This is a genomic window from Truepera sp. (assembly GCA_032027045.1).
Classification (GTDB): domain Bacteria; phylum Deinococcota; class Deinococci; order Deinococcales; family Trueperaceae; genus JAAYYF01.
Genome location: JAVSMU010000001.1, coordinates 57,672 through 172,453, shown reverse-complemented (window position 1 = coordinate 172,453; position 114,782 = coordinate 57,672). Strand labels below are relative to the sequence as shown.

Here is a 114,782-nt window from a genome sequence, read left to right as displayed (position 1 = left end):
GAGCAGTTGACGCTGTGGCTGGTGCGCACCGTCTTGTCGTAGGACCAACGGCGCCGGTAGAACTCCTCCCAGGCGCGCGGCTCGTCGAGCACGCGGAACCAGCGTGCGCCCCTCGCCTGGGAAGCGCCGTTACCGGCGGCAGCCGGCGGCGCTGACCCGTTCTTGGTTGCGGCGCTATTGGAGCTGCCCTTTGCGTCGGTGCTCATCCACGCACCTCCGCTTCGCCGGCGGGGGCTGCTCTGACCACGTCCATGACGTCCATCTCTGCCAGGCTCGACGCGCTGGCGTTCGCAGAGCAACCGCAGCCGCCCTCGCCGCCGCAACAGCTGTCACCCGCGGTCTCGTCAGTGTGGCCGGCCTCGTAAACCTGGGGCTGCACGCTCGCATCGTCGGAGCAGGTGCACCCCGGCCCACCGTCACAGCCGTCCTCGTAGGAAGGCTCGTAGCTCAGCCCGGGACCGTTCTCGCTGCCCCGTCCGTAACTCGTTACGTTGGCGCCGTCAGCTGCCAAGCCGCCGTACTGCGCCGCGTAAGCCAATCTGAACGCCTCGACGAACGGCCGGAAGTCGCGGACGGTGCCGTAGACGGCCACCACGGCGTCCCGCGACCTGTCGTAGACGAGGTTCACGGCCTCGGTGCGCCCCACCGGGTGACTCCGGGCGACGCCGCCGAGGTCAACCCAGTCCTCACGGAGCGCTTGCAACGACGTGTAAAGCAGCTCGCCGCCCTCGTGGACCTGCCACCACAGGCGGAACTCCCAGCCGTCCAAGGTCACGGCTCGCTGGACCGACTCGGCCTGCAGGTCATGCGGGTCGATCTCCCACTGCAGCACCCGCAACGGTCCGTCGTAGGTAGGGTCGCTCGCACCCTGTGGTTCCGCCGGCTCGTCATCGACGTCTGTGCCCTGCCCTGCCCTGCCGGGTTGGCCCACGGACCCCTGCGGCTCGGGCCGTGCGCGGTTGGACCGGCCAAGGTCGCCTAGCAACACGTCGGGTTGAGGGTCGACGCCGTCTTCCAACATCTCGGCCTGCAGTGGGTTCATGGAACCGGTACCGAGGATCATCGAGCTGTCGTCGTATGGCGCCTCGGTCTCCACCTCCACGAGCGCGAAGCTCGCCCCGTAAAGGACGTCGCGGATGCCGCCTTCCATGGCAGCGACCTTGTCTGCGTTGGTGGTGTTGGGCGCGAACCTGACCATGACGGTAGACCCGTCGACGGTCACGTCCTTCACGAACCCCGCACCCACGATGTTACGCGAGGTCCCCGGGTAGGGCACCGCGCGCAGTCTCTCCAGCACCTCTGCTGACGTCAGATCGGTCATCCCGACTCCTTCCCCGACGACTTCGGCCGCGCACCCTCCGTCGCCGCCGCCTCAATCTGGCGGCGGGAGTGCGGTGCATTCGCTGACGTAAGTCAGGAGGTCTGCGACGCTCCTGAAGTACCGCTGCTCGCCGTGCTGCCCCCCGGTGACACGCCAGCGCCATTCAGGGCGCTTCGCTTCATCGGTGGGCTCGAGCCACAGGGTGATGACGAACGACGTGCCGGCCTGGCCGGTCGGCGTGCGCCTCGCCTGGGCTGGGCGATGTTGCTGAGCCATCCGTTGCAGTGTCGGACGGTGCCCTTCCAACCGGCTTCCAAATTCGCGGCCGACCCGTTCCGGGTGGCGGGTCAGGGGACCGGGTTGGGTGCGGAGGCGGTGTGGACGGAGGCGTGATCCGCCGCGCGGTGCTCGTGCTAGCTTGATGCGTGGACAGTTCCCGGCGCCACGAGCAGATCAGCTATCACCCGTACCTGGTCGCCTTCTCGGGACGCATGACGCCCGAGGCGGTCGGCATGCTACAGCGCGTGGCCGAAGCCCTGTCTACGGAGTTCCAGGTAGGCCACGCGCGTGGACCGGCGCCGGGCCTCGTCGGTAGGCACTACGACATGCTCGAAAACGACATCGTGCTGCTCGAGGGCGCTGCCGGCCCGGACACCCCGACCGTCCTGTTGCTCGACGAAGAGGGGCGGTGTGACGACGCGCCGGAGACCCCGGCCACGGTGATCGCCACGGTCGGCGCGGGCCTGAGCATGGCCGGGCTCCAGGTACCGCACCACCGGCCCGACGATGTCGCTGGGTTGGCGGCGAGCATCCGCTCCCACCTCTTGTCGCTGGCCAGCCGAACACCGCTCTACGGCCTGGTACTGGCGGGTGGCGCGAGCCGCAGGATGGGCCGACCGAAATGGGCGCTCGAGTACCACGGCGAACCGCACGCGCTCTACCTGAGTCGGCTGCTTGCGCCCCACTGCGACCGGGTCTACCTGTCGATCAACGCCGAGCAACAGTCTGAGCCGGCGCTGGTTGGTCGCCCTCACCTGGTCGACCGCTTCGTCGAGGTGGGGCCGCTGGGCGGCATCCTCACCGCGATGACGGCTCACCCAGGCGCCGGCTGGCTGGTCTTGGCGTGTGACCTTCCGTTCGTTCGCGCTGAGACGGTAGAGCGCTTGCTCGGTGAACGAGCTCCGCTGCGCTTCGCCACGAGCTACCGCAGCCCTCATGACGGTTTGCCCGAACCGGTGTGCACGATCTACGAGGCCAAGGCGCGGCTGCGCCTGTTCCAGGTGCTCGCGTTAGGCCATGACTGCCCCCGGAAGATGCTGTTGAACTCGCGGATCGGGCTCGTGACGAGCGTGGATGAGGACGAGCTGGTCAACGCCAACCACGTGGCCGACTACGAGCGGGCTCTCGGCCGCATACGGGTCGCCGAGCAGGGCGTGTCAACCCAAAGCTAGTCCGTACCGAGGCGTGGGCGTGTCAACTCAGAATTGATTCGTACCGGGGCGTGTCGACTCAAAACTAATTCGTACCGGGGGTGGGCGGTTGACACTCGAGAAGTCGCCGCTCTACGAGCGCAAGGACCTTCCATGGCGTTCCCAGGCCCGCCACGCCTGGTAGCCTCCTTCGAGGTTGGCAAGTCGGGGAAAGCCGGCCTTGCGTAGCAAGGCGACGGCTTCGAGGCTACTGGTGCCGTGGTTACACACACAGACGATCAGCCGGTCGCGCCACCGCGTGAGCTCACTCAGCCTCGTAGGCAGCTCGCTCAGTGGGATGTTGACGCACCCCTCCATGCTGCCTACCGCGACCTCGGAGGACCCGCGAACGTCGAGCAGGATGTGCTCCACGTTCGCGCTGCGCAGGTGCTCGTAGCCCGCGGGGTCGAGTCGTTGAAGGTTGTCTACCTCGCGAGTTCCACCGTCTATCGCGCGCACTTCGCTAATGGTGGGGGCAGCACCGCAAAGGGGGCAGGCGGGGTCTCGCCTCAAGCGCAGCTCACTCCACCTCATCGCCAGCGCCTCGTAGCGCAAGAGCCGACCAACGAGCGACTCCCCCAAACCGGCAAGCAATTTGATGCTCTCCGTCGCCTGCACCATGCCCACCATTCCCGGTAGCACACCCAGAACCCCGGCCTCCGCACAAGAGGGGATGGTGCCGGGAGGAGGTGGTACGGGAAAGAGGCAGCGGTAGCACGGGCCCTCGCCTCGGCTGAACACGGTCACTTGACCCTCGTAACGGTAGATCGAGCCGTGCACCACCGGAACGCGCCCGAGAAAGCCCGAGTCGTTGATGAGGTAGCGGGCCGTGAAGTTGTCGGTGCAGTCGACCACTAGGTCGTACCGGCCGACGAGGGCGCGCGCATTACCCTCTTGCAGCGTGAGGTCGTGCTCGTCGACCTGCGTGTCCGGGTTCAGGTCGCGCACCGCGCGTGCGGCCGAAGCAACCTTGGCAGTGGCTACGTCGCGGTCGCGGTGGATGACCTGCCGCTGCAGGTTGCTCAGGTCGACGACGTCGTCATCCACGATCCCGAGGCGACCCACGCCGGCGGCCGCCAGGTAAAGCAACACCGGAGATCCCAGGCCACCCGCGCCGACCACGAGCACAGAGGCGTCCAGCAGCCGTTGCTGCTGAGCCTCGCCGAAGGAGTAGAGCCTGAGCTGACGGTCGTAACGGGCCCGCTGCTCAGGGCTCAGCATGAGGTCACCGCGAGCCGCCGAAGGCTTGCTTCCAGAACACCGGCCAACGCCCGGCCCATGGGTGCAAGCCTATCACCGCGCGTATGGCTGCAAATAAGCTGCTGGCCGGAGACCTGATGCCGGCCGGGGCTTACCGTGCCATTCCCGCAGTACACTCGGAAGCACGACGATGGAGGAAGGAAGATCCGGGGGCCCTGGATAGCGTCCTGCGTGGGTGGAGGTCTCGGGGAAGCCGCGGGAAGCCAGTGAGGAGTTGCCATGCTGACCCACATCGACGAGAAGAGCCGCCCGCGCATGGTGGACGTGGCCGGTAAGGGGGTGACCCGGAGAACGGCCTCGGCTCGCGCCTACGTCAGCCTGCCCAAGGCGGTCATGGGCGCCATCACGGGCACCGATATCGGCAGCGAGAAGGGTCCCGTGTTCCAGACCGCCATCCTGGCAGGGATCATGGCCGTGAAGAGGACCGGCGACCTCATCCCGCTCTGTCACCCGCTTCCGATCGACAGTTGCGATATCGACATCACGTTCGCCGCCGACCAGCGGGTCCAGATCGACTGCACGGTATCGGTGGACGGCAAGACCGGGGTCGAGATGGAAGCGCTCACCGGTGCTGCCGTTGCCGCCCTCACCATCTACGACATGTGTAAGGCGCTCTCCCACGAGATCGTCATCCAGGAGGTGCGGCTGCTCCGCAAGCGGGGAGGGAAGCATGACGTCGACGTTTGAACGGCACGAAAGCCTGGAGTGCGGGCGCGCTGCGCCCGAGCAGTACAAGACCGGTGCTCGCCGCCACGAGCCTCAACCGACTCTCTGCCCGGGCTATCAAGCATGAAGCCCCAGAAGAGCGTGACCCTCGAGCACTTCGCGATCTTCCGGGAGGTGAGGCAGCGTGACCGGGAGAGCGTGTCGACCGCAGCGCGAACGGTCGCGGACCTCTATCAGGAGCTGAGAAGACTGCACGACCTCCCCCTGCCGATCGAGGCGCTCCGGGTGGCGATCAACGACGAGTTCGCGCCTTGGGAGAGCGAGCTGCAAGACGGCGACCGCGTAGCGTTCATCGCGCCGGTGGCGGGGGGGTAGCTTGTTCGTCATCTCGAAAGAGCCGATCCCTGCGAGTCAGCTGACGCAACGGCTGGAGGACCCGGCGGCCGGCGCCCGCAGCATCTTCGAGGGCCGCGTCAGGAACCGCGCCGATGGACGGGAGGTGACCTCGCTTACCTACGAGGCGTACGAGGCCCTTGCCGTCAAGGAGGGGAACCGGATCTTGGCCGAGGCACGGGAACGCTTCGATGTCCTTCACGTGGCTTGCGTGCACCGCGTAGGCCACCTCCAGATCGGGGAGTGCGCCGTCTGGGTGGGCGTGGCGGCAGCTCACCGAGAAGCCGCCTTCGGCGCCTGCCACTACATAGTCGAGGAGCTCAAGAACCGTGTTCCCATCTGGAAGAGGGAGACGTACGCCCAAGGCGACTCGGTCTGGGTGAGAGCTTTCTCGTCCGAACCCGCTCCAACTTGATGTCCTATCATGCGCACACTTTCAGGGAGTGACCCAGCAGGAGCGCCGATGGAATCCAAAGCCCTCATCGATAGTCACGGTCGCGTCGTAAGAGACCTGCGGGTGAGCGTCACGAGACGCTGCAACTTCCGGTGCACTTACTGCGATCCGCTGGGCATGGGTCACAAGGATCCAGTTGGAACCGTGAGCGTCCAGGACGTTGCTAACGTCATCAGCGCCGCCGTGGGCCTCGGCATGACCTCGGTGCGGTTCACGGGTGGGGAGCCCCTGATCCGCAAGGAACTGCCGGAGATGATCCATCACGCCAAGCGCGTGGCCGACGTTCCAGACGTCGCGATAACGACCAACGGCTCCCTTCTCTCCCGCCGGCTGCCCGAACTGCTCGCTGCCGGTTTGGACCGGGTGAACATCTCCCTGGATGCGCTGGACCCCGAGGTCTTCCGTAGAGTGACGAACGGGGGCAGCATCCGCCCCGTCTGGCAAGGGATCGAGGCCCTCATCGAGGGCGGGCTGGGGCCGGTCAAGCTGAACGCCGTAGTGATCCGCGGGATGAACGACGGCGAGATCCGGGGGCTAGCAGAACTTACCCGCGACCTGCCGGTTCACATGCGCTTCATCGAGTACATGCACCTCAACAACGCCGCGCCTGACGAGTACCGGCAGCAGTTCGTGGCCGGCAAGGAGACTCGCGCCAGGATCGAAGCGTGGTTCGGGGCGCTCGAGCCGCTCCATAACGACCCAAGCGCACCGGCCCGGCTCTTCCGCGTTCCCGGTTGGAAGGGAGCCATCGGCTTCATCAACCCCGTCTCCGAACCCTTCTGCGGGGCTTGTAGCCGGATGCGGCTCACCAGCGACGCCACCCTTCGCCCCTGCCTGATGACGGATCGCGAGGTCGACATAAGGCCGGCGCTGCTCGAAGCGGACCCGGTACCCGCGATCCAGGAGATGTTCCTGGTAGCGGCCTTCCGGAAGCCGGCATCGGGCATCACCGCTCCGGTCGACAGGCCCCGGACGATGGTCGCGATCGGCGGCTAAGCGCAAAGCGGCAATCACGTTGCGTAGCGGTCCGTCGGCCACCCGCGGCCGGCGCGCTGACTCCCAGCCCATACCGAGATGGCCGTTGCTTGGGCCACAGCGCACGAGCGGCTTGCGTGAGCGAGCCAAAAAAGAAGCCCCCTGGTCTGACGCTGCTACTTAGCGGCGCTCTGAGGGCTTCGTTAGGGGATGCCGTTGCTGCTTTGCGTCCCCTTAACCACCTATAGGATACGCCGCCCGCGCTGGAGTGGGTCGGGACGTTCGCCCCTGGGTGGGAGGGCCGCCACATTCCTGAAACGCCACCGGCGGTGCTAAAGTGCCGCCAAACTGGAGGTAGCGACGATGGACGCTGGCGCGGCAAGTCTCAACGCAGCAGGACGTGACGTAGCTCGGCACGGCTCGGTGCGAGGGGGAGTGGCCCGCGGCAGGGTGGCTAGTGGTTGGCGCTCGCTACTGCTTACGTCCTGCCTGGCTGCCCTGGTCGCAGTGGCGCCCGGCTGCGCCGCACCTGCCGGCGCTAACCTCGGCTCCTTGGCGATAACGGTCACGGCGCCGAGCGGAGTGGCCGCGGGCATCGAAGTAACCGGCCCGGGTGGGTACCACAGTGTGGTAAGCGCAACTCGGACGCTCAGTGGCCTCGCGCCGGGTGCGTATTAGCTGACGGCCCCGGCCGCACGCCTGCCCGGGACCTTGGTGGACGAGCTTTACGACGGCACCGTCGTGGGCGGTGGCACCGTGCAGGTGAGCGCCGGCGTCACGGCCACAGAGACCGTGAGCTACCTGCTCCGCCCTGGTACGGGAGCGCTGTGGGTGGCCGTTCATGGCAGCAGCAAGATCGCTGCGTTCGGTGCAACCCAGTTGCCCAGCGGAGGGGAGGGGGTGACTCCAGCGCGGGCGCTTGGCCTCGGTGCGAGCCAAGGGCCGTACGCGCTCGCCTTCGATGCCGACGGCGACGCTTGGGTCGGTACGCAGGCGGGTTACCTGATCGAGTACGCGGTGACGGACTTGGGCGCGTCCGGTACGCCCTCACCCGCAGTGGTGATCGACACGGGGAGCACAGACGTGAACGGCATCGCGTTCGACGCGAGCGGAATGCTGTGGGCCACGATTGCCGGTGGTATCGCCGGCTACGCGCCCAGCCAGTTGGCGAGTTCTGGTTCACCTGTGCCGGCAGTGAAGATCTTGGGCACCGCTTCACATGCCTTGCCTTACCCGCAGGCGTTGACGTTCGACGTAGGTGGCGGGTTGTGGGTGGCTGCGAACACCTTCGTGGCCCGCTACTCCCCCGCCCAACTGCTTACAGGCGGGGCGCTCGATCCCGACGTGGTGGTGGGGTCCAACGGTACGTCTCTCCAGACCGCCCGCGGGTTGGCGTTCGATGCCGCGGGCGCGTTGTGGGTGGCGAGCTGGAGTAGCGGCGCGGTAGAGAAGTTCCGGCCGCAGGACATCGTCTCAAGCGGCGCGCCCGACCCCACCGTCCGCTTGACAGGCATCGGGGTATCCCCGCTGCGCCTGGCGTTCGACAACGCCGGCAACTTGTGGGTCACGAGCAGCTACGATCCGGGCTGGACTCTGGCTGGACATATCGGGATGGTGGAAGCCGCCAACTTGGTAGCGTCCGGTTCTCCGGGCCTTGGTGCGAGCTTCACTAACGTGGGTGGATTCGATTCCGGTGGAACGCTGGCGTTCGCGCCACCGGCGCCTGGTCTGGTGGGGGCGCCGTAAGCGCCACCATGAGGCTCCGCCTCGCCACCGCCCTATTCGTCCTCATCGGCTCCGGCGCCTTCGCCCAGTCGCCGCCCCTCTACCTGCCTTTGGGCGAGGAGCTCTTGGCCAACGTCTCGGTGGACCAGCTGGTCATCTCGTTCGACGGCGAGACCACCAGTTCGCCCAACGGCCTGCGAAGTTACTGGGCCGTCTTTCCGGACTTCACGCAAGAGGGCCCGTGGTCGACCGTGGTGTATGTCGCCGACGCCTACGAGGCCGGCGAGGCGCTTCGCGTGAGGATCAACCGGCACGCCAACGTTGCGCCGGTCGTCCGCTGGATCAACGACGAGCTGCTCTACCTTCAGGTGTGGTGGGGCCGGATCGCTGCCAGCGACCTCGTGCTCGAAGTGGGCGCGGGGGAGTTCATCTACCGCAAGCTGGTCTACTTCCCTCCAGAGTTGCCCACGCCCGGTAGCACGTCGAGCGCGCCTCGGTTTCAGCTAGCGGTCGAGCACGTCGCGGGCGCGCTGCCGCCCGAGTGGCAAGCGGTGCGGGTGCTCTCGACTCCCGAGGCGCGTCAGATCGAGCTGACGACGTTGCCTCCGATGGTCACCGAGTGTTACCTCGAGCCCACTGACGAGGAGTTGACCATCGCGCACGACTGGCTCCTGCGCTTCTTGAGTGAGCAGCTCGAGGACGCCCCGCCGCGCCCCGTCGAAACCGTGTGCCGCAACTGTCCGAGCTACCGCGTCAGCTGGCAGCTCGGAGCCGACGAGGGTCACTTCGACTTCTCCGAGGCCAGGCCCTACCGCTACCCGGCGCTCGACGTGTTGTTCCCGCTGCTCGAGCGTCTGCTCGAGCGCATGGTCGAAGAAGGAGAGTGTGCCGCATGATGCACCCGCGAACGGGGAGCACCGAGTACGGCGTATGGCGGCGGCTGCTCGTCACCCTGGCGATCACGGCGGCCGTTTCGCTGACTCACGCCCAGTACCTCGGCCCGATCGGCCCGGGCGAGGCGAGCTTCGACGGCGTCAGCATGCGTGGGCGCCTGGCCGACTGGCGGCGCGAGGCAACACCGACCTTGCTGTTGAGCGCACCCGGTAACCGAGTGTTGCGCGTGTTCGCCGACATCGCCGGTGACGGCGCCTTCGCTTTGGTGCTGCCCACCATAGACGACGACACGCCACTTGGCTCCACGGTGTGCGGCGGCCCTGGCAAGCCGCGCATCACGGTCCTGTTCGACGTCGAGTTGCTCACGCCGCTCGACGGCTTCACCACGCCGGACGAAAACCACGGCGGCCTGAGCATGATCGGCATGGCGATCCTGGCGGACGCGGCGTTCGCGAACGACATCGGAGCGCCCGGCACCCGCCGGGTGCAGTGGTTCGCAAGCCGCGAAGCCCGGAGCGTCGCTGTGGGCGAGTGCAACAACGTGAACGCCTTCGACCTCCTCGCGGGCTGGACGCCCGTCACGCTGGTGAGCGGGCCGAGTGGCGGGCCGCACACGTACCATCCAGGCATCGAGGAAGGCCTGGGTTGGTACTGGTGGGCCTTCCCCGAGGCGCCCGCCGCGCCTTAGGTCGGGGAGGTAAGTGAACAGCCCGGCCGCGACCATTACCGTTGGCCCCGGAGCCGTATTACGCGCGCTCGGCGGCGAGCTGCTCGGCGTCTTCGCCGCGGCGCGCCGCACCAAGTTGAGCATGTGGTTGGCTTACGGGGCCATCTTGACCCTGGCGGCCAGCGTGGGCGCCTTGCCGTTGGGCTGGCCGGCGTTGGTGCTACAGGTCGCCGGGTTCATGCTCGTGGCCATGCTCGTGGTGTGGCCCGAGGTGTTCGCGCGCGGCATGCGCGAGGACGACGTGTCCGGCGTGCGCGAGCGCGACAGTGCCGCCGTGGTCAGGTACCTGCCCGTGGTGGTGGCAACGTTCGCGTTGCCGATCTACTTGCTGGCCCAGGCGGTGCTGTTCAGAGGCGTCATGCGGCACCTGCCCGGCGTGCTGGTGGGCGATGGTTGGGGAGCCGCGTGGCGCCTCTCGTTCGACAACCTGCTCCTCACAGAGATGTTCTTCGACCTGTTCGACGTGTTCGGCCTGAACCTGGCGGCCGAACCCGGCAGCGTTGCCGGGCGTCTGCTGGTGTTCGGCACACGCTTCCTCCTCAGCGTCGGCTTCGTGCGCATCGCCCTCAGCCTCGGTCGGGCGGCCTACTACCGAGCACACGGGCTGGGCCGGGGCGCCGACCTCCTCGCCGAGCTCGAGGAGGCCGTCGCGCGGCGCGACGCGGTGGAGGCCGGGCACCTGGGGCGCGAGCTGACGACCGGCGTCCGGGAGACCGCCGACTTGTTGCTCGCTCGGGGCAAGTTCGAGGCCCGGAGTGAGGCCAGCCTGCGAGGGCTGCGTGCCCTGCGCGACTGGGTGATTCCCTACCTTCGCTCTCGCGCCAACTTTGGAGACCCCGACGGCGCGGCGCTGGAGTCGCTGGTCGAAGAGCTGGGCGCCGGCCGGAAGGAGGCCGAGCGGGCCGTACCGCGGCCGCGCTTCTGGCTGTCGGGAACGGCCTTCCTGCTCACCGCCGCCACGCTCGCGGGAGCGGCGCTCGGCTCCGGCTGGCTGCCCTTCGCGCTCGGGCTCGGGTTCATGGTTCTGCTCGGCTGGCTCTTGGCCTCGCCCCGGGCGTCTTACGAGTGGGCGATGGAGCACGGCCTCGTGCCGTTCGTGTCGCTTGCGGGGCTGCGCGGCGCGACCGTCGCCTGGGCTGGGGGCCTGACCGCGCTGTTCCTGCTGGCCTCGTGGGGCGCGTTGTGGCACGGGGCCAATCTCTGGCCCGGCGCGTTCGCCGGCTCCGGCACCAGCTTCGACCGCGGCGGGCTGCTCGGGTTCGTGGCGTCCAGTCTGCTGCGCATCCAGCTCTTCTTCAGCGTCCCGGACATCTTCGGACTGGCCCAACCGGCGTTGGAGCAGCGCCCGGTGGTCGGAAGCTTGTTGACCTTGGCGCTGCGGACGGGCCTCAACCTCGGTTCCGTGGCCGTGGTGTTGACCGCCATCACCATCCAGCGTGACCGCTGGGGCCTGAGTGGGCTGGTGGGGGCGCCGGACGACCTGGCCATGCGCGTGGAGGCGTTGAGGGGTGGGCGCTACGCGCACCTACTGGTGACCTACCACGACCTGCGCGTCGGCCAACGTCTGTGGTCGGCGCTCGACGCGGCCGAGGACGCGGACACGCAGGACGCTCTGGTTGCCAGCGGCGCGTTCGACTGGTGCCTGCTGTACACGTCGCTGGAGGAGGCCTTCTCGCCGGCCCGCCTGCGCTCGCAAGCCGCCGTGGTAGGTGCGCTCCACGAGCGCGGCTGGAACGACACCGTCACTCCGCTCGTCCAGGAACTCGACGCTGCCCTGCATGGCGGAGAGTGGCCGCTCGCGGTCCAGGTTCAGGTGCAAGCGCGCCGCGCCGTCATCGACGTGCGCGACGGGAACATCCCCCTCGCCACCGAGCGTCTCGCACTGGCGTACGGCTGGCTACTGGACGAGGGCGACGCCATGAGCAGCGCCGAGCGCCAGGAGGCCTGCGCCCTGTGGGCACGCTCGGTGCTTCGTGCCCTTGCCATCTTCCCCCCCGACGCCGTAACCGACGGCACCGCCTTCACGTTGGCGGAGCGCGCCACCGAGATGTTGCAGGACCTACGGAAGTCCGACCCGGAACGGTTCACCACCGACGCGCTGCGAGCGGGCACGCTGCATGCCGTGTTGAGGGGCAGGGCTGAAGGGGTCGCGGACGCCGCGGCCGAGCTGGCCGAGTTGTCGGACGAGGTGCTGGCTCTTCCGGCCGGCCATCCGTGGCGACTGGTGTTGCTCGTCCAGGTCGCTGCGGCGCTCACGGCAGCACGGGCGTTGGCTGACGCCGAGGAGGCAAGCGGGTCAGCGGTGTCCGACACGGGGGCAGTCGGCTCGAGCGCGGCGGTCGACACGGGGGCAGTCGGCTCGAGCGCGGCGGTCGACACGGGAACGGTCGGCTCAGGTGCAGCGCCGACCGACACCTCCAAGGCCGGCGAGTCGCCGGCCGCCAGCCTGTCAGCCCTCGAGGAGCGCGTGACCCAAGCCCTGGGTGTGGCTCCCGGTCAGGAGTGGGACGCCAAGGCGGTTGCCACGCGCGCGTACGACGAGCGCCTCGGGGAGGAACTCAGCCAACTGGTCATCGTGCTGTCGGGCCTGCCCCCCTCACGGGCTGCCTACCTGACCGCAACGCGCGTTGCCGACATCTTCCAGGCTCGCTACGACATGGGAGTGTTCGAGGCACGCGGCCACGCTATCGGCCTGCGCATGATGGCGGTCCTCACCGTTCACGGGCTAGGCGATCACGAGGAAGTGCTGGCGGCAGCCTACGAGGTGTTCCGCCGCGCGGAGGGCCTGCGGCCCAGCCCGCCCGACGAGCACCTCCTGGCCTTGACGCACGCGCTATGCGCCAGGTCGGCCCGCGCCCTCGGGCGTGAGGAGTTGGCGTGGGAACATGCTGCGCTGGCGCGTTCCCACTCCCTGAGGATTGTGGAGTCGGGGTGGGATGGCGCCGCGGCGGCCGCGGCAGAGGTCAGCTCTTACCTGTCGCCGTTGGACGCTGGCCTCAATTGAGGGTCGGCGCGGCTGTGCTAGATGGGCTTGAGGCCCCCACGGGCCCATGAGGTTTGCCGCGCAGGGCTCGCTATCACTAGACTCGGAACAATAGAGGAACTAGAATGGAACCGAAAGGGGGCTGGAATGGCGAACATCCTTAGCCACACGACGCCCGAGGTATTCAACCTGGAGTCGGGTCGCGTTGATGCCCGCCGCTTCGCAGAGTATCTCCACATCGGTACGGTAGAGATCTCAAGCATCCTGGGAGTCAATGACCGCACACTTCGCAAGACTCCTGATTCGCGGACAATCCAGGAACCGCTCAAGAAGTTGCTCCGGGTGGTAGACGGGCTCAACCGATTGACCGGTCACGACGATAGCCAGGTGCGTATCTGGCTCAATGCGCCACATCCGGACCTCGGAGGAATCAGCCCGCTCGATCTGATGCAGACCGGCAAGATCCAGGGGATAGTCGACCTGGTGGAGGACATGCTCACGGGAGCGCCGGCATAAGTGGCGACAGCCCGCGAGTACGGCGCACTAACCGCTACCGCACCAACGCGGGCACTGCAAGGAACCGGGTACCGCTCCATCGACGTCAACTATCAGGCTGAACCCCTCAGCGTGACAGGCTCGCTTCAGCGAGGTGGCCGCTTCAACGCCAAAGGCGAATTCGGCGCTATCTACCTTGCCGGCGACCCTGTTACCGCCTTAGCTGAAATCGAGGGCCTGCTGATGACCAGTGGCGGCCTGATAGGGCTCCCTCAAGACCCCCGCACGATGTTCAGTATTCATTACGACCTGGCGCGCGTCCTCGACCTAACCGACGCGGTTATCGTAGGACACTTGGGCGTTACATCTGAAGCACTTAAGGGTCCTTGGCGTGTCACGGAGAATCCCGTCACTCACCTCATCGGCCGCGCCGCGTACCACGCCCGAATCCAAGCAATCCGCTTCCCTAGCACGAAGCACCCCCAGGGCATTAACCTGGCTGTCTTCCCGGCGAACTTCGCCAAAGGGGGGCACGGTTACCTGCGTGTTCACGACAGCAGCGGGAGGTTCCTCCATGCTATCCCTTAGCTTCTTGGCATCTCGTGCTGAGAAAAGCGACGGATTCCGACTCGATTTCTGGGCAGCCAAGGGCCTCTCGAGATGCTGAGGCAGGCCCAACCCTAAGTCGACTTCGCTGGTGAACTCGAGCAGTTCCAGCGCCACGGACTGCTGCTTCACCCGGTAGGCGATGCCTCCCAAGCGAACGTCGAGTTAGCGCTAGGCCTGCCAAGCACTCCGCTCGGCCCGCATGAACGGGTCGGGGTAGCGCCGGCGCTCCGAATCGAGTAGCACGGTAGCGGCACGGGTCCACCGGATCACCGGATCGCGAGGGCATAGCTACCAGAATTTCGACCTTCCATTTCGACAAGGGTGGCCTCTACCTTAGCCACCATGACCGCTTTGCCCACATCCACCCGGACCAACCCGCTGCGTCACGGTTCCTTCCGCCTGCTTTGGCTGGGCGAGACGATCTCCGTGATGGGCGACCAGTTCTACCTGGTGGCCCTGCCCTGGCTCACGCTGTCGCTGGGCGGTAGTGGCATGGACCTAGGCGCCGTGCTGATGACAGCCGCCATCCCGCGCGCCCTGCTGATGCTGCTCGGGGGCGCCGTGAGCGACCGCATGGCGCCGCGCACGGTGATGCTGGTGTCCAACGCGCTGCGCTTCGTCGCCGTCGGCCTTCTCGCCTACCTGGTAGCCGGCGGCACCGTCACGCTCACGCACGTATACGTGCTCGCGGCACTGTTCGGCGCCGTGGACGCGTTCTACCACCCGGCGCTCTTGGCAATCGTGCCGTCGCTGGTGGGCGAGGGGCAGCTCGAGCCCGCCAACGCGCTCGTGCAGGGGAGCGAACAGCTTGCGCTGCTGCTGGGGCCGGCCGCGGCCGGCGTCCTGGTGGCGTCGGCCGGCCTGGGGCCCGCGTTCGCCATCGACGCGCTCACGTTCGTCGCCACCGTCACCACGCTTCTCGCGCTACGCGCCCCACGCACGCAACGTGCCGACCCGAGCGGCAACGTGGCGCGGCAGGTGCTCGAGGGGCTGCGTTACAGCCTGAGCCGGCCCACGATCCGCACCATGCTCCTCACCATCGCCGCCCTGAATGTGGCCGTCACGGGCCCGGCCTCGGTGGGCCTGCCCCTGTTGGCGGAGCGGATGTTCTCCGGCCCCACCAGCTTCGGTTTGCTCATGTCGTGCTTCGGCGGCAGCGCGCTCGTCGGCGCGATCCTGGCCGGGACGCTGCTACGTGCGGCGCCTCTGGGGCGCCTGCTGATACTCACGTCGTCAGCCTTTGCGGTGGGACTGGCAAGCCTGGCGTTCGACCGCACCATGCTCCCCGCCCTGCTGGCGCTCGGGGTGATGGGGTTGTCCGTCGGGGTGCTCAACGTGCGCGGCATCGCCTTCCTCCAGGGCCAGGCCGAGGAGGCCTTCCGCGGACGCCTGATGAGCCTAGTGATGTTCGCCTCCGTTGGACTCGCGCCGTTGTCGCTGGTGGCGGCCGGCGCGCTGGTCGACGCCGGCTTCGTCCCGCTCTTCCTCGGCGCCGGCGCACTTGTGGCACTGGTGACCGGCGTACTCTTCTTCACCCCATCACTGCGGCGCTTGGGCAGCCCCGCGACAGCCTGAGTCGAAGATCCTGGAAGTCGGCACAAAGTCCTTGCGTCCCTGGCGGGGGTGGGTCGTGTTGGGGTGCAGCGGTGCCGCCCACACGCTCATGGTTCTGATCTGGCCGCGCGCCTGCTGTGTTTCGCGGTGCGGGGGGTCATACGAGTAGAGTCGCCCGATGAGTCCAGGGCGGTGCAGTTGTTCGGCGCGAGGGTCTTTGGAGGCACACGGGCACCAGCTCACAGCCGACTGTGCACGGGGCGCCCAGAGTCCACCAAGAGTTGACCTTTTACCAGTTCCGTAAAGGCATGGAATTGGACACTTTGTGCTTGTGTTATTCTGTCTACCGTGAGTAGTCGTAATGGGAGCACATTAAAGCTGGTCCTAGGCAGAGTCCCCCCCGGCTTCTATGTCGATATGCCGTGGCTCAACCAGCACGGAGTCTCGCGACAACTCGCCCACAAGTACGCGGAAGGCGGCTGGTTGGAGAGAGTCGTGACAGGCCTCTACCGTCGTCCCACGCCTCCGTCCGCGCAGCCTCCTGCGCGCGATTGGGTGCTCCCACTACTCTCAGCCCAGAGGATCATGGGCTACGAGATCCACGTGGGCGGCACCACTTCACTGGCATCTGGCGGGTATGTCCACTACCTGCCGCTCGGCAGGCCGGCGGCTTATCTCTACTCGAACAAGCCCCCATCGTGGCTCAAACGACTACCGCTCCAAACCGAACTCAGGTTGCGGAAGAGGAGGCTGTTCACCGATCCTAACTTCGGTCTCGAAAACACGGAGATGAGCACCGGAAGCCGCAATGACGATGCGCCCTTGCCATGGGAGTGGCCCTTGGTGGCTTCGAGCCCTGAGCGGGCGATCCTCGAAGCCATCGACGAGCTTCCGCAGACCGAGAGTTTCCAGTTGCTCGACGAGTTGTTCGGGAGCCTGGTGAATCTGCGTCCTCACGTGACCACGGAGCTGCTCACGACTTGCACGAGCGTACAGGTAAAGCGTCTCTTCCTGGTGTTCGCGGACAGGCACGAACACGCCTGGCGGAAGTACCTCGACTTGTCGGCCGTCGATCTTGGTTCCGGCGACCGTGCCTTCTACCCCGGAGGCAAGCTGCACCCGCAATACCGCATAACGGTGCCCGCGGATCTCCTGCCGCGTTCCAAGGGAGAAGGCCAAGGACATGCCGGCTGAGTCCTTTACCAACCAAGCACGCTTGCTCGTTCGCGCCCTACCTGTGATTGCCGAGGAGAAGACGTTCGCCCTCAAATGCGGCACCGGGATAAACCTGTTCCCAGAAACATGCCGCGGTTGTCGGTGGACATCGATCTCGTATACCTGCCTATCCAGCCGCGAGAGGTGACGCTCGCCAGCATCGGCTCGGCGCTTGAGCGGCTTGCTCTAAGCATCGAGGCACGGATTCCTGGCGCCGTAGTTAGGCCTTCGTTGTCTGGAGGAGACGACCTCCGCCTGGAGATCCGGGCCGGCAGGGTTGCCATCAAAGTCGACACATCGCCGGTCTTCCGCGGCACGGTCCACCCGCCAGTCGTGCGGAGGACGACGCCAGAAGTAGAGCGTGCGTTCGGGTTCGCCGAGATGAACGTGGTGGCTTTCGAAGACCTATACGCCGGAAAGTTAGTTGCGGCACTTGATCGTCAGCATCCAAGGGACCTATACGACGTCCAACTTCTGTACGACAACGAGGGCGTCACCGATACCCTGTTTCGCACCTTCTTGGACCGCGCCCCGTAAGCTCTGTAAATTAGGTGGCTCTGCGAATTTGTCGTGAGAGAAAGGAGCCATCGCTCCTCCAGAATGGGAAGTGCGAACTACCCCTGGAACGGAGTGAACGATGACTCAACTGAAGGATAGTGTTTTGACGACGCGTTTGCGTGAGGCGCTGGTGGATCAACCCGATTTCTTGCGTGACATCGTGCAATCGACGCTGCAGCGGTTGTTGGAGGAGGAGATCACCCTGCACCTGAACGCTGACCCGCATGAGCGGACCGAGGGGCGGCGCGGTTACCGTAACGGTTACCGTCCTCGGCAGCTCAAGACGCGCGTGGGCACGCTTTCACTGCTGGTGCCGATGGACCGGGAGGGCACCTTCAAGACGGAGCTGTTCGACCGGTACCAGCGCAGCGAGAAGGCGTTGGTGCTGTCGCTGATGGAGATGTACCTGGAGGGCGTGTCGACGCGGAAGGTGAAGGACGTCACCGAGGTGTTGTGCGGCACCAGCTTCAGCAAGAGCACCGTGAGCCGCTTGGCGGGCCAGCTCGACGCTGACTTGGCGGCGTGGCGCGAGCGGCGCTTGGACGCCTGCTCCTATCCGTACCTGGTGGTTGATGCGCGCTACGAGCACGTGCGGGTGGATGGGCGGGTGGTGAGCCAGGGCGTGCTGGTGGTCAAAGGCGTGCGGAGTGACGGGCAACGGGAGCTGCTGGCCGTGGACGTGGCCGACTCGGAGTCGGAGGCGACCTACGACGGCCTCTTCCGGCGTCTGAAGGAGCGCGGCCTGAGCGGTGTGCAGCTCGTGACGAGCGATGATCACAAGGGCCTGGTGGCCGCCATCCAGCGGCACTTCCAGGGCGCCAGTTGGCAGCGTTGCCAGGTGCACTTCCTGAGGAACGCGCGTGGCAAGGTAGCTCGGAAGCATCAGGCGGCGCTCACGGCTGACCTGAAGGCGATCTTCGCGGCGTCCGACCAGGAGTGGGCGTTTTCTCTCGCCAAGGAGGTGGTGGAGCGCTGGAGTGCCTCGCATCCGGCGGTGGCGGAATGGATCGAGGTCGGCATCGAGGCGACGCTGGCGTGCTTCTCGTTCCCTGAGCCTCATCGGCGGCGCATCCGCTCGACGAACGGCCTGGAGCGTTTCAACCAGGAACTGAAGCGAAGAACGAGGGTGGTTCGCATCTTCCCGAACCGCGAGGCTTGCCTGCGCCTCATCACCGCCATGTGCGTGGAGCAAAGCGAGGAGTGGCTATCGGGCCGGAAGTACCTGGACATGGAACTGCTCGAGGTTAACTCCGCCGCATCGTCGACCACTGGTGAGGAGGTGAGCTTGGCAGCCTAGCGATGACTGGCCCTGGAGGGATTTACAGACAATTCGGGACTTGACTCCTTCTTGGTCTACTTGGCCTCCTCCAGCAGGCCGCCACACGAGCTATTGAACCCCAACAGGGTCGAGATTGAAGCTGCCTACCGCAACGAGTTCGAGGGCATGACCGTCGAACCACTAGACCTCGATGAACTGATTGCTACACGAGAACGGCTCTTCGCCAACATGCGCGAACTGCTGGACGACAGCGTCAAGAGCTTCCTGCTCTCCCTTCACGACACAGACCCCGACTTTAGTGCCATCGGGTTCCCGGAGGCCATAGCGCTACCGGCTGTCCAGTGGAAGTTACAGAACCTGCGTAGGCTTCGTGACATAGACGCGGACAAGCACAGTCGGCATAAGCGCGCCATCGAGGAACTGTTCGAGTAGACCCTGCCTACTCGTAACGTCAGCGGCGGCGTTGGGGGCGTGGACCCGCCAGTCGTCCTCGGTCCACGCCCCTGCAAAGCCGAACACCACCGCCGTCCTGCCGATCACCCTGCCCAACACTCCGCGCCCCCCGGGCCCCTACGAGCGTCGAGCCCGCCGGCAGACCCCTACTCGATGACCCCAAGCTGCCTCAACAGGGTAGTGGAGTCGTAGTACAGGTGCCCCCACACGATCTCGCCGTTCTCGATCAAGTAGGCGGTCATGAACGGGAACTCGACGGTCCTGCCGGTGGCCGGGATGTTACCCAGCGGTCCGGTGTGGGTGCCGTAGAAGATCGACTCCTGCATCGCGTATTTCCCCTCGACGATCATGCTCTGCAGTTCGTAGCGTCCGTCTCCGAAGGCGCCGCCTAGAACGCGCCGATGAACGCCTTGATCGCGTCGCGGCCCTCGATGACCTGGTCTGGATGGGTCATGTCGATGAACGTGGCGTTCTCCGCGTAGTACTTGGTGTCGTGGTCCTTGGCGTAGGCCTCGAAGACCCTGCGCGTCTCGGCGGACGTAGCGGCGGCCGCCTCGGCGTCGGTTTGTTGCGCGAGTCCCGGACCGCTGATGGCGAGTGCTGCCAGTGTGAGTAGCGTCATCCGTAACCGTGCCATGTCGTCCTCCTACGCGGCTCGAGTTTGGGTCCGTGGGGCCGCGGTGAGTCAAGTTAGTTAGAGGGGCGTGACGCCGGCGTGATGCGCCGTGCGGTGCCCCGCCCGTAGCGGTGGTGGCAAGCTCCGGACGGCGCCCGCTTTGCAAGACGTGCCTCGTCTACACTCTGAGCATGGCAATAGTGGTCCGCCTGCTCGGGCCGCCGAGCATACGGGACGGCGCCCAGTGGCGCGACGTTCCGCTCGACAAGCGCCTTGGACTGCTCACCCATCTCGCTTGCGCCGAGGGCTGGGTCAGCCGCGAACGGCTGTCGTTCCTCTTCTGGCCGGACACGCACAGCTCTCAGGCGCGCGTCAACTTGCGCCAACTCCTGGCGAGGACCAAGGCCCTGCCGTTCGACATTCCGGTCGACGCCGACGACAAGCGCCTGCGCTGGACGGTGGAGAGTGACGTCAAGGCGTTCAGGTACGCACTCTCTCGAGAGGACTGGCGCTCGGCGCTGGACCACTACGGCGGTGACCTCGCCGAGGGGCTGGTGCTCGACGAGGCCAGCGAGTTCGCGAACTGGCTCGAGTTCGAGCGCTCACAGTTGCGCGAGTCACAGCGGCACGCAGCGCTGCAGCAGGCAGTCAAGGCGGAATCGGCGGGTCGGCCAAACGAGGCCGCGGGCCTCTACGAGCGCTTGCTGACGCAGGATCCGCTCGACGAGGACGTGCTGCAACTGTTGCTGCGGCTGCTGGTGAAGTCGGGAGCGGTCGACGATGCGCGCAGGAGACTGCAGGTCTTCGCCACGCGCCTGCAGGCCGAACTCGGGTTCGCGCCTTCTGCAGCCACCGAACGCCTCGTGAGCCATGAGCGTGTCCAGTTGGGATTGGAGGAACCAGAACCGCCGGTCGGTGTTGGTGAGAACGACAGGGGGCGGACGTTGTCTGCCCCGCTCACTTCGTTCGTAGGCCGCCAGGCGGAACTGGCGGAAACCATCCAACGGATCACCTCCGAGCAGTGTCGGCTGCTCACCTTGGTGGGTCCGGGCGGCGTGGGCAAGACCAGACTGGCACTACGTGCCGCCGAGTCGCTGTCGTCGAGCTTCAAAGATGGCCACGTGGCCGTTGCCCTGGCCCCCCTCGACTCGCCAGACGCCTTCCCGTTCCGGCTGGCAGCGGCACTAGGCGTGGAGTTGCGCAGGCAACGCCCGCCACTGGACCAGCTGATCGACTACCTGAAAGAGCGCGAACTTCTACTCGTGCTGGACAACTTCGAGCACCTCACGGCTGCGGCGCCCCTCGTCCATGAGCTACTCAGCAACTGCCCCAGGCTCAAGGTGATGATCACCTCGCGCGAGCGGCTCAGGCTGCAAGCGGAGTGGCTGTTGCCCGTGGCGGGGCTACCGACCCCACCCGCACCGACGGCCGCCAACGGACAGCCGGAAGCGTTGGAGGACCCGCTTGCCTACGACGCGCTCAGGCTGCTTCACGAGCGGGCTCGCCAGGTCGAACCCGGCTTCACCATCACGCCGGCGTCGTATCCGGCTGCGGTGAGAGTCTGCCGGTTCCTCGAAGGGTTGCCGTTGGGTATAGAACTAGCCGCCGGTTGGCTTCGGATGATGAGCTTGCAGGAGGTGCTCGCGGCCCTCGAGACGAGCCTCGACTCGTTGCCGAGCGCCGCGGTGGATACGGAGCAGCGCCACCGCACGCTGCGCGTTGCCTTCGAGCACTCCTGGGAACTCCTGAGCGAGGCCGAGCAGCGCGCTTTCAGCCACCTGGCGGTGTTCCACGGCAGCTTCGACAGGGCAGGTGCGCGCGGAGTCACCGGAATTTCGTTGCCGCTGCTGACGGCTCTCGTCGACAAGTCGCTCCTACGCCTGACGGCCGACCACCGCTACGATCGACACCCGCTGATACAGCGCTTCATGCACGAGCAGTTGGACAAAACCCCCGACGAGGCTCGCAGCCTGCGGAGCGCGCACGCGCGCTACTACGTAAAGATGCTGGGCAGTTGGAGCAGCCGTCTGCATGGGCCGCAGCAACCTCAGATGCTTGCTCAGTTCGCCCCGGACTACGAGAACCTGAAGGCCGCTTGGCTCGAGGCGATCGAGTGCGGTTGGGTAGCCGAGTGCTTGAACGGCTGCGACCCACTGGTGCTATTCCACGGCATCCAAGGCAGGTTCACCGAGGGAGAACGGCTCTTCGCCGCCAGCATCGAGCGCTTCGCCGGTCGGGAAGGCAACTTCGAACATGGCGTCCAACTACTTGCCACGTTGAAGGCCAACCGGGCCTGGTTCATGGCCGGGCTTGGGCTCTTCGATGAAGCGGTGCTCGAGGCGCAAGCCTGTCTGGAACTGGTCTCTGGAATCAACGCGCATGCCGTCGAGCTGCGCGCCCTTATGACCCAAGGCTCGGTGGCCTCACGGCGCGGTGACGCGGCGGGAGCGAGGCGACTGTTGGAGGCGGCCCTGACGCTTGCCCAGTCGATCAACGACCAGTGGGCTTCGGCGCTGGCGGCGGGACAACTTGGGTTACTGGAGCTGAGGTCGGGGCGCTTGGACGAGGCAAGAGCCCTGTTCGACCTTGCACTGGCCACCAACGAGGCACTCGGTAACACCCCCGGCATCGTCAACGACCTCGACTATCTTGGGCGGTTGAGCCTCGAGGCTGGTGACGCCGCGGCAGCGGCAGCCCACTTCGAGCACGGACTCGAGCTGGCCGAAGGCGTTCTGTTCCGGCTGCGCGTCCCGTACCTGAAGACGCAGCTGGCCACGGCCAAACTGAAGCTTGGCGACCGCGAAGCCGCCGCCACGGCGGCTCGGGAGGCCAAGGCGGTCGCCGAAGAGCTGGGGCAGCGGGCGCTGCAGGCCGAGGCGTCGTTGATCCTGGGACAAGTGGAGCCGGAGGCCGGCGCGCGCCACGCTCATCTGTTAGCGGCGTTGCGCATCGCAGATCAACTGGGGGAAGTACCGATGACGCTGGCGGTGCTGGTCGAGTTGGCGCAACTCCCAGTTTTCGCGCCACGCGCGCAAGGCCTGTTGCGAATGGTCGAGGACCACCCGGCGGCAAGCCCAGCGCAACGCAAGCGGGCACGTGACTTACTGGCGGGCGATGAGTCGGTGACGCGCCCAACCGTAGCCTCGCGGCCGAGCGAGGAGCCGGGGCACGAAGTTCTCCCGAGCCTGGAGGAGGCCGTCCGGTTGCTGCTGCACTCCGCTTGATCAAGCGCAAGCGTCAACGCCTCAAAGATCGGCAAGGAACGATCGCCACTCGGGGCATTGAGGCTTGGACTTCTTCTCCCTGGATTGGCTCTCCTCGAGCTCCTGAGTCAAAGCCCACGTGTCGGCCTGGAGCCAACTCTCGGCGATCAGGCCCTTCTCGATGCGGCAGATGATGATCCCCGAGATCGAGAACTCCTTGCCGGTTGCCGGTATCCCCATGTACTCGCGGGTGTGGCGCTGTTTGGTGTGGAAGCGCACGACGACCTTGTCGCCTTCAGCGATGATCTCGTCCGCCAACAGGCTGTAACCCGGGAAGCCCGATTCGAAGGCGAAGATGCGCCCGGCCAGCACCGGATCGCTTGCGAAGCGCTCGATGAGCTCGAGGGTTTTCTCCTGGTTATTAAGAGCAGAGAGGTAACGCAGGATGAGCGACCGGTTCGCCTCGCGGTCCTCGTTGATGCCCGCACCGTCATGACCGTCGAAGCTGTTGCCGGCCCGATCGGTCTTGGAGCGGTGCGCACGAGCGCGGTGCGCGTCGGCTGGGTGCTGCTCCCCCACGGCGATCACCTGGCCGAGCACATCTGATTCGTACCAGAACTCGGTGACTCGTCCGCCCGCCAGTCGGCAGATGGCGATGGCCTCCACCCTCTCCGGCCTGGCCTCGTCGCGCCCGGCCTCATCGGTGGGCCGCGACGCCACAGCCGTCGTCCCGAAATCGGTGAAGAACCTTATAGCCACCAGGTCCCGCTCGGCGACCAGGTCAACGGGGCTTATCTGGAAGCCCGGGTACCTGGCCTCGTACGACGCGGCCTTGTTCTTCAGGGCAGGTGAGCTGGTGAGGCGTTCCAGGATCTCGTCCGTCTTGCCTTCGTTGTTGAGGGCGTCGATGAAGCGCAGGATGACCGCCTTATTGCTAGCTCCCGCATCTTGTTGGGGCATGGCCGGGCGTGTCACAGTGCACCCCCCAACTCACCCGCGTAAAGATCCACGTCCTCGACGGCCCTCCTGGTTACGGTGAGTGTTCCGACCGTGATGCCGGGAGTACCTGTCGACCTTGCGACGAAAGCTCTTCTCATGACGCTTCCTCCCTCCGCCTTGCCCGTGCTCGGGGTTGGGCGAGGTTAGGTGGGCTGCCGTGATGGAGGCGTGATGCGGCCCGGTTCCCGGGCACGGTACTCAGGCGTGATTCTCAGCCAGGGTACTCAGGCGTGGTTCTCGGGCGCGGTACTCAGGCGCGGTACTCGGGCGCGGTACTCGGGCGCGGTACTCGGGCGCGGTTCTCAGGCGTACTTCCCGTAACATGAACTTCGGATGTCAACTCGCTTGTCGCTGTTAGGTGGCGCGGTCATCGGTGATCACGCCACGGGCGAAGCCCTACCGGCAGACCGCCGCGGTTGCCTGCTCGCTCATCTGGCTGTCGAGGGCGGCTGGGTAGAGCGCGACCGGCTGGCCCTGCTGTTCTGGCCAGACTCGGACGAGAGTGGCGCCAAACGAAACCTGCGCCAGTTGCTGCTGCGCGCCAGGCGGCTGGCACCCGACGACCCGCCGCTCGACGTTTCGCCCGACGCCATCAGATGGCGGGTCGCGTCCGATGTGGGTGAGTTCCGCTACGCCCTGGCCAACGGCAACGCTGAGGAGGCCCTCGCCGTCTACCGCGGGCGGTTCCTCCACGGTTTCGCCGTGCCCGACGCCGGCGGCGTAAATGCGTGGATAGAGGGCGAACGTGAGAGCCTCCACGCGGCTTATCACGAGGTGTGTTTGCGCACGGCCAGAGCGGCCACGGCAGGCGGCCGCTACGGCGCGGCGTCGCAGCACCTGGCCAAGCTGCTCTCCTTCGACCCCTTGGCCGAGGAGGTAGTGACGGCCTACATGCAGGCGCTTTACCTCGACGGGCGCCGCGACGCTGCCCTTCACACCTATGAGCGCTTCGCGGACTACCTGGACGTCGAACTCGGCCTCGCGCCACTGGAGGCGACCTCCGCCCTGGTGGAGCGGATCAAGCGCGGCGAACCCCTGGCACTGGCAGAGGTTCCCCGAGTCGGGGCCGGCGCTAGAGCGTGGCCACTACAGCCAACCAGGCTGGTGGGGCGCGACGAAGCCAGGAACGCACTGCTGAGCGCGACGGCCAACGTGGTGCTAGTCAAGGGAGAACCCGGCGTCGGCAAGAGCGCACTGCTCAACGAGTTGTTGCCTTGGCCACTCAAGTGTGAGGCGCACGAGGGCCTCGAGCACCTCCCCTACCACCCGTTGGCCGAGTTGGTTCGCAACCACACCGAGTTCGCCGCTGGGCTCGGCCCCTACCTCGAGGACTTAGCGCGCCTGGTGCCCGAGGTCGCCCCTGGACTAGTGCCCCCTCCGGTCGAGCCGGGCGCCGCCAGAGGTCGCCTGGTTCAGGCATTCTTCCGCTTCGTTGCCGCCGGCGGCGGCATCATCGTGGTGGATGACCTCCAGTGGGCCGATCCCGCCACCATCGAGACGCTCGTCTTCTGCGCCGGTCACGGGACACGCGTTTACGGTAGCTACCGCACCGGTGAGGTGGGAAGCGACCTCGCGGGGGCCATCGCCGCCCTGCGAAACGGCGGCGGCCTGGTGGAGGTGAGCGTGGAGCCGCTCTCCGCCGCCGGAGTACAGGCGCTCATCGGTGACCTGATGCAGCGCCCTGCCGGCCCGCCGGTCTTCTCGCATCTGCTGTGGGAACGGACCGGCGGCAACCCGATGTTCGTCCTCGAGACCGTCCGCTCGCTCTTCGAGACCGGGGTGCTGCGCGCGGACGCGAGCGGCTGGCACACCGACGTCGACGACATCACGGTCGACTACTCGGAGTTGGAGGTGCCGGCGGCGGTGACCGAGGTCATCCAACGCCGGCTCGACCGGCTTTCTGGTCCAACGATCACGGTTCTGGAGGTGCTGGCGCTAGCTCGGAGTCGCCTGGGTACGAGCCAGGTGGCGCTCATCACTGGCCTGACTCCCGCAGCCGTGGCGGACGCCATCGACGAAGCTGGTGATGCCGGGTTCCTGGCCGGCGGTGGGTTCAGGCACGACCTGCTGCGCCAAACGTTGGACCAGAGAGTCGAGCCGGCTAAGCGCGAACTGCTGCACGCGCTGATGGCCGAAGCGCTCAGCGACACCGTTGACGTGGGGGTGGTGGCCGAGCACTGGCACGCAGCCGGTGAGCGGGAGAAGGCGGCGGCGGCCTGGCTCGAAAAAGCCAACGCCATGCGGGCGCGGGGCATGCACGAGGATGCCGTCTCGGTACTGGAGGCGGCCATTTCCCGGCTGGCACCGGGCGAGACCGTCGACGGGTTGCGCCTGGCGCTGGTCGATACCTTACGTGAGTCAGGCAGGTCGGACGACGCCCTCGCGTTACTCGAAGCCGTCGAGGCTGCCGCGCACCAATCGCCCGCACTCCGGCTCAGGGCCGCGCTGGCACGCGGATGGCTGACCCTGAACCGCGGTTCTGTAGGCGCCACCGCGGCGATCCAGGCCGAGGCGATCAGCTTGGCCGCTGTGGTCGACGATCCCGAGTTGCGCCTCGACCTCCTGATGCAGCGCGCAGCCGTGGCGAAGGAGTTGCAGAGGACCGACGAAGCGATCCACCTGCTCGAACCTGCCGCGGCTGAGTTGCGCACGCGCCGGCCGAGCCTGCGCCTGGTCCAGTTCCTCACCAGTCTGGCCGCCTTGCACGACGACCGGGGTCAGCACGACCTGGCACTCCCACTCCACCTCGAGGCTCTCGACTTGGCGAGGGCTCTGGGATCTCGCTACCACCAGGTCGAAGCAACCATCAACCTTCTCTATTGCCTCGCCGACCTCGGCCGCCACGACGAAGCAGTCACCTACGCCGAGCGCGCGCTCGAACTCGGCGATTACGACAACGTACCGATACTCCGAGTGAACCTGGCCGTGAACCACTTCCAGGCTGGTCGCTTCGAGGAGGCGCTGCGCCACTATGACGTCCTCACCCTGCAGCAGGACCAGCCGCATCTCCGGCTCATCGCGCTCGCTCGTAGCGCCGAGTGCCAGGCGGCCCTCGGGCGGGCGGCCGAGGTCGGTGGCCTGCTGGACGAGGCCCTCGCATTGCTCTTCTCTACCGACTACGTGGTCGCCCACGGGGCGGTAGCGATAGCAGTGGTGCTGCTGGGTGACGAGCATCACTTGGCCCGGCTGTGGGAGGCGCTGTCACCGCCCTACCTCGAGACGTTGCCGCAGTACATGCGCGAGCGCCTCGACTCCGCCATGGTGGCTCGAGCCGGGCGCACGGGCCGACCCGATGACGGAGGGAGGCCCAGCTAGACCGACCTGGGCGTAACGGGGGCATAACGCCAGGCTTGCCATAGTCCGAGCATGCCGCGCCCAAGTCAGACGATCAGCGTGATCGTCCGCGTCGTGAGTGAACACGACCGCCAACGCATCGTGCTGCTCGACCTGCGTAGCCAGAAAGTGCAGGAGTTCGATTCGTGGGAAGCGGCCCTGAAGTACTTACGCGAGGTTTCGGTGAGGCGGGAGTTGCGATGAAGGAGGGTTTCATGCAGAGGTCGGCCACGAAGTTGGCGTTAGCGTGTTGTGTGGTACTCGGACTGGCGGGACAGGCCGGTGCCCAGGACTTCACGGGAACGTTCGTCACGACCGTTACGACGGGCGCCGTGGCCGTCGAGCTGACCATGGCAGGCGACAAGCTCACTGGCAACATTCGGGTGCCGGGCATGGAGCTCGCCTTGGAGGGCTACGTCGTGGACGGTGTAGGCGTCGGTTATGCGAGTAGTGCCAGCGGAACGCTGATGTTCGAGGCCTACCTCCAAGGCGACACACTTGGCCTCTACGTCTTCGAGATGGACGCGGCCGGGACGCCGCTGCTGGAAACCGCCATCGAGCTCATACTTGACAGGACTTCTGCCGCGAGTCCAAACATGCAGGCCGGGGTCGGTGGGCCGCCGGCCCCTCGCGCAACCGGCGCTGTCGCCGCCGCGCCCAGCGAGGTTCTGGCGACCGGCGCCTACGCCACCCTCACGCGTGACAACGCCCTGGCCTTCATCGAGGCCCTCGAGTTCGTCCTAGGGGAGATAGGCTACGCCTACAGCTTCACCGACGCCGAGAGGAGTCAGATGCTCGAAGCCATAGCCGCGAGCTACCCGGCCGCCGATCAGGTGGACCAGGTCGTCATGGCGCAGTCGCGGGAGATCTGGAAGCGCGTAAGGGTCAACTGGCCGGCTGCAAGCCAGGCGGAACAGCGCGAGTTCGCGCTCGGCGTGCTCATCATCGCGTTTGGCGAGGAGACCGTCAGGTCGTGGGTCGGCCGGGACGGTGGCGGCGGGCAGGCGCTGGGGCAGGGCGGGGCGTGCACTTCGTTCGAGGACTGCACCAGCGGCCTCGTCGACGAGCAGACGTGGAGCGACACCAACAACGCTCAAGGCTGCTGGGCCGCCGCCGGCTGCTCGGGCTTCGACGCAGCGACGGGGAGCTTCGACTATGACGGTTACTGACGTTCGGGTAGCTGACGTCGGCAAGAAAAGCCGCCTGCGTCGCCTGGCGCAGGACCGCGCCGGCCGTCTCTCGGGCGGCAACCTGATGATTACTGCGGCTGTCTTGGCGGGCATCTTGGCTAGCACTGCACTAGCAGCGACCCCTACGGTTACAACGACCGCCACCGACCTCGACTTCACCGCCTACGACTTGCTGGTCAACGACAATGGTGCGTATCCGGCAGGCGCGGTGCGAGCCACCGGCAACCCGATGAACGACTTCCCCATCACCGTGATGGCGCCGGACTCCGCCGACCTCGCCCTCTCGAAGAACGGGCCCAGCTCGGTGCTGACGGGAGACCCGATCAGCTATACGCTGGTCGTAGCCAACCAAGGGCCCGACACCGCCACCAACGTCAGGGTGGACGACGCCCTGCCCGACGGCGTAGTGTTCGAGTCGGCTTCCAGCGGCTGCAGCGAGAACAGCGCGATAGTGACCTGCACCGTCGGCACGCTGGCCAACGGCGAGAGCGTCACCTGGGATATCAACGTCACGGCGCCCGCCCAAGTGGGATCACTGACGAACAAGGCAGCCGTCAGCAGCGACACCCTCGACCCCAACGAGGGCAACGACCTAGCTACTGCTGCGACCAGCGTGATTCCACCCACCGCCGACCTCGCCATATCGAAGACCGGGCCAAGCACGGTAACGCAAGGAGACCCGATCAGTTACACGCTGGTGGTTGTAAACCACGGGCCCGACACCGCCACCAACATTATGGTGGAAGATGCCCTACCAGGCGGCGTGACATTCGGATCGGCAAGCAGCGGCTGCAGCGACGACAACGGGATAGTGACCTGCACCGCCGGCACGCTGGCCAACGGCGAGAGCGTCACCTGGGAGATAAACGTCACGGTGCCCGCCCAAGTGGGGCAACTGACGAACAGGGCAACGGTCACGAGCGACACCTTCGACCCTGATGAAGCGAATAACCAGTCTACCGCTACCACCAGCGTGATCCTGGCCACCGCCGACCTCGCCGTCTCGAAGAACGGGCCCAGCTCAGTGCTGACGGGTGGCCCAATCAGTTACACGCTGGTCGTTGCCAACCACGGCCCCTCCACCGCCACTGACGTGACGATGGATGACACCCTGCCAGGTGGCGTGACATTCGGATCGGCAAGCAGCGGCTGCACTCAAAACAACGCGGTCGTGACCTGCACCGCCGGCACTCTGGCCAACGGCGAGAGCGTCACCTGGGATATCAACGTCACGGCGCCCGCCCAAGAGGGACCACTGACGAACACGGCAACCGTCAGCAGCGACACCCCCGACCCCAACGAGACCAACAACCAAGCCTCCGCAACAACCGCCGTTTCGAAAGCCGCCCCGGTTACCCCACCAGATCTTGCCATCACGCCTCACCCCGCCGCCAGCACCACGGACAAGGTCCAGCGCGGTGCGACCGACGTGGTGGCCTTGGGCCTGACAGCCACCTCCGGCACCACGGAGGCCGTAGCTATCAGCGGGCTGCGCGTGGAGGTCGATAGCGTGGCTGTAGCGAACGGAATCGCCAGAGTCGCACTTCACTCTGACGCCGACGGTGACGGCAACCTCGATCCTGGGAGTACCCCGTTGGCGAGCGGCGCCTTCGCGCCGGGCTCGACCACGGCAGCGCTGGCGCTTGGCGAAGGAGCCACTGTTGCGGCCGGCGGCAGCGCTCACTACCTGCTTGTCGTCGATCTTGACGGGGCCGTCGCCGGCTCGGCACTCGGTCCCCGAGGCGCCGCGCCCGCAACAGGCTGGTTGGCCCTTGCCGGCCTACTGATCCCTCCGCTTCTCTTCGTCCGGCGCCGGAAGTCACGTCTGGTCCTACTAGTGCTGGCTTGCCTGAGCCTGGTGGCGTGCCGTACGGCTGTTCCCCCCACTGCGAGCTTCCAGTTGACGCTCGAGCAGGTGGTGGCGCAGGGTGCGGATTCGGGCTTGGCGGCGACTGTCACCGGCCTGCCCATGAGTGGCGTGCTGATCGAGGTCAGCAAGTGACGCCGCGGCCATGTAGTCCGGGCTGGGCACCTACCAGAACGTTGCAACGTCATACTTACCCATCGCTCGATCGTTCGTTACGAGCGTCAGTCCCTCCACCTGGGCTTGACTAACGAGAAGGCGGTCGAACGGATCGGGGTGTACCGCAGGTAGCTGGAAATCGGAAAGCGCATGTCTCAACGTGATCGGAAGTACGCCGAACGCATGGAGCTGAAGCATGCGCGGCACGAACTCGGTAGGAGCTTCGGGTAGATCAAGGCGACCCAGCCTTGACTTGATGGCGATCTCCCAGCCGCTGACGGCGCTGAAATACACTTCATTGTCGCCATCACCTACGGCTGCCGTCACCTTCGTCGACAGCCGAGGATCGTTGGCGCACCACCACAAGAAGGCGTGCGTATCGAGCAATAGCCTCATTCGAAGTGCCGGCGGAAGTCGATCGGAAGCTCATCGAAGAAGCTGTCGGGCACCGTCATCCCCTCGGCGCCGCCGGGAACGCGTGCCCGCATGGGCGGTAGTGGACTCAGTTTCGCCACAGGCTCGCCAGCCTTGGCGATGATCACGTCCTCACCCAGCGCGACCCTCTCCAGCAACTTAGACAAGTGGGTCTTGGCCTCGTGAATGTTCACGGTCTTCGTCATGGTGGCACTATAGACTAAGCAATGGACTAAGTCTACGTGGTGGGTCAGTGGCGTCAAGCCCGGCAGCGAGGCGGCCATTGCAGACCCTTAGGGTGCGCATTGCCTTGGCCGGCTCAGTTTTCACCTCACGTGACCTCAAGCGACCTCACGCGAACTTCGAAGCCTAGAAGTCACCCTCGGCTTCGTCACCCGCGGCTATCACACAGAAGCGGTTGCCGTCCGGGTCGGCCAGCACCACGAAGTCGGCATCCTCTGGATAGCGCCAATCGACGCGCGTTGCACCGAGGCCGATCAGCCTCTCGACTTCGGCGACCTGGTCTTTGGCGTACAGGTCGAGGTGGTGGCGCTGATGGGACGCCGCGTCTGACGTGACCACCTGGACGGCCATCTGGACGCCGCTGCCGTTCCTCGGCACCAGGAGTGCCCAGTCGTCATCGGGGGGTCGCTTCGGCACGTAGTCGAGCGCGGCCATCCAGAATCGAATAGCTTGTTCGTACCGCTTTACACCCCAGACGATGGTCGCAAGCTTGAGCATGGTGCATTATGGACCATTAGCGTTTTGCCCGCTCCAGCCGACGCCGCGAGAGGAACACCTATGAGCGAACCAATGAACGAGCGTTACGTTCACACCATGGGGGCATACCCCGGTGCCATTCCCCAGGTGGGCGTGTGGCTCTGGGCGATGCAGGAAGCGCGCCGCAACCTCCTCACGACACTCGGCAGGATAGAGCGAGCCGGTTTCGGTCAGGAGTTCATCGATTGGCGCGGAGCCGACGGGAACGATAACTCGGTGGGCACGTTGCTTTATCACATCGCCGGGGTGGAGTTGGGCTGGCTCTACGTCGATATCCTCGGCGGCGCCTTGCCAGACGATTGGAGCACGCTGTTCCCGTTCGACGATCGGACGGACGAAGGTTCGCTGAGGCACATACCAGGCGTGGCGCTCGAGGATCACGTCGCCAAGCTGGCCGAATCGCGGAGGCGGTTCCTTGACATAGTCAGCGCGATGTCAGAAGAGCAGTGGAACGAACTGAGGTCGCCGCCGGGAGAGAACCACGGCATCACGATGGCGTGGACGGTTTACCACCTGCTGGAGCACGAGGCAGGCCACACGTATCAGATCCGCAGGATCGTGAGGAAGTGGTTGGAGGGGTCAGAAACGGACTGAAGCTGCCGGCGGTACGTCTAATGCTCTGCAAACTTCGGCCTGTTCGATGAGGTCGTCGTACGCGAGCGGCTGCTCACGCTGCTTGCTCGTGCCGCCACATGAGCATGTTACAATCTCCATATGGAAACGCCGGTATTCCAGCCGGAGGGCGAGGCGTTCGCGCTGCTGGGCGTGGACGCACCTGGACAGCGTCAAGCCATCGACGCGCTCCTGGCGGGCCTACCAAGCACCGGTTGGCAACGGGTCGCCGCAGCATTACAGCTCTCCGACCAGCAACTGGCGAACGCGGTCAGCATCAGCATCTCCACCCTCACTCGCCGGAAGAAGGAAGGTGTCTTCACCCCGGAGGAGAGCGACCGACTGTTGCGGCTCGCGGCCCTGGCAGCCAAGGCCGGGACGGTCTTCACTTCAGTCGAGCGTGTACACGCTTGGTTCACCAGGCCGAATCAGCAGCTAGGTGGCGAGAGCCCCCTCGCCTACTCCAGAACATCAGTGGGGGCCGCCGAAGTGAACCGGCTCCTAGAACGCATCCTGGACGGCGCTCCCGCGTGATCACGGCCTGGCGCCTGGTCAGCCAGGCGCGAGCGGGCAGTGCGTTCGATGGCGAAGGTAGTTACCAAACGGGCAACCGCTGGAACCATCCCGGAACGCGTGTGGTTTACCTAGCGGCGACCACCAGCCTCGCGGCACTCGAGGTCCTGGTTCACGCCGGCTCACCCGACCATCTCACACCATTCCAAGCCTTCCGAGTGCAGATTCCGGAAGAGCTGATTCTGGAGTTGCCTAGCCTCCCTGAAGGGTGGCGCCAGAGCCCAGCTCCGCCTGGCACGCAGGATGCTGGGAGCAGGTGGGTGGCGTCAGGCGCTAGCACGGTTCTGCGGGTGCCGAGCGTGATCGTGCCCTGGGAGTTCAACTACTTGGTCTCCGTCAACCACCCTGGAATCGGGCGCCTGAGCATCGGCGAGCCGGTGCCGTTCGAGTTCGACCGGCGACTGTAGGGCGCGAGTACGGCGCTGACGCGCCACCCTCAGAATCGGGCGCAAGTTCTAGCGCCCGGGAGTCTGGGAGGATAGGCCGAACTGCATCCAGCCGGTCTCCTGGTCGAATGCCAGGGAAGCCCTCGCGCCGACCACCGGTAACCGGTCTGCTCGTCATGCACCGATTGGAGAACGGACTGCAAATCGGCGCAAAGGTCGTTCATGAGCGGCCTGAGCCATAATCTCGGGTTTGCCATGGCGGCCGCGCAAGACGAGAAGCCCCTCCACAACGGGCGAGGGTCACACCCCTGTTACCCTGTCGCAACGCACCCCCGGAGGCCCACCATGTCAACCGAACCAACTCCGCCCGAGCCGCCTAAGCTCATCCCCGACGAGCTCGTCACCACCGAGCACGAGGTCGTCATCGGTGGTGGGAGTGTGCGTTACCGCGCCACGTCGGGCCTGGTGTCGCTCAACCGCGAGGCCGTCGAGGACGGCGTGAGCAAGGGCGTGCGCACGGTGGCGCGGCTGTTCGTGACGGCGTACACGCGCCAGGACGTGGAGAACGCCGCCGAGCGGCCCATCACGTTCGCCTACAACGGCGGCCCGGGGTCCTCATCCGTCTGGCTGCACCTGGGCACTTTCGGTCCGCGCCGTGTGGTGATGGGGGAAGAGGGCGAGCCGCTGCCGGCGCCTTACCGGCTGGCCGACAACGAGTGGTCGCTCCTAGACGTCACGGACCTGGTGTTCATCGATCCGGTGAGTACCGGCTGGAGCCGGCCCGCCGAGGGCGGCAAGGCCAAGGATTTCCACGGTTACCAACAGGATCTCGAGAGCGTCGGGGACCTCATCAGGGAGTGGCTGGGGCGGGAGGGCCGGTGGCTGAGCCCCAAGTTCCTGGCCGGCGAGAGTTACGGCACCACGCGCTCCGCGGGCCTGTCGGGCTACCTGCAGAACCGCCACGGCATCTTCCTCGCGGGCATCATGCTGCTGTCATCGGTGCTGGACTTCTCCACGCTGCACTTCAACGTGGGCAACGACCTGCCGCCGCTCGTCTACCTCCCCTCGTACGCCGCCACGGCCTGGTACCACGGGCGCCTCCGCGCCGAGCTGCAGGCCAAGCCCCTGCTCGAGCTGCTGCGCGAGGTGGAGGAGTTCGCGCTCGAGCGCTACAGCCTTGCGCTCCTCAAGGGCGACCGCCTCGCCCCTGCCGAGCGCGCCGACATCGCTCGGCAAGTGGCGGCCTACACGGGCACCACGCCCGAGTTCGTGGAGCGCAACAACCTGCGCATCGCGCTGCCGCGCTTCACCAAGGAGCTGCTGCGCAGCGAGCGGCAGACGGTGGGGCGGCTCGACAGTCGCTACCTGGGCTTAGACCGTGACGCCGGCGGCGACGCGTTCGAGTACGACCCCAGTCTGCCCGCCATCCAGGAGCCGTTCACGGCGGCCTGGAACGCTTACGTGCGCACCGAGCTGGGTTTCCGCCTCACGCCCGACGTCACCTACGAGATCCTCACCAGCCTCTACAGCTCCTGGGACTACTCGGACTTTACCGGCAAGTACGTGAACGTGGCCGACACGTTGCGTCACGCCATGAGCGTCAACCGGCACTTGCGCGTGCACGTCGCCTCGGCCTACTACGACCTCGCCACGCCGTACTTCGCCACCGAGCACACCCTCAGCCACCTGGGGCTCGAGGAGGGGCTACGCGAGAACATCACTACGTCCACCTACGAGTCGGGGCACATGATGTACGTGCGGCTGGAGGACCTGGCGCGGTTGAAGGAGGCGTTGGCGACGTTCATCGAGGGGTGAATGCTCCGTTGTGGCGGCGAACGAGCCTGGGTGGATGTAACTCGTATCTCCCGCGTGACACAATTCGGCCATGAGTAGGAACCGTTGGAGCGGGAACCGCGTCGGAGTGCGTGAGCTTCGCAATCAGGCTGGCCGGGTGCTCGAGCGCGTCCTGGACCTCACAGCATGACCACCCGCCTGGACCTGCACGTCAGGAACGCCGAGCGCTTCAGGTCGCTTCACCACGACGCATTACCCCTGATCCTGCCGAACGCGTGGGACGCCGCCAGCGCCGCAACGCTCGTGGCAGGGGGCTTCGGCGCCATCGCCACCTCGAGCGGCGCCATCTCACGCAGCCTGGGCTATTCGGACGGCGAGGGCACGCCCGCGGACGAGATGTTCGCGGCCACGGCGCGCATCGTCGCTGGAGCTGCGGCCGAGCGCGGCGCCGGGTTGCCCCCGGTGCTGGTCACGGCGGACATCGAGACCGGTTACGGCCTGAGTGCCGCCGAGCTGGTCGCGCGGTTGGTCGAGGCCGGCGCCGTGGGTTGCAACCTCGAAGACAGCGACCCGCGCACCGGGAAGCTGATGAGCGCGTCAGAACAGGTGGACCGCATAAGGGCGGTGGTGCGCGCCGCGCATGAGGCAGGAACGGCTCTGGTGGTCAACGCCCGGGTCGACGTGCACGTGCGCCAAGACGGCCCCGAGCACTCGCGGCTCGAGCGCTCCATGGCGCGCGCCCGCCTCTACCTGGACGCGGGCGCCGACTGCGTCTTCCCCATCATGCTGAGTGACGACGCCGATATCGCGGCGTACGTGAAGGGCGTGCCCGGCCCGGTGAATATCATGGCGCGCGCTACCACGCCTAGCCTGCGCCGGCTGGCCGAGTTGGGCGTTGCACGCGTGACGTTCGGGAGCGGCCTGCACCGGGTGGCGTTGACGGCGCTGAAGGAGGCGGCCGAGCGCATAAGCAGGGGCGAGGGGCCATAGCAGCCAAGGGGCCGGATGGTGGGCTCGAGCGCCATGGCTAGCGGGAGTCACCACCTACGTAAGTGACCGCGGGCGCCTTGGCTCCCCGGATGAGGGGCACGTACAGGAGCGCCCCCAACGCCACCAGCCCCCCGCTCAACGTCCAGGCCAGCGAGATCGACGTGGCCTCTGCCAGGGGCCCCAGCGCCACGCTGCCGATGAACGCCCCGGCGAAGCCGACCAGCGACTGCACCGAGAGCATCGCGGAGCGGTGCGAACCGGGCACCTGCTGGTTGAAAAGCGCGGCGTGCGGCGACGACCAGGCCGACCGGGTTACATAGGTGAGCCAGAACAGGCCGGTGGCGGCCACCACGCCGCCCTGCGCGGCGAGGAACAGGAAGGTCAGGCCCTGCAGCAACTGGAACAGCCCGGCCACCAGGGCGTAGCGTTTCCCGAGCAGTCGGGAAACGGGGGTCGCGACGAGATTGCCGAGCATGCCCATCCCGAAGCAGCCCGCCAAGATGACGCCGAACAAGACCGTGTTGTCCGGGGTGGCGCCACCCAAGCGCTGCGCGAAGAACGGCTGCCATAGGTTCTCGGAAGCGGTCAGCGCCAAGCCGACGATGAGGTCGGCGCCCAACAGCAGGAGCAACACGCGGTTGCCACTGGTGAGGCGCGCGGCTCCCGCAACGATGGTGCGAAGCGAGCCGAAGCCACGGAGCACCGAGTCCATGAGCCGACCGGAGCCGGCTCCCATGGCAACGCGCTGGCGCGGCTCCTCCTTCACCACCAAGGCGGTGAGCACGAGGACGCCGAAGTTGGCCACCAGTGAGGCCACAAGAGTGATCGAGAGGGGCGTGAGCACGTTCGTCTCACCCTGCGGCAGGAAGGCGAAGAGTGCCGGCAGCGCGCTGCCCACCAGGGTGCCAAGCGCCAAGGCGGCGAGGTTCCAAGCGTTGGCGGTGGCCAGCGGCGGCTGCAGGTCGACCCCGGGCTCTTCGGCCTGCAACGCGTCGATGAACCAGGCCTCCAGCGCACCCGAGGCGAGCGCACGTGAGATCCCGAACAGCACGGCGTACAGCAGGAACATGGGGAATCCGAAGGCGAACAGGAACACAGCCTTGGCCAAGATTCCGGCGCCACCTGCCAACAGGTAGATGCGCTTGCGGCCGATGGCGTCGGCCATGGCGCCCGAAGGCAGCTCGAGCAGCACCACGGTGAGGGAGTAGAGTCCGAGGAAGTAGCCGATCTGTGCGAGGCTCATGCCCCGCGACTGGGCCAGCAACACCATCACCGCCATGGGCAGCACGTTGGCGAACCAGTTGAGGGAACTGACGAGGTAGAACGTCGGGCGCAGCTTCATGCCCGTATGCTCGGTGCTACCCTTAACTGAATGAAAGGGCCCGATTCAGGTAGGGCGCAAGACGGCGCCCGCTTCTTCACGGTGAGCGACCCCGAGCAGGCGCGCCTCCTCAGCGAGCCGCGCTTCCAGGCGGCGTTCCGGCCGTTCTTGGCCCGAGAGGCCAGCGCAAGCGCCGCGGCGGCCGAACTCGACCTCGACCTGAACGCCATGCTCTACCGCATAGGCGTGCTGCGCAAGGCCGGCCTACTGCGGGTCGTGCGCGAGGAGAAACGTCAGGGGCGGCCCATCAAGATCTACCGCTCGGTGCACGACGCCTACTTCATCCCGTACGAGGCCACGCCCTTCGCCGACCTGGAGGAACGCTTGTGGCAGCAGCAGCTTGCCGAGGCGCGCGAGCGCACGCACATCCAGGCGCGTCAGCTGCGCGCAGGGGGCGTCTACGGCCAAAGCATGTTCCGTGACGAGCATGGGGAGGCCTGGGTTCAGAGCTCGGCCAGCGCGGGACAGGACCTCGACTGGCTCGACCCGCGGCGGCCGGCAAGCATCGACTACTGGACGAACCTGGTCCTTACCGAGGCGGAGAGTCGCGAGCTGCAGCAACTGCTGTACGACGTGATGCAACGCTACATGCCCGCCAGCGCTCAGGGTGCGGCGAGTGGCCCTGCGCCGGCGGGAAAGAAGCGCTACCGGCTGAACGTGGCGTTCGTGCCACTGGATGAGTGACCTCACCAGCCCTCCCGGCAACCGGCTCGAGGCCCTGAAGGGTAAGCGTGAGGGGCGGCACAGTATCCGCGTCAACGACCAGTTCCGTATCGTCTTCCGGTGGGACGGCGGTAACGCCTACGAAGTCGAAGTGGTCGGCTATCACTTTATTCGGCGAGGAGGAGCCATGACCGACATGATGACGACCATGCGAGTTGCACCTTACGAGAGGGACCTTGCGCCGATTCACCCCGGGGAAGTTCTCAAGGAGGAGTTCCTCGAGCCGTACGGCTTGTCGCAATACGAGCTCGCCAGGCGCACCGGAATGCCCGCTCAGCGCATTGGGCAGATCGTGCACGGGAAGCGAAGCATTACGGCCGACACGGCGTGGCGGCTAGCGATGTTCTTCGACAACAGCCCTCGGTTCTGGCTGAACCTTCAGGCGCATTACGACCTCGAAGTCGCCGCCCAGGAGCATGGGGAAGAGCTGGTGAAGGCCGTTCCCAGCACCGTGAAGGATATCCGCCCCGGAAAGGTGCCGACGTCGGGCTGAGTTCTCCGAGGTGCCTAGACCACCGTTGGCCAGTAACTCGCGTCCGGCCGCTTCGTGAGAGCGCTCGCAACACCTCTCTGACGCGACGCCCCTGTTCCGGCTCTGCCTCGCGGTGCGGATAGATGAGCCCGTTGGTGGCGGGCATCTAGGTCATTCCTTCATTTCCCAGCGCTTGAAGCGTCGGTCTTCCTCGTCGAAGGTTTGGCGGCCGAGGCTGCAGCCTTCGGGGAAGGAACCGGTCTTGGCGATCTGGCCGGCGCGCTCTAGGAACGACTCGAGTGCCTGGCGAGCGGCAACGTGCGTTCTGCTCTCACCTCTCAGCGACTCGTCGATAGCGCGCAGCCCGACTTCGGCTTAAGAGACACCGAGTTCCTTCGCCCGCCTCTTGAGCGCCTTGTCAGTCAAGTCCCGAATTGTCTGTAAATCCCTCCAGGGCCAGTCATCGCTAGGCTGCCAAGCTCACCTCCTCACCAGTGGTCGACGATGCGGCGGAGTTAACCTCGAGCAGTTCCATGTCCAGGTACTTCCGGCCCGATAGCCACTCCTCGCTTTGCTCCACGCACATGGCGGTGATGAGGCGCAGGCAAGCCTCGCGGTTCGGGAAGATGCGAACCACCCTCGTTCTTCGCTTCAGTTCCTGGTTGAAACGCTCCAGGCCGTTCGTCGAGCGGATGCGCCGCCGATGAGGCTCAGGGAACGAGAAGCACGCCAGCGTCGCCTCGATGCCGACCTCGATCCATTCCGCCACCGCCGGATGCGAGGCACTCCAGCGCTCCACCACCTCCTTGGCGAGAGAAAACGCCCACTCCTGGTCGGACGCCGCGAAGATCGCCTTCAGGTCAGCCGTGAGCGCCGCCTGATGCTTCCGAGCTACCTTGCCACGCGCGTTCCTCAGGAAGTGCACCTGGCAACGCTGCCAACTGGCGCCCTGGAAGTGCCGCTGGATGGCGGCCACCAGGCCCTTGTGATCATCGCTCGTCACGAGCTGCACACCGCTCAGGCCGCGCTCCTTCAGACGCCGGAAGAGGCCGTCGTAGGTCGCCTCCGACTCCGAGTCGGCCACGTCCACGGCCAGCAGCTCCCGTTGCCCGTCACTCCGCACGCCTTTGACCACCAGCACGCCCTGGCTCACCACCCGCCCATCCACCCGCACGTGCTCGTAGCGCGCATCAACCACCAGGTACGGATAGGAGCAGGCGTCCAAGCGCCGCTCGCGCCACGCCGCCAAGTCAGCGTCGAGCTGGCCCGCCAAGCGGCTCACGGTGCTCTTGCTGAAGCTGGTGCCGCACAACACCTCGGTGACGTCCTTCACCTTCCGCGTCGACACGCCCTCCAGGTACATCTCCATCAGCGACAGCACCAACGCCTTCTCGCTGCGCTGGTACCGGTCGAACAGCTCCGTCTTGAAGGTGCCCTCCCGGTCCATCGGCACCAGCAGTGAAAGCGTGCCCACGCGCGTCTTGAGCTGCCGAGGACGGTAACCGTTACGGTAACCGCGCCGCCCCTCGGTCCGCTCATGCGGGTCAGCGTTCAGGTGCAGGGTGATCTCCTCCTCCAACAACCGCTGCAGCGTCGATTGCACGATGTCACGCAAGAAATCGGGTTGATCCACCAGCGCCTCACGCAAACGCGTCGTCAAAACACTATCCTTCAGTTGAGTCATCGTTCACTCCGTTCCAGGGGTAGTTCGCACTTCCCATTCTGGAGGAGCGATGGCTCCTTTCTCTCACGACAAATTCGCAGAGCCACCTAATTTACAGAGCTTACGGGGCGCGGTCGCCTTGTCCTGGCCCTGTCCTGAGCTTCCTCTAGGTAGAACTGATTACGGAGCATGCCTACATCATTTACGTTTGCGAGCATTACTAAGCAGGATCGCCAAACTAGGCGCCGACGGCTTCGCGGGACGGCCACGCTAGAAAACCGACGTCGCCTCCCCCACTGCCGCCCGCGCCACCCTCACGTCGGTATCCTCCGCCAGCCGCCTCTTGGTTGCCCTTGAGCTGTTCGGATGCGTGGCCACCGCCAAGCGCACGAAGGCGTCAGTGCTGTCGGCGAGAACCTCGAGCAGCGCCTCGTCCGCGTTCGACGAGGTAGCCAAGAGTAGCCGCTCCATGAAGTAGTGGTACGGCGCCATTACACGATCGAGCAGCTCGGGCCTGTTCCCCCGCGGATGACCCCTTTTCGATCTGGGGCGGTAGGCGTTGGCCGCTTTCGACACGCGCTGCCAGTCCGACTGCTTCAATTCGCCTATCGTCGCCGGTTGGAGATAGGGCCGCTGGAGAAGGGTTCCGCTCACTTTCGCGTCGTCCAAACCGGCCAGGAAAAGCTCCATCCGTTGCGTGAGGTTAGGGTTCGCGGCCAAGCCCTGCCAGATGCGAGGTTCGCCCCTGTCGAACAGCACACGTTGCTGTGCGGGGGTGAGCCGTGGGTTGGTGGCCAACTGATACACGACCAGCTCATCTGTCGACTCCAGGAGCCGAGCCACCAACTCCTCGGGCAGGTTCGGCCGAGCCGCGATTTGCTTGGATCCTCGCTCGCTCGGGAAGGCCGCGAGCAACCTCTCTCCCAACGCGGCCCCGTTGCGGGTGAGGGCCTCGCGCAGCGGCGCGTAACCCGGCCCGAGGTGCGGGTAGGCAAGCAGTCCATCCGGCGTCAAGGGGAAGTCGATGATCCACCTGAGCGCCACAAGGTCGTCGGGCCTATGCTTCAGGAGTGTCCGCGGCACGAATCCGTTGCGCAGGTCGGTCCTCTCGTAAAGCGAGTGCCCCTCGAACTCCCGGAAGTGCCCGACGACCGCTTTCCCGAGATAGTGCGCCGCCTCCCTGGGCTCTTCGGGACTGAGTTTCGCGTGGAAACGCAAGGCCTCGTTGCGGTCGGCGGCCGGATCGAAGGCGGACTCGAGGCGTTCTGCCTGCGGCTGCGTCAGGTTGGGGTTGGCGAGGAGGGCATCTGCCAGCTCGGCGCGTTTGCTCGACTCGAAACTGCCGATGGCCCCCCGGACGAGTGCCGCCGGAGCTTCCGGAAACCGAACCAGCTTAGCGAGGGTCTCGTAGCCAATCTCCTCGATCTGCCCCGGCTCAGCGACCAGCCTGAGGACGAACTCGGGGTCCGCCAGCAGCTCACGAGGGTTATTGCGGGCGCGCCAGGCTAGGTCACTCACCGCGCGCGGGGCTTCCGGTGATCAACGTTCCAGTCAAGAAGGTCTCCGGTCACTCATCGCTCCCACGGTCGCCCGAAAGCGTCTCCCGCCATCCGGACAACCCTCCCGAAGGGAAAATCTTCTGTCTTGAGGCCGCCCGGCGTGACCAGCCAGATGATCTCCTGGGCCGGTGTTTCGGTAGGGAAGGTCCCGTACCCGTCGGTGAGGTACACGAGCACGCCGTGCTCACCAACCGTAACCGCCTCCTTCACGTGGTCGAAGAAGGGCACGAAGCTGGTGCCGCCTCCGCCCCGCGGCCTGGGCAACTCGCTGAAGGACTCGATGTCGAAAGGACCGATCAAGGCGGCATCCACGAACGAGACGTGCGCCCTGACGTGAGGGAACGCCTCCACGATGCCCTTCAGCTCGGCCAGGAACGGCTCGACCCAGGGTACGCAACTGCCGCTCGTGTCTATGCCGACGTGAACATCGAGGTTCTCGCCCTCGAGCGCCTCCTCGTAGATTCCGCGGCCCACCAGGCGCTGATCGAACTCACCGAAGTCCGTCGGGTGGTAGACCGTGTACTCCCTGAGCAGGTCACGCCAGTCGACTTCCGCCTCGCCGACGTGCTTTACCAGCAACTCCGACCCCAGGGAGAGACGACCGTAGTTGTCGAAGGCCTTGTGCGCTTGAGCGGCACCGAGGACGGCGTCCTTCCAGTACCTGGCGAGAGCCTCGGCGTCGGCAAATTCGCCTTGAGAGCCGAGCGCCCGTCCGCCCTCGCTAGCGCCGGGATCGGCATCTTGTCCCTCGTCCGGCACCCGCGGCCTGAGGTCCCACCATTCCGGCGGCGGCGCACGCAATGGCTCCGGCAACATGTCGTAGACCTCCTCCACCCGCCTTCCGGCATAGCGCTCATCGAAGAGCAACCCTTCGGGCAGTTCGGCACCCTTGACCTCGAGCACCATCGGGTTCACCACGAAGTCGGCGGCCACGTTCCAGCGCAGCGGGTCACGCCGGCCCCTACGCGTCACGTGAGTGAACGCACAGTGCAGCACCTCATGCAGCAGCACGCCGCGCAGTTCGTTGGTCGAGAGGCGGCGGAACGCCCCGGGGTTGAAATAGATGACGCGTCCGTCGGTGGCGGCGATCGGAACGGTGTCGTCGGCCACGTACTCAGCGTGCAGCGCGAGGACGGCGAAGAAGGGCGCCTCGGCCCTGAGACGCATGATCGCTCCACTGATGCGACTGCGGATCTCGCTTGCCTCGCCGCTCACACTCACCCCCTCAACCCGCCATGAGAGCTGCCAGGAGCTCCTCGATGCTCTTCTGCAGGCTCGGCTCGGCGGAGATCATCTGTGCCAACGCGCCCGTCTCGCCCCGGTCTCGCGCGCGCCGCACGATGTACTCCAGGTAGACCTGAAGCAATTCGCCATCGAGGCTATGCCCGACCAACCAGCGGTACGCGTTGACCCCCTCGTCTGGGCTCGCCATGCCGCTCGCCAGCGCGATGATGAGCGCGAACTGCGCGTTACGCCCGACAGGCAGTTCCTCCTGCACTCCAGAGCCGGCCAGGATGGCCCGCACGTCGGGCAAGGAGGCGAACACAGTGCGGTACGCGAGAAACTGATCCATCGCCTTGCTTCCCACGCTCTGCTCCAAATCGGCGGCGTCCTCCGAAAGAGAGTAATCGGCGTTGGCGTACTCCCAGGTCCGCGGGCTCGGCCACGCCGGGGAGTTCTTGGCCTGCGAGTCGAACATGAACAGGTAGCTCTCGTTGGCGTTGAGGAACGACACGATGTGAGGGTGAAAGTTCCGACGCATGGCGTAATCCGTGAAGCTCCTGATGTCCGGCTCCACCAAGAAGTGCTTGAAGCGGTTCTGCGTCTGGGTCGGCATCTCGTAGACGCTCGCGTGGTCCTCGCGGCGGTTACCGAGCGCTACAACCATCCAGCCGTCCGGCAGTCGGTAGCGCTCGCCCATGCGCCGCTCGAGCACCAACCGCTGCGCGAGGCCCTGCATGATGGGCGTTGCCTGCGGGTACTCGTCCAGCAACAGGATGCCCTTTTCGCCGTCGCGCTCGGGATCGGGTAGGTACTCGCCCGTGAACCACTCTGTGATCCTGCGCTCGCGGTCTGGGACCGGCACGCCGCGAAGGTCGCTCGGCACCATCGTCCCGATGCGGGTCTCCTTGAAGCCGATGCCCATCTCGCGCGCGACGGCGCCGACCATCATGGTCTTGCCGACGCCGGGCGGACCCCAGAAGAAGAGCGCGCGACCGGGCTCGGCGCGGTACTGGCGGGCGATGAAGTCGGCCATCTGCGGAACCCTTATGCGGCGCACTGAGCCTCCAAACTGGAAGCGCGGTCGGCGCAGCCGGTCGCTGAACTGGGCCCGCGCTCAAGTGCTCGCAGTACTCTCGCCCTCTCCTGCGACACCTACTGTCGGCCCGTGGGGTCGCGAGGCAACACGACCACGCCAGGTCCGCGAATCACAAGGCGAGGTCCGGTCACGCCTGGCGCTCCCGTTGGAGCCGGCTTTCATGTCAACTTCTCGATCAGGAACTCGGAGATCGCTCGCCACCACTCGATGGCCGTTTCTGCGCTGGCGGGACCGTGGCCACTCTCCTCGTCGACGATGTACTCGACCTCCACGCCCCGTCCGCGCAGCGCCTCGACCATCTGGTCTGACTCGGCCTTCACCACACGCGGATCGTGGGCGCCTTGGTAGACCAACAACGGCGTGCGCACGTTCTCCACGTAAGTGATGGGCGAGCGCTCCAGCAGCAGTGCATGATCGTCCTCGGGGTCGCCGACGAAGTTGCGCATCATCGAGCGCCAGTGCGGCGGAACGCTGCGGGCGAAAGTGACGAGGTTCGAAGGTCCCACCGCCGCGGCGGCCGCGGCCCAGCGGTCGGGTAGTCGCGCGATGGCGGAGAGGGTGGCGAAACCGCCGAAGGACCCGCCCCAGATGCCCAGGCGAGAAGCGTCCGCCCACGTTTGCTGCGCCAGCCAGTCGGCGGCGGCCTCGATGTCGCGCAACTCACCGCCGCCCCAGTCGCGTTGGATGAGCTTCTGGTAGCTCTTGCCGTAACCGGTCGAGCCGCGGATATTTGGTGCCAGTACCGCCACCCCGCGCGAGACGAGGTACTGGTACATGCCGCCGTAGCCGTAGTCCGGTCGCTCCTGCGCTTCAGGGCCGCCATGGATGGAGAGCACCACCGGGTGCGGGCCAGGGCCCTCCGGCTGGTAGAGCCAGGCGGGAATCTCGCGGTCGAAGCTCGGGTAACTCACCAGTTCCGGCACGGCCAGGTCTTCGATCGCTACGCCGCCGAGCATCGACTGCTCCAGCCGCCTGAGCTTGCCGGTGGCGAAATCGAACTCGAAGATGTTCCCTGATTCGCGCGGCGTGGCCAGCATGAGCAGCACGCGCGGCTCGCTCGGGTGGAGTTCCGAGGAAACGACCACTCCCACGGGCAGTTCGGGCCGTAGTAGGCGCTGCTCCTGCTGGTCGAGGATGCTGATGACGCTGTTGCCGCCATCGTTATCGACGTAAGCGACGTAACGACCGCCACGCGAGACGCTCACGGCGTCGACGTCGCGCTCGGGTTGGTGCACGTACTCCCAGCCGTCCTTCTCGAACGACCAGAAGGCCAAGCCGCTGAACTCACGACCGGCGTCGGTGCTCAGGTAGAAGCCGCTCTCGTCGGTCGCCCAGGGACCCGCGAAGACCTTGGCTTCTTCCGCGTGTTCGGTCAGGCGCCGCGCCTCGCCGCTTTCCAGGTCGACTAAGTGAACGTCCGAGTCGGTGTTGGAGCGCAGTTCGGTCACGGCCAGCCAACGGCCGCTGGGCGAGACCTCGCCGGCGTAGTACAGGCCGCCCGTCATCAGACGCTCGACCTCGCCTGTCACCGGGTCCAGCAGCAACGGGTCCATCTCGGCGGGAAGGCGGTCGTTGGCGCTAAGGACGATGCGTCCGTCGGCCGACCAGCCGCTCAAGTTGTACTCGACCTCGGGCCGGTCGGTGAGTTGGCGCGGCCAGCTTGGCCGGCCTGCCACGACGTCCATCACGAAGACTTCGGGCGTCTCGTTCCCCTTCAGGTCTGCGGTGAAGGCGATGCGCCCCCCGTCACGCGACCAAGCGAACGCCACCACGCGACGGTCCCGTAGGGCCGTGAGTTGGGTGGGAAAGCCGCCGCCCTTGGGTTGCAACCAGAGTTGCAGGCGGCCGCTGGTGTCGGCCAGGTAGGCGAACCAGTCGCCGTCGGGCGACCAGGCGGGCGAAACGAGGCGCCGCACGCTGGTGAGCTGTTCGAAGGTCGGTTTGGGCATGCTCGCGCCTCCTGAGTCGTGTCCGGTTGGGCTAGCAGCGCCACGACCACGACAGTCCCGAGCGCGCAGGCGCCCGGCTGCGGCCTGGCACTAGCTCAGCAGGCGCGCGCCCAACAGAATAACCGTCTCCCGGGAAGGTGCAGCCAGACTGGCGACGCCGGGCACGATCAAGAAGCTCTGCTCTTCGAGGCGGGGGTTCCCGCCTGCCCGGTCGCAGCCGGTTGGCTCAGGTCCGCAAAACGCTGTTGTCCTCCCCGAAAGCGTTGGCGCAGGACTCGCAGCTGTCGTCGTTTACCCACGCTACTGCGCCGCCTTTCGTGCCCTCGCCTTGGCGCAGTCGGTAACGGAACTCGAACCTCTCTCCTCTCGGCAGTAGCAAGGTTGCAACCCAGTCGCCGTTCTTCAAGCGCTTCATCTGCGTTGCCGACTCGTCCCACTCGTTGAAATCGCCCACGACGCTTGCCGCCTCGGCCTCCACCCCCGCAGGTAGCACGAAGCGGACGCGAGCCCGCTGGCTTCTCTTATCGACGCCGATCGTGACCATGGTGCTCCTCCGTGGCAGGGCCGCCCGGATCTGGGCGCCGCCACGGTTTCAGCATAGGCGCGCGTAGCTCGACCGGCCGGTCTGGTGTTACTGCGCGGTGATAAGTGAATACGGCACTGCGACGACTCGCTCGTGAACCGTCAGTATCGCCAAACCACGATGCGGCCCTCGACCACCTGGCCAGTGCCTGCGGGGTGGGCAAGGCACGGCGTCCTGGATCGACAATCGCGTCTGGTGAATGCCGGCCAACGGGCAAGCGCGTGGACATCTCACACCCGCCATGAAGTCCGACCACTACCATCTCTGGATGCGGTTACGCCTCGCTCTTGTCATCGCCTTGGCATGGCTCTTGGGGGCGTGCGGAACCAGTGCGGTCACGCCCGAGCAGCTCACCACCGCTCAGCAGCTTCTCAACGGCGTGAACGCTGCCCGCGCCAAGGGCACCACCTGTGGCAACACCTTCTACCCGGCCGTGTCGCGCCTGAGCCTGGACCTGCTCCTCGTTCAGGCCGCTCAGGCCCATAGTGAGGACATGCTGGCCCGCGGAGTCCTGTCGCACACCGGCGCCGATGGCAGCAATCCCGGTCAGCGCATCGCGCGCACCGGCTACAAGGCGGCGACCTGGGGCGAGAACGCCGCAGCCGGCTACGGTAGCCCCGACAGCGTGGTGACAGGCTGGCTTAACAGCCCGGGCCACTGCCGGAACATCATGAATCCGGCCTTCACGGAGCTGGGAGGCGCACGCGCCGGCAACTACTGGACGCTGGTGCTGGCCCGACCCGCCCCGACCCGCTAAGCTGGCGCATGGCCCGCCGCCCCCACGACCAAGGGCGCCACTCGACCGGCACGCACGTCGCGCTGCTGCGGGGCATAAACGTGGGCGGCAAGAACATGGTGCCCATGGCGCAGTTGAAGGCGCACTTCGAATCCCTCGGCCTCTCCAACGTGACCACTTACATCAACAGCGGCAACGTCATCTTCGACTCGGGGACGACGGTGACGGCGGAGGAGCTGGAGAAAGCGTTCGCCGAGCGCTTCGGCTTCGCGGCGCCGATCTTGCTTCGGAGCCGCGACGACCTCCTCGAACTCGTGAGCCACATCCCACCCGGCTGGCTCAACGACGCCGAGCAGAGAACCGAAGTGTTGTTCCTGTGGGACGAGTACCACGGCGAGGAGTCGCTCGACCTCCTTCCAACGCGAGAAGGTGTGGACCACGTCATCTACGCCACCGGCGCCGTCGTCTGGAACTACTTGCGCCAAGACAGCAACCGGACCGGGCTCGACAGGTTGGCCGGTAGTCCGCTTTACCGGCGCATGACGGCCCGCAACGTGAACACCGTGCGCAAGCTCGCCGAGAGTATGGCGCAGCGCTAGGTCATTACGAGAACGGGGTGAGGGCTACGGATACGGCACCGCAACTCAGGATAGTTCCGGCAAACCAGGCGGCCTGTGCAGACCTGCAGGCGATCTTCGGTGAGCGTGGTGATGCGGCCGGTTGCCAGTGCCAGTGGTTCAAGATGCCGAGGTCCGAGTGGCGTTCGACGAACCGCGCCGAACGCGCCGCCAGGCTGCACGAACAGACGGCCTGCGCTCACCCCGAAGCGTCGACCACCACGGGCCTGGTGGCGTACCTGGACGATGAACCCGTGGGCTGGTGTGCGGTCGAACCGCGACCCGCTTACCCGCGCCTCCTCACGGCACGCCTGCCGTGGACCGGGCGGGAGGAGGACAAGTCCGACGAGGGCGTGTGGACCGTCACCTGCTTCGTCACGCGGGCGGGCTTCCGCCGGCGTGGAATCAGCCGCGCCTTGGCGCGCGCAGCGGTGGAGTACGCCCGTGACCGCGGCGCGCGTGCGGTGGAAGGCTACCCGATCGACATACAGCCCAACTCCAAGCGCGGCCCCAACGACCTGTTCGTGGGTACCAGCAGCGTGTTCGCGGACGCGGGCTTCAGCGTAGTGAGCAGGCCCACCGCCGACCGCGTAGTGATGCGAGTCGAGTTCGCGGGGTAGGCCGGCGTGATCACACGGCCGTTGCTACTGGCGTGCCAGAGTCGTGGGATATGGCGAAGAAGATCGGTTTCCTCTCGTTCGGGCACTGGACGCCGTCACCCAACTCGCAGACACGCTCCGCGTCCGACGCCCTGCTGCAATCGATCGAGTTGGCCGTCGCCGCCGAGGAGCTGGGCGCCGACGGCGCCTACTTCCGCGTGCACCACTTCGCGCGCCAGCTCGGCTCACCGTTCCCGCTGCTGGCAGCCGTCGGCGCCAGGACCTCGCGCATCGAGATCGGCACCGCCGTCATCGACATGCGTTACGAGAACCCGCTGTACATGGCCGAGGACGCGGGCGCCGCGGACCTCATAGCGGGAGGGCGGCTGCAACTAGGCATCAGCCGCGGGTCGCCGGAGCAGGTGGTCGATGGTTGGCGTTACTTCGGTTACGCGCCGGCCGAGGGCGAAGACGACGCCGACATGGCGCGGCGCCACGCCGCCACCTTCCTCGACGTGCTGCGCGGCGAGGGCTTCGCGCAGCCCAGCCCACGCCCCATGTTCGCCAACCCGCCTGGCCTGCTGCGCGTCGAGCCCCACTCCGAAGGGCTGCGCGAGCGGATCTGGTGGGGAGCGGGATCCAACGCCACCGCCGCCTGGGCCGGCGGCCTCGGCATGAACCTACAGAGCTCGACCCTCAAGTTCGACGAGTCGGGAAAGCCGTTCCACGTGCAGCAGGCCGAACAGATCCGGGTGTTTCGCGAGGCCTGGCATGCCGCCGGGCACGCGGGTGAACCGCGCGTGTCGGTGAGCCGCAGCATCTTCGCCCTGGTTGACGACCGCGACCGAGCCTACTTCGGCCGCGGCCAGAACGACACCGATCAGATCGGCTACCTCGACGAGAAGACGCGCGCCATCTTCGGGCGCAGTTACGCCGCCGAGCCCGACGTGCTCATCGAGCAGTTGGCCGAGGACGAGGCCATCGCCGAGGCGGACACGCTGCTGCTCACGGTCCCGAACCAGCTTGGCGTCGACTACTGCGCCCACACCATCGAAGCCGTGATCAACCACGTTGCGCCCGGGTTGGGGTGGCGCTGAGCGGGGCGGGGCCCGGTGCGCGTGCTCACCGCAGGGCCGCGAGAATTGGTGGAAGCTGCTTAAGTGGTCCACTCATCGACCACGAATAATCCGGAGGCGTGACTGGCGAGGGGGCCGCGCCGGTTCACTGCCAACGCAGAAGGTGGAGCGCACCATGGCCGACGTACCAAGCAAGGCGACTTTCGTTCCCGCCAACGCCGACCGCTTTGGCCGCAACCGCAGCGTGTTCGGCGTCATGCCGTTCACCGTCAAGACCACCACCGCCGACACTTCAGGCGGGCTGTTCGTTCTCGAGCAGCACAACGCTCACCTGGGCGGCCCGGCTCGGCACGTTCACCTGGCCCAGGAGGAGTGGTTCTACGTCCTTACCGGCAGTTACGTGATCGAGGTGGACGGCACCCGGCACGAACTCGGCCCCGGCGACTCCCTGCTCGCTCCACGCGGGGTGCCGCACACCTGGGCACTCGTCGCCGACGCACCCGGCCGCATGATCGTGGCCTTCACCCCCGCCGGCGACATGGAGGCGTTCTTCGACGAAGCGTGCGCCATGAAGGGAGCTGCGCCCACCGAGGAGATGAAGGCCTTGTTCGCCCGCCACGGCATGCGCGTTACGGGACCGCCACTCTAGAGTCAGCCATTGACGAAGCTAGGCGAGGGGTCGCGCCGTCAATCGTGCAGCGCGACCCAGCCCGAGGGCGCTCAGCGCCCCGGTGGCACCGTCGCGCCCAGGAGTGCAGTGTGACCGGGTCGACGTCGACGACGACCACGCGCTCAGAAGTCGCGCCCCAAGAACCGCAGCGCGACCGGCGCGAGGCGGCGCCTCAGCGGAACTCCTCGCCGAGGCTCTTCGTCACAGCCAGTGCGAACGCGACCACGCGCCTCGTATCGGGATCGTTCGCTTCGCGCAGTGCGGCGAAGATCCCACCGACCGGGGGCACCTTCACGTCCGGATACTGCGCCTGGCCGGCCTTGAGTGCCCGTGCCAGCACCTTTATCGCGTCCAGCACGAACGGGTCCAGTGCCAGTTCGCCGAGGACGGAGACTTTCCGTACGAGACCCTGGATCATGTCATCGGTCATCGCGCCCTGCACGAGCGTCAGCGCGCCGGTCAGGCCGCGGATGGCCTCCAGCACCTGCGGGTCGGTCACTCGCTCAAGCGTCTCGGTCACTTCCGGCTCTTTGAAGCGCTCGAGCAGAGCCGCGACGCCGGGGTCGAGCACGACCTCCGCCAGCTTCGTGACGCGCTGCACCAGGCTCACGACCATGTCGTCGGTCATGCCGGCCATGGCGAGGCGCACGGGCTGCGACAACTCGGCCCTCAGACCGGTGTCTTGCGCCTGGAGGCGCGCCTCGATGGCGTCGAGCCGCTCGAGCAGCATGTCCAGTTTCGCCTCGGCGGCGCTCGAGGCGGGACCTTGGGCGGCGCCGCTACCGGCCAAGTTGGTCTCCACGTCCGCTGCCATTCAGAGCAGCCCCTTGGCGGTCAGCCAGTACGCGTTGTTGTACGCGAGCTTCACCCAATGGATCAGCTTCGTTGCGGACTGCACCGATGGCGGGCGCACGTAGTCGAACTCGATGAAGGTGGCGCTATCGAGGCCGGCCTCGATGAAGCAGATGGTCTTGCCGTCGTACCTAGCGGCCGGTGCCTTGCCGTGCACGCGTGCGGCGACGTTCTTCGCCACCACGGAGGCCTGGTAGTGCGCCACCGACCCGGCTTTCGAGACGGACAGGTCGGTGGTGTCACCCAGCGCCCAGATTCCGTCCTGACCCTTCACGGCCAGGGTGGCGCGATCGGTGGGCACCCAGCCCGCCAGGGTGAGGCCGGAGGTCTCGAGGTACCGCGCGCTTCGGTGCTCGGGGATGGCGACGAGCACGTCGAACTGGAGTTCGGTGCCTTCCATGCTGGTAAGCACCTTTTCTTCCGGGTCGACGGTTTCCGCGTTGAAGAACGTCTCCATGACGACGCCGCGCTCGGCGAACTCGGGTTTGGCCCATGCCGCCACCTCGGGGATGGAATGGATGCGGTTGATCGGGAACGTGTACACGAGCTCCACGTCGTCCCGCCGGCCACGCCGACGCAGCCAATCGTCGAGCATGAACGTGATCTCCAGCGGCGCGACCGGGCACATGTGCGGAACGCCTATGACCGATACCACCACGCGGCCTTGTGTCAGCGCCTCGAGCTTCTCATGCAACTTGAGCGCGGAAGCCTCGTCGTAGAACCAGTCGCCCGCTTCCACCAGACCGGGGGTGGCCTCTGGGTCGAGTCGCGTGCCACTGGCGATGATCAGTTGGTCGTAGTCGTGGCTGCCACCCTTCTCGACCATCACCCGGCGCAGCTCGGTGTCGACCCTCTCCACCTTTCCGATGTGCACGCCTATCGTGGGGGCCACCAGCTCGCGCACGGGCCGGCGGAGCGCCTGCGGTTCCCCCTTCCCTAGGGCCAAGTACAGGAAGCCCGGCTTGTACACCTGGTCGGGCTTGTCCGTCAGCAGCGTGACGCTCACGTCGCCCCGGCGGATCTCCGCTTCGAGCCTCTCGGCAAGATGGTTGGCGGTGATGGTCCCACCGGGACCACCCCCTATGATGACGATCTTGTGCATCGCGCCTCCATGCGGATCACGCTCGATAAGGACCGAGCGCGATCCGGGCCTGCGTTCCTACTTGGTCTTGCGCACGACGAAGCGGCTGTACTCGCCCATGTCGGACGACTCGACCAGCTCATAGCCGATCTTCTGTACCCACTCGGGGATGTCCTTGTTGGAGCCCGGGTCGCTGGAGAGCACGGCCACGGCCTCGCCGACCGTGGAGGCCTTGATGCCACGGATCAGTTCCATTAGGGGTCCGGGGCATGCGCTGCCGCGGGCGTCTATCTCTTGACGGATGGTGACTTCGGGCATGGTAGCGGTACGTCCTTTCGCGTTGGAGGTGGAGTGTGTGCCGGTCAGAAGACCAGCACCTCGGCGCCTTCGGAGTCGGCGATGAAGCCGGCTACGCCCTTCTCACCGTCGACGACATCTTCGAGGTGCTCGAGCTCCATGCCGAACAGGTCCTTGGTCATGCTGCAGGCGTAGACCTTGACCTCTCCCAGCTCCTTGGCGGTGCGCAAGGTCTGCATCCAGGGGGCCACGCCGTGCTTCTGCATCGCCTCGGTCATCATGGGAGCGAACTCGGCGTACTCGGCGGGCAGCTTCTGCTGGGCCGGGTCCTGCCACGCCCCCTTCTTGAACGCCATCAGGCCCCAGAACGTCACGAACAGCGTGACCTCCTTGCCCATAGCGACTGCGCCCGACACGATGGTCGCCATCGCGATGAGCTTGTCTACGGTGCCGTTCATGACGATGATGTTGTACTTCTGGTTCATTGAAACCCTCCGATGGCGCTACTGCCTACCTGAGCCGGTAGGCAGCCTCGTGCGATCACCGAAGGATACCCCCGGGGGGTTTCTGTGCAGAACGGACAAATGACCTTGAGTTGCTTGAGTTGCTGGGCGGGGTGACGGACAAGAGGCACTCGCGGCAGCCATCGTTGACCGACAGGACACGGGCAAGGCCGGGCCTGAGGACGTAAAGGCGACGGTTCGAACGGCAACACCACCAAATCATCTGGATGGGCCCACTGAGGCCTGCCCAGAGAACGACACAGCGACATGACGACCTCGGATGAAGAGCAGTTGATTGTGGCAAATGTGACGCCATCGCGGAATAAGCGATGACCTGGCCGGCCCACTTCTTCTGGTGAGGCTTCCTTGTTGTGCCGCTTGTACTGTGCTAATAACCGCTACAACGCATTCGAGCATCGCGCCTTGAGTCTTTACCCGCTCAAATGGACTGCGTGCCCGCAGCGAAGCCGAGATCCGAGGAAATCGCGTTCGCCGTATCAACGACCCTCCCTGCAAACTCTTCTATGTCCTCGACTCCCATGACGAAGATGGGGCTGGAAATGCTTACCGCGGCAATCACGGCTCCCTCGTGATTCCTGACCGGCGCAGCTACGCAACGGATCCCTATCGCGCGCTCCTCGTCGTCAACTCCGTAGCCTTGGCGTCGCACCTGCTCCAGGTGGGATATAAGCGCTTCAGGATCGGCAATCGTCCGCTCAGTAAGTTTCGGTAGGGCTTTCCTATCCAAAAGGGCCCTCAGTTCCTCCGCGGAATTCTCGGCCAGCATGACTTTCCCCAAGGCAGTGGCGTTAGCAGGATGGTGGCCGCCGATCTCGCTCTGGATACCAACCTCACTCTGCGCATGCTCAATGGCCACGTATACGACATCGAAGTCATTCCTGACGGCCAGGCTAACCGTCTGGCCACAATCGCGGGCAAGCTTTGCGAGATGGGGCCGCGCCTCCTCCTGTACAGAGAGTGTGCTTAGGAATACATTGCTCAGCGCGAGCACGCGGGCACCCAACTGATAGTCGTTACCCGACCTTCGAAGTAGCCCTTCGGCTTCGAGTGCTCGAAGTATCCGGAGCAATGACGCCTTGTTGACCCCAAGTTCCTCAGAGAGATCGGCGAGGCTGCGCCTTGGCCGGATTGCGGAGAACGCGAACATCACGGCTACCGCCCGCGAAAGCAGCTGATTCTTGTGAGTGCCCTCTCCCGGCTTGGCCTCGGCCTGATTCCGCGAAAGCACTACCGATTGAACGTCGGTCCCCATGGTCGTCATCACCTCGTTTAGGCTCAAGCAGCTTAAGACATCAGGGCCAAGACCCAGCCTAACCGGCAACTCTAAGTCTCCTCTTGCCTTCCCCGGAACATTAGCATAGAGTGAAACGACGTTTTACTTTCTGTATAAAGGCCGAAGGGAAGAGGGCTCATTTCCACTGGTTCTTGAACCAGCAGCAACCTGAAAGGATCGGACGATGCGCGTCGGCTTACTCGGGGCTGGAACGATCTCGCAGCTTGTCTTGCAACATCTACAGTCAGGTGACCTAGAGGGGGCAGAGGTCGTTGCGCTCATGGGGCGCAGCGAAGCCTCTAAAGGCAAAGGGCAGGCCGAGCGCTACCGGATACCCTTCGTGACCGGGATCGACGAGTTCATGAGCCTGGCGCCTGACGTGGTCGTGGAGGCCGCAAGCCACGAAGCCCTCGAGGCTTATGGCGAGCGGATCTTGAAGTCAGGAGCTTCGCTGATAGTCCTGAGCGCCGGGGCCCTCGCAAACGATGCTTTGAGGCAGCGCCTCGAGAACGCGGCACGAACCAGTCGGGCACTCTTGTACATTCCATCTGGCGGCATCGGCGGCCTCGACGCGATCAAGACGGCCGTCCTGAGCGGGGCGAAGTCAGTCACCTTCAGCACCTCCAAGCCACCGATCGCGTGGAAGGACATCGATTACGTCGAACAACTCGGCGTCGACCTCGATGGCCTCGTCGAACCCTACGTCTTGTTTGAGGGAATGGCACGCGAAGCGGTCAAGCACTTCCCGCAGAACGTGAACATCGCGGCGATTTTGAGCCTCGCCGGCATTGGATTCGACCGAACGCGTGTTCGGGTAGTTGCAGATCCTGGCGTCAAGTACAACACCCACACGATCAGTGCCGTGGCCGAAACGGGCAACATCAAGATCACGTTCGAGAACGTAGCCTCGCCCGATAACCCGAAAACGGCCTGGCTAGCCTGCTATAGCGCCTTGGCCGCGTTGCGCGAAATACACCAGCCGGTTCGGTATGGAACCTGAGGCCCTGGTCGGTGCCCCAGTAGCAAAGGCGCCGCCGACGAGGACCCAGCAAGTCGTCGACATCTTGTATGTCGTCGTCGCGATTACGCTCGGGCTCTTCCATCTCTATACCGCGGGTTTCGGACTCCTCACCGCCTTTTGGCAGCGGGGTATTCACCTGGTTCTGGGCGCGCTTCTCGTGTATCTCACGGCTTTTCGTAACGGCTCGAAAGCCACACGGGTCATCGCCGTCCTCATGAGCGTCCTGGGCGTCGCCGCACTGCTCTACTTCTTTACCCAGCTCCAAGCGATGGCGTTCAGGTTCGGAATGCCCAACCAATGGGACCTCGTCGTCGGCGTCGTTTTCATCGTACTCACCCTCGACTTCGGGCGTCGGGTGGCCGGCAACATCCTCCCGGGAATCGCCCTGCTTGCGATCCTGTACGCGTACTTCGGGCATTACTTGCCAACCTCCGTGGGCATTCGCGCGTACTCTCTGGAGCGGATCGTTAGCCAAATGAGTCTGTCCACCGAGGGGATCTTCGGTATCCCCTTGGGCGTCTCGGCGACCTACATCTTCTTGTTCGTGCTGTTCGGCGCCTTCTTACAGGTAACTGGCGTAGGCCAGTTCTACATGGACCTAGCGACACGCCTCGTGGGGTGGGCCGTCGGCGGCCCCGCGAAGATCGCGGTGCTTTCCAGCAGCCTGTTGGCCACCATCTCGGGAAGCGCCGTCGCCAACGTTGCCGGAACGGGTTCGATCACCATTCCGATGATGGTCCGCAAGGGCTTCTCGAGGCCGTTCGCGGCGGCAGTGGAGGCCGTGGCCTCAACCGGTGGGCAGATCATGCCTCCGGTCATGGGCGCCGGCGCGTTCATCATGGCCGAGATACTTGGCATTCCCTACTCGAAGGTGATCCTCGCCGCTCTAGTACCCGCCCTGATCTACTACGGCTCGGTCTTCTCGGTGGTTCACTTCACGTCGCACCGTATAGGGCTCAAGCCCGAAACCGTTCCCATAGACGACAGGGAGCCGCTGGCGTTCTACCTTCTCAAGAACTCCCTCTACTTCGTCCCACTCGTCGTGCTCGTGGTGCTGTTGACCTTCGTCCAAACCTCCATAACGCGGGCCGCGGTCTTCTCCGTCCTCGCGGCGGTCGTCGTGGGACTTATCAGCCCGAAGGACCGCCTGACACCTTCCAAGATAGTGACGGCCTTCGTCGATGGCGCGAGGACAGCCTTGGTGGTAATCGCCTCGACCGCACTGGCTGGTGTGGTCGTAGGAATCATCAATCTTACGGGAATAGGTCTTCGCTTCTCCTCCGCGGTGATCGCGCTCGGATCCGACCAGCTTCTCCTCACGCTGATCCTCATGATGATCGCTTCGATCCTCATAGGCATGGGGCTCCCGACGACCCCCGCTTACCTGATCATGGCGGTACTAGGCGCGCCCGCTCTCGTCAAACTTGGGATAGCACCTATCGCAGCGCACATGTTCGTCTTCTACTTCGGTTGTCTATCGATGATCACCCCACCCGTGGCATTGGCCAACTTCGCCGCCGCCAGTATCGTCAACGCCAACTTCTGGAGAACGTCCGGGTACGCCATGATGCTTGGCTTACCCGGTTTCCTCGTGCCGTACATGTTCGTTTATGACCCCAGCCTCGTAGGCCTTGGGACGCTCTGGCAGATAGTCACCGTAGGGACAACTGGGTTGTTGGGGGCCGTCAGCGTCGGCGCCGGCTTGTCCGGTTGGCTATTGACTCGAACGAACATCTTTGAGCGCGTACTGCTCGCGGTAGGGGGCTTCGCCCTCATTCATCCAGGTCATCTCACCAACCTTGCCGGCTTCGGACTTCTGGGGCTGGTGGTCGCCCTCCAACTTCTCAAGATGCGAAGGATCCGCTCGCAGCAGACAGGGACGGAGGTGGAGAGCATTCGATAGTCGCCTGAAGCCGAAACTCAACCGCGCAAGAGCGGTTGAAAAGCATTCTTCTGCGCACTCTCAAGGAACGTGAGGACATTTGATGACGAATAGAGTACCCCCTGGAAAGCGCCTGTCTCGCCTACTAATCGCCCTCTTCACGCTCGCCCTGCTGCTACCGTCCGCCGTTGCACAAGTGCAACGGATCTCGATTGGCAGTGCCGGCACTTCGGGCACGTTCTATATCGTTGCTGCTGGTATCGCGGAGCAGATCTCGCGAGAACTTGGGATTCCCGCTACCGCCGAGGTGACCGGAGGTTCCGTCGAGAACGCTCGCAGGATGGCCAGCGGCGAACTCGAACTCGCCATGATGCAGATGGACGTCGGCTACAAGGCCTACCACGGGATCGACTTCGACCCGCAGGTCGACATGCTCGCAATCGTGCCCGTCTATCCGAACCTGCAGCACGTAGTGGTGCGAGCCAACTCGGACCTGCATACCCTGGAAGACATCAAGGGGACGCGGGTGTCGATCGGTTCACCGGGTAGCGGAGTGCTGGCGACGAATCAGACCTTCCTCGAGGCACTCGGTTGGTCGTTGAATGACATCAAAGGACAGTTCCTGTCTTTCTCGGAGAACACGAGCGCCTTCCGGGATAACGCTATCGACGCTGCCCTCGCCAACACCGCTGCACCCACTCCTTGGATCCTCGACCTGGAGACCAGCCACCCCATCCGCTTGCTTCCCATAGACGGGGACGACCTTCAAAAGGTCCTGGAGCAGGGCCCCTACTACGCCAAAGCCGAGTTCCCTGCCGGAACCTACCGCGGCCAGGACGAGGCCGTCACTACCTTCGGCCTCTGGGTGATGCTGGCGGCGAGAAGCGACATGCCAGACGACCTCGTTTACGACATCACGAAGCTGATCTATGAGAGTCGGGAAGCCTTGATCGGTGTTCACCCGGCTGCTGCGAACATCTCAATCGACAACTTAGGCGGCATTGCAATCCCGTTCCATCCCGGGGCAGCGCGCTACTACCGTGAATTAGGCATCATCGTCGATACGCCGTGAGGGAGGGATGATGCCCAGTCAGCTGGGAACTACGGTGGACAAGCAGGCCATCAGAGCGCGCTACCTCAAGGTAGAGACCGCAAACGTCAGCGATGTCCTAGATGAGTTGGGAATCCTCGACCAAGGCCTGAGCGCCGACTTCCGTCCGTTCCCTAGCGGAGATCAGAAGATCGCCGGTTGGGCCTACACGATCCGCGGGCAGTTGTCCCCCTACGCGGGCAGCGGCGACCCCGACAAGATGCGTGCCCTCGAAGGCGTTTCCGAGGGTGACATAACCGTTTGGAGCGGCGGCGGGGCCGAAGGGATCTGTTTCTTCGGCGAACTGATCGCGTTAGGGATGCAGGTACGAGGCTGCGCGGGTGCCCTCGTGGACGGCGGCATACGAGATGTGCAGTGGCTCCACAAGCACGGTTTCCCCGTGTATGCGCGCTACCGCACGCCCGTCCAGTCGATCGGACGTTGGAAGGTGAACGCCTCGGACTTGCCCGTCTACCTCCCAGGAGCGACGTCGGCCCGGGTTTCCGTGGCGCCGGGCGACTTCATCCTCGGAGACGTAGACGGCGTCATCGTCGTACCTAACCAGATGGTTCTCCCGGTGCTCGAGAAGGTCGAGAAGCTCACCGAGACGGAGACGAAGATTCGTGCTGAGCTCGATGCAGGCGCCAGCCTGGCAGCGGTCCTGGAGAAATACGGTCACGTTTGAGTTGACGCGGCCCGCAACCACGTCCACTTCACTCGAGAGCGGGTTAAACCCCGCTCTCTCAAATTCATCTGGATTGGGAGTCTGAATGAACCTTGGACTGAATGACAAACTCGCCCTCGTGACCGCTTCGACAAGTGGTCTTGGCTTCGCGGTTGCAAAGGCGCTGGCCGCCGAAGGCGCCCGCCTCGTGATCTGCGGCCGCGACGAGGAGCGCGTTGGAGTAGCCGTCGAGCGCCTAGCTGCGAGCGGCCGCGCGCACGGTTTCGTTGCCGACGTTGGGAACCCAAACTCACTAGAGGAACTGTTCGGCCATGTGAAAGAGACCCTCGGCGGCCTGGACATCCTGGTAAACAACGCGGGCGGCCCACCCGCCGGGGACTTCGAGGACCTCAGCGAAGCACAATGGGACTTAGCCTACGGTCTCACTTTGCAAAGCGTCGTCCGGAGCACGCGCCTCGCCGTACCGATGATGCGTCAGCGGGGTGGCGGTCGCATGCTCACCATCGTGAGCTCGAGCGTCAAACGCCCACTCCCCAACCTGCTCCTATCCAACGTCTTCCGGCCGGCGGTGCAAGGGTTATGCAAGTCTCTGTCGATCACACTGGCCGGCGACAATATCCAGGTCAACTGCCTGGCCCCCGGGCGGGTCGAGACCGAGCGCATCGATGCGCTCGACGCGGGTCGCGCCGCGAGGGAGGGGAAAACTAAGGAGGAGGTCCGCGCTCAATCCGTGGCAGAGATTCCCATGGGGCGCCTCGGGGACCCGGATGAGTTCGGGCAGGTCGGCGCGTTCCTGTGTTCCGATGCCGCGAAGTACATGACGGGGAGTACGGTCTTCGTCGATGGCGGGGCGGTTACCTGTATCTGACACCAGGGTCGATCCGATGCCGGCGAGGCCAGCCCCTGCCGATCCGGATTTATCAGCGAAGACCATGCAGGCTACGGCGTATCCCTGGGCAAGACCGCCCAGGAGACTCCCCACCAGGCTCAAGGCGAAGCCGAAAATGCGCCGGGGCCCGCGCACTGCGTTCATCAGTTTGCCCGCAATCATGAAAAGGGGAACTGCTAGGAAAGTGAAGGATCCGATTCCAACTAACGCTTGCTGAACCACAAGTGCAATAGGGATGTCAGGCGACTAAACGCTGATGCTGCTCGGAATCGTCATGGCAATCCGGCGCGGCCCTCCAATCACAATGAGGAGAAACTTGCCTATGACGACAGCTGGGATAATCGACAGCTAACGATTCGAATCCGGCCCACCCGAGCACGTTGTGGAACTGGTCGTGGATGTGGAGAACCTGACGCACCTCACGCCCATCAATAACAGCGGCGAGCCAGTCAAGGCTCGCCGCCACCCCATTTGCTCGTTTCCCCTATCCCAGAAGGCCCTACCTCAGGCGCCTCGCGGAGCGTACACGCGCACGAATGCGTCTACGTCGCCACTAGCCACCCCATCCAGGTTGCCGGCAGTTTCACCGGCAAGGACGATGTTGCGCTGCGAGTCGACGGCAACACCACGCGCCCGGTCCGACTCTTCCGTGCCGAACTGCTCGGTCCAGTCCACCGCGCCGGTCGGGGTGAAGCGGCGCACGAACACGTCGTACTCGCCTGCCGTCGCGCCCTTAAGGTCGCCGTCCGTGTAGCCGGCCACTATCACGTTGTCCTGCGAGTCGATGGCCACGCCTCCTGGTCGGTCCTCGAAGCCGGTGCCGAACTGACGGGTCCAGAGGGGTACGCCATTCGGGTCGAGCTTGCGCGCGAACGCGTCGTCGTCCCCAGCAGACGCGCCCTCGACATCCCCGGCCGTGTAGCCGACGACGACGATGTTGTCCGCCGAATCGGTCGCCACACCGCGGGAGCTATCGGTGGAGCTAGTGCCGAACTGATGCGTCCAGAGTTCAACGCCCGCGGGCGTGAGCTTGCGGACGAACACGTCACTCTCCCCTGCGGAGGGACCGTCCATGTTCCCCTTGGTGAATCCGGCCACCACTACGTAGCCCGCCGAGTCCACGGTAATGCCGCGGGCGCCGTCGTCGTCGCTGGTGCCGAACTGAAGAGTCCAGTCCAGGTTCCCGTCGGCCGTGTACTTCCGGACGAAAACATCGAATCCTCCGAAGGTACCAACGAGTACGCCGCCCGTGGATCCGGCGACGTAGACGTTGCCGCTGGAATCCGTAGCCACGCCTCGCACGTCCTCGTCCCAAGGCGTACCGAACTGCCGCGTCCAGACGATGGCTCCTGCGCTGCTGTACTTGCGAACGAACGCGTCGGCGCCCCCGGCGGACGCCCCTTCGAGGTCCCCGTACGTATAGCCCCCAACGATGACGTTGCCACCCGAGTCGGTCGCAACGACGTATGCGCCGTCGTGATCCGGGGTTCCGAACTGGCGGGACCAGACCAAGGTGCCGCCGGGGGCGAACTTGCGAACGTGGGCGTCATAGGCGCCTGCGCCACCCACAGCCAAGTTGCCGGCGGTCCGCCCTACGACCAGGACGTTGTCTTCCGGGTCGGTCGCTACCGCGCGGACGTCGTCGAACGCGCTGGTACCGAACTGCTCGGTCCACAAGACCTTGGCTGGCGTCGGGGGTGTCGGCGGGGTCGGCGCCGTGCAGCCGAGCAGAACCAGCAGCGGAAGGGCGCTGAAGGTGAGGAGAAAAGCTGACTTTCGGAACGCTGAACGCATCGCAACCTCCGAGTTGCCGGACTCCCTTCGCCGTGGCGCCCCGCAAGCGCAACCAGTAGGTTGGTGGCCGGACGAGCTTATGGTCCGCAACTACACATGTGCCCATGCCTGGGTCTTCCTCCAGGCCTTGGTGCAACTGTGGCTATCGGGACCGTACCGAAGCCGCGATTAAACTCGGCTTAATTGCGACGACCTAACAAGCAGGCGAGAACGAAGCTCCTAGCCGAGCAACAGCTAAGCAGGGCTGCAGAAGAGTCAAGAACCGCCTAGCCCGGATTATGCATGAGGCATGAGAAGAGAAGGCCTTCATTATGGTAGAAAGTGTGTGTGGCACAAGCTTTCTACCAGGTGGAGGCCTTCTTGTGAGAGAGAATATCACTTCGCAGACTGTGCTGTTCGAGGGTGGCTTCGTGAAGCCGGTCGTGGCGGCRTTCGATCAGCCGGCGAGCAGTTCCGATGGCGGGGCGTTGCTGCTGAAGTTGGCGGATGACCGTCTTCGKTTGACGGCGGCGGTGGCGGGCGCGCTGCCTGATGCGCGYGAGGCGGGCAAGGTCAGGCATTCGTTGCTTGCCGTCGTTCAGCAGCGGGCTTYCGGGATCGGGAACGGTTACGAGGACGCCAACGAYGCGGCGCGCTTACGAGATGACCCCACTCACCAGTTGCTGCTCGGCCGGGTGCCGGGGACGGGTAGTGAGTTGGCGTCGCAGCCGACCATCTCGCGCCTTGAGAACGCCTTCGACGAGAAGCAGGTCGCAGCGGCGAGCGAGGCGGTCAGTGGCGCGGTGCTGAACCGCCACCAGCGGAGGCTGCGCCGGAACGCTAAGCGCATCATCATCGACGTCGACGCCACCTGGGATGACGCTCATGGTGAGCAGCAAGGCGCSTTGTTCAACGGCTTGTACGGCAACCACGGCTTCTTGCCGCTGCTGGCGTTCATCCAGTTCGACGACGAGGCCGAGCAGTACCTGGTGGCCKCCCTGCTCAGGCCGGGTAACGCCGGYAACGATCAGGTCTTGAGCTTCCTGAGCGGCGTGATCGAGAACGTCAGGGCGCACTTCCCGAGGGCGCARGTGACGCTGCGAGCCGACGCGGGCTTCGCTATCCCCAGCGTGTTCGAGTACCTSGAYGATCACCRGGTGCGTTACGCCATCGGCATGAGCAGCAACAGCGTCTTGAAAGAGCACGCCGAGCCGGGCATGGCKATCGCCAGGGCGCTCAGCGAAGCCAGCGGAACCAGCGAACGCGTCTACCTGGATAAGCAGTACCAGACCAAGAAGAGCTGGCCGCACTCGCGACGGGTGATCATCAAGGCCGAAGTCACCCGCTACCCGGGCAGGATCCCGCGGGATAATGCGCGGTTCGTCGTCACCGACTTAGTCGGCGATGCCGCCTTCGTCTACGAGAGTGTCTACAGCCGCAGGGGTGACGTGGAGAACYNRCRTCAAGGAACTCAAGARCGCCATCCGCATGGACAAGACGAGCTGCACGAACTTCGCGGCGAACCAGCTGCGAGTAATCTTGCACGCCACGGCGTTCGCCCTATACCAGGAGATCCGCTTAGCGGCGACCGGCACGACCTTCGCCAGCGCACAAGTGACCACCATCAGGGAGCGGCTCATCAAGTTGGGCGCCTGGTTCAAGACCAGCACCAGGAGAATCGTGATCCACCTGCCCCAAGCAGCGCCATGGCGCAACGAATGGGTGACCATCGCAAGGCGGTTAGCCGCGCCGCCCGCCTGAGGCAAGGCCACAACAACAAACCCAGAATCCGGTAATCAAGGCGCCACCGGCCGGCGAAGCGCGCCCAGGGACMCCCGAAAACACGCCCGGGACACCCGGAACCAGCACCACCGCCCCGAACCGGTCACCATCAGAGTCCGAACCGCAACCCGGCGCCAAAGTCCGGGCCTTTCGCACCCCGGAAACCGACCCCAGCGCGACCCTCATGAATAGAGCGGGCTAGGGAAGTGCGTGCCTACCAGTTGCCCTAACTCGGCCGCCTCAAGTACCTCCCCAGCGCCGGACCCACGATCTGGCCGGAGTCGTACACCAGGTTCCCGCGCAGAAAAGTCTTCTTCACCCGCCCCGTCAACTCCTGCCCCTCGAACGGCGTGTAGCCCTGCCCCGACTCGGAGTCGGCGGCCCGCACCACGAACGTTTCGTCGGGGTCGAGGAGGACGAGGTCGGCGTCCAGGCCCTCGGCCACGTCGCCCTTCGTCCCCAGCCCGTAGCGTTGGGCGGGGTTGAAGCTCGTGAGTTCGGCCATGCGGTTAGGGGAAAGGCCGCGCTTGGTGCCCTCGCTGTAGAGGCCCGAGAGGAGGTACTCGGTGCCGCCGAAGCCCGACTTGGAGAGCCAGATGTCGTCGGGGTGCTCCTGAGAGACCTTCATCTCGGCCTTGCAGCAGGCGTGGTCGCTTACTACCCAGTCGACGTCGCCCTCGAGCAGCCGCTCCCACAGGTACTCCACGTCTTCGCGGGGGCGGATGGGTGGGTTCACCTTGGCGAGGGGGCCGGCGGGGCTGTCGACGTCCAGCAGCAGGTGGCCCACGGTCACCTCCTTCTTGAAGGAGATGTGCGGGAAGAGCCCCTCCATCATCAGCGCCGCCTCTAGCGCCTTGCGGCTGCTCAGGTGGAGGAGGTTGACGTTCGCCAACGCGGTCTCGTACGCCAGGTACGAGGCGATGAACACAGCCAGGCCCTCCGAGTGCGGCGGTCTGGCGGCGTTGTAGGCGTGCAGGCCCTTGAGCTTGCCGTCCTTCTCGACGAGAGCCGTGTAGGCGTTGAGGATGTCGGCGATCTCGCAGTGGAGGCTCAGCGAGATCTGCGAGCCGCGCTTCGGGTCGTCGGCGATCATCTGCGAGAGCTTGCGCATGATGAACTCGAAGTGCGCGAAGTCGTAGGTCTCGCCCTCCTCGAGGTGGAGGAAGTTGCGTTGCGTGCTGGAACGGCCGTGAAGGCCGTGGCCGCCATAGAACATGAAGATCTTGAACGACGACACGCCGTGCTTGTCGAGCAGCATGGGCATCTCGTCGATGTGGCTGCGGTTGATGGGGGCCAGGTGGTAGCCGTAGTCCACCCAGTAGCGTCCCTCGGACTGCGCGAGGACCTCGGGGTAGAAGTCGGCGTAGGGGCCACCCTTGTTGAGGTAATAGTCGCCGGTGCGGAAGTAGGTTAGTGCGCTGGTGACGCCACCCATGGCCGCCGCCTTGCTTTCGGTGACCGCGTCGTCGCGCAGCGGCGAGTAGATGCCCACGTGCATGTGGCCGTCAACCAGGCCGGGGAAGGCAAGCATTCCGCCGCCGTCCACCACCTCGCGGGCGTCGGAGGCCTGCAGCCCCGGCGCCACGCGCACGAACTTGCCGTCCTGGATGCCTACGTCCATGGCGGGCGTGCCCGACTGGTTTGGGCGTGCCAGGCGCACGTTCTTGATGAGCAGGTCGTAGGCGTGTGGGGTGGCCATATCTTCCTCCTGTCCGGCCGGCGCCCTAGGGCAGCGGCCGAGCTAGACGCTTCGCGGCTCGTTGGGGTGAGGCGGCGCCTCCTCGCCCGATGCCGGGTCGCGGGCGAGGGAAGTCATGTGTGGTCGAACTCCAGGGAGTACTCGAACATGTCGCCGCGGTAGATGGCGTCGAAGTACTCGACCGGCCTGCCGTGAACGTCGCGCACCACGCGCCGCACGCGCAGGGCCGGTTGCCCGGGCTGGCCGTGGAGGAGCTCGGCGTGATGCTCGTCCAGCCCCGTCGCCTCGATGGTGCGCGCACTCGTGCCGAGGCGTAGGCCGAGCCGTTGGCTGAGGTAGTCCATCGACGACTCGCCGTATAGCAGGCCCTCGTCGGAGATGCCACCCTCGATGGTGTCTATGAGGTCGGCCGGTAAGTTGACCACCTGAAGGCCGATGGGAACGCCGGCGGCGAGGCGCAGCCGCTCGAAGCGCAGCACCCTCATATCGGGCGAGAGCTCGAGTGCGATGGCGGCCTGCGCGGCGGGCGCCTCCACCGAGCGCGACAACAGGCTCGTGGTCGAGGCCATGCCGTGAACCTTGAGGTAGCCGGACATCCCGAGCGAGCGGACCTTGTCGGGCTGAGGGTTGTGCCGCACCTTGTGCGGAACCGCGAAGGTGCCGCGGCCCTGTTCCCGGACCACGTAACCCTCTTGCACCAGCTCGTCGATGGCCTGCCTGACCACCGAACGCGAGACCCGGTACCGCTCCTGCAGTTCGCGTTCCGTTGGCAGCAGGACCGGTTGCTGCGTGTCCTCCAGCTTGAGGATCTGCTCGAGGATGATGGACTTGAGCTGGTGGTAGTAGGGCAGTGGACTGCTGCGGTTCAGGCCGGTCATGAGGCCGCCACGCCCAACCCGGCACCGTGCACATGGACCGCAAGTACCGAACCCGCCACCGCGGAAACCGCCCGCGGCGAAACCGCCCGGGCCGACCCTGCCGATGCCGCCGCCACCCAAACCCCCGACACCGCCATGCGGGCCACCCGCGGAGATTCCGTCCCGTAGCCCCGAACGCCCCCAGGACGGGCGCGGGCCCACCTCTCCTGTAGATTCATACGGACATTATGCTGTCATGTTGACAGCCTGTCAAACGCGGCGCTAGAGTGACGGCGTAAGCACAAGCTAGCGGGATCAGCCACGCCTTGAGCGGGCCGAACACCCTTAGGAGGAGGCGTACATCGTGTCAACAGCAGTTGGATCAGGACGTCGCAAGGTGCTGAACATACGTAGCGTGCTGGTGGCGCTGCTGCTCACGCTGGTGAGCTTCGGCATGGCGCAGACCGTCGTAACCATCGGCTTCTCGCTGCCCCTCACGGGTGGCGCGGCCAAGGAGGGCACCGAGAGCAAGGTCGGGGCCGAACTCGCCGCGCGCGTCATCAACGACGCCGGCGGCTTCCAGGTCGGCGACCAGACCGTCACGTTCAAGCTCGTGTTCGAAGACGACCTCTGCAACCCGCAGGGCGCCGTGGACGCCGCCAACCGCCTCGCGGTGGCAGGCGCCACCTTCGTGGGCGGCTCGTTCTGCAGCTCCGCCGCCCTCGCAGAGATGCCCGTGTTCGCGGCGCTCGACATCCCGCAGATCGTCTACGCCTACGCCGACGACCTGACGGGTGTGGCACGCAAGGACGCCAACGCCGACATGGCCGTCCGCCTCGGGCCCCAAGCGCGCACCGAGATGGCGCCGCTCGCCAAGTACGCGGTCCTCGAGAACGGTCACAAGACGTTCTTCGCCATGGCACAGAACACCGACTTCGGCCGCAGCATGATCGAGCACTTCAAGGCGACCGTCGAGTCGCTCGGCGGCAGCTTCGTGGCCGAGCCCGAGTACTTCCCGTACGCGGCCTCCGACTACCGCACCATCCTCACCAAGGCCAAGAACTCGGGCGCCGACGCCATCGTGGCCATCGGCCTGGCCCAGGAGATGATCGGCATCGTCTTGCAGCACGACGAGCTCGGCGTAACGCAGCCCATCTACGGCTCCGACCTGCTCTCCGACCTCAGCGTCCAGCAGGCCGTTGGCGCCCTGGTGCACGGCACGTTCTCGCCCTGGTACTACGACGACGGCAGCAGCCCCCGCACGTTCGACCGCACCGAGATCGAGCCCGGCGTCATCGCCTTGCGCGACGCCGCCAAGGACCTCCTCGGGATCACCGCCAGCCGCAACCACGGCCTCGGCTGGGGCACCGTGATGCTCCTCAAGCAGGCCATGGAGAAGGCCGGGAGCGTTGAGCCCAAGGCCGTCATGGACGCGGTCATGTCGGGCGACAAGTTCGAGCTCTCGTACGGCAACTACGCCTTCCTCCAGTGCGGTCAGGCCGACATGGGCGCGGGCGTCGCCACCTTCGACGAGAGCGGCAAGCGCGTGCTGGTCGCCGACCGCGACTACGCCCAGACCGACCCCGTCACCCTGTCGCTGGATGACCTCTGCAACTGATCTACCAGTAGCGCGGCAGTAGTAGAGGCGCCGCCCCGAGATCCTCAGGGGCGGCGCCTCGCTAGCACCCGGCGCTCGGCAGCGAGCCCCTCCCATCCCTGGCGCGCTCCACCGCGCAGGGCCCCGGTAGGAGAGCGAGTGATGACACCAGCGAAAGAAGGCCCGTCATGACGACCGGATCGGCGCCGGTCCCCACGAGAGCGCCCACGCCGGAGCAGTGGTTGGCCGCCCACCCGGCCGCCGCCCCGGCTGAACGCGCAGCCGTGCAACTGCTTGCCGCCATGGAACGGCGCGCCCTCGGCGAGGTGGAGAGCACGCTGGCGCCCGGCTTCACCATGGTCTTCCCCGGCCCCGCCGAATACCACGACCTGGCGGCCATGGTGCGGGGTGCCTCCGGCAGGTACCAACGCATAGCCAAGCTCATCGAGGCGGTCGAGTCCTTCCCCGCCGGCGGGCCGGCTTCGAGCAGCGAGACCTCGGGTGCCAGGCAAGTGGTGTACGTGAGGGGGACGCTTTACGGTGTGAACATCCATGGCGTCGAGTTCGCCGGAGTGCGGTACATCGACCGCTTCGAACTGGCCGCGGGCCGCTTCTCGAGGCAGGACGTCTGGAACGACCTTGCCGAGAGCGGCGTGCTTAAGCGGACCGCCTAGCACCGGGAGCCGCCTAGCGCATGGAAATCGCCCTGCAACTGCTGCTCAACGCCCTGCATTCCAGCAGCCTCTACGCCCTGGTGGCGCTCGGGCTCACGCTGATTCTCGGCGTGCTGGACATCGCCGACTTCTCGCAGGGGGCCATCTACATGGTGGGCGCGTACGTTGCCTACTACGCCACCAGCGCTTTCGGGATCAACTTCTTCCTGGCGCTGCCGCTGGCGATGCTCGTCGGCAGCCTGCTGGCCGCGACCACCTACGTGACGGTCTACCGGCCGTTGCGCAAGTTCAGCGGGGCGACCACCTTCATCGCGGCCCTCGGGCTGCTACTTATCTTGCAGAACCTGGCGCTGCTGGCCTTCGGCGCCGATTTCAGGCTCGTCAGGGCGCCGTTCGCGAACGTGCGCCTGAACGTCTTCGGCGCCACCTGGACCGGTTATCAGGTGCTCATCGCCGTCACCGTCCTCGTGCTGGTGCTGCTCACGTGGTGGTTCCTCAAGGCCACCTGGATCGGCAAGGCGCTGAGGGCCGTGTCGCAGAACCGCAAAGGCGCCCTGGTCGTGGGGCTCGACCCGTTCCGCCTGGAACTCGTGGCGTTCCTCCTCGCCGGCGCCCTCGCCGGCGCGGCCGGCACCCTCGCTTCGGGCGTCAACGCCTTCGACCCCAGCATCGCCGCCATCGTCGTCATCAAGGCCTTCGCCATCGTCATCTTCGCCGGCATGGGCAGCGTGCCCGGCGCCATCGTGGGCGCGCTCATCGTCGGGGTGGCCGAGAACCTGACCGGCGGCCTGATCAACACCCAGTACGCCGAGCTGACGGCCTACGTGCTGATGGTCATCGTGTTGCTCGTGCGCCCCCGCGGCCTGTTCGGCACACAAGAAGCGAAGCTGTGAGCGCGAGCGGCGGCAACGCCAAGGCGGTGGGCCTGGCCGGCAGCAGCGCGAGGGCGCTGAGCCCCTCGCCCGTCTGGACCTGGCTGTGGCTGGCCGTCGGCGCGGCGATCGCCATCGCTGCGCCGCACGTCTTCACCGGCCTCAGCGCACGCCACCTGCTGGTCCTGATCGGCATCAACGTCATCCTGGTGACGAGCCTCGACCTTCTCATCGGCGGCGCCGGCCTGCTCTCGCTCGGCCACGCGGCCTTCATGGGAGTGGGTGCCTACACGTCGGCCCTGCTCATGAAGGCGGGGCAGCCGTTCCCCGTCGCCTTCCTCGCGGCCATCTGCGCCGGCGCGGTAGCCGGGCTCATCGTGGGCCTGCCGGCATTGCGGCTCAAGGGACACTATTTCTCGGTGGTCACGTTCATCATCGGCATCATCGCCACCATCTTGATGACCAACATGGTCGACCTCACCCGCGGACCCATGGGCCTCACCGGGGTACCGTTCGTGAAGCTCGAGTTCTTCGGCTGGAGTCACACCTTCAAGACCATCGTCCACAAGGTCGGCTACTACTACTTCGTGCTGTTCTTCGCCGCGCTCACCCTGCTGCTGCGCTGGCTCGTGGGGCGCTCCCGCTTCGGCCGGTCGCTCACGGCCATCAAGGGGGACGAGAACTTAGCCGAGAGCCTGGGGGTGCCCACCTACCGCGTCAAGGTCCTGGCGTTCGTCATCGCCGCCGCCTTCGCCGGCATGGCCGGCTCGCTGTACGCGCACTACACGGCCTTCATCAGCCCCGACTCGTTCACGTTCGTGCACTCGTTCGACCTGTTCGTCATGAACCTGCTGGGCGGCGCCGGCACCATGCTCGGGCCCGTCGTGGGGCCTATCTTCCTCACCGTCCTGTCGTCGGGCCTCAAGGGGATGTCGCCGGCGCTGTCTCACGTGGTCTACGGCGTGATGCTGATAGCCGTGATCGTGCTGCTGCCGACGGGGATAGTCGGCGGCATCAACCGCATGCTGCGTGGCCTCGCGGCGAGGCGTGCGCGATGAGCGGGCGGAACCCCCGCGCCACCACCGAGGTGCTCCAGGTCGAGAACCTCACCAGGAACTTCGGTGGCTTCGCCGCCGTGAACAACCTGTCGTTCCACGTCAACCAGGGCGAGATCCTCGGCCTGGTGGGCCCGAACGGCGCCGGCAAGACCACCACCTTCAACGTCGTTACCGGCTTCATCAAGCCGTCGGCCGGCACGGTGCGCTTCCTCGGCGAGGACGTCACCGGCATGGCGCCGCACCGCCTGGCGCGGCGGGGGATGGTGCGCACCTTCCAACACACCCGCGTCTTCGCCGACCTGGACGTGCGCGAGAACGCGCGGGTGGCCAGCCACCTGCACCGGCCCGGGGCAACCCGGCGAAACGGTGACGAAGACGAACGCACCACGCTCGACGCGCATGTAGACGCCGTCATCGACATGGTGGGCCTCAGCCACCGCCGGCACGACCACGCCGGCAGCCTCGCCTACGGCGAGTTGAGGGTCCTCGAGATCGCCCTGGCGCTGGCAGCCGGCCCGGAGTTGCTGATGCTCGACGAGCCGTTCGCCGGCATGAACGACAGCGAGTCGAACCGGACCATGGAGCTGATCCACACCATCCGCCAGAGCGGCATCACCGTCGTGGTCATCGACCATCACATGCAGACGATGGCGCGCGGCTGCGACCGGCTGGTCGTCATGAACTACGGGGTCAAACTGGCCGAGGGCATCCCGTCCGAGGTGACCAACGTGCCCGAGGTCATCAGCGCCTACCTGGGTGCGGGGCAAGAGCTGGCGCCACCGGCAACCGTCCCCGACGCCTCCAACGAGGTGCTGGCCTTCGAGGCAGTATCCGTGAACTACGGGCGCGTGCGCGCGCTGGAGGACTTCGGCCTGCGCCTGAACCGCGGCGAGATCGTGGCCCTGGTGGGGGCCAACGGCGCCGGCAAGACCACGGCGTTGCGGGCCGTGTCCGGGCTGGTTCCCCTGGCCGGCGGGAGCATCCGGCTGCTCGGGCGCGACCTGGCCGGCATCGGCCCGGCGCAGCGGGTGCGCAGCGGCTTGGCTCACTGCCCGGAGGGCCGCGAGATCTTCCCGCGCATGAGCGTCCTCGAGAACCTCGACCTGGGTGCGGGCGCGCGCGGCGCCTCGAGCGCCAAGGCCCTGGACCACGTCTACGAGCTCTTCCCGCGGCTCCGCGAACGCCAGGGCCAACTGGCCGGCAGCCTCTCGGGCGGAGAACAGCAGATGTTGGCCATCGGCCGCGCGCTCATGAGCGAGCCCGAGGTGCTGCTGCTGGACGAACCCACCCTCGGGCTGTCGCCGCTGCTGGCGCAGGAAGTGGCCGAGGCGCTGCTGCGGCTGAACGCCGAGGGGCTCAGCGTGCTGTTGGTCGAGCAGAACGCCGTGCTCGCGCTTGCCATCGCGCACCGCGCCTACGTGCTCGAGAACGGCCGCGTCGCCCTGCAGGGCGCGGCGGCGGACCTACGTCAGGACGAAGCCATCAAGCGGGTCTACCTCGGTGCCTGAAACCGCCGGATGGGGCCCGGGGGCGCGGCCCCGGATCAGAGAGGAGTTGGCGCCATGAAACCTACGCCCAACGACCTGAAGCAGAAGAGCGTGCTTGGAGGAATCCGGGTACTGGACGTGTCGACGTTGTTCGCCGGGCCCTTCCTCGCGACGATCCTCGGCGATTTCGGTGCCGACGTCATCAAGCTCGAGCATCCCCGCGGCGACCCCGCCCGCGGCCACGGCCTGCAGAAGGACGGGGTGCCGCTGTGGTGGAAGATGCTCAACCGCAACAAGCGCACGGTCACGCTCTACTTGGGCGACCCGAGGGGCCAGCGCATCTTCAGGCGCCTGGCCGAGCAGGCGGACGTCGTCATCGAGAACTTCCGCCCCGGCACGCTGGAGAAGTGGGGCCTGGGTTGGGACGACCTGCACGAGTTGAACCCCAGGCTCATCTTGGCGCGCGTGACGGGCTTCGGGCAGTTCGGCCCGTACTCCAAGCGGCCCGGGTTCGGCACCATCGCGGAGGCGATGAGCGGTTTCGCCCACATAACCGGGTCACCCGACGGGCCGCCGACGCTCCCCCCATTCGGGCTGGCCGACGGCACGACGGCACTGACCGGCGCGACCGCCGTCATGATGGCCCTCTACCACCGCGACGCCAGAGGCGGTGAGGGGCAGATGATCGACCTGGCCATAATCGAGCCCATCCTCAGCATCCTCGGGCCGCAGCCGACGGTCTACGACCAGCTCGGCGTCATCCAGGGCCGAACGGGCAACCGCTCGGTCAATAACGCCCCCCGCAACACGTACCTCAGCCGGGACGGGCGCTGGATCGCGGTCTCCACCAGCGCGCAGTCGATCGCCGAACGCGTCCTCACCCTGGTCGGCCGCCCCGACCTGACCAAAGAACCCTGGTTCTCGAGCGGCCACGAGCGCGCCAAGCACGCCGACTTGTTGGACGGCGTGGTTGCCGCCTGGATCGCGGAGCGGACCGCCGACGAGGTCATCGCGAGCTTCGAGCAGGCCGGGGCCGCGGCCATCCCCATCTACGACGTGTCGGACGTCATGGCGGACCCCCAGTACCAGGCCCTGGGAACCATCGCCGAGGTCCCCGATCCCGAGCTCGGCAGCGTCAAGATGCAGAACGTCCTCTACCGGCTCTCGGCCACCCCGGGCGAGATCCGCCATGCGGGGCGCCCGCTGGGGGCCGATACCGCGGAAGTGCTCGCGGACGTTGGCGTTGGCGCCGACGAGCTCGAGGCGTTGAGGCGGGACGGCGTCGTGTGAACGCGGCAGCGGCGCGCAGCTACCTCTTCGTACCGGGCGACAACGAAGCGCTGATCGGCAAGGCGCTGCGCTCGGAAGCCGACGCGGTGGTGATGGACTTAGAGGACGCCGTCGCGCCGCAACGCAAGGGCGTGGCCCGCGAGACCGTGGCGAGGAGCCTGTCGGCCCAACGGGGCGCGCTACTCAGGCGCGTCGTGAGGGTCGGCGCCGTCCGGAGCGGCCCGGCGCTGGAAGACCTGGGGGCGATCGTGCGGCCGGGGCTCGACGCCGTGCGACTGCCGAAGGTCGACGACCCGGGGGACGTGCGCCTCGTGGCCAGCGTCCTCGACGAGCTGGAGCGCGAGGCGTTGCTAAAGCCGGGCAGCGTGCGGCTGCAATGCACGATCGAGAGCGCGGTCGGCGTGTTGCGGGCCGAGGCCATTGCCCGCGCTCACCCCCGCGTCGAGGCGCTCGTCTTCGGCCACGCGGACTTCGCGGCGGACATCGGCGCCCGGCCCAGCCCGTCCGGCAACGAGACGTTGGCTGCGCGTTCCTGGCTCGTGCTCTGCTCCCGCGCGGCGGGCATCTCGGCGCCCATCGACGGCGCCTTCACGGCACTGGACGACCCCGAGGGGCTGAAGCGCAGCGTGGAGCAGGCCCGCAACTTGGGCTTTCAGGCCAAGTCGGCGATCCACCCCAAGCAGTTGCCGGCGATCCACGCGGGGTTCTCGCCCACCGAGGACGAGATCGCCCTGGCCCGCGAGCGCCTCGCGGTATTCGAGTCGGCCGTGGAACGCGGCGCCGGGGCCGCGAAGACGGCTAGCGGTCAGATGGTGGACGAGGCCGTTGCCAAGCACGCGAGGGCGGTATTGGCGCGCGCAGGCCTGACCCTGCACGGAAGGAAGGAAGAGGAATGAGACCCGAGTTGTTGGCGATTCAGCACGCCCGCGTGGTGGACCTGGGGCAGTCCCTCGAGCGTGGCATGCCGCAATCACCGAATCACCCGCCGTTCAGGATGGTGCTCGAGCGGCGCCACGGCGACATGCGTCGGCCCGACGGCGGGTCGGCGGCGAGCGAGCTGATCATCACCGGGGGGCACGTGGGCACGCACATCGACGCCTTCTGCCACGTGTCGCACGACGGACGCCTAGCAGACGGGATCGACGCTCAAAGTGCCGTGGTAAACGGGCGCTTCTCGCAACTGGGGGTCGAGACCATCGAACCCATCTTTCGTCGGGGCGTTCTGCTCGACGTCGCGGGGGCGTCCGGCGTCGACGTGCTGGAGGATGGTTCCGCGATCACCGCCGCTGACTTGGAGCGCGTCTGCGAGCAGCAGGGCACGGAGGTACGCGCCGGTGACGCCGTTCTGGTAAGGACCGGTTGGCCCAAGCACTGGAAGGACGTCCCTAGGTTCCAGGGTCAGGTCACCGGGGTCCCGGGCCCGGACGAGAGCGCGGGGCGCTGGTTGGCAGAGCGCGGCGCGGGCTACGTGGGGAGTGACACCATCGCGTTCGAGCAGATCCCGCCCGGCCGCGGCCACTCGGTCCTGCCGGTACACCACCTGCTGCTCGTCGAGCGCAAGATCCACATCATCGAGCTGCTCTACCTGGAAGAGCTGGCCCGTGACCGCCTGTACGAGTTCCTCTTCGTCGCGCTGCCGCTCAAGATCGTCGGGGCCACCGGTTCGCCCGTCCGACCGGTCGCGCTCGTATGAGCGGGAAGACTGGCGCCGTGTCGGCAACGGTCGCTCAACAGATGGCGCGCTTCGGGGCGGGCGTCGATTACGCCGACCTGCCGGCGGACGTGGTCGCCAGCGTGCGCATGCGCGTTATCGACACGCTCGGCATCATGATCGCCGCGTCCAAGGTCGAGTCGTTGCGCCCCGTCTGGCAGCTCGTCTTGGACGGGGGTGGCGCCACCGAAGCCTCGAGCCTCGTGGCGCCCGAGCGCCTCCCGGCGGCGTCGGCGGCGTTCATCGGCGGGCTCTTTTCGCACGCGCTCGACTACGACGACACCCACCTGCCCTCGATCCTCCACCCGAGCGCCGTCATCGTGCCCACCGGCCTTGCGGCCGCCGAGCTGGCCGGATCGTCGGGCGCCCAGGTCATCGCCGCCATGGCGGTCGGTTACGAGATCCTGGTGCGCCTCGGCATGGTCGCCTACGACCCCGCAATCAAGAACTCGGTCTACTTCGAGAAGGGGCTGCACGCCACCTCCATCTGCGGCGCCGTGGCAGCGGCTGCCGTGGCGAGCCGCCTGCTGGACGGCTCTGCCGAGCACATGGCGAACGCCATGGGCATAGCGGCGAGCATGGGCGCGGGGCTCCTGGAAGCGAACCGGACGGGCGGCACGGTTAAGCGGATCCACGGGGCGTGGGCGTGTCAGTCCGGCGTTTGGGCGGCCCGACTCGCCTCGGCCGGGATCAGCGGCCCGCCCACCGTGTTCGAGGGTAGGTTCGGCTTCTTCTACTACCTGATCGGCGACGCGTGCTTCAGCATCGACCCGGCCCACGACTTGGGCGAGGCGTGGGAGACGCCTGGCATCTTCTTCAAGCCGTACCCCGTCAACCATTTCATCCACACGGCCATAGATGCCGCGTTGGCGCTGCGCCGCCGGGCGACGTTACCGTGGCAGCGGATCGCGTCGATAGAACTCGGCGTGGCCGGCGCGACGCTGCGCACCATCGCCGAACCCCGCGAGGCCAAGCTGCGGCCCGAGAGCGGCTACGCCGCGCGGTTCTCGGCGCCCTTCGTGGTGGCCACAGCGCTGCTGTCGGGCGGAAGCGGCCTCGGCCTCGACCTCGAAGACTTCGACGACGCGTCCGTCGGCGACCCCGACCGCCTCGCGCTGGCGGAGCGGGTCCACTGCGTCTCCGACCCGGAGGCCGAGGAGATCTTCCCGCAGCAGTTCCCGTGCCGACTCACCATCACCTACGACGACGGCTCGACGCTCGAGGAGTGGGTGCCCTACAACCGAGGGGGTCCACAGCGGCCCCTCTCCGAGGAGGAGGTGCTGCGGAAGTTCCGCTCCAACGCAGCGCGCGCCTACCCGGGTCGCGACCTGGGGAACGTCGAGGCGAAGCTCTCCAGCCTCGAGCGGCTCGCTAACATGAGAGAACTCTTCTCGGCCCTGGCCTCGTCCGTCCACCGCCAGTAGTCGAGCGGCCGCACCACACCCGGAGGAACGATGCCCTACGTCAACATCAAGCTCACTCAAGAAGGCGCCACCAGCGAGCAGAAGGCCGAACTCATCCGCGGAGCAACGGACCTGCTGGTGCGCGTCCTCGGCAAGAACCCGAACACCACCATCGTGGTAATCGAGGAGGTGCCGACCGACAACTGGGGCATCGCCGGTGAGTCGGTGACGGTGAGGCGTAAAGCTGGGCGGTGAGCGTTAAAGCGGGGCGGTGAGGCGCAAAGCGGGGCGGTGAGCGTTAGAGCGGGGCGGTGAGCGCAAAGCGGGACGGTGGCGCTCGAGCACCGCCGCCCGTGAAGGAGCGCCTATCCTCGCGCCCGGCGCAGCCCCTCGACCACGCTGGCCGCCGTGTGCGCATCGTCGACCGTGATGACCAGTTCACGCTTGCCGTGAGTGACCTGCAGCGCGCTGCCCGAGCGAGTTATGAGGCCCAGCCGGCCCGGCAGTGCGCGGACGCCGAAGCCGCCGAAGTCACCGAAACTCACCTCGGTGACGGCGACGGCGGTGATGTCCGTAAGCTTCACGCGCCCCCGCGGTACGCCCAGGGCGGCGCGCCACGAGACGCCGTGGCCATCGATGGTCACTGCGAAACTGGTCATGCCGAGCACGAGGATCACCAACAGCAGGACCAACAGCCACAACCAAGCGATGCCCGACCCCATGGCCGCCAACGCAACCACTAGTACGCTTAGGGCAAGCATGGCCAAGGCGCCCTGGCTCATGTGCGCCCTGCCGAACCACGAGACCCGGTCGCTTGGACCGATCGTCATGGGCACGACGGCAGCCGGTACCTGGCGTGGCAGCGGCCTCGGAAGCACCAGCGCGGACGCCAGTCCGACCAAAGCCGCCACGCCCAGCGCCAACAGCGCCACCGAGCCGCGAAGCGTTACGTCGGCGGCGTCGGTCACGCCGACCTGGATGACCGTCGAGCTCACGAACAGCGTGGTCAGGCCGGCCGTGAGCCCCGCCAGGGTGGCCGAGAAGGCTCGAGCGTTAGCGCCGCGCCACGCCTGACCCGCGACCAAGACCAACAGCAACGCCACCGGCACCCCTATGACGAACGCGCCCTGCACCAAGAGTGCCGGCGTGGTCGGCATGAAGCCGTCGGCCCTGCCTGTGGCGTCGAAGTGCGTCGCCACCATTCCAGGAAGGTCGGGGAGCGTGAACAGCGCAACGCCGACGTAAACGATGCTCGCTAGCAGAACGAGCCCCACGCTGACTGTCAGATGCTTGCGCCGCGCGTCGGCCTCGGCCGCCTCCCTGTCTGTGCTGGTGCTGCCGTTGTGGCTCGTCATTCTGCTGCTCCTTCGTCAAGCGCGCGGTGAAGTTGTTCGAGCTCGACGCCCTGTCGACGGGCGACCGAGAGCAGGTTCCGCACGGCAGCCTCGACGTCGTCGTGCAAAGTTTCCCGAGCGAGCACGACGGCTCCGCGGCCCCTGCGCAGTTCGATTTCGCCTGCGTCTCGCAGGTCGGCGTAGGCCCGCAGGACCGTGTGCATGTTCACCCCGAGCGAGTGCGCCAGCTCCCGCGCTGCAGGGAGCCTCTCGCCCTCTCGCACGTCGCCACGCATGATGGCGCGGCGCACCTCACGAGCGATCTGCGCGTAGAGGGGCTCGGAGATGGTGGTGTCGAGGCGGATAAGCACGATACGAGTATATAGTTCTAGTTTCTATATAACAACTACTTCTGTCACGTCCGCGGAGACAACGATCGTCCGGCGAGCGCCTTCACGCCCGGAGTGCGTTCTGAGCGGGGTCCCAACGAAGTCCGGCATTACTATCACGGCATGGCGGGTTGGCCACCATTCTCAGGCGCGTCCGCATCGCCGGGCAGGCCCGGTTTGCTGGACGCGTTCGCACCCCCACGCACGTCTGCCCGGTCCCAACCGACGAGGCAACGGGTAGCCGCACCCGGACGCGCACGTTGGTCTCAGGCATAGGACGAGTAGACCGGCTGCGGCGGACGGTCCACGTTTTCACGGAAAGAAGGGCACCATCATGGCCGATGAAGCCGACTGGCCAATCTACACGCTGCCACTCAAGAGCCGCTCCGAGGTGGCCGACCGAACGATGGAGTTCAGGTTCGACAAGCCTGCGGGCATGACGTTCAAGGCCGGCCAGTTCATGGACTACACCCTGCTCGACCCACCCGAAACCGACGCCGAGGGCAACACGCGCGGTTTCTCCATCAACGGCGCACCCGACGACTCCGAGTTGATCTTCACCACCCGCATGCGCGACACGGCGTTCAAGCGCGTTCTCAAGACCATGCCGCTGGGCACGAAGATGAAGGTCGAGGGTCCGTTCGGCAGCTTCACGCTCCACAACAAGGCGAGCAGGCCCGCGGTCATTCTGGCGGGCGGCATCGGCATCACGCCGTTCCGGAGCATCGCCAGACGAGCAGCGCACGAGAAGCTGCCACACCACATCCTCCTCTTCTACTCCAACAGGCGGCCGGAGGACGCCGCGTTCCTCGAGGAGTTCCGCGGCCTCGAGCGGGACAACCCCAACTTCAAGTTCGTTCCCACGATGACGAAGATGGAAGCCTCGAGCGTGCCGTGGGCTGGGGAGACCGGTTACATCGATCACGAGATGGTGGAGAAGTACCTAGCCCCCCTGTTGGCATCGTCACCGGAGTTGGGCGACCCCATCTACTACCTGGCCGGACCCGCGGCGATGGTCGCGGGCCTGCGGAAGATGCTGAACGACGCCGGCGTCGATGACGACGACATCCGCACGGAGGAGTTCACCGGCTACTGAAGCCGCGGCAAACCTGCCTGAGGGCCGCGACAACCTGCCTGAGGGCCGCGACAAACCTGCCTGTGGGCCGCGACAAACGCTGCCGAGGGCCGCGAGGAATCGAGTCTGCCGGCGGACGCTGTCAGACACCCTTAGGCTCGCGGTTGGCCGGCGTTTCAGCTAGCGGTTGGCCGGCCAGCCGAGCGTCATGAGGAAAGTGCTATCGGCCTGGGCGTGGATGTCATGCACCAGTCCCGATCCGAGGACGAGCAGGCAACCCGCGGGCAGGTCCACCGTGCGCTCGGGGAGGTTCAACCGGATAAGGCCTTCGAGGGTATGCACCGCGGTGGACACGTCCGCGTGGTGCTCCGACACCGCGTTGCCGGCCTTCACCACCACGAGGATCGTGCGCATGTCCGCCGACTTCGTGAGCGTGCGCGCCGTCAAGCCCTCGCGAGCGTAAACGTCCGACTCACGAAGCTCTCGAGCGATGCTCCCGAGATCGAACCTCGCACCTTCGTCGGCCGACGTGGGTTTGGTCATGAGGCGTCCGCGGATCTGGTCATGAGGCGTCCTCCTGGGTTGCGGTTGCCGCCGTAGCGGCCGACCACCACCTGAGATTACCCGACGGCCGCGTGCGCGCAGCTCGAAGCCGCGTTCGGCACGACCGCCACGCCGACGCTTAGTCGACGCTTAGTCGATGGGCTCGAGCCCGGCGAGGATCTGTTCCCTCCGGGGCTCCAGGAAGGGCGGAAGCACGACGCTCTCGCCGAGGGTCTCCTCATCCTCGTCCACCATGAAGCCGGGGCCGTCCGTCGCTATCTCGAACAGCACCCCGTTGGGTTCGCGGAAGTAGAGGCTCCGGAAGTAGTAACGGTCGACGGGACCGCTGTTACGCACATGGAAGGCCTCGAGGCGGCCCAGCCACTGGTCGTACTCCTCGCCATTCGGGGTGCGGAAGGCTACGTGGTGCACGCCTCCGGCCCCGGCAATCGCCGGTTCCAGGTCGGGCCGGACGGCAACGTGTAACTCGGCATGCGGCCCGGCCCCCTCGGCCCCCATCTCGTAGACGTGCACCAGGTGCTCGGGGCTGGTCGGGTCCGGATACTGCCGCACCGGGCGCATGTTCATCAAGCGTTGCAACAGGGCGTCGGTGGGCGCTAGATCCGGCACCGTCATGGTGATGGGGCCCAGGCCACGGATCTGATGTTCGGCGGGAACCGGGCTGCGCTCCCACGGCACGAGGTCGTCACCCAGGCCCCCGTCGACGACGAAGGCGAGACGCTGCCCCTCGGGATCCTCGAAGTAGAGCGTTGGGCGACCGTCGACCTTGGAGATGCCCGAGTGCGAGACGCCCAGCTCGGTCAGGCGGCCTAGCCAGTAGTGCAGGCTGTCTTCGCCTTCCACGCGTAACCCCGTGCGGGTGACGGTCTGGTTACCCCGGTGCTCGGGCCGCACTTTCCAGTCGAAGAAGGTGATGTCGTTTCCGGGGGTGCCCATCTTGTCGGAGTAGAAGAGGTGGTAGGCCCCGACGTCGTCTTGGTTGACGGACCGCTTGACGAGGCGCATCCCGAGCGCTTCGGTGTAGAAGCGCTTGTTCTGCGCGATGACCGCCGAAACGGCGGTGAGGTGGTGGAATCCGGTCAGATGCAGGGGCGTGGACACTTCTCACATTTACGCCTCTGACGAGGCCAGAGACGTCGCGCGCGGCACACGGGCCGGGATCGGCCCATGCCGCAGGTCTGAATCGCGGATCGTCCCACCCCCGGCCTCAAGCGGCGCGCTCGCGAACCGCGGCGGCCAGGTCCAGGCGGGCGACGGAGCGCAAGGCGGGCAAGGCCGCCAGTACAGCAGCGAGCACGACGGTCACGCAAGCCAGGAGCCAGGTGCGCGGCAAGACCACTAGCGGGAGGCGGAACATGTCGCTCTCGAAGCTGGCCATGAAGCCCGCTGAAGTGAGGTAGGCGAGCAGCAACCCGGGGGCGAGGGCTATGAGCACCAGCAGCAGGTTCTCGCCCCCAACGATGCGCGCGATCTGACCTTGCCTCACGCCGCTGGCGCGGAGGTTCGCGAGTTCGCTGCTGCGCTCGGCTACCGTCACGCTGGTGATGCTGTAGATGAGCGCGAACGCCAACACGCAACCGAACACCGACATGGCCCCCACGAAGGCATAGAACAACGCCATCAGGCCGTTGGCCGCGTCCTGCAGCGCGTGGGAGTCGACCACCGCCAGTACGCCCTTCAGGTTCTCGATCCGAATCTTCAGCGCTTCACGGTCGGCGCCGGCGGCGTAACGCAGATAGACGGCGTTCGGTTCGAGCCACGAGGCCGGTGGGTCCGGTGCCGGCGTCCCACTGCCTTGTGCAACGCCGGGCGCAGCCGGCTGCGCCCGCGCCAGCTCCTCGAGCGAAACGTAGGCGAAGGTCCCTAACGGCTCGTCCACGAAGCCCGCCACGGTCGTCTCGAGGTCACGGCCCAGATTTGGAAGGGCCAGGGTTACCTCGTCCCCCACGGCCAGACCGAGTTCGGAACGCAAGCTGACGCCCAGTAGGGCGCCGTGGGCCGGCAGGGCCAAGGTCCTGGCGCCCCTGCCCAAGAAGCCGTGCATGCTGGTGCCCGACTCGAAGGCGGTCAACGCCGTGGCGTAGCGGTCACTGCTCGCGATGACGGTTACGTTGGTAGCCAGCACCGGCTCGGCCTTGGCCACGCCAGGCAGGCCGGCGAGTTCGGCGCGCACGGGCGCCGCGTCGCCCGCCACGTACACCTGAGCGTCCTCGCGCTGAACTCCCTCGAACTGGCGGGTCAGGGCTCCTCGCACCGAGTCGAGCATGCCCCAGGCGATGAAAACGAGGATGAGGGCGGTCACGACCCCTACACCCGTAGTCACGCTGCGGCCGGGGTTGCGCAAAGTGTCGCGCAGCGCCATGAGCGCCGTTGGGGGCATGCGCCGCAAGCGCGGCACCAGCCGCTCGATCCACGTCCTCTGGCCGCGGCCCACCGGCACGCTCCCCCGCATGGCCTCGGCGGGCGCCACTCGCGCGGCGTCTAGGGCGGGCGCCAGCGTTCCGAGGGTCACCGCCACCAACGCCACCACTACACCCAGCAGCGCCGCCAGCGGGTGCGACCCGATGATGGTTACCGGGATCGTCAGCGCCTGTGTGTAGCTCGCGGTCAGTAAGTGCGACAGCACCTCGCCGGCCAGGGCGCCGAGGACGCCCCCGGCCAACGCCGGGATGATGCCGAACGCCAAGTGGTGGCCGATCACCGCGCGGCGCCTGACGCCGTTGGCCAGCAAGGTGCCGATGAGCCTCCGTTGCCCATGGACCAGGCGGCTCATGACCACGAAGGCGGTCAGGGCCGCCGCGCCGAGGAACAGTAGCGGGAACATCACGGCCATCTCGCCGAAGCCCGAGATGTCCTCGTGCAGCACGGCGTTGGAGGCCTGGTCGGCCTGGGTGACTATCGCGGTGGCGCCCGCCCCTCGGGCGGTGGCCGTGAGGGTCGCCAGCAGCGAATCACGGTCGGCGCCCGGTTCGAACAGCACCAGGGCCTCGCGGCCGGTGCCCAACGTCATGAGCCGCAAGCGTTGCTCGGAAGCGAACACGACGCCGAAATCGGACGGCAACGTCAGCATGTCTTGGCGGCTCCGGGCGGGCCACACGTACTCCGGCGAGGCGACGACGCCAAGCACCGGCACCTCGCGCCAGCCGAGCAGCGTCCGCAGTTTGAGGGTGCTGCCGGGCGCCAGGCCGTCGTAGGCGGCCAGGTGTTGCTCAACGAGGACCCCGTCGGCAGTCCCGGGGTCGAGATACGTGCCCTCTTGCACCAGAACCTTGTCGACGTCTGGTTGGCCAGCCGCCGGCAGTCCGACCACGCGAACACTGAACCGCCTGCCGTTCACCTCGCCGAAGGTATCGGCCACCGTCCGCGTGGCGACCGCGGCCACGCCCGGGGTGGCCCTCGCCTCGGCCGCGAAGCCCTCGACGTCGCCCCCTGAAACGCTGAGGTCCGCGAAGCCCGTGGCCTCGAAGAGGTGCGCGTACGACGCCACCAAGTTGCGATACGCGCCGTAGCTGGCGCCGAACAGGGCCACCCCGAGCAGAGTCGTGATGGCGACCGCGAGGAAGGGCCCACGGTGGCGCCTGAGGTCGCGCCACAACTTGTTCCACCACGGCCTCACCAGGTCACCTCGGCGGCTTCTCGCGGGGAAGCAACGGTCTGGTCGTCGTCGATGCGCCCGTCGCGCACGCGCAGCACGCGGTCGGCCATGGCGGCTATGGCGCTGTTGTGCGTCACCAGGATGGTCGTGAGGGACTGTTCGCGGTTGACCTGCCGGAGCAGGCTAAGGACGTCGCGGCCCGTGCCGAGGTCCAGCGCGCCCGTTGGTTCATCGCATAGGAGGAGGCGAGGGTGCTTGGCCAGCGCCCTGGCAACAGCAACGCGTTGCTGCTCGCCGCCTGAGAGGGCCGCGGGGAAGTGGTCCAGCCGCTTCTCGAGCCCGACGGCGCTCAGCGCGTTGCGGGCCTCGTCGACCGCGGCCGCGGCCCGGCGCTCCGGTCCGCCCGTGAGCCTCGCGATGAGGGCGACGTTCTCCAGGGCCGTGAGTGACGGGATCAGGTTGAAGAACTGGAACACGAACCCCACCGTGCGCCGGCGGTACTCCGTTAGCGCACGCGCGTCGTAGCCGCTGATGTTCTCCCCATCCACCGCGACCGTCCCGCTGGTCACGGTGTCGATGCCACCGACGATGTTGAGCAGCGTCGTCTTGCCCGAGCCGCTCGGGCCCAGAACCACGACGAACTGACCCCCGCTCACCTCGAGATCGATGCCCTTGAGGGCCTCCACGACTACCGCGCCTAGCGCGTAGGTCTTGCGGAGGCCGCGGACGCTGAGACGGCCGGGCCGGCGCTCATCCGCCGCCGCGGTCGCACTCCCTGCCGATATGGTCGTTGCTCGTGATGCCGATGCGCTCATGCCTTCTCCCTCCAGAGCGGTGCGAGTGCTTTCGCGACCGCGGCGACATGGAGATCGGGATCGATGATGCGGTGCAACAACAGGCCGTCCAGCAGGGCGAACACGAGAACCGCGGCACCTTCGGCGCGGTCCCGGTCGAAGCCCTCCCGCCCCAGCCTCTCTGCAAGCTGCGCGCGCCCCTCGGTCAGCATCGTCCGGCTCAATCGAGCCAGGTCGGGCTCGCCGAGGCCGTTGATGGTGATCTCGGCCAGGGCCCGAAGCTGGGTAGGGTCGAGGTCCGCGCGACCCAGCCACTCCACCGACGCCGCCACGGCGTCGGAAACCTCGACCTCGGGGTCGGCCAGCAGCGCCAGCGGCTCGCCGAACTGCTCGAGGAGTACCTGGGTGGCTGCCTCCACCAAGAGCTTGCCTTTGGTGCCGAAGTAGTAATGGACGAGGGCGTTGTTGACCTTCGCCCGCTGAGCCACCTTCCGCGTAGTCACCCCGCCCCAGCCGACCTCGCCTAGGAGCGCGACGGTTGCGGCGAGGATGCGGGCGCGCGGGTCGGCGGGCGGGTCGGAGCGCGGGTCGGAGCGCGGGTCGGAGCGCGGGTCGGAGCGCGGGTCGGCGGGCGGGCCGGCCTTGGGGTCATCGTTCTGGTTAGGCATGGGGCCCTCCTCGGGGTCGTCGCGCGCCCGGAACGGGTTATTGGAATGGCTGCTCGGAATAGACGCTTGGATGGTCGTTAGGCATCTGCCCTAAGCACGCGCTTAAGTACAGGGGCGAGTGTAGTGCCGTAGGCCTCCAGCGTCAAGAGCACCCCTGGTACGAATTGGTTTTGAGTTGGCACAGAGCACGGAGCACCGGGGCGTGCGGGACGAAGACTACGAGGCGAGCAGGGGCTACGGTCCAAGCGGGACGTTTGCAGTTAGCGCGCCGCCGCCAACCTCAATAGGCTCAAGGCATCATGAAGCAACAGCTAAGGCCAATCCTGGACGTGGCCCAAGAGCTCGGGCTCGACCCCTCAAGCGTTCTGCCGCTCGGCCATGACAAGGCCAAGATCGAACTCCCCGCGGCCGGCCTGCCCCCCGGTGCCGGGCGCCTCGTCCTCGTCAGCGCCATAACGCCGACCAAGGTCGGCGAGGGCAAGACGACCGTAAGCGTGGGCCTCACCGACGGCCTCAAGCGGCTCGGGACGCGCGTGGCGCTGTGCCTTCGCGAGCCGTCGTTGGGTCCGGTGTTCGGGATCAAGGGTGGCGGCACCGGTGGCGGCAAGGCGCAGGTGGAGCCCGCCGACGACATCAACCTGCACTTCACGGGCGACCTGCACGCCATAACCGCGGCGCACAACCTGCTGGCCGCCCTCGTCGACACCGACCTCCATTTCGGCGGCGCGTCGGGCCTCGCGCCGGAGCGCGTGACGTGGTCGCGCGCGCTCGACGTCAACGACCGCGCCCTAAGAAGCGTCGTCGTCTCTGCGGGCAAGAAGACGGAGCGCAGGACGCGCTTCGACATCACGGCCGCCAGCGAGATCATGGCGATCATGGCGCTGGCCGGTTCCCTCGAGGACCTCCGGCTACGACTGGGCCGCATCGTGGTCGGCACGCGGGAGGACGGTAGCGCCGTCACCGCGAGGGACTTAGGCGCCGTCGACGCCATGCTGGCCCTCCTCAAGGACGCCCTCAAGCCCAACCTGGTCCAGACCCGCGAGGGAGCCCCGGCGTTCGTCCACATGGGCCCCTTCGGCAACATCGCCCACGGCTGCTCCAGCGTCGTGGCCACCGAACTCGCGCTGCGGCACGCCGACGTCGTCATCACCGAGGCCGGCTTCGGCTTCGACCTGGGCGGCGAGAAGTTCCTCGAGCTGAAGTCGCGCCAGGCGGGCCTGTGGCCCCGCGCCGTCGTGCTGGTGGCCACCGTGCAGGCGCTCAAAGCGCACGGCGACGGCAACCTTCGGCTGGGCCTGGCGCACCTGGACCGCCAGGTCGCGAACGTCCGCGCGTTCGACCTTCCCGTGCTCGTCGCCATCAACGTGTTCGCGGACGACACGGAGGACGAACTCGTCGAGATCGAGCTGCACTCCGGGACGCTGGGGGCGCCTTCGGCGCGCATAACCTCGTTCACCGACGGCGGCGTAGGCGGCGAGGCATTGGCCGAGCGGCTCCTCGCCCTATTGGACGCCACCGAGTGCTGCCCAGCGCAGCCGAAGTTCCTTTACGAAGAGAGCGACCTACTCCTCGACAAACTCGGGGCCGTGGCCAAGACCATCTACGGCGCCTCCGAGGTAACCCTCACCGAGTCCGCCGAGCGCGACCTCGCCATGCTGCGCGCCGCCGGCCAGGATCACCTGCCCGTGTGCATCGCAAAGACGCACCTCTCGTTTACCGGCGACCCCAAGGGCGGCGGCCTCGCCAGCGGCTTCCCCCTCACGGTTGAGGAGCTGAGGGCGTCCGCCGGGGCGGGCTTCATCGTGGCGCTGATGGGCACCATCGTGACCATGCCGGCCCTGCCACGCGACCCGGCAGCCAAGCACGTGCGGGTCGATGCCGACGGCGGCGTGCATGGGTTGATGCAGGGGGAGTGAGTCGGGCGGGCGGCCCATACCCGTACCTCGATGCAACCTCCGCGCTGCCAGTCACGCACTTGCAGCTTCATATTGTCGGGCCATGACCGCACCTGCGACTTCGAGTCAACGTAACGTGCAAGAGACAGGAGCGACGACATGCCAAGCGAACCCGAGATGAAAGCGGCGTTGCAGAAGTACATCGACGCCTTCGTAGCGAGCGATGCCGACGCACTCGCCGCGCTCTTCGCCGACGACGCCACAGTAGAGGACCCGGTGGGCTCGGAGACCTTACGGGGCAAGGAAGCCATCGCCGCCTTCTACCGCAAGGCCGTGCGGGTGGTGACGCACATGGCGCTATCGGCCCCCATCCGAGGCTCTCACGGCAACGCCGCCGCCATGGCGTTCGACTTCGAGATGAACCTGAGGGGCCGCAAGGTCAGGACCAGCGCGATAGACGTGATGGAGTTCGACGACGACGGGAAGATCAAGGCCATGCGCGCCTACTGGGGTCCGAGTGACTCCAAGACGCTCGGACCCGAAAAGGAAGAGTAAATGGAGGCCTGGCCCTTATCCGGGGCGCCGCCTCGTCGGTCAACCATCATCAAGGTTTCCGCCTCAGGCGCCTAGACTGAACGGATGAGCACTCAGGTAAAGGCTCTTTTCACCGACATAGGCGGCGTGCTGCTGACCAACGGCTGGGACCATACGGCCCGCGCCCGCGCTTGTGAACACTTCAACCTCGACACCGAGGAACTGCACGAACGACACCACCTCACCTTCGATACCTACGAAGAGGGCAAGCTGACGCTCAACGGCTATCTCGAGCGCACCGTCTTCTACGAACCGCGAGACTTCACGTTGGCAGATTTCCGCGCCTTCATGTTCGCGCAGTCTCAGGCGTTGCCCTACATGCTCGAGTTCATGGCGGCGCTCAAGGCGAAGCACCAGCTCAAGGTCATCGCCGTCAGCAACGAGGGCCGCGAGCTGACCGTGCACCGTGTGACCACGTTCGACCTGGGCAGCTTCATAGACGCGTTCATGTCCTCTTGCTTCGTCCACGTGCGCAAGCCCGACGAGGACATCTTCCGCATGGCGCTCGACGTGGCGCAAGTGCCGGCCGAGGACGTCGTCTACATAGACGATCGGCCGATGTTCGTCGACATCGCGAGGGGCCTCGGGCTGACGGGCGTCGTCCATACTTCGTTCGAGGACACGAGGGCCCGGTTCGAGAAGCTGGGGTTGGGGCTGTGAGTGGCGGACGCGCAACGCGGCCCGTCTTCCGGGCCGCCCGCTGCAATGCGTCGTCGACGAACGGCCCCTAACTACCCTCGAGAACGGAACCGGCTCCACCGGGTTCGGCGGCGCTCGCCCCGCGTCAACTGAAAACCAGTCCGTACCCGGGGGGTGGGTACCCTAGACATGGCCCAGCCTCAAGCGTATGGTGCCTAAAAGCCATTCGCCGTCCTTATCGTCCTCCCAAGCTCAAGGAAAGGACTACCCATGTTCACTGCTGACCCCCCAGTAGTCGGGTCGTGCGCTCTTAAGCGCGGCTCCCAGCCTATTGATGGCCCGTTGCGTAGGCGCCTGGTGTTCACCCTCGTCGCCATCGCCTTCGGCCTGCTCAGCCTAGGCTTCGCTCAAAGCTCCGGCGGCACCGCCAACGTTCTTCTCCCCGAAGACCTGCCCACCTTGAATCCGTACCTCAGCACCGCCCTTATAACCACGCAGGTCTCGCCCGCCATCATCGAGCCGCTCTTGACGGTCAACCCGGCCGGCGACTACGTGCCGGTCATGGCGGCGCGCGTGCCGACGCCCGAGAACGGCGACGTCTCGCCTGACGGCCTACGCGTCCGCTGGACGCTGGCGCCAAACCTCAAGTGGTCCGACGGGCAGCCCGTAACGGCCGACGACGTCGTGTTCACTTACGAGGCGGCCACGCAGGGGGCGAACTCCGTTCGCGGCGGGTTGTTCACCAAAGTCGCTTCAGTGACAGCGGTCGATGACGCCACGGTGGACGTTGCCTACAAGGAGTTCGATTCCAGTTACCTCGACCTGTTCCAGTACGGCATCTTGCCGCGCCACGCCACGGGCGACCCGGCCGACATGAGCAACTGGGCGTTCAACCGCGCCCCGATCGGCACCGGGCCGTTCGTCCTGACGGACTGGCGTGCCGGAGACCGCATCATCATGGACCGCAACGAGAACTACCGCGAGGCGGGGCGCCCGTACCTCGATCGCCTCGTGTTCATGGTCGTGCCCAGCGAGGAGACGCGCGTGGCGATGATGGTGCGCGGCGACGCGCAGCGCATGCTGTGGCCGGGCGCCAACCAGCGCGACGCGCTGCAGGCTTCCGACAACGTCAACTACGTTCTCGTGCCGTCCATCTACATCCTCAGGATGTTCCTCAACCTCGGCGAGCGTGGTAACCCCGTCATCGGTCAGGCTCCGCACCCCATCCTGGGCGACCTCAGGGTCCGTCAGGCGCTTGCGTACGGTATCGATTACGACGCGATCATCGACGGCTTGGCGGAAGGGCGCGTCAAGCGCGCGACCTCGCCGTTCGAGCTGGGCTGGTATGCGTGCGATATCGACGGTTACACCTTCGACCCCACCAAGGCCGCGGCGCTACTCGACCAGGCCGGCTGGGTCATGGGCAACGACGGCGTGCGCGTGGCGAAGGGCGCCAAGTACGCGCCGGACGGCACCCGCCTGAGCCTCGACATCTTGGGCTACACCGACTTCCGCTTGCTCGAGCAGACCGAGCTCGTCATCGCCGACATGTACTCAGACCTAGGGGTCGAGCTCAACGTCAGGAACGTCGAGCAGAGCGTGTTGTTCGGGGGTTGGTCCGACGGCGCAGTGCGCAAGACGGGCGACTTCGACATCCTGATCTACGACACCGGCGCGGGAATCAACCCGCAAGCGCACGTGTTCGAACTCCTCGACTCCAGCCGCATTCCCACCGAGGAGAACGGCGGCGCCGGCGGGAACTACAGCCGCTGGTCGAACAGCCAAGTCGACGCGTGGCTGGACGAGGCCGGTAGCAGCCCCAGCCTGAGCGTGCGCAAGGCGGATTACTGCAACATCGCCGAGGCCATCAACGAAGACCTGCCACAGATCTACCTTTACCAGTTCGCCGACGGCAGCGCCCTTTCGGTACACCTGAAGGGTGTCGAACCCAACACTTGGGCCGGCATCAGCTGGGACGTCGCTAACTGGTACCTCGAGTAGCTCCTGAGGCGGCGGCAGGCTCTCGTCCATGACGCGCTACGTCTTACGCCGATTGGCCGAAAGCCTGCCGCTGCTACTGGCGGTGAGCGTGTTGGTGTTCGCGCTCCTGCAGGCAAGCCCCGGTAGCCCCCTGGCTCAACTCGAGCGCGACCCGACCATCACCCAGGCCGACATCGAGCGCCTGATGGAGGAGCGCGGCTACAACGACCCGTGGTTCGTGCAGTACGGCAGGTGGCTCGGCGGCGCCCTGAAGGGCGATTTCGGGGCCTCCCTCCAGACGGGCAGACCCGCCACCACCGAGGTCCTGACGCGCGTGCCCAACACGCTGGTGTTGGTGGGCGTCGCTTTCATCGTCACGCTGCTCATCGCCATCCCGGTTGGGGTGCTCAGCGCGGTGCGCCAGTACTCCGCCTTTGACCACATAGTGACGACGCTAACGTTCATGGGCCAGTCCGTGCCGATCTTCTGGCTCGGACTGTTGCTCATCATGGTGTTCTACCTGGGCCTCAGCAACCCGTTCACGGGCGGGCCGCTCTTCCCCGCGGGCGGCATGTACACCCTCGGGCGCGAAGACGTGCTCTCCAACCGCATCTGGCACCTGGTGCTGCCCGTGATCATGCTCACCAGCACCTGGGTGGCGTGGTACACACGCTTCCTGCGGGCGTCCATGCTCGATGTCCTTGGCCTCGATTACGTGCGCACCGCCCGCGCCAAGGGGGCCGCCGAGCGCATCGTCATCTTCCGCCACGCCCTGCGTAACGCGTCAATGCCGCTGATCACCCTGATAGGCCTCGACTTGCCCATGCTGTTCTCCGGCGCGCTCTTCACCGAGACCATCTTCAGCTGGCCGGGCATGGGCCGGCTCTTCTACCAGTCTGCCCTGCGGCGCGACTACACCGTGCTGATGGTCATCATCATGCTTACCTCGGCGCTCATCGTCATCGCTAACCTGCTCGCGGACGTGGCCTACGCCGCGGTGGACCCCAGGATCACGTATGACTGAGCGCGGCCCTCGGGGCGAGGTCTGGCGGCGCTTCAGCCGCAACCGTCTGGCCGTGGCCGGCGCCGTGGTGCTGGCGCTGATCGTGCTGGCGGTCGTCCTGGCGGGGCTCTCACCCTACGACCCTTCGTCCACCAACTTGCGGACCCGCTTCGAGGGGCCCTCCCTCGCCCACCCGTTCGGCACCGACGACCTGGGGCGCGACACGCTGACCCGCGTGCTGTTCGGCGGCCGAGTTTCACTACTGGTGGGGCTGCTGGCCATGGCCATCTCCATCGTCGTCGGCACTCTGGTGGGCGCGGCGGCCGGCTACTTCAGGGGCTGGCTCGACAGCGTACTCATGCGGGTCACCGACCTGTTCCTGAGCGTGCCATCGCTGTTCGTGCTGATCGTGTTGAGCACGCTGCTGTTCGATACCGGCGTGGGCACCGCGGCGGGTGGCCTGCCGATGATCGTGATCATCATCGGCGGCATGTCGTGGATGGTGGTGGCGCGGATAGTCCGCTCGAGCTTCTTGGCGATCCGCGAGCGCACCTTCGTGGAGGCCGCCTTCGCCGCCGGCAGCGGGCACGCGCGGCGCATCTTCCGGCACATCTTGCCGAACGCCATCGGCCCCATCCTGGTTCAGGCCACCCTGCAGGTCGCGGTGGCCATCATCGCCGAGTCCGGCCTGAGCTACCTGGGCTTCGGCATCCAACCCCCCACCTCCACCTGGGGCAACATGCTGAAAGACGCCCAGGCGAGCATGACCCGCCACCCACACCTGGCCATCTTCCCAGGCCTGATGATCTTCCTCACGGTCATCGCCGTGAACGCCGTGGGTGACGGTCTACGCGATGCCTTCGACCCGCACCGGGCGCCACGGGCGCGGCGCAGCAAGCGGACTCAGCGCTTGGCGCCGTCGGCGGGCGAAACAGCGGAGTAGCCGGCGGCTCGAGAGTGGCTCGACCGGAGCTTGGCGATGGCTCGCCACCCATTCGCCGCTGACTAGCCGCGCTTCCCGCGCAGCCAGTCACCGAGTCCGGCTCGCCAGCTCGGCCTTCCGGTACGCCTTTCTTCCCTATCGGCCGACTTCGCCAGCCACAACCCGGCGTTGATGCCCAAGTACCGCAGCGGTTCGGGCTCCCAGGGCCGCCACGCGTGGTTCACCCAGCCGAGCGTGACCAACTCGGTGTCGCGCTTCAGGATCAGGTCGGCCAGGGTCCTGCCTGCCAAGTTCGTCATCGCCACGCCGTCGCCGGCGTACCCTCCCGCCCAGCCCAAGCCGGTCTCGGGTGAGTAGGTGACCGACGGTCGCCAGTCTCGCGAGACGCCTATCGGCCCGCCCCACCTGTGGGAGACGCTGAAATCACTCAGCTGGGGGAAAAGCTCGAGCAGCACGGCCGCGAGATCTAGGTGGACGGCGTCGTTTACGTCGAACGCAGGCCTTATGCCCGAGTTCCAATGGTAAGGCGCCCCTCGACCCCCGAAAGCCAACCGCCCGTCGTGGGTGCGCTGCCCGTAGATGAGAGACGGGCTGTAGTCGCCGAACACCGTCCGATCTCGCAACTTCAGCCCGTCCCACACGCTCTCAGGCAAGGGCTCCGTTGCGATCATGTGCGAGTAGAGGGGCACCAGGGTGCGCCGCAGGCCGTTCAGGTCCCGGGAATAGCCCTCGGTCGCCCTGATCACGCGTCGGGCGCGAACGGTACCGCGGTTCGTGATCACCTCACCCGCGTTCAGGCGCTCTGCCGCGGTCTGCTCAAAGATGCGGACCCCACGGCGCTCGCAAGCGCCCGCCAACCCGTGCGCCAGCGCGGCCGGCTGCACCGCGGCTGCGTGATGCGAGTAGGCGGCGCCCCTCAGTCCGGTGGCCCCGATGAACTCGGCCGCCTCTTCCTCGTCCAGCAGGCGGATGTCGTCCTCCGTGAAGCCCAAACGATGATAAGCCGCGACCTCCGAGCGCGCTCTGGCCAAGTGGAGCTCGTTGCGCGCGATGAGGACGCGCCCCCCTTGCCGGAAATGGCAGTCGATCCCCTCGGCCGCCACCACGCGTCCTACTTCCGGCACCACGCCGTTGAGCAGGCGCTTGAACCGCACGCCCTCGACTTTGCCGTAATCACGGACCAGCATGGAGATCCCAAGAGGATAGGCCGCGTGACACCAGCCGCCGTTCCTGCTCGAGGCGCCGAAGCCGACCCGCCTCGACTCGACCACGACCACGTTCAGCGACGGCTCTATGGACTTGAGATAGTAAGCGGTCCAAAGGCCGGTGAAGCCGGCACCGACGATGGCCACGTCGGCGTCGACATCACCCGGGAGCGGGTCCCGCGTCGGCCGCGTCGGGAGGCCCTCCCACCAGAGCGGCGTCTCTTGGGCCTGCAGAACCTGCATATCGGCCATGGGCAACTGTACGCCGACCTTGACGGTGGTGCGGACGCCGACGTTTGCGTTGGTACGGAAGCAGCGTCAAGGTCGCATTGAGCGCCGAACGGGCCTGGCGCATCCGGCGCGCAGCTCTCCCGTTAGCATGGGCGCGTGACGAACACTGGCCCACGAGTCGTGATCGTAGGCGGAGGCGCCGCCGGCTTCTTCGCGGCCATAACGTGCAAGGAGGCGAACCGGGCCGCGAGCGTCACCATCCTCGAGAGCAGCGCCGCACACTTGGCGAAGGTGCGGATATCCGGCGGCGGCCGCTGCAACGTCACTCACGACCAGCCCGACCCAGCTCTGCTCGTCCGCAACTACCCGCGCGGCAACAGGGCGATGCTTGGTCCTTTCACGCGCTTCGGCCCACGCGAAACGGTCGCCTGGTTCGAGGAGCGCGGGGTGGCGCTCAAGACCGAGGCCGACGGCCGCATGTTCCCCGTCACCGACGATTCTGCAACCGTCATCGACTGCTTGGTGGGCGCGGCGCGCGCAGCCGGGGTAGAAGTCCGCACCCGTTCCGCCGTGATCGACGTCGAGGCGCAAGGGGAGATTGACGGTGTCGGTGTCGGGGCGTCCGATGCCAACCAGACCGGCGCCCGCCGGGCCAGCGCAAGTTTCGTGCTACGGCTGAAAAGTGGCGGCAAGGTGGCGGCCGACCGCGTCCTGCTCGCGACCGGCGGCGCACCCGCCGGCTACCGCTGGGCGGCCGCACTAGGGCACACAATAGAGCCACCGGTCCCCTCACTCTTCACCTTCAAGCTCGACGACCCACGCTTGCGCGGCTTGGCGGGCGTTTCGGTTCAGGCCGGGCGGGTGCGCTTGGTCGGCGCGAAGGAGGCGCACGAGGGTCCCGTACTCATCACCCACTGGGGCCTCTCCGGTCCGGCGGTGCTGAAGGCATCGGCCTGGGGTGCGCGGCTCTTGCACGACCACGACTACCGGCTGGGCCTCACGGTGAACTGGTGGCCCGACGCGACCGAGCACGAGGTGCGGGAAGCGCTGCTCGCTGCGAGGCTGGCCGATGCCAGGCGCACCGTACTCGCCGCGGGGCCGCTGGACTTGCCCCAGCGGCTGTGGCGAAGGTTGGCGGCGGCCGCCGGAGCGGACGACCACATGCGCTGGGGCGACGCCTCGAACACTTTGGTGGCGGCCCTGGTGCGCGAGGTGCACGGCGGCCACTACGAGATAAGCGGCAAAGGGGTCTTCAAGGAGGAGTTCGTGACCTGCGGCGGCGTGCGGTTGAAGGAAGTCGACTTCGCCACCATGGAGAGCCGCGTGACGCCCGGCCTGCACTTTGCCGGGGAGATCCTCGACATCGACGGCATCACCGGCGGCTTCAACTTTCAGAGCGCCTGGACTACGGGGTGGCTGGCGGGGCGGGCGATGGCAGAACCGTCATGAGGCCAGGACCAGCAGGCCAACGACCTACTCGCGTATCACCCGGATGGGCGAGTCCGTGAGCAGGTCGTTGGTCTAGACCCCAGTGCCGGCGTGGAAGGCGGCGGGGCGGCGAGTGGACGGTGGCGTTATGGACGCGGGGGCAGCGGAGTGAAGCCTGCTGGCTCCAGGTCCGGCCAGGTTCCGTCGTGAACACGTGTGACGAGGGCGTCGAGGGCGGTGATCATGTCCGCAGGCCGGAAGTTGCAGTGACCGTAGCGGATGTCAGCGCGCGCCGCGATGGGGGGCAGGGTGCTGGGGTCAGCGCCCGCCATCAGCAGAAGATCGTCTGGCATGTACCCCTGGACCAGGTACTGCCGAAGCATGGCGCCTGCGCCCTTCGACGTCACGAGGGCCCGGTAAAGCACTTCGTGCACTGTCGGCACATCGGGGTCGACGAACCCGTGCAGCGAGAGAGTGGGCACCCGGAGGTTGCCGCTGGGCTGGTAGAAGAGCGTGTAGTAGAGGATTGCCGCAGGATCGGCCGCGAACACGTCGCTCGGATCGACGTAGGGGCCGGCGGCAAGTGGACCGTACGTCACGCCGGCGTTCGAGAAGGGCGAGCCACCGCCACGGGCGATGGCGTCGCCGCCGCCCTCTACCGAGTAGCGAAGGGCGTGCAGCACCGCGTTGACGGCGAGGCCGGCGTCTACGGAGGGTCCCAAGCTGGTTCCGTAGTTGGCCGGTGTCTGCACGGCAGGCAGCGCGAGCCCGGGCGAACCGCCGAAGGTCAGTGATGTGTTCACCAGAGCGGCGAAGGAGGAGGCCCACAAGGGATCCCCGACCGCAGCCATCACCAGACTTATCCAGTCCGGGTCGGGCGGCATCCAGGAGTCGACCGAACCATTCAGAATGCCAGGGAAAGCGGTGTCGAAGAGCAACCGCAAGTTCCCGATGTAGCTGAACTCCGCCAGGCTCCCGCCCACGGGTCCGCACATCGGCATGGCGCCCTTGTAGCGCCGCGGGAAGAGTTCGGCGAGCGCCACCGTGATCAGCCCGCCCATGGAGTGGCCGAAAACGTAGGTCTCGCTGGGACGCCGCCAGAAGATGATCGGGAACACCGCGTTCAACAGGTGCGTCTCAGCAATACCCTGCTGCACGGCGTATCCCTGCCCGGCATAGCTGGATAGGCCGATCGCGTTGCCCTCACAGAGTGCGAGGTCTCGGGTCTCGAGGAGGCCGGCATCACCGGTAACGAGGCTCATGAAGTCCGCTGCGGTGAAGTCGGCGGTGCGAGAGACGTAGCCGTGGGCGTAGAGCAACAGCTTGCCGTTCCAGTTCTTCGGCATCCAGAAGACATCGATGTAAGGCCTGATGCCGTCCACGTCCAAGCCGAGCATGGGCACCACGACCTGCCTGTAAGACACGTTGCTGTCAGCGGGACAATAAGTCGTACGCACTAAGCTCTGCGGCGATAAAGCGTCCGGGTCGACCTTCGACAACTCGACCTCGGCCTTGAAGCCGTCGAGTTCCACGATGGGATTGTTGCTGGGCGTGACCTGCGGGCTCTGCGGGCTCGAGCAAGCGGCCAGCACCAGCGCCACTGCGGTCAGAGCCACCAGCGCTCCCGTTAACCCGGGCAAGCGAGTGGTTCGCATCGGTTCCTCCTGTGTTCACGAGCAAAGACCATGTTGCCGCGGTGGACCGTGGCTCGCCTCTCCACCAACCCTGAACAGATTGTTTGCAGGAACAGTCGATGGGCCCACGCCACGCTAGCGCAAGGGACGCGCCCCCCTTCTCATCAGCCCTGCCGGCATAGTGAGACGAGTGGAACCAACCCGCCCGTGCACCGGCCATGCGATCATCACTACTCTCTACCGGACGGCGGATAGCTACCTTCCGGATAGATTCGCGGTGGGTCTCTTAGATTAGATGCTTGTGCTCCGGACACTCGACGGGCCGTGACCACGGTCACATTTCGCCTATTCGCTGCCTACTCTCTGCCGTCTGCCCGCCCGTACTCCTACTCCGAGCGGGTCGCGGTGCGTCAGCGGCTTCGCTTGTTCTCGTACATGCGTTCGTCCGCGACCCGGAGAAGGGTTACCGCGTCGCGACCATCTACCGGTGCCTCGGCCCAACCAACGTCGATCCGTAGTTTCCTGTCGCGGAACTCCACGGCCGGCACGGCCGCGCGCAGGCGCTCCGCCGTGTTCTCCGTGAGGCGGTCTGCCTCGTCGACGAGGATGGCGGCGAACTCGTCGCCGCCCCAGCGGAACAGGTAATCGCCGTCGCGCACACTGGCGCGCAGGGTGGCTGCCACGGCCACCAGCGCCTCGTCGCCCGCCTCGTGGCCGAAAACGTCATTTATCTCCTTGAAGTTCGCCATGTCCATCAGGAGGACGCTGAGGGCGGCCCCGCTACGCTCGGTGCGGGCGAGTTCGCGTTGGAGTATCTCATCGAACGCTCGGCGGTTGGACAGGCCGGTCAGGCTGTCGGTTACGGCGGCATGCATCAGGAGGTCATGCGTGCGTTGGCGTTGCAACAGGCCGGCGAGGGGCGAGCCGAACATCTCGGCTATCTCGCGCGAGTCGCGGCCGAACGCGTCGGGCTCAGTCTGATTCTCGAGGCACAGCAGCGCCAGTACGCTGGCGTCGAAAACCACGGGAAGGGACAGCCCGGCCTGGGCACGCCGGGTGAGGGACTCACCTTCCAACCCGGGCTCAGGTTCGGGGCTTCCTGCGGAGTCGGCTTCATCCAAGTCCGCCAGGCTGGCGACTTCCGCGTCACCGTGGCGCATTATCCTCGCGTGGCCGTTCTGCCAACCGTTGGCGTCGGAGCCGTACCAGGTGAACGCCCGCTCACTGGTGACGGAACGCCCGAGCACTTCGGCGGCCACGTTCCCATGAACCGCGTTGAACACGAACGGCTCTTGCGCGTCGTGGCGCACCAGTAGAAAGCCGCTGTCCGCGCCAGGCACCAGCCGCGCCGCCGTTTCGAGCGCTTCGGCGTACATGCTCTCGGTCGAGGCGCCGAGTGATGCCTGGCCCAGTTGCAGCAACTCGCCCAACACCAACGCGCGCCACCTGGCGCTTAGGTGCGGCTCTAGTACCCGGGCCGCCTGCATGAGGGTAGGGAACCCGGTCGCTTGGCGTGGGTCTGGAAGTATCACCTTGAGCAGCAGTACGTACCGGGCGGGCATGATGCTCCCCACCGGAGCCGCGACGATGCTTCCAGCGTGAACGCGGGGGCCGTAGGTATGGGCGCACGCCTCTGCGATCTCGAAGCGTTCACGCCTGCTGGCGTCATCGTCGCTCCAGGTGCCCATCTCCGCCAGGGACCTGAACCCCGACTCGCCCCTGATCAACAGCATGCCGGCCTCGGCCCCCAGGCGCTCGACGATGGTGAACACCGATACACGCGCGGCCTCGTCGAGGCTCTCACAGGTTGGCAGGGTGGTGCTCAGTGCGGTCACCAAACGGGTCTCGATCCGCTTGGACGCCTCCGTCAACCAGTGGCTGACGTCCCTCGCGAGGAAGCCCACGAGCCGGAGCTCCTCGTCAGAGAGCGGCTCGGGGCGCACTATCGATAGGTAGGCCACGGCAACGCCGCGTTTGCGCAGTTCGAAGCTTGTTGCCGGGCTCGTGGATTCGGGCGTGGCCTCGGGCGTGCCATCGGCCCGTTCCTGACCGGCGCCATCCGCACCCGCGGTTCTCACCAAGACCTGATCCGGGTCCAGCCATGTGACGTCAACTCCGGCGCCGAGCTCGAGCGCCAGATCCCGCCGCACCGCGTCGACCAATTCGACCGGCCGCATTAGATCTTCGTGACGAACCGGAATCGTCAGGATCCTCTCGGCCAACGACGCCCGCGAAGGCGGCGCGGCCTTGGTGGCATGAGCGACTTGGCCAACCTTGGTAGGCATTGTTCGCACCCCTCCTGACAGAGCAGCGGTCACGTCGTCCGGTCTGGCCATCTACTCACGTAAGAGCGGCAAGTTGAGAATCAGCCGAGAGAACGCCCATTCGGCTTTCAGGCGCTCTTCACACATCGTACTTCGGGCATGGCCCGAGCGACGGCTCGAGCGGCGGCCTGAGCAACCGTTGCAGTGGATACCGCCTACCGTTGAGGCGGGACTCAGATGGCTTACGATCCGAAGAACCCAGGGAGGAACGAATGACGAGAGTTGGAAGTTCCCGAATTGCAGGGCTCGTGGAAACGCTGCGCCGCAACGTGAACGTTACCCAGAAGAACCTCGCAGGAGTAACGCAGGAAGCCAGCCTTCTTTCCGTGGCTCAAGGTGGCAGCACGCTCAACTGGGTGATCGGCCACATCGTGGCGACGCGCGACAACATGTTGCAGGCCTTGGACACCGAGACCACCTGGGATTCGGAGCGTGGTCGTAAGTATCGGAGCGGGTCCAGCGTACCGTTGGGCCACGAGGTCGATGAGACCAGCGAGTTATTGCTGGAACTCGGCCGCTCTCAGGTACTTCTGGAGGCCGCCCTAGGCGGGGCCACCGAGGCGTTGTTGGCCGAACCCTCCGGGCAAGACGAGCTCTCCAGGCTCGAGTGGCTCGAGTTTCTCGCGTGGCACGATACTTATCACGTTGGGCAGACGGCCGTGTACCGGCGCCTGGCCGGCTTGACCGGAACGCTGGGTTAGGGACGTCGGGGCGACGTCGATCGGACGACACTGCGTCGGCCGCTTCCTAGTCACCACGGGTGCTACGGCGGCCGCCGTTGTGAATTATCAGCCCACCTCCCACGTACCTCAACCAATAACGTGCAAGGAGGCACAATTAGAGGAGGTCATCATGAAGCGTCGAAGAACCGGCGTCGTGGTTCTGATATTCGCGCTAGCGCTGCTGCTCGCGGCGTGCGGCACCCCACCCCCTCCCGCAGGGTCCGCTGCCACTTGGGACAACGCCAAGTGGGACCTGGCGAATTGGCAATGAGCCACCTCATAGGAGCAGTCATGAAGAAGACCCTCGTCTACGCCATCGTCACCTTCGCCATCGCCTTCGGCGCGCTCTTCGCATACGCGGTCGACCTTGAGACCTTCACCGCGGGCGAGGTGATCCGAGCGGCCGACGTCAACGCTAACTTCGAGGCCCTCAGAGCGGCCGTGGACGGAACGAGGAGCGTATCGTTCCCTGCGAATGCCCTGAACTTCGACCCTACTTCGACCGTCATCACTGCTGTTCCGCTAGGCCTCAGTTGGCAGCACTCATTTGCCGGTCCCGCATTCCTGGCAATCCAGCGACCGCTCGACTGGGACGATACCGCCTCCGTACAGCTCGACCTGTACTTCTCGCCCACGACGTCGGCCGGCGGCAACATCGCGTTCTTCATCCGCCCTCGCTCCTACGAACCTGGTGACGCCCTGATAGACGCCACCAGCATGGACGCGCCGGCAGCGGCGGCGGCGGGATATCGCGTCTTCGCGAAGCAGACGTTCACGATCCCCGCAAGCGTATTCGACGGCGAACTCTGGATCGTCTCACTGCAGCGCGACTCGACCGGCGCAGATACTTACTCGGACGACGTCATCCTCCACTCCGTCGCCCTCACCTACGAGGTCGTCAGGTAGTCGCTGAGGCCCGGGCTCACGCGCATACTCGAGCACCCGCGGTCCTGTGACGTTTGTGGAGCTTGGTCGGCGCCAGTGTGCAGGGGCCCGGCGCCGGCCAGACACTGCTTTGCTCCTCGCTCCATAGTACGAACGGCTCCAACAATCCGCCTGAACGGGGTTCGCCAGACCCGTTCAGGCGATGAGTTGGTCCCGAGAGCTCAAAAAGGAACGGTAGGCCGCCTATCACTCACCGTAACCGTCGGGCTCGAGCTGCGTTTCCCACCCCGAGGAGTCCGTTTCCGTCCAAGTCCAGTTGTACTCGTCGAAGGTGAGCGGGTTGCCTTCCGGCGAGTAGTAGCTGGTGTTCGGATCGGGAAGGTTAGGCAAGTAGTAGCTGCTCCCGTACTCATCGGTGTAGGAGCGTTCGCCGGCCAAGGCGTCTATGAGCGCGGACGTGTAATCGTAGCCTCCGGTGGAGCCGGCTTCAGAACTGCCCGTGTAGCCCCCTCCGTTAGCGCCACTGCCGGTGGTCCCGGTGCCGTACATGCCGGTGCTGTACGTGCCGGCGCCGTAGTAGCCGGGGTAGCCGCTGCCCGCACCGGAATAGCCGGCCTGCGGGAACGGTGCGGCGGGGCCGGCCGCGACGGGTATGGGCGAGGACGCTCGCTGCCAAGAGGAGGTGGCGGCTTGTCCCGTGGCCGGGTCTTGCACCACCGCCACGAACATCGTCGGCCCTAAGAAGACCAAGCGTCCCGATACCTGGGTAGCGGGGTTGAGCGGCACGCAGCCCCGCGGAGTGCAGTATTGCGGAGACCAGTTCGTGATCACCTGCGTGAGCCCCCAGTCCGCCAGTATCGTCAGGTACCCTTCCGCGAAGCCCGCGACCTGATTGCCGAAATAGTAGGTCTGCCGGAACCTCCCGGTTGCGTCGATCTCGTTCATGGTGGTGGCGGTCAACGCCGGATTGCCTCCTGGGGCTGGCGTCACGACCTGCCAGTAGCCGGCGAGCGGGCTTGGTTGCATGACCGGCTGCGCCTGTGGGGCAAATGGTAGCTGCGCGCCCGCTTGCGAAAGCACTAGGAGCGTGAGAGAACAACTGAGGAACCGAGCGACCCCGTTTTGCCTGATCATGACAAGCCTCCCTCGAGTTGCACGCATGCTAGTCGGGCAGGCTTAAATCCGGCTTAAAGGGGTCGCAGGGGCGATTAAGTGGAAATTAGCCTGCCGCCTGGCACCATCGAGCCTGGAGGCAGACCATGCAAGCGCGCGGACACTTACTCACACTCCTCTTGACACTGCTACTCGTGACGGGCGTGGCCGGAGCCCAGGGACAGGTCGACCTCAGCGGCAGTTACCTGGAGCCACAGAACGGCTTCGTCATAACGCTGCAGCAGAACCTCGGGCAATTGAGCGGCGACATCCAGGGCATGCCGCTGAACTTCACCAACCAAGACGGTGCAACTGCTACCGCCTCGTTCTGGCTGCAGGGAGAACTTGCCGGCATCACCCTGCAACTCCAGTCGGACAACAACGCCCTGTACGTGTGGTTGTACGGCCTTGACGGCGCCGGTCAACCGGTGGCCGGATCGGTCGAGGCGTACGCGGCGTACCGGAACCAGACCCAGGCCCAAGGCCCCGCCGCGGCAATGGGCCCGCAGCAAGCACCTGGCGGCCAGGGTGAACCATGGGCCTCGCCACAGGAAGCGGCGGGCAGACTGCACGGCAACTGGTTGGCGGTGACTCAACTGTGGCCCGGTCAGCTGGCCTGGCGCGCCATCACGTATGCACCGGATAACTCCTTCAGGTCAGCTTGGTACGTCGACGGGCAGGTGGCGACCTGGAGCGCCGGCACGTACACCGCGTCCAATGGGGTCGTGGTCACCCACGTCCTCGAGCGTTCGCCGCAGCTCTGCCTGTTCGGTAGCTGCATCGCCAACGTCGCGGCGGAACCCGACGGGTTCAACAGGATCGTTTTCATCGATGAAAACAACCTACTGTTTGCCGAACAGGACCCGATCGTTGGGGTCGTACAGGTCCATTGGGTACGCCAAGAATCCGGTCTCCAGCCCCAGGTGACGGTCCTGCCGGTTCCGGCGGGGAGTGGCCAGCCGGTGGCCGGGGGCGGCAACCCTGGCGCCTACCTGGGCGGCAACCCTGGCGCCTACCTGGGCGGCAACCCTGGCGCCTATCTTGGCGGCCCCACCGGCGCGGGCAGTGTGGGCGGCACCGGCGGCATCGACAGTTCGGGCTTCATCCAGGGGGTCATCCGAGGCGAGGGAAGCTACGTCGACCCCAACACCGGCGGTTCCTACGACCTGCCGCTGGTCGGCGATCCGAACTCCCAGCTCTACGGGCCTGGCGGCGAGGAACTCGTCTACAACCCCATAAGTGGGGGTTGGACGGCGATAGACGCGGCCGGCTTCGAAACGGAACTCGAAGAAGGTTGGTGAGGGCGGGCCGGAGTCAGGCGGTACCGGGCTCTCGCAGCAACTCCCTAGTCTCCGGCAACGGTTCGAGGCCCATCTCCTCCTCCAGCAGCCGAGCGAACGAACGGTACCGCTTATGCGCGTCGCGCCGCCTTCCCCGCTGCAGCAGGTGCCCAAGCAAGCCCTGCAGGGCGCGCTCGTGTAACGGTTCGAGCTCCAGGATGCGCGCCAGGTACGCCTCCGCCCGTTCTCCGTCGGCTTCGGCGGCTGCTCCCTCCAGCAGACCGACGACCTCCTCGCGCAACTGCTCGCGCACGAGGAGCACCGCGTCCAGCCCCATGCCCGGCGCCAGCGGCTCCAGGTACAGTTCGAGCACCGCCACCGCGTCCCGCGCCGCGATGGCGTTCTTGAGTCGGGTGACGTCGGCGGTCACCCTCTTGAGGCCGTTCTCGAAAACGTACGTCCTGACGCCCCACGGCTCGACCTGCTTGCGCAGCAGGCTCATCTGCACCCCCAGGTTGTTGCGCTGCTTGGTGGAGCTGCTCTCAGGCCACATGGCCTCCGCCACCTCCTCCCGGTTCAGCCCCAGCGCGAACAGCGTGAGTATCTGCTGTTGCCGCTCGGGTAGGCGCACTTCCTCCCCGAGGAGGCGCACCGTCAGTCGGCCCAGGAGCAGCAGCTCCAGGTCGGGTAGCTCGCCGGCCCGGAGTTCGCGGGCCTCTTTCCAGTCGGAGGCCATCACGACCTCGAGCGGGTAGCCGAGCGACAGCTCGGGCCGGTCGCGCGGGAGTTCGGCCAGCGGCACGAGCCCCGGCAACAACCGCGGCCCGGCAGTGGTGTGATCGAGAAGGGCCGACAAGTGCTCGGGATCGCGCGTGAGGCGATAGCGCGCTGCCTTCAGGTAGAGTCGGCGCGCCCTGTCGGTGTATTCCTCCAGGTTCTCAGACACCAGCCGGAGGGCGGTGGCGGTCTCGCCGTGCGCCACCAGCAGCTCGGCGTATGAGGCGGCGGCCAGACCGCCCTGCGCGGCGCTGCGCGCGTAGAAGTTCTCTGCCGCCACCCGGTCGTGAGACAGCGTCTTCACGCCGTGCATGGTGATTATCTCCTGCGTGTAGGGGTCGCCCCACTCCTCGGCCTTGCTCAGCAGCTGATGGAACGGCTCGGGGTCAGCGTCCATGGCAGCCAGCGCCGCCTCTACCTCCAAGCCGACCAGGGGGTTGGAACGGGCTCCGCGCAACGCCTCCTCGAAGTAGGCGCGTGCTGTCGAGGTGTTGCCGAGCCAACCGTGCAGCATGCCCAGATCGCGGCACTGGCCCGGGGCGTCACTGGGGTAGAGGCGCCACACCTCGGGCAGCGTCTCGGCTTGCACCCGGAGGCGCGTTTCAACGTCACCATGCTTGTCCCAGCGACCCAAGGCGTGGTTTATCTGAGCTCCCAACCGGTACGGGCTGTCGGCCGGGAAGAGCTGCATGGCGCGCTCGAGCTTGGCCAGCGCGTCATCGAAGCGCTGCCGGCTGATGTCGACGAAGAAGGCGTTCGCCAGGAAGCGCCCGGCGCGCTCCGGGCTCACCTCGTCGAGAAGCGGCTCGGCCTCCTCGACGGTTCTGGCGGCTGCCGCGGGGTCGGTGAAGGCCTGAGCCCAGCAGAGCTCCCCTAGCGCCATCACCTGCTCGTCCGGTGAGAGCGTGCCGGCGGCCAGCGCCGCTTCCAGCCGCGCCGCACTCTCGTGGTGCCGGCCCAACGCCTTGAGCGCGGCGCCCACCATGACGTGGCGGCGTGCCGACGCAGGGGTGGTAAGCAGCGCGTCCCAGCGGAGCACGCCTTCGGGCGCCAGGCGCCACAGTTGCGTGGTCACGGCCTCGAGGGTCGCTTCCAGGTCGCCAAGAAGCCCGCTCCGTTCGAAGGCCTCGGCGCGCTCCACCACCGGCAGCCTCAGCGCCTCTCGCCTGAGCACCGCGCCCGCCGCTTCCTTGTTGGCGTGCAGCAGGGCCTCACCGACCAATGGGTGAAGCCGGAAACCGCCCTCCGTGCGCTGGGCGAAGCCGCCGCGTGCGAGCCGCTCCGTGGCCGGGGTCGCCCCGGCCCGCGGCAGCTGCACAACCGTGGCCAGCAGCAGGGCTTCTTCCCATTCGGCATCGTCCAGGCTCGCGCGCATCCCGTCGAGAAGACTGCTGCTCTCCGGCATATCCCCGGCGAGCAGGGCGAAATGCAGCGGCAAGGGCCAACCGTGCGTCCGCCTCCACACGTCGGACGCCCGCTCGTCGTTGCCGGACAGCTGTCTCGCTTCCGCTTCGCTGAACCCTAGCTCGGCACTGCTCAGGTGGATCAACCGCCGCCGGGTCACCAGCCGGGGCAGCTCCGAACAGTCGATGCGCGTGCGGCTCGCCAGCAGGAGCAAGCCACGCACGTCCCTGAGGAGCGGCGCCAGTGCCTCGTGATCCTCGACCGTCTCGAGGTCCTCGATGACGAGCAATGTCCGCTGCTGCCAGAGGGCGTCCAACAGCGCGCCCCAAGGTGCGCCTTCCGGAAGGCCCAGCTCTTTGGCGATGGGTGCTCTGGCCTCTCGCCCGCCAAGCGCCGTCCAGACGACGCGCCAACCCTCGCCCTCGAGAAGATCGGCCCACTGGCTCGCGAGGATGGTCTTGCCGTACCCATACGGCGCCTCGAGCCACACGACGAAACCGGGCTCATCGGGCAACATTCCGAGGAGTCTGCCGCGTCTTAGGTAGCCGCCGCTTGCCTGTGGGCGAAAACTGAGCATCGTGAACCTACCCCGACTATAGCCGTAGCCGGGGTAGGTTCGATTAGCGCCGCTCGATCACGACCGTGCAATCACACCCGTTCGATCGCAAGCGCTCAAACACATCCGGTGCATCGCGACCGTTCAATCACACCCGTCGCCCTGGAAACTCGCCCAGACCGTCACGCCTCGGTTCTTCAGCTCGGTGATGACCTGGCTGGCGGCGGAGCCCGGCGTCTCGTCCAGGCAGTTCTCGCTCAGGTCGACTTCTTCGAGGGCGGCCAGCCCCGTGAGCACCCCAATGTCGCTGATCCGGTTGTCGGACAACTCGAGGGTCTTGAGTCCGGTGAGGTGCTGCAGGGTTCCGATGTCCTCGACCGCGTTCCCGCTCAGGTCGAGGTCGGTCATGGCAGTGAGGCCCGCCAGGGCCGTAATGTCGGCGATGCCGTCGTTGGAGCTGAGGTTGAGCTCCTCGAGCCTCGTCAGGCCCTCGAGGCCGGCGAGGCTGTTCACCTCGTTACTGCCGGCGTCGAGCTTCCTCAGGTCCGTCATGGCCGCCAAGGGGGAGAGGCTGGTGACGCTGTTCAACCGGACTCCCAAGGTGGTCAGGTTCACCAGCCCGCTGAGCGCCGACAGGTCCGTAGTGCCGGACTTGCCGACGTTCAACTCGGTCAGGTTCGTGAGGCCCGCTAGGGGCTCGATGCTCGCCAGCGAGTTCCAGCCCACGTTCAGTTTCGTGAGGCCCGTCATGCCGCGGATCATCTCGATGTCCGTGAGGTTCGACCAGCCGATATTGAGGTCCGTCAGTTGAGTGAGGAGCGGCACGATCTCACCAATGCCCTTACCCGCGGTCAGCGAGTAGTAGAGGTCTAGCTCCGTCAGGCCGGTGAGGTACTTGAGCGGCGCCAGGTCCTCGATCTCGTAGTTCCACGAGAGGTCGAGGCGGCTCAGGTTACGCAGCTGGCTGAGTGGCGCCACGTCCTTCACCGCTAGGTTGCTTGCGGTAAGGGACGTGAGCCCCGTCAGGCCCTGCAAAGGCGTCAAGTCCTCCAACTCCGTCTGGCCTTGCATGATCAGCTCCGTCAGGTTAGCGGCGTGCTGCATGCCCACCAGCGAACCGACCTTCGGCTTGCCGAAGCCGCCGAACTCGAAGGTGAGCAGGTCGTGCATGGCGCCGCACCTGAGCTCGCCACTGACCGTGAGGGCCTCGGTAAGGTACTGGCGAAGAGAAGCGTCCGGTATGTCGACCACCACTTGCGGAGCTTCGCAGGCGGGTAGCGCCACGCCGAGCGGCGCGGCCGCGTGCGCCGTGTCGTCCTCGGCCCCCGCCAGCACCCACAAGAAGTAAGCGCCCAAGGGCGTGCCGCCCAGCGCGACCATCTCGCTGAACGCCTTCGCATCTCCCGGCTGCAGTTGTGGGGTTGCCAACTCCGCGAGGACGGCGTCCCCGGTCCGGACCTCGCGCGCGCTGCCGTTGAGGCGAAGGACGGTGGTGGAAGCCGGGACCGCGTCGGCGCCACGGTTGTGAACCGTGAACGCCACCAACACGGAGCCGCCCTCCGGCGCGAGGCTCGGCGTGAGCGTCAGGCCTTCGATGCTCAGGGTTGACGTTTCAGGTGGGTTGGGAATCGGGTCGGTCGGTTTGGGCTTGGGACCACCGCCGCCTGGCGGGGTCGGTGCCGAACCGCAAGCGGCGAGAGAGAGGATAAGGAACACGAGGAGCAGAAGGCGTGGGAGTCCGTGCCGTTGAAGGTTCATGCCTCCAGGCTAGTGACGACGCACAAAATTTGACTTAATCTCCCGGCGCCGGGCGAACGACACATGGCCGTCTAGCCAGGCTGCGGGGCCTCAACCAAGCAGGCGTGAGTCGAACAAGAACGGCTCGGGATCCGAGATGCTCACTCTGCGCCACCCGGGGTGTTCCGGATCGAGGAGAACGTTCCTCTGGCCGCGCATCACAGCACTCGGAACCCTCAGCGCCACGCTGCTGGCTTGATCGAACAACTCGATCAGACGGTAAAGGCGGTCGCTCTCGGTAGGCGTGAGCCTGCCGTGGCCGCGCCGCCGCGCCAGCGAGCGTTCGCTCAAACTCAAGACCCGGCCCACCGCGTCATCCGCTTGTGGGAACAGTTTCAGGAAGTTGTCCAGAATCCTCCTCTCCAGTCCAGCGTCGATCAACTCGAAGGCGGCTTCGGAGCCCAACTCCTGTCCGAATACTGCCGTGTGAACGAAGCTCGAAGAGCCATCAGGCGCTTTGGGTGCTGCGGGGACCCAGGTAGCCACGTCGAGCTCCTTTCTGCCAGTCTGGTCGTTCATTTTGCCAGATTGGCAGTTGGGGCAGCATGGTCATTCATCCGCGCGGTCCCGCAGGCATGAACTCGGCGCAACCTGCGCGCTAGACTCGCGGCATGCGAACGCGGACCATTGGCTCCCTCACCGTCCCCGTGGTCGGGCTCGGCACCGACAACTTCGGTGGCCGCCTGGACCTCGCCGGGGCTCGCGACGTCGTGAGCGCCGCCATCGACGCGGGAGCCACCTTCATCGACACCGCCGACGCTTACGGCGCAACGAAGAGCGAGGAGTTCATTGGTGAAGCCCTCAGGAGCAAGCGTGACAAGGTGATCCTCACCACCAAGTTCGGCGTCGCCAACGAGCACGCCGGCCTGGAGGGTGGCGCGCACCCCGATTACGTCAGGAAGTCCTTGGACGCGAGCCTGAGGCGCCTGCGAACCGACTACGTCGACCTGTACCAGCTCCATTACCCCGACGAGAACGTGCCGATCGCCGACACCCTCGGCGCCCTGCGGGAGCAGATCGACGCCGGCAAGGTGCGCGAGGTCGGCTGCTCGAACTTCAGCGCCGCGCAACTGCGCGAAGCGAACAGCGTAGCGAGCGAGCAGAACCTGCCCCGCTTCGTGAGCGTGCAGAACATGTACAACCTGCTCAGGCGCGAAGCGGAGAGGGACGTCTTGCCCACCAGCCGCCGCCTCGGCATCGCGTTCGTGCCGTACTACCCGCTGTTCAGCGGCATCCTCACCGGCAAGTACCGCAAGGGCCGGCCCCTGCCCGCCGGCACCCGTGTTACCGGCAACGCAGTGTGGCAGCCCAAGCTGACGGAGGACGTGCTGGGCGCCGTGGAGAGGCTCGCCGGCTACGCGGAAAGCCACGGCCGTGAGCTCCTCGACCTGGCGTTCGCCTGGCTCCTCGCCGACCCCGCCATCCCCAGCGTGATCGCCGGCGCCATGACGCCGGCGCAGGTCGAGCGCAACGTGCGCGCCGCCGACTGGGAACTCACCCCAAGCCAGAGAAGAGAAGTCGACCAACTGCTGACCGATAGCGGGTTCACACCGGAGCACCCGCCCAGCCTGGAGACCTGAACCGGAGCGCCGCCAAGCGGTTCGCCGCTATGCATGCTGTGGAGCGAAAGCGATCCGGGAGCTAGCTTAGGCTTGTAGGCATGGCGAACCGTTCGAAGGACGAGGTGCTCGCGTACCTGGCCCGGGCCGAGGTTGGGGCGGTCGGCACGTCCAACCTTGGGGCGCCGAGGCTGCGCATGATGCACTTCGCGGCAGACGAAGCTTTCAACATCTACCTGACGAGCATGAAGGGTGACCCCAAGATCACCCAGTGGCTCAACGTGCCGCAGACGGCCCTGCTCATCCATCAGGGCGCGACCTTCATGGAGATGGAGGAGTGTGAGGTCATCGGCCGCGCCGAGATCGTCGCCGACGCTGGGCGCGAGCGGGCGGTGGAGCTGTTGCGCCATCGCTCGCCGATCGTGGCGCAGATGGAGCGGCAGGGCGCCCTCGACCGCTTGGAGTTCATCCGGGTGAGGCCTCATAGCGTGAAGTACCGCTTCGTCCCCGAGATCCTGCAGGGGCAGCCGCCTACGGTTTTCGAGTTCCGCGAGAATCAGGAGCGCTCCAGCGCCTGGGACGACCTGTTGGCGAAGGCCCGGGCGTACCGTACGGCTATCAGGCCGCTGTCGTTGACGGCGTCGCTCGTGTCGGTGCTGCTGGGCGGGGCGCTGGCCCTATCCGCCATGGGCGCTCTCGACTTAGGACTGTTCGCCCTCACCCTGATCGCCGCCTTACTCGTGCAGGTCGGAACCAACATGATCAACGACTGGAAGGACGCCGAGCGCGACGGCGAGAACCGCGCGGCGCTCAGGCCGTTCAGCGGCGGCTCCCGCGTCATCCAGCTAGGGCTGGTGTCGCGCGCCGAGATGGGCTTCTGGGGGCTGGCCCTGAGCCTGGTGGCTGCCGTCATCGGCGTCTACCTGCTGGTGGTGAGCGGCTGGGGACTGCTGCCGTTGATCCTGTACGGCTTGGCAGCGGGCGTCTTCTACACCGCGGCCGAGGGTAGGTTCTCGTTCATCAACCTGGCACCGGGCGTCGGGGAGGCGCTCATCGCCACCACTTACGGGGTGGGGATCACGCTCGGAACGTACTTCGTGCAAACCGGCGCCTACTCCTGGCAGGCGCTGCTCCTGTCTTTGCCCGTGGCGCTGCTGGTCACGAACGTCCTGCTCATCAACTCGTTCGGCGACGCCGAGTCCGACTCCAAGACGCGCAAGCGGACCCTGGTGGTGCGCCTCGGCACGCGCCGCGCCAAAAACGTGCTGCTGGTGGTTTTCGCGCTCGCGTACGCCTTGGTGGCGGTCCTACCGCTGCTGGGCTTGGCGCCATTCGCCGTCTACGTCACGTTCCTCTCGCTGCCGTTCGCGGTGCAGGCGGCGCGTTACGCGCAGCGCTACCACGACGCCAGCGCCGTCGACCTGGCGCCCAGCAACGGCCACACGGCGCTAACGCACCTGTTCGCGGGACTCCTGATGGTCTTCGCGCTGCTGCTGGAGCCGCTCGGCCTGATGCTGCCCCTGCTGTTCCTCGCCGCGGCATTAGGGCTGGTGGCGTGGGTGTGGCGCTACATCGAGCGGCAGCGGCGGGTGATGAACGAGTTCCGGTCGGCGTTCAGGTCTGGTTGAAGGCGCGGCGACTGCGAAGCAGCGAGCCCGGCGCGGCGGCTACGAAACGGCGAGCCCGGCGCGGCGGCTGCTAGGCCCTGGTCACACACGGTCGCTACGTACCAACCCCGGCACTGCCGCTGCACGGCCCCCCTCCCAGCCAACAACGCTGGGCGTGCGCAGCGGCACTGACGAGCGATGGCGTGCGCGCTTAAATGACGAGGCGTACCTGATCCAGGTTCCCGCGCTTGAAGTAGGCCTACGGCGGTTTTTCTGGGTTTGGCACCCAGGAGGTAGGCGTCTTCATGACAGTGCCCTCGAAGTCGTATCGATCCCACGACAACGCCTCTGACCCCGCGCATGGCCACCACCGAGGTGGAGAAGCGGCGGCGCTTAGTGCCCAAAGGGGCCACGAAGCAGCGGGGCAAGTATCGGCCACAGGCCCCTCTCCCACCGATCCGGTGACACCCCAGGCCGGTCCGCCACTACCAGGCGTTTCCTTACCGCTCGTATTGCGCGGCCAGAGCGCGTTGGTCACGGGTGCCAACTCCGGCATCGGCCGTGCCGTGGCCTTGGCCTTGGCGCAAGCCGGGGCCGACGTAGTGGTCAACTACGTCACCGATGAGCCGAGCGCCCAGGCCGTGGTGGCCGAGATCCGCTCGAGCGGGAGGCGCGCTCTGGCGATTCACGCCGACGTCAGTCATGAGGACGAGGTCACGGCGATGTTCGCACAGGCGGTGGCCGAGTTCGGCACCCTACACATCGTGGTCTGCAATGCCGGCTTGCAGCGCGACGCGCCGTTTCACGAGATGACCCTGCAGCAATGGAACACGGTCATCTCGGTCAACCTCACGGGGCAGTTCCTGTGCGCCCGGGCCGCGGTGCGAGAGTTCATGCGCCGTGGCGTAGACGAAACGGTGTCGGTCGCGGCCGGGAAGATCATCCACATGAGTTCGGTGCACGAGATGATCCCTTGGGCCGGGCATGCCGACTACGCCGCGTCCAAGGGCGGTGTGCAGATGCTCATGAAGTCGCTGGCCCAGGAAGTGGCGCCGCTGCGCATCCGCGTCAACGCGATCGCTCCGGGTGCCGTCCGTACGGCCATCAACACCAAGGCCTGGCAAACCGAAGAGGCCTATTCGGACCTGATGAAGCTGGTTCCTTACAAGCGCATCGGGGAGCCCGAGGACATCGGGCGGGCCGCCGTGTGGCTCGCGTCCGACCTTTCCGACTATGTCGTCGGCACTTCGTTGTTCGTCGACGGCGGCATGTCGCTGTTCCCGGGGTTCTCGACCGGTGGCTAACCACTACGACCTCATAGTCATCGGCAGCGGCTCGGGCGGCGCGTCTCTGGCGCAGCGGGTCGCGGCCACGGGCAAACGCATCCTCATCCTCGAGCGTGGCGACTATCTGCCGCGCAGCGAGCTGAACTGGAACGCGCAGGCGGTCTTCGTGGACGCCATCTACCAGGCGAAGGAGACCTGGACCAACGCTCGAGGCGACACCTTCAGCCCGGCGCTGCACTACTACGTGGGCGGCAACTCGAAGGTCTACGGCGCCGCGTTGCTCAGGCTGCGGGAGCGCGACTTCGGCGAGGTGCAACATGCCGGCGGCGTTTCGCCGGCATGGCCGCTGGGCTACGACGTGTTCGAGCCGTACTACACCCAGGCCGAAACGCTCTATCAGGTCCACGGCCTGCGCGGCGACGACCCGCTGGAGCCCTGGGCGAGCGGCCCGTATCCGCATCCGCCGGTGAGTCACGAGCCGAAGATCGCCGAACTGTCCGAGCACCTGAGCGGTATCGGGTTGAAGCCGTTCCACCTGCCGCTAGGCATACTGCTGGACGAGAAAGACGGCAAGACGACGCCGACGAGCATCGCCATCCGTAACACCTACTTCGACGGCTTCCCCTCCCCGCTCAACGCCAAGGCCGACGCGCAGGTGATCTCGATAGACCCGACCCTCGCCCAGCACCCGAACGTGACGTTGCTGACCAACGCCTACGTGTCGCGCCTGGGCACCAACGCGTCGGGCCGCGCCGTAGACAAGGTCTACGTCACGCACGAGGGGCATGACGAGGTCTTCTCGGCCGACATCGTGGTCGTTGCCTGTGGGGCGCTCTCCTCTGCGCTGTTGTTACTGCGCTCGGCGAACGAGGCTCACCCGAACGGCCTGGCCAACGGCTCGGGGCAGCTCGGCCGCAACTACATGCGTCACAACATGAGCGTGCTGATGGCGGTGATGAGGGAACCGAACGACACGGTGTTCCAGAAGACGCTTGCCTTCAGCGACTTCTACTTCGGGGCCGACGACTGGCAGTATCCGCTCGGCCTGGTGCAGATGTGCGCCAAGAGCCACGCCGATCAGATCCGCGGTGAAGCGCTGCCCGAATGGCTGGAATGGCTGCCCGAGATGCCCTTCGAGACGATGGCCCGGCACTCGATGGACTTCTGGCTGCAGGCCGAGGACCTACCGCATCCGGACAACCGCGTGTACTACAAGAACGGCAAAGTGCACCTGGATCTGGTTGCCAGCAACCCGCAGGCCCTGACCCACCTGAAGCGTAAGCTCAAGGACGTGCTCAACCGCTCAGGCCATGGCGGGGTGTTGCTCGAGCGCTCGCTGTACCTTGGCAAGAACATCCCGCTTAGCGGCACCGCGCACCAGGCCGGAACGGCGCGCTTCGGCACCGACGCGAGAAGTTCGGTGCTGGACCTCGACTGCAAGGCGCACGAGCTGGACAACCTGTATGTTGCCGACGCCAGCTTCTTTCCGTCGATCGGCGCGGTCAACCCGGCCCTTACGATCATCGCCAACGCGTTGCGCGTGGGCGATCACGTTGCCGAGCGGCTCAAGTGAACGTAGTGCGTGTGGTGGGGCGATCCAGATGCATAAGGCTCGAACTATCGGCGATGTTTGGGGCCCGGGCTACCACCGTCTCGCTGCGCGAGGCCTGAGCTACCCGCCTAGCCAGCCGCCGCTGAAGCCGGCACGGCGCAGTCCGAGCACGAGTGGCCGGCAGCCGCGCATCCACCGCCAAGGCAGCCCGCTGAGGTAGTTCTCGATCATGATCACTATCGGGCCCTGGTTGAGCCCGAGGTGCGAGGGTGATACCCAACCCTTACCGTCTCGAGAGATGAAGGTCTCGTTGACGGTTGCCCTGAAGCCGTAGTGGCTGGTGAGGTGTAGCGGGTGACGGGTGAGCGCCTGCAACGTGGGCAACACGATCTCCGGGGCGAAGGGCAGGCTGGCAGCCACGGCCCAGGGCGCCAACGTGCCGTCGTCGGGGCCGTAGGGCACGCCTCGGGCGCGGTAGTCGAAGAAGCGCCTCTTCACGCCGTCGACCTTGCGTTCCGCCGGCCCGGGCCCGTCACTGGCGGTGACTCCCCACGTGTGTTCCCCGTAACCGCGTAGCCCACGGCTGTTGCGCACCGCGTACTGCTGCTGGACGTAAGTGGCTCGCCGGCTGTTCTCGAAATAGTCGCTCTGCTTGTCGCGCATGAACGCGTCGCGGATGCCGCGGAAATCGATCCACAGGTGCGACAGTTGGTGGATGAACAGCGGCCCGGCGTAGAGGAACTCGTGGCCGTAGACCTTCTTCCAACGGTAGGTCGAGGTCCAGGCGTCGTAGCTGCCGGGCTCGATCGGATGGCTCGGCGAGCCCAGCGCTAGCAGGTACAAGATCAGCGCCTCGTTGTAACCCTGCCACCGCCAGTTGAGGAAGCCGCTACGTGGCTTCCACCCCATGGAGATGGTCGCGCCGCCGTTCAGCATCCAAGCCCACTCGACGCGCTCGTAAAGCATGGTGGCAAGCTCGCGGATCTCCACCTCCGCGGCGTTATCGGCGCCGAAGTACTGCGCGGCGGTGAGCATGCCGGCGATCAGCAACGCCGTGTCGATCGTCGATAGCTCGCAACGCCAGACGCGGCGGCCGCTGTTAATGTCGAGGAAGTGGTAGTAGAAGCCACGCCAGCCGGTGGCGTCGGCGGCCTGTGACTGTTCGCTGGCGGCGAAGAAGCGCAACGTCACCAACGTGCGCTCGGCGGCCTCGGCGCGTGTCAGGAAGCCGCGCTCGGCGGCCACGGGGTAACTGCTCAACCCCAGCCCGGTGGCTGCGATGCTCGCCGGCCCACCGGGTTCGGTCCGGTCGGCGATCAAGCCGTTGGCCGGGTTCGTCTCGTGGGTGAAGTAGCTGAAGGCGGCGCGTTGCAGCGCGTGGAGCATCTCGTCGTTGGTCGCCGCGGTCATGTCGCGTTCGGTCCGAGCTCCAACGTCACCGCGGCCACGCCGTGCGGCGGCAACTGCAGTTCGACGACGGTGACGCCGTCGGCGTGGTCGAAGTCGAGCTTCTCCACCACCAAGCGCGACGCTTCGTGCAGTTGTTCGAGCTTCTCTGCATGGAGGTCGTTCGGCTGTCCCATGTGGCGCCAAGCACCCGGTGCGTTGGCATGCTCGTCGTCCACGCGCTCGATGCTCGCGCTAAGCGGCGTCGGCGCATCGCGCAGTTCGAAGCGAACGGTCTCGGTGCGGACGGAGTGGAGCGGCAGGGCGTGGTTCGTCAGGAGAAGGGTGGCGCGTGTGCCGTCGTCGCTCATTACGACCCAAGCAGACACCGTGTCGTGCCGGCCGTCGACCACCAACTGCCGGTGCCCAAGTTTGT

104 protein-coding genes (2 of these 104 cut by a window edge) are annotated in these 114,782 nt (G+C 66.3%); 64 read left to right on the top strand and 40 right to left on the bottom strand.

What is annotated here, in order from left to right:
* The 3 genes in view from ROY82_00730 to ROY82_00720 are tightly spaced (at most 51 nt apart) and all read right to left on the bottom strand, a layout consistent with a single transcriptional unit that may run on beyond the window.
* A protein-coding gene (locus ROY82_00730) for a nitrate reductase subunit alpha (protein MDT3680988.1) crosses the window boundary here: on the bottom strand, window positions 1–206 show its start. Its footprint begins 3,625 nt before the window's first position; 206 of the gene's 3,831 nt are visible here — the first part of the coding sequence; its start codon is at window positions 204–206; the stop codon falls past the left edge of the window.
* Complete coding sequence (locus ROY82_00725; protein MDT3680987.1) at window positions 203–1,321, bottom strand: iron-sulfur cluster assembly protein; 1,119 nt, start codon at window positions 1,319–1,321, stop codon at window positions 203–205. Before ROY82_00725 ends, ROY82_00730 begins: the two co-directional genes overlap by 4 nt.
* Before the next feature lie 51 nt (window positions 1,322–1,372).
* Window positions 1,373–1,597 (bottom strand): hypothetical protein, encoded by a 225-nt coding sequence (locus ROY82_00720; protein MDT3680986.1) that lies wholly within the window; start codon window positions 1,595–1,597, stop codon window positions 1,373–1,375.
* A gap of 149 nt (window positions 1,598–1,746) precedes the next feature.
* On the opposite strand from ROY82_00720, the gene ROY82_00715 reads away from it, so the two are divergent.
* Window positions 1,747–2,772 (top strand): NTP transferase domain-containing protein, encoded by a 1,026-nt coding sequence (locus ROY82_00715; GenBank protein ID MDT3680985.1) that lies wholly within the window; start codon window positions 1,747–1,749, stop codon window positions 2,770–2,772.
* Window positions 2,773–2,883: 111 nt separating this feature from the next.
* Here ROY82_00715 and moeB read toward each other — a convergent pair whose 3' ends face one another.
* Window positions 2,884–4,011 carry a molybdopterin-synthase adenylyltransferase MoeB gene (gene moeB, locus ROY82_00710; GenBank protein MDT3680984.1) on the bottom strand — a complete coding sequence of 376 codons (1,128 nt, stop codon included), beginning with the start codon at window positions 4,009–4,011 and terminating at the stop codon, window positions 2,884–2,886.
* Between the two features lie 258 nt (window positions 4,012–4,269).
* Here moeB and moaC point away from each other — a divergent pair, with 258 nt between their 5' ends.
* From moaC to ROY82_00635, 15 genes are all read left to right on the top strand, one after another.
* Window positions 4,270–4,737 carry a cyclic pyranopterin monophosphate synthase MoaC gene (gene moaC, locus ROY82_00705; GenBank protein MDT3680983.1) on the top strand — a complete coding sequence of 156 codons (468 nt, stop codon included), beginning with the start codon at window positions 4,270–4,272 and terminating at the stop codon, window positions 4,735–4,737.
* Between the two features lie 102 nt (window positions 4,738–4,839).
* Entirely contained in the window at window positions 4,840–5,091 is a 252-nt protein-coding gene (locus tag ROY82_00700; protein MDT3680982.1) for a MoaD/ThiS family protein, read from the top strand.
* Window position 5,092: 1 nt separating this feature from the next.
* A complete protein-coding gene (locus ROY82_00695; protein ID MDT3680981.1) occupies window positions 5,093–5,524 on the top strand; it encodes a molybdenum cofactor biosynthesis protein MoaE in 432 nt (143 codons plus the stop codon).
* A gap of 48 nt (window positions 5,525–5,572) precedes the next feature.
* Window positions 5,573–6,559: a GTP 3',8-cyclase MoaA gene (gene moaA / locus ROY82_00690; protein MDT3680980.1), complete on the top strand. Its 987-nt coding sequence runs from the start codon at window positions 5,573–5,575 to the stop codon at window positions 6,557–6,559.
* A gap of 693 nt (window positions 6,560–7,252) precedes the next feature.
* Entirely contained in the window at window positions 7,253–8,284 is a 1,032-nt protein-coding gene (locus ROY82_00685; GenBank protein MDT3680979.1) for a hypothetical protein, read from the top strand.
* A gap of 8 nt (window positions 8,285–8,292) precedes the next feature.
* Window positions 8,293–9,159 carry a hypothetical protein gene (locus ROY82_00680; protein MDT3680978.1) on the top strand — a complete coding sequence of 289 codons (867 nt, stop codon included), beginning with the start codon at window positions 8,293–8,295 and terminating at the stop codon, window positions 9,157–9,159.
* The gene (locus ROY82_00675; GenBank protein MDT3680977.1) at window positions 9,156–9,845 is read left to right on the top strand and encodes a hypothetical protein; all 690 of its coding nucleotides are present in this window, start codon (window positions 9,156–9,158) and stop codon (window positions 9,843–9,845) included. The genes ROY82_00680 and ROY82_00675 overlap by 4 nt, the downstream gene beginning before the upstream one ends.
* Before the next feature lie 13 nt (window positions 9,846–9,858).
* Complete coding sequence (locus tag ROY82_00670; protein ID MDT3680976.1) at window positions 9,859–12,888, top strand: hypothetical protein; 3,030 nt, start codon at window positions 9,859–9,861, stop codon at window positions 12,886–12,888.
* 126 nt (window positions 12,889–13,014) lie between these two features.
* Window positions 13,015–13,383, top strand: coding sequence for an antitoxin Xre/MbcA/ParS toxin-binding domain-containing protein (locus ROY82_00665; protein ID MDT3680975.1), 369 nt, complete (start codon window positions 13,015–13,017; stop codon window positions 13,381–13,383).
* The gene (locus tag ROY82_00660) at window positions 13,384–13,950 is read left to right on the top strand and encodes an RES family NAD+ phosphorylase (protein ID MDT3680974.1); all 567 of its coding nucleotides are present in this window, start codon (window positions 13,384–13,386) and stop codon (window positions 13,948–13,950) included.
* A 363-nt stretch (window positions 13,951–14,313) separates the two neighbouring features.
* Window positions 14,314–15,546, top strand: a complete 1,233-nt coding sequence (locus ROY82_00655; protein MDT3680973.1) for an MFS transporter — start codon at window positions 14,314–14,316, stop codon at window positions 15,544–15,546.
* 327 nt (window positions 15,547–15,873) lie between these two features.
* On the top strand, window positions 15,874–16,719 hold the full coding sequence (locus ROY82_00650; protein ID MDT3680972.1) for a type IV toxin-antitoxin system AbiEi family antitoxin domain-containing protein: 846 nt from the start codon (window positions 15,874–15,876) through the stop codon (window positions 16,717–16,719).
* Between the two features lie 117 nt (window positions 16,720–16,836).
* Complete coding sequence (locus tag ROY82_00645) at window positions 16,837–17,277, top strand: nucleotidyl transferase AbiEii/AbiGii toxin family protein (protein MDT3680971.1); 441 nt, start codon at window positions 16,837–16,839, stop codon at window positions 17,275–17,277.
* Between the two features lie 100 nt (window positions 17,278–17,377).
* Entirely contained in the window at window positions 17,378–18,595 is a 1,218-nt protein-coding gene (locus ROY82_00640; protein ID MDT3680970.1) for an IS256 family transposase, read from the top strand.
* A 147-nt stretch (window positions 18,596–18,742) separates the two neighbouring features.
* Window positions 18,743–19,009 (top strand): hypothetical protein, encoded by a 267-nt coding sequence (locus tag ROY82_00635; protein ID MDT3680969.1) that lies wholly within the window; start codon window positions 18,743–18,745, stop codon window positions 19,007–19,009.
* 167 nt (window positions 19,010–19,176) lie between these two features.
* On the opposite strand, the gene ROY82_00630 is transcribed toward ROY82_00635, so the two are convergent.
* On the bottom strand, window positions 19,177–19,719 hold the full coding sequence (locus ROY82_00630; GenBank protein ID MDT3680968.1) for an ester cyclase: 543 nt from the start codon (window positions 19,717–19,719) through the stop codon (window positions 19,177–19,179).
* Window positions 19,720–19,837: 118 nt separating this feature from the next.
* On the opposite strand from ROY82_00630, the gene ROY82_00625 reads away from it, so the two are divergent.
* Entirely contained in the window at window positions 19,838–22,870 is a 3,033-nt protein-coding gene (locus tag ROY82_00625; GenBank protein MDT3680967.1) for a BTAD domain-containing putative transcriptional regulator, read from the top strand.
* A 21-nt stretch (window positions 22,871–22,891) separates the two neighbouring features.
* On the opposite strand, the gene ROY82_00620 is transcribed toward ROY82_00625, so the two are convergent.
* Entirely contained in the window at window positions 22,892–23,809 is a 918-nt protein-coding gene (locus tag ROY82_00620; GenBank protein MDT3680966.1) for an ester cyclase, read from the bottom strand.
* A 372-nt stretch (window positions 23,810–24,181) separates the two neighbouring features.
* Between ROY82_00620 and ROY82_00615 the strand changes: the two genes are divergently transcribed.
* Genes ROY82_00615 through ROY82_00600 form a run of 4 tightly spaced genes read left to right on the top strand, consistent with a single transcriptional unit; the run spans window position 24,182 to window position 30,373 of the window.
* Complete coding sequence (locus tag ROY82_00615) at window positions 24,182–27,163, top strand: BTAD domain-containing putative transcriptional regulator (GenBank protein MDT3680965.1); 2,982 nt, start codon at window positions 24,182–24,184, stop codon at window positions 27,161–27,163.
* Window positions 27,164–27,214: 51 nt separating this feature from the next.
* Window positions 27,215–27,385 carry a hypothetical protein gene (locus tag ROY82_00610; GenBank protein MDT3680964.1) on the top strand — a complete coding sequence of 57 codons (171 nt, stop codon included), beginning with the start codon at window positions 27,215–27,217 and terminating at the stop codon, window positions 27,383–27,385.
* An 11-nt stretch (window positions 27,386–27,396) separates the two neighbouring features.
* Complete coding sequence (locus ROY82_00605; GenBank protein ID MDT3680963.1) at window positions 27,397–28,350, top strand: hypothetical protein; 954 nt, start codon at window positions 27,397–27,399, stop codon at window positions 28,348–28,350.
* Window positions 28,337–30,373, top strand: a complete 2,037-nt coding sequence (locus ROY82_00600) for a DUF11 domain-containing protein (protein ID MDT3680962.1) — start codon at window positions 28,337–28,339, stop codon at window positions 30,371–30,373. Before ROY82_00605 ends, ROY82_00600 begins: the two co-directional genes overlap by 14 nt.
* Window positions 30,374–30,403: 30 nt before the next feature.
* Here ROY82_00600 and ROY82_00595 read toward each other — a convergent pair whose 3' ends face one another.
* The 3 genes from ROY82_00595 to ROY82_00585 all read right to left on the bottom strand — a co-directional run bounded on the left by ROY82_00595 (window position 30,404) and on the right by ROY82_00585 (window position 31,549).
* Window positions 30,404–30,790, bottom strand: a complete 387-nt coding sequence (locus ROY82_00595; protein MDT3680961.1) for a type II toxin-antitoxin system VapC family toxin — start codon at window positions 30,788–30,790, stop codon at window positions 30,404–30,406.
* Entirely contained in the window at window positions 30,787–31,014 is a 228-nt protein-coding gene (locus tag ROY82_00590; GenBank protein ID MDT3680960.1) for a type II toxin-antitoxin system Phd/YefM family antitoxin, read from the bottom strand. The genes ROY82_00595 and ROY82_00590 overlap by 4 nt, the downstream gene beginning before the upstream one ends.
* Before the next feature lie 163 nt (window positions 31,015–31,177).
* Window positions 31,178–31,549, bottom strand: a complete 372-nt coding sequence (locus tag ROY82_00585; protein MDT3680959.1) for a VOC family protein — start codon at window positions 31,547–31,549, stop codon at window positions 31,178–31,180.
* A gap of 72 nt (window positions 31,550–31,621) precedes the next feature.
* On the opposite strand from ROY82_00585, the gene ROY82_00580 reads away from it, so the two are divergent.
* The 5 genes from ROY82_00580 (at window position 31,622) to ROY82_00560 (ending at window position 35,943) form a co-directional block, all read left to right on the top strand.
* Complete coding sequence (locus ROY82_00580; GenBank protein MDT3680958.1) at window positions 31,622–32,182, top strand: DinB family protein; 561 nt, start codon at window positions 31,622–31,624, stop codon at window positions 32,180–32,182.
* A gap of 120 nt (window positions 32,183–32,302) precedes the next feature.
* On the top strand, window positions 32,303–32,734 hold the full coding sequence (locus ROY82_00575) for an antitoxin Xre-like helix-turn-helix domain-containing protein (protein MDT3680957.1): 432 nt from the start codon (window positions 32,303–32,305) through the stop codon (window positions 32,732–32,734).
* Window positions 32,731–33,180 (top strand): RES family NAD+ phosphorylase, encoded by a 450-nt coding sequence (locus tag ROY82_00570; GenBank protein ID MDT3680956.1) that lies wholly within the window; start codon window positions 32,731–32,733, stop codon window positions 33,178–33,180. Before ROY82_00575 ends, ROY82_00570 begins: the two co-directional genes overlap by 4 nt.
* Before the next feature lie 324 nt (window positions 33,181–33,504).
* Window positions 33,505–34,974, top strand: coding sequence for a peptidase S10 (locus ROY82_00565; protein MDT3680955.1), 1,470 nt, complete (start codon window positions 33,505–33,507; stop codon window positions 34,972–34,974).
* 165 nt (window positions 34,975–35,139) lie between these two features.
* Complete coding sequence (locus tag ROY82_00560; GenBank protein ID MDT3680954.1) at window positions 35,140–35,943, top strand: isocitrate lyase/phosphoenolpyruvate mutase family protein; 804 nt, start codon at window positions 35,140–35,142, stop codon at window positions 35,941–35,943.
* Between the two features lie 37 nt (window positions 35,944–35,980).
* Here the strand turns inward: ROY82_00560 and ROY82_00555 are convergent, their stop codons facing one another.
* Window positions 35,981–37,285, bottom strand: coding sequence for an MFS transporter (locus ROY82_00555; GenBank protein MDT3680953.1), 1,305 nt, complete (start codon window positions 37,283–37,285; stop codon window positions 35,981–35,983).
* Between the two features lie 30 nt (window positions 37,286–37,315).
* Here ROY82_00555 and ROY82_00550 point away from each other — a divergent pair, with 30 nt between their 5' ends.
* A complete protein-coding gene (locus tag ROY82_00550) occupies window positions 37,316–38,008 on the top strand; it encodes a helix-turn-helix domain-containing protein (protein MDT3680952.1) in 693 nt (230 codons plus the stop codon).
* Window positions 38,001–38,540: a HigA family addiction module antitoxin gene (locus ROY82_00545; GenBank protein MDT3680951.1), complete on the top strand. Its 540-nt coding sequence runs from the start codon at window positions 38,001–38,003 to the stop codon at window positions 38,538–38,540. The genes ROY82_00550 and ROY82_00545 overlap by 8 nt, the downstream gene beginning before the upstream one ends.
* A gap of 445 nt (window positions 38,541–38,985) precedes the next feature.
* On the opposite strand, the gene ROY82_00540 is transcribed toward ROY82_00545, so the two are convergent.
* The 6 genes from ROY82_00540 to ROY82_00515 form a co-directional block, all read right to left on the bottom strand.
* Window positions 38,986–40,203 (bottom strand): IS256 family transposase, encoded by a 1,218-nt coding sequence (locus ROY82_00540; protein MDT3680950.1) that lies wholly within the window; start codon window positions 40,201–40,203, stop codon window positions 38,986–38,988.
* A gap of 249 nt (window positions 40,204–40,452) precedes the next feature.
* A complete protein-coding gene (locus ROY82_00535) occupies window positions 40,453–41,700 on the bottom strand; it encodes a hypothetical protein (GenBank protein ID MDT3680949.1) in 1,248 nt (415 codons plus the stop codon).
* A gap of 53 nt (window positions 41,701–41,753) precedes the next feature.
* Entirely contained in the window at window positions 41,754–42,956 is a 1,203-nt protein-coding gene (locus ROY82_00530; protein ID MDT3680948.1) for a VWA-like domain-containing protein, read from the bottom strand.
* 10 nt (window positions 42,957–42,966) lie between these two features.
* Entirely contained in the window at window positions 42,967–44,022 is a 1,056-nt protein-coding gene (locus ROY82_00525; protein ID MDT3680947.1) for an AAA family ATPase, read from the bottom strand.
* A gap of 197 nt (window positions 44,023–44,219) precedes the next feature.
* Window positions 44,220–46,010 carry a S9 family peptidase gene (locus ROY82_00520; GenBank protein ID MDT3680946.1) on the bottom strand — a complete coding sequence of 597 codons (1,791 nt, stop codon included), beginning with the start codon at window positions 46,008–46,010 and terminating at the stop codon, window positions 44,220–44,222.
* 226 nt (window positions 46,011–46,236) lie between these two features.
* Window positions 46,237–46,554 carry an isoamylase early set domain-containing protein gene (locus ROY82_00515; protein ID MDT3680945.1) on the bottom strand — a complete coding sequence of 106 codons (318 nt, stop codon included), beginning with the start codon at window positions 46,552–46,554 and terminating at the stop codon, window positions 46,237–46,239.
* A 307-nt stretch (window positions 46,555–46,861) separates the two neighbouring features.
* Between ROY82_00515 and ROY82_00510 the strand changes: the two genes are divergently transcribed.
* The 5 genes from ROY82_00510 to ROY82_00490 all read left to right on the top strand — a co-directional run bounded on the left by ROY82_00510 (window position 46,862) and on the right by ROY82_00490 (window position 50,270).
* Complete coding sequence (locus tag ROY82_00510; protein MDT3680944.1) at window positions 46,862–47,350, top strand: CAP domain-containing protein; 489 nt, start codon at window positions 46,862–46,864, stop codon at window positions 47,348–47,350.
* A gap of 8 nt (window positions 47,351–47,358) precedes the next feature.
* Window positions 47,359–47,928, top strand: coding sequence for a DUF1697 domain-containing protein (locus ROY82_00505; GenBank protein MDT3680943.1), 570 nt, complete (start codon window positions 47,359–47,361; stop codon window positions 47,926–47,928).
* Window positions 47,929–48,071: 143 nt separating this feature from the next.
* Complete coding sequence (locus ROY82_00500) at window positions 48,072–48,566, top strand: GNAT family N-acetyltransferase (GenBank protein MDT3680942.1); 495 nt, start codon at window positions 48,072–48,074, stop codon at window positions 48,564–48,566.
* Between the two features lie 50 nt (window positions 48,567–48,616).
* Window positions 48,617–49,642 carry an LLM class flavin-dependent oxidoreductase gene (locus ROY82_00495; GenBank protein ID MDT3680941.1) on the top strand — a complete coding sequence of 342 codons (1,026 nt, stop codon included), beginning with the start codon at window positions 48,617–48,619 and terminating at the stop codon, window positions 49,640–49,642.
* A gap of 154 nt (window positions 49,643–49,796) precedes the next feature.
* Window positions 49,797–50,270 (top strand): cupin domain-containing protein, encoded by a 474-nt coding sequence (locus ROY82_00490; GenBank protein MDT3680940.1) that lies wholly within the window; start codon window positions 49,797–49,799, stop codon window positions 50,268–50,270.
* A gap of 193 nt (window positions 50,271–50,463) precedes the next feature.
* On the opposite strand, the gene ROY82_00485 is transcribed toward ROY82_00490, so the two are convergent.
* The 5 genes from ROY82_00485 to ROY82_00465 all read right to left on the bottom strand — a co-directional run bounded on the left by ROY82_00485 (window position 50,464) and on the right by ROY82_00465 (window position 54,324).
* Complete coding sequence (locus tag ROY82_00485; protein ID MDT3680939.1) at window positions 50,464–51,105, bottom strand: DUF1641 domain-containing protein; 642 nt, start codon at window positions 51,103–51,105, stop codon at window positions 50,464–50,466.
* Window positions 51,106–52,245, bottom strand: coding sequence for an FAD/NAD(P)-binding oxidoreductase (locus tag ROY82_00480; protein ID MDT3680938.1), 1,140 nt, complete (start codon window positions 52,243–52,245; stop codon window positions 51,106–51,108).
* Window positions 52,246–52,302: 57 nt separating this feature from the next.
* On the bottom strand, window positions 52,303–52,542 hold the full coding sequence (locus ROY82_00475) for a sulfurtransferase TusA family protein (protein ID MDT3680937.1): 240 nt from the start codon (window positions 52,540–52,542) through the stop codon (window positions 52,303–52,305).
* A 44-nt stretch (window positions 52,543–52,586) separates the two neighbouring features.
* Window positions 52,587–53,006 carry a DsrE/DsrF/DrsH-like family protein gene (locus ROY82_00470; protein ID MDT3680936.1) on the bottom strand — a complete coding sequence of 140 codons (420 nt, stop codon included), beginning with the start codon at window positions 53,004–53,006 and terminating at the stop codon, window positions 52,587–52,589.
* A gap of 457 nt (window positions 53,007–53,463) precedes the next feature.
* A complete protein-coding gene (locus tag ROY82_00465; GenBank protein ID MDT3680935.1) occupies window positions 53,464–54,324 on the bottom strand; it encodes an IclR family transcriptional regulator in 861 nt (286 codons plus the stop codon).
* A 178-nt stretch (window positions 54,325–54,502) separates the two neighbouring features.
* Here ROY82_00465 and nadX point away from each other — a divergent pair, with 178 nt between their 5' ends.
* The 5 genes from nadX to ROY82_00440 all read left to right on the top strand — a co-directional run bounded on the left by nadX (window position 54,503) and on the right by ROY82_00440 (window position 59,864).
* On the top strand, window positions 54,503–55,318 hold the full coding sequence (gene nadX / locus ROY82_00460) for an aspartate dehydrogenase (GenBank protein MDT3680934.1): 816 nt from the start codon (window positions 54,503–54,505) through the stop codon (window positions 55,316–55,318).
* Window positions 55,308–57,242: a TRAP transporter permease gene (locus ROY82_00455; protein ID MDT3680933.1), complete on the top strand. Its 1,935-nt coding sequence runs from the start codon at window positions 55,308–55,310 to the stop codon at window positions 57,240–57,242. Before nadX ends, ROY82_00455 begins: the two co-directional genes overlap by 11 nt.
* An 82-nt stretch (window positions 57,243–57,324) precedes the next feature.
* Window positions 57,325–58,293 (top strand): TAXI family TRAP transporter solute-binding subunit, encoded by a 969-nt coding sequence (locus tag ROY82_00450; protein MDT3680932.1) that lies wholly within the window; start codon window positions 57,325–57,327, stop codon window positions 58,291–58,293.
* A gap of 10 nt (window positions 58,294–58,303) precedes the next feature.
* Entirely contained in the window at window positions 58,304–58,996 is a 693-nt protein-coding gene (locus ROY82_00445; GenBank protein MDT3680931.1) for an RraA family protein, read from the top strand.
* A gap of 85 nt (window positions 58,997–59,081) precedes the next feature.
* Window positions 59,082–59,864, top strand: coding sequence for an SDR family oxidoreductase (locus tag ROY82_00440; GenBank protein ID MDT3680930.1), 783 nt, complete (start codon window positions 59,082–59,084; stop codon window positions 59,862–59,864).
* Between the two features lie 525 nt (window positions 59,865–60,389).
* Here ROY82_00440 and ROY82_00435 read toward each other — a convergent pair.
* The 3 genes from ROY82_00435 to ROY82_00425 all read right to left on the bottom strand — a co-directional run bounded on the left by ROY82_00435 (window position 60,390) and on the right by ROY82_00425 (window position 66,017).
* Window positions 60,390–61,679 carry an SBBP repeat-containing protein gene (locus ROY82_00435; GenBank protein MDT3680929.1) on the bottom strand — a complete coding sequence of 430 codons (1,290 nt, stop codon included), beginning with the start codon at window positions 61,677–61,679 and terminating at the stop codon, window positions 60,390–60,392.
* Between the two features lie 1,987 nt (window positions 61,680–63,666).
* Window positions 63,667–65,139 carry a dihydroorotase family protein gene (locus tag ROY82_00430; GenBank protein MDT3680928.1) on the bottom strand — a complete coding sequence of 491 codons (1,473 nt, stop codon included), beginning with the start codon at window positions 65,137–65,139 and terminating at the stop codon, window positions 63,667–63,669.
* 113 nt (window positions 65,140–65,252) lie between these two features.
* On the bottom strand, window positions 65,253–66,017 hold the full coding sequence (locus ROY82_00425) for a GntR family transcriptional regulator (GenBank protein ID MDT3680927.1): 765 nt from the start codon (window positions 66,015–66,017) through the stop codon (window positions 65,253–65,255).
* 376 nt (window positions 66,018–66,393) lie between these two features.
* On the opposite strand from ROY82_00425, the gene ROY82_00420 reads away from it, so the two are divergent.
* The 10 genes from ROY82_00420 (at window position 66,394) to ROY82_00375 (ending at window position 76,343) form a co-directional block, all read left to right on the top strand.
* Window positions 66,394–67,614 carry an ABC transporter substrate-binding protein gene (locus tag ROY82_00420; GenBank protein ID MDT3680926.1) on the top strand — a complete coding sequence of 407 codons (1,221 nt, stop codon included), beginning with the start codon at window positions 66,394–66,396 and terminating at the stop codon, window positions 67,612–67,614.
* A 167-nt stretch (window positions 67,615–67,781) separates the two neighbouring features.
* Window positions 67,782–68,267, top strand: a complete 486-nt coding sequence (locus ROY82_00415; GenBank protein MDT3680925.1) for a hypothetical protein — start codon at window positions 67,782–67,784, stop codon at window positions 68,265–68,267.
* Between the two features lie 20 nt (window positions 68,268–68,287).
* Entirely contained in the window at window positions 68,288–69,160 is an 873-nt protein-coding gene (locus tag ROY82_00410) for a branched-chain amino acid ABC transporter permease (protein ID MDT3680924.1), read from the top strand.
* Window positions 69,157–70,197 carry a branched-chain amino acid ABC transporter permease gene (locus tag ROY82_00405; GenBank protein MDT3680923.1) on the top strand — a complete coding sequence of 347 codons (1,041 nt, stop codon included), beginning with the start codon at window positions 69,157–69,159 and terminating at the stop codon, window positions 70,195–70,197. The genes ROY82_00410 and ROY82_00405 overlap by 4 nt, the downstream gene beginning before the upstream one ends.
* Window positions 70,194–71,705 (top strand): ATP-binding cassette domain-containing protein, encoded by a 1,512-nt coding sequence (locus ROY82_00400; GenBank protein MDT3680922.1) that lies wholly within the window; start codon window positions 70,194–70,196, stop codon window positions 71,703–71,705. The genes ROY82_00405 and ROY82_00400 overlap by 4 nt, the downstream gene beginning before the upstream one ends.
* A 54-nt stretch (window positions 71,706–71,759) precedes the next feature.
* On the top strand, window positions 71,760–72,974 hold the full coding sequence (locus ROY82_00395; GenBank protein MDT3680921.1) for a CoA transferase: 1,215 nt from the start codon (window positions 71,760–71,762) through the stop codon (window positions 72,972–72,974).
* Window positions 72,971–73,870: a CoA ester lyase gene (locus ROY82_00390; GenBank protein MDT3680920.1), complete on the top strand. Its 900-nt coding sequence runs from the start codon at window positions 72,971–72,973 to the stop codon at window positions 73,868–73,870. The genes ROY82_00395 and ROY82_00390 overlap by 4 nt, the downstream gene beginning before the upstream one ends.
* The gene (locus ROY82_00385) at window positions 73,867–74,667 is read left to right on the top strand and encodes a cyclase family protein (protein MDT3680919.1); all 801 of its coding nucleotides are present in this window, start codon (window positions 73,867–73,869) and stop codon (window positions 74,665–74,667) included. The genes ROY82_00390 and ROY82_00385 overlap by 4 nt, the downstream gene beginning before the upstream one ends.
* Window positions 74,668–74,684: 17 nt before the next feature.
* Entirely contained in the window at window positions 74,685–76,109 is a 1,425-nt protein-coding gene (locus ROY82_00380; GenBank protein ID MDT3680918.1) for an MmgE/PrpD family protein, read from the top strand.
* Between the two features lie 30 nt (window positions 76,110–76,139).
* The gene (locus tag ROY82_00375; GenBank protein MDT3680917.1) at window positions 76,140–76,343 is read left to right on the top strand and encodes a 4-oxalocrotonate tautomerase family protein; all 204 of its coding nucleotides are present in this window, start codon (window positions 76,140–76,142) and stop codon (window positions 76,341–76,343) included.
* A gap of 110 nt (window positions 76,344–76,453) precedes the next feature.
* Here ROY82_00375 and ROY82_00370 read toward each other — a convergent pair whose 3' ends face one another.
* Both ROY82_00370 and ROY82_00365 read right to left on the bottom strand, forming a co-directional pair.
* Window positions 76,454–77,443: a DUF1648 domain-containing protein gene (locus tag ROY82_00370; GenBank protein ID MDT3680916.1), complete on the bottom strand. Its 990-nt coding sequence runs from the start codon at window positions 77,441–77,443 to the stop codon at window positions 76,454–76,456.
* Window positions 77,440–77,793 (bottom strand): GntR family transcriptional regulator, encoded by a 354-nt coding sequence (locus ROY82_00365; GenBank protein MDT3680915.1) that lies wholly within the window; start codon window positions 77,791–77,793, stop codon window positions 77,440–77,442. Before ROY82_00365 ends, ROY82_00370 begins: the two co-directional genes overlap by 4 nt.
* A 352-nt stretch (window positions 77,794–78,145) precedes the next feature.
* On the opposite strand from ROY82_00365, the gene ROY82_00360 reads away from it, so the two are divergent.
* Window positions 78,146–78,907 carry an FAD-dependent oxidoreductase gene (locus ROY82_00360; GenBank protein MDT3680914.1) on the top strand — a complete coding sequence of 254 codons (762 nt, stop codon included), beginning with the start codon at window positions 78,146–78,148 and terminating at the stop codon, window positions 78,905–78,907.
* Between the two features lie 159 nt (window positions 78,908–79,066).
* On the opposite strand, the gene ROY82_00355 is transcribed toward ROY82_00360, so the two are convergent.
* The 5 genes from ROY82_00355 to ROY82_00335 form a co-directional block, all read right to left on the bottom strand.
* Window positions 79,067–79,429, bottom strand: coding sequence for a hypothetical protein (locus tag ROY82_00355; GenBank protein ID MDT3680913.1), 363 nt, complete (start codon window positions 79,427–79,429; stop codon window positions 79,067–79,069).
* A 150-nt stretch (window positions 79,430–79,579) separates the two neighbouring features.
* A complete protein-coding gene (locus tag ROY82_00350; GenBank protein ID MDT3680912.1) occupies window positions 79,580–80,551 on the bottom strand; it encodes a ring-cleaving dioxygenase in 972 nt (323 codons plus the stop codon).
* A 106-nt stretch (window positions 80,552–80,657) separates the two neighbouring features.
* Window positions 80,658–83,066 (bottom strand): FtsX-like permease family protein, encoded by a 2,409-nt coding sequence (locus tag ROY82_00345; protein MDT3680911.1) that lies wholly within the window; start codon window positions 83,064–83,066, stop codon window positions 80,658–80,660.
* The gene (locus ROY82_00340; GenBank protein ID MDT3680910.1) at window positions 83,063–83,860 is read right to left on the bottom strand and encodes an ABC transporter ATP-binding protein; all 798 of its coding nucleotides are present in this window, start codon (window positions 83,858–83,860) and stop codon (window positions 83,063–83,065) included. The genes ROY82_00345 and ROY82_00340 overlap by 4 nt, the downstream gene beginning before the upstream one ends.
* Window positions 83,857–84,507: a TetR/AcrR family transcriptional regulator gene (locus ROY82_00335; protein ID MDT3680909.1), complete on the bottom strand. Its 651-nt coding sequence runs from the start codon at window positions 84,505–84,507 to the stop codon at window positions 83,857–83,859. Before ROY82_00335 ends, ROY82_00340 begins: the two co-directional genes overlap by 4 nt.
* Window positions 84,508–84,806: 299 nt before the next feature.
* Between ROY82_00335 and ROY82_00330 the strand changes: the two genes are divergently transcribed.
* From ROY82_00330 to ROY82_00305, 6 genes are all read left to right on the top strand, one after another.
* Window positions 84,807–86,423: a formate--tetrahydrofolate ligase gene (locus ROY82_00330; GenBank protein ID MDT3680908.1), complete on the top strand. Its 1,617-nt coding sequence runs from the start codon at window positions 84,807–84,809 to the stop codon at window positions 86,421–86,423.
* A 138-nt stretch (window positions 86,424–86,561) separates the two neighbouring features.
* A complete protein-coding gene (locus tag ROY82_00325) occupies window positions 86,562–86,957 on the top strand; it encodes a nuclear transport factor 2 family protein (GenBank protein MDT3680907.1) in 396 nt (131 codons plus the stop codon).
* An 84-nt stretch (window positions 86,958–87,041) separates the two neighbouring features.
* The gene (locus ROY82_00320) at window positions 87,042–87,656 is read left to right on the top strand and encodes an HAD-IA family hydrolase (GenBank protein ID MDT3680906.1); all 615 of its coding nucleotides are present in this window, start codon (window positions 87,042–87,044) and stop codon (window positions 87,654–87,656) included.
* Between the two features lie 336 nt (window positions 87,657–87,992).
* Window positions 87,993–89,636 carry a peptide ABC transporter substrate-binding protein gene (locus tag ROY82_00315; protein ID MDT3680905.1) on the top strand — a complete coding sequence of 548 codons (1,644 nt, stop codon included), beginning with the start codon at window positions 87,993–87,995 and terminating at the stop codon, window positions 89,634–89,636.
* A gap of 28 nt (window positions 89,637–89,664) precedes the next feature.
* On the top strand, window positions 89,665–90,639 hold the full coding sequence (locus tag ROY82_00310; GenBank protein ID MDT3680904.1) for an ABC transporter permease: 975 nt from the start codon (window positions 89,665–89,667) through the stop codon (window positions 90,637–90,639).
* The gene (locus ROY82_00305; protein MDT3680903.1) at window positions 90,632–91,561 is read left to right on the top strand and encodes an ABC transporter permease; all 930 of its coding nucleotides are present in this window, start codon (window positions 90,632–90,634) and stop codon (window positions 91,559–91,561) included. Before ROY82_00310 ends, ROY82_00305 begins: the two co-directional genes overlap by 8 nt.
* A 62-nt stretch (window positions 91,562–91,623) precedes the next feature.
* Here the strand turns inward: ROY82_00305 and ROY82_00300 are convergent, their stop codons facing one another.
* The gene (locus ROY82_00300) at window positions 91,624–93,018 is read right to left on the bottom strand and encodes an FAD-binding oxidoreductase (GenBank protein MDT3680902.1); all 1,395 of its coding nucleotides are present in this window, start codon (window positions 93,016–93,018) and stop codon (window positions 91,624–91,626) included.
* Between the two features lie 135 nt (window positions 93,019–93,153).
* Between ROY82_00300 and ROY82_00295 the strand changes: the two genes are divergently transcribed.
* Window positions 93,154–94,446: an NAD(P)/FAD-dependent oxidoreductase gene (locus ROY82_00295; GenBank protein ID MDT3680901.1), complete on the top strand. Its 1,293-nt coding sequence runs from the start codon at window positions 93,154–93,156 to the stop codon at window positions 94,444–94,446.
* 125 nt (window positions 94,447–94,571) lie between these two features.
* Here ROY82_00295 and ROY82_00290 read toward each other — a convergent pair whose 3' ends face one another.
* Window positions 94,572–96,080: a hypothetical protein gene (locus ROY82_00290; GenBank protein ID MDT3680900.1), complete on the bottom strand. Its 1,509-nt coding sequence runs from the start codon at window positions 96,078–96,080 to the stop codon at window positions 94,572–94,574.
* 389 nt (window positions 96,081–96,469) lie between these two features.
* Window positions 96,470–98,344, bottom strand: a complete 1,875-nt coding sequence (locus tag ROY82_00285; protein ID MDT3680899.1) for a GGDEF domain-containing protein — start codon at window positions 98,342–98,344, stop codon at window positions 96,470–96,472.
* A 251-nt stretch (window positions 98,345–98,595) separates the two neighbouring features.
* Between ROY82_00285 and ROY82_00280 the strand changes: the two genes are divergently transcribed.
* From ROY82_00280 to ROY82_00270, 3 genes are all read left to right on the top strand, one after another.
* The gene (locus ROY82_00280; GenBank protein ID MDT3680898.1) at window positions 98,596–99,084 is read left to right on the top strand and encodes a DinB family protein; all 489 of its coding nucleotides are present in this window, start codon (window positions 98,596–98,598) and stop codon (window positions 99,082–99,084) included.
* Between the two features lie 151 nt (window positions 99,085–99,235).
* Window positions 99,236–99,376: a hypothetical protein gene (locus tag ROY82_00275; protein MDT3680897.1), complete on the top strand. Its 141-nt coding sequence runs from the start codon at window positions 99,236–99,238 to the stop codon at window positions 99,374–99,376.
* A 20-nt stretch (window positions 99,377–99,396) separates the two neighbouring features.
* On the top strand, window positions 99,397–100,011 hold the full coding sequence (locus ROY82_00270; GenBank protein ID MDT3680896.1) for a hypothetical protein: 615 nt from the start codon (window positions 99,397–99,399) through the stop codon (window positions 100,009–100,011).
* Window positions 100,012–100,236: 225 nt separating this feature from the next.
* Here the strand turns inward: ROY82_00270 and ROY82_00265 are convergent, their stop codons facing one another.
* The gene (locus ROY82_00265) at window positions 100,237–101,124 is read right to left on the bottom strand and encodes a hypothetical protein (GenBank protein MDT3680895.1); all 888 of its coding nucleotides are present in this window, start codon (window positions 101,122–101,124) and stop codon (window positions 100,237–100,239) included.
* 125 nt (window positions 101,125–101,249) lie between these two features.
* Here ROY82_00265 and ROY82_00260 point away from each other — a divergent pair, with 125 nt between their 5' ends.
* Window positions 101,250–102,443 carry a hypothetical protein gene (locus ROY82_00260; GenBank protein ID MDT3680894.1) on the top strand — a complete coding sequence of 398 codons (1,194 nt, stop codon included), beginning with the start codon at window positions 101,250–101,252 and terminating at the stop codon, window positions 102,441–102,443.
* Between the two features lie 13 nt (window positions 102,444–102,456).
* Here the strand turns inward: ROY82_00260 and ROY82_00255 are convergent, their stop codons facing one another.
* The 3 genes from ROY82_00255 to ROY82_00245 form a co-directional block, all read right to left on the bottom strand.
* Window positions 102,457–105,120: a BTAD domain-containing putative transcriptional regulator gene (locus ROY82_00255; protein ID MDT3680893.1), complete on the bottom strand. Its 2,664-nt coding sequence runs from the start codon at window positions 105,118–105,120 to the stop codon at window positions 102,457–102,459.
* Between the two features lie 183 nt (window positions 105,121–105,303).
* Window positions 105,304–106,917 carry a leucine-rich repeat domain-containing protein gene (locus tag ROY82_00250; GenBank protein MDT3680892.1) on the bottom strand — a complete coding sequence of 538 codons (1,614 nt, stop codon included), beginning with the start codon at window positions 106,915–106,917 and terminating at the stop codon, window positions 105,304–105,306.
* A gap of 90 nt (window positions 106,918–107,007) precedes the next feature.
* On the bottom strand, window positions 107,008–107,475 hold the full coding sequence (locus ROY82_00245; GenBank protein ID MDT3680891.1) for an antitoxin Xre-like helix-turn-helix domain-containing protein: 468 nt from the start codon (window positions 107,473–107,475) through the stop codon (window positions 107,008–107,010).
* A gap of 92 nt (window positions 107,476–107,567) precedes the next feature.
* Here ROY82_00245 and ROY82_00240 point away from each other — a divergent pair, with 92 nt between their 5' ends.
* The 4 genes from ROY82_00240 (at window position 107,568) to ROY82_00225 (ending at window position 112,981) form a co-directional block, all read left to right on the top strand.
* The gene (locus ROY82_00240) at window positions 107,568–108,536 is read left to right on the top strand and encodes an aldo/keto reductase (protein MDT3680890.1); all 969 of its coding nucleotides are present in this window, start codon (window positions 107,568–107,570) and stop codon (window positions 108,534–108,536) included.
* Between the two features lie 80 nt (window positions 108,537–108,616).
* Window positions 108,617–110,143, top strand: coding sequence for a prenyltransferase (locus tag ROY82_00235; GenBank protein MDT3680889.1), 1,527 nt, complete (start codon window positions 108,617–108,619; stop codon window positions 110,141–110,143).
* Between the two features lie 284 nt (window positions 110,144–110,427).
* Entirely contained in the window at window positions 110,428–111,426 is a 999-nt protein-coding gene (locus tag ROY82_00230; protein ID MDT3680888.1) for an SDR family oxidoreductase, read from the top strand.
* Window positions 111,419–112,981, top strand: a complete 1,563-nt coding sequence (locus ROY82_00225) for a GMC family oxidoreductase (GenBank protein ID MDT3680887.1) — start codon at window positions 111,419–111,421, stop codon at window positions 112,979–112,981. Before ROY82_00230 ends, ROY82_00225 begins: the two co-directional genes overlap by 8 nt.
* A 99-nt stretch (window positions 112,982–113,080) precedes the next feature.
* On the opposite strand, the gene ROY82_00220 is transcribed toward ROY82_00225, so the two are convergent.
* Both ROY82_00220 and ROY82_00215 read right to left on the bottom strand, forming a co-directional pair.
* A complete protein-coding gene (locus tag ROY82_00220) occupies window positions 113,081–114,370 on the bottom strand; it encodes a glucoamylase family protein (GenBank protein ID MDT3680886.1) in 1,290 nt (429 codons plus the stop codon).
* Window positions 114,367–114,782, bottom strand: partial view of a glycosyl hydrolase gene (locus ROY82_00215; protein ID MDT3680885.1) — the 3' end only. It continues 1,036 nt past the right edge of the window; the window shows 416 of its 1,452 coding nt (coding positions 1,037–1,452); its start codon lies off the right edge, out of view; it ends in the stop codon at window positions 114,367–114,369. Before ROY82_00215 ends, ROY82_00220 begins: the two co-directional genes overlap by 4 nt.

Coding starts and splice junctions, on each gene's coding strand:
- ROY82_00440 (MDT3680930.1), top strand. CDS start 59,082: ATGAACCTTGGACTGAATGACAAACTCGCCCTCGTGACCGCTTCGACA.
- ROY82_00310 (MDT3680904.1), top strand. CDS start 89,665: ATGACGCGCTACGTCTTACGCCGATTGGCCGAAAGCCTGCCGCTGCTA.
- ROY82_00335 (MDT3680909.1), bottom strand. CDS start 84,507: ATGCCTAACCAGAACGATGACCCCAAGGCCGGCCCGCCCGCCGACCCG.
- ROY82_00435 (MDT3680929.1), bottom strand. CDS start 61,679: ATGCGTTCAGCGTTCCGAAAGTCAGCTTTTCTCCTCACCTTCAGCGCC.
- ROY82_00655 (MDT3680973.1), top strand. CDS start 14,314: ATGACCGCTTTGCCCACATCCACCCGGACCAACCCGCTGCGTCACGGT.
- ROY82_00300 (MDT3680902.1), bottom strand. CDS start 93,018: ATGGCCGATATGCAGGTTCTGCAGGCCCAAGAGACGCCGCTCTGGTGG.
- ROY82_00550 (MDT3680952.1), top strand. CDS start 37,316: ATGAAAGGGCCCGATTCAGGTAGGGCGCAAGACGGCGCCCGCTTCTTC.
- ROY82_00240 (MDT3680890.1), top strand. CDS start 107,568: ATGCGAACGCGGACCATTGGCTCCCTCACCGTCCCCGTGGTCGGGCTC.
- ROY82_00580 (MDT3680958.1), top strand. CDS start 31,622: ATGAACGAGCGTTACGTTCACACCATGGGGGCATACCCCGGTGCCATT.
- ROY82_00275 (MDT3680897.1), top strand. CDS start 99,236: ATGAAGCGTCGAAGAACCGGCGTCGTGGTTCTGATATTCGCGCTAGCG.
- ROY82_00400 (MDT3680922.1), top strand. CDS start 70,194: ATGAGCGGGCGGAACCCCCGCGCCACCACCGAGGTGCTCCAGGTCGAG.
- ROY82_00625 (MDT3680967.1), top strand. CDS start 19,838: ATGGCAATAGTGGTCCGCCTGCTCGGGCCGCCGAGCATACGGGACGGC.
- ROY82_00445 (MDT3680931.1), top strand. CDS start 58,304: ATGCCCAGTCAGCTGGGAACTACGGTGGACAAGCAGGCCATCAGAGCG.
- ROY82_00230 (MDT3680888.1), top strand. CDS start 110,428: ATGACAGTGCCCTCGAAGTCGTATCGATCCCACGACAACGCCTCTGAC.
- ROY82_00610 (MDT3680964.1), top strand. CDS start 27,215: ATGCCGCGCCCAAGTCAGACGATCAGCGTGATCGTCCGCGTCGTGAGT.
- ROY82_00605 (MDT3680963.1), top strand. CDS start 27,397: ATGCAGAGGTCGGCCACGAAGTTGGCGTTAGCGTGTTGTGTGGTACTC.
- ROY82_00330 (MDT3680908.1), top strand. CDS start 84,807: ATGAAGCAACAGCTAAGGCCAATCCTGGACGTGGCCCAAGAGCTCGGG.
- moeB (MDT3680984.1), bottom strand. CDS start 4,011: ATGCTGAGCCCTGAGCAGCGGGCCCGTTACGACCGTCAGCTCAGGCTC.
- ROY82_00725 (MDT3680987.1), bottom strand. CDS start 1,321: ATGACCGATCTGACGTCAGCAGAGGTGCTGGAGAGACTGCGCGCGGTG.
- ROY82_00385 (MDT3680919.1), top strand. CDS start 73,867: ATGAGACCCGAGTTGTTGGCGATTCAGCACGCCCGCGTGGTGGACCTG.
- ROY82_00450 (MDT3680932.1), top strand. CDS start 57,325: ATGACGAATAGAGTACCCCCTGGAAAGCGCCTGTCTCGCCTACTAATC.
- ROY82_00290 (MDT3680900.1), bottom strand. CDS start 96,080: ATGCGAACCACTCGCTTGCCCGGGTTAACGGGAGCGCTGGTGGCTCTG.
- ROY82_00220 (MDT3680886.1), bottom strand. CDS start 114,370: ATGACCGCGGCGACCAACGACGAGATGCTCCACGCGCTGCAACGCGCC.
- ROY82_00255 (MDT3680893.1), bottom strand. CDS start 105,120: ATGTTGCCCGATGAGCCCGGTTTCGTCGTGTGGCTCGAGGCGCCGTAT.
- ROY82_00595 (MDT3680961.1), bottom strand. CDS start 30,790: ATGAGGCTATTGCTCGATACGCACGCCTTCTTGTGGTGGTGCGCCAAC.
- ROY82_00665 (MDT3680975.1), top strand. CDS start 13,015: ATGGCGAACATCCTTAGCCACACGACGCCCGAGGTATTCAACCTGGAG.
- ROY82_00615 (MDT3680965.1), top strand. CDS start 24,182: ATGTCAACTCGCTTGTCGCTGTTAGGTGGCGCGGTCATCGGTGATCAC.
- ROY82_00360 (MDT3680914.1), top strand. CDS start 78,146: ATGGCCGATGAAGCCGACTGGCCAATCTACACGCTGCCACTCAAGAGC.
- ROY82_00475 (MDT3680937.1), bottom strand. CDS start 52,542: ATGCCCGAAGTCACCATCCGTCAAGAGATAGACGCCCGCGGCAGCGCA.
- ROY82_00260 (MDT3680894.1), top strand. CDS start 101,250: ATGCAAGCGCGCGGACACTTACTCACACTCCTCTTGACACTGCTACTC.
- ROY82_00355 (MDT3680913.1), bottom strand. CDS start 79,429: ATGACCAAACCCACGTCGGCCGACGAAGGTGCGAGGTTCGATCTCGGG.
- ROY82_00235 (MDT3680889.1), top strand. CDS start 108,617: ATGGCGAACCGTTCGAAGGACGAGGTGCTCGCGTACCTGGCCCGGGCC.
- ROY82_00370 (MDT3680916.1), bottom strand. CDS start 77,443: ATGACGAGCCACAACGGCAGCACCAGCACAGACAGGGAGGCGGCCGAG.
- ROY82_00325 (MDT3680907.1), top strand. CDS start 86,562: ATGCCAAGCGAACCCGAGATGAAAGCGGCGTTGCAGAAGTACATCGAC.
- ROY82_00575 (MDT3680957.1), top strand. CDS start 32,303: ATGGAAACGCCGGTATTCCAGCCGGAGGGCGAGGCGTTCGCGCTGCTG.
- ROY82_00425 (MDT3680927.1), bottom strand. CDS start 66,017: ATGACCGGCCTGAACCGCAGCAGTCCACTGCCCTACTACCACCAGCTC.
- ROY82_00305 (MDT3680903.1), top strand. CDS start 90,632: ATGACTGAGCGCGGCCCTCGGGGCGAGGTCTGGCGGCGCTTCAGCCGC.
- ROY82_00555 (MDT3680953.1), bottom strand. CDS start 37,285: ATGAAGCTGCGCCCGACGTTCTACCTCGTCAGTTCCCTCAACTGGTTC.
- ROY82_00720 (MDT3680986.1), bottom strand. CDS start 1,597: ATGGCTCAGCAACATCGCCCAGCCCAGGCGAGGCGCACGCCGACCGGC.
- moaA (MDT3680980.1), top strand. CDS start 5,573: ATGGAATCCAAAGCCCTCATCGATAGTCACGGTCGCGTCGTAAGAGAC.
- ROY82_00505 (MDT3680943.1), top strand. CDS start 47,359: ATGGCCCGCCGCCCCCACGACCAAGGGCGCCACTCGACCGGCACGCAC.
- ROY82_00480 (MDT3680938.1), bottom strand. CDS start 52,245: ATGCACAAGATCGTCATCATAGGGGGTGGTCCCGGTGGGACCATCACC.
- ROY82_00565 (MDT3680955.1), top strand. CDS start 33,505: ATGTCAACCGAACCAACTCCGCCCGAGCCGCCTAAGCTCATCCCCGAC.
- ROY82_00510 (MDT3680944.1), top strand. CDS start 46,862: ATGCGGTTACGCCTCGCTCTTGTCATCGCCTTGGCATGGCTCTTGGGG.
- ROY82_00560 (MDT3680954.1), top strand. CDS start 35,140: ATGACCACCCGCCTGGACCTGCACGTCAGGAACGCCGAGCGCTTCAGG.
- ROY82_00675 (MDT3680977.1), top strand. CDS start 9,156: ATGATGCACCCGCGAACGGGGAGCACCGAGTACGGCGTATGGCGGCGG.
- ROY82_00280 (MDT3680898.1), top strand. CDS start 98,596: ATGACGAGAGTTGGAAGTTCCCGAATTGCAGGGCTCGTGGAAACGCTG.
- ROY82_00490 (MDT3680940.1), top strand. CDS start 49,797: ATGGCCGACGTACCAAGCAAGGCGACTTTCGTTCCCGCCAACGCCGAC.
- ROY82_00635 (MDT3680969.1), top strand. CDS start 18,743: ATGACCGTCGAACCACTAGACCTCGATGAACTGATTGCTACACGAGAA.
- ROY82_00285 (MDT3680899.1), bottom strand. CDS start 98,344: ATGCCTACCAAGGTTGGCCAAGTCGCTCATGCCACCAAGGCCGCGCCG.
- nadX (MDT3680934.1), top strand. CDS start 54,503: ATGCGCGTCGGCTTACTCGGGGCTGGAACGATCTCGCAGCTTGTCTTG.
- moaC (MDT3680983.1), top strand. CDS start 4,270: ATGCTGACCCACATCGACGAGAAGAGCCGCCCGCGCATGGTGGACGTG.
- ROY82_00410 (MDT3680924.1), top strand. CDS start 68,288: ATGGAAATCGCCCTGCAACTGCTGCTCAACGCCCTGCATTCCAGCAGC.
- ROY82_00640 (MDT3680970.1), top strand. CDS start 17,378: ATGACTCAACTGAAGGATAGTGTTTTGACGACGCGTTTGCGTGAGGCG.
- ROY82_00585 (MDT3680959.1), bottom strand. CDS start 31,549: ATGCTCAAGCTTGCGACCATCGTCTGGGGTGTAAAGCGGTACGAACAA.
- ROY82_00245 (MDT3680891.1), bottom strand. CDS start 107,475: ATGAACGACCAGACTGGCAGAAAGGAGCTCGACGTGGCTACCTGGGTC.
- ROY82_00590 (MDT3680960.1), bottom strand. CDS start 31,014: ATGACGAAGACCGTGAACATTCACGAGGCCAAGACCCACTTGTCTAAG.
- ROY82_00375 (MDT3680917.1), top strand. CDS start 76,140: ATGCCCTACGTCAACATCAAGCTCACTCAAGAAGGCGCCACCAGCGAG.
- ROY82_00700 (MDT3680982.1), top strand. CDS start 4,840: ATGAAGCCCCAGAAGAGCGTGACCCTCGAGCACTTCGCGATCTTCCGG.
- ROY82_00540 (MDT3680950.1), bottom strand. CDS start 40,203: ATGACTCAACTGAAGGATAGTGTTTTGACGACGCGTTTGCGTGAGGCG.
- ROY82_00265 (MDT3680895.1), bottom strand. CDS start 101,124: ATGATCAGGCAAAACGGGGTCGCTCGGTTCCTCAGTTGTTCTCTCACG.
- ROY82_00500 (MDT3680942.1), top strand. CDS start 48,072: ATGCCGAGGTCCGAGTGGCGTTCGACGAACCGCGCCGAACGCGCCGCC.
- ROY82_00495 (MDT3680941.1), top strand. CDS start 48,617: ATGGCGAAGAAGATCGGTTTCCTCTCGTTCGGGCACTGGACGCCGTCA.
- ROY82_00270 (MDT3680896.1), top strand. CDS start 99,397: ATGAAGAAGACCCTCGTCTACGCCATCGTCACCTTCGCCATCGCCTTC.
- ROY82_00415 (MDT3680925.1), top strand. CDS start 67,782: ATGACGACCGGATCGGCGCCGGTCCCCACGAGAGCGCCCACGCCGGAG.
- ROY82_00340 (MDT3680910.1), bottom strand. CDS start 83,860: ATGAGCGCATCGGCATCACGAGCAACGACCATATCGGCAGGGAGTGCG.
- ROY82_00320 (MDT3680906.1), top strand. CDS start 87,042: ATGAGCACTCAGGTAAAGGCTCTTTTCACCGACATAGGCGGCGTGCTG.
- ROY82_00485 (MDT3680939.1), bottom strand. CDS start 51,105: ATGGCAGCGGACGTGGAGACCAACTTGGCCGGTAGCGGCGCCGCCCAA.
- ROY82_00520 (MDT3680946.1), bottom strand. CDS start 46,010: ATGCCCAAACCGACCTTCGAACAGCTCACCAGCGTGCGGCGCCTCGTT.
- ROY82_00515 (MDT3680945.1), bottom strand. CDS start 46,554: ATGGTCACGATCGGCGTCGATAAGAGAAGCCAGCGGGCTCGCGTCCGC.
- ROY82_00600 (MDT3680962.1), top strand. CDS start 28,337: ATGACGGTTACTGACGTTCGGGTAGCTGACGTCGGCAAGAAAAGCCGC.
- ROY82_00620 (MDT3680966.1), bottom strand. CDS start 23,809: ATGCCCCAACAAGATGCGGGAGCTAGCAATAAGGCGGTCATCCTGCGC.
- ROY82_00430 (MDT3680928.1), bottom strand. CDS start 65,139: ATGGCCACCCCACACGCCTACGACCTGCTCATCAAGAACGTGCGCCTG.
- ROY82_00470 (MDT3680936.1), bottom strand. CDS start 53,006: ATGAACCAGAAGTACAACATCATCGTCATGAACGGCACCGTAGACAAG.
- ROY82_00250 (MDT3680892.1), bottom strand. CDS start 106,917: ATGAACCTTCAACGGCACGGACTCCCACGCCTTCTGCTCCTCGTGTTC.
- ROY82_00395 (MDT3680921.1), top strand. CDS start 71,760: ATGAAACCTACGCCCAACGACCTGAAGCAGAAGAGCGTGCTTGGAGGA.
- ROY82_00545 (MDT3680951.1), top strand. CDS start 38,001: ATGAGTGACCTCACCAGCCCTCCCGGCAACCGGCTCGAGGCCCTGAAG.
- ROY82_00680 (MDT3680978.1), top strand. CDS start 8,293: ATGAGGCTCCGCCTCGCCACCGCCCTATTCGTCCTCATCGGCTCCGGC.
- ROY82_00455 (MDT3680933.1), top strand. CDS start 55,308: ATGGAACCTGAGGCCCTGGTCGGTGCCCCAGTAGCAAAGGCGCCGCCG.